The following is a 115,343-nucleotide window of genomic DNA, read 5'->3' on the forward strand; positions in this document are numbered from 1 at the left end:
TCGATATCCCACGCGTTTGCAGCGTCGATCTCACTTTGCAGCTTGCCCATTTCTTCCATGAGCGCATCAAAGTCGGCGTCCGGGTCAGCCATCTCCTCAGAGATCTTGTTGAAACGCGCGAGCTTGTCGAACGTTTCCCTGGCACCCATCTGCACGTTTTCCAACACGGTTTTCGTGTCGTCGAGTTGGGGTTCCTGCTCGAGGATGCCCACTGTGTAACCGGGTGTCAGACGTGCTTCGCCATTGCTTGGCTCATCCAGACCCGCCATGATCTTGAGGATCGATGACTTTCCAGCACCGTTAGGACCAACCATGCCGATTTTCGCTCCGGGGAAGAACGACATGGATACGTCATCAAGAATGATCTTGTCGCCATGAGCTTTGCGCGCTTTGATCATTTGGTATATGTACTCAGCCACAGTTCTCCATTTCAAGAAGGGACTCGTCAACTTCGTGTCACTCCATGCTACGGCACGAAGCCCACCCACGGTCAACGTGAGATAACCCGAAATGGCTGATTTTCACCACAAGCGCACTGCCCGCCGATTCGCCGCATTGAGGCAGCTCCCTGCATACAGTGCCCCGTTCGCACCGCCTCCCTTACACCGCTGCCGTTACCATCTGGGGCGCTGGAGCATCTGCTGCGACCGCATCGCCGCCATCATCGCGCGAGGTCCGGATCTGAAGGTTTCCCGTGCCTCCGTCGTCACGTTCTGCTTCTCCCTCTGGCCGTGATTCCTTTGGCCTATCGAAGTGCGACCACCCGTAGTTCAGGTCGTGCCCGGCGCTGTGCGCCACAATAACCAGTTCGCTCTTAACCTCACCCGCCGCATCTTTCCACGCATTAACGCTGGGCCGTCCAGTCAGCACGATGGGATGCCCCTTGGCAAATGAGGTCGACATATTATGCGCGAGCTTGTCCCATGCGCGGATCGTGTACCACTGGGGTTCCTGCTCATCGAATTCTCCCCGATCGTTGATGCGCCAACGCGGTGTGGCAAGCCGGAAACGTGTGGTCGTTCGTCCCGTCGCAGTCCTGATTTCCTTCACGTCCGTTCCGATGCGTCCGCGTAATGTCACTGTCATATTCGCGCTCATGAATTGTCCTTTCGTGTTATCGGCCCTGTGCCGTAGGACAATCCTCACCGCGCCAGGCCCTTGTCCAAAGGCTTCGCGGGCAATCTGTGGACACACACTCAGCCCGCCGCATCCCTGTGGACAACGGCGGGCTGGCAGTGAACTGTGGATAGGGCGTTCCCCTCGTCAATTCTGCTGGGCGGCACCCTCGACAATGCCCAAAGCGGCAACCTCGCCGGCAATCTTCTGGGCGTCTTCGCGACTGGGTCCCTGGTCAGATGGGAAAAGTGCACGACGGTAGTACTCAAGTTCCTGGATGGATTCACGAATGTCGGCCAGTGCGCGGTGGCCCCCATGCTTCTCAGGTGAGCACTCGTAAACGCACGGGTACCAGCGCTTGGCGAGTTCCTTGATGGAGGACACGTCGATAATGCGGTAGTGCAGGTGGTCGATGACGCGTGGCATGTTCGCGCTCAGGAACAGGCGATCCATGCCGACCGTGTTCCCCGCCAGCAGGGCGCGACCCGACACAGGGACGAACTTCTTGATGTAGTCCAGGACGATGCTCTCGGCTTCCTCCATCGACGCGATGCCGTCCTTGAGCTCGTCAAGCAGGCCGGATTGTGTGTGCATGTTGCGCACATAGTCGTCCATGTGATTCAGCGCCTCCTCAGAGGGCTGGATCAGAATGTCGATTCCGGGGTCCACGACGGTCAGGCTCGCGTCGGTGATCACGACCGCCACTTCGATCAGGGCGTCATGCGCCACGTCAAGACCGGTCATTTCGCAGTCGATCCACACCAGTGGATTCTTCAGTTGCTTCGTCATGTCTCCCAGTGTAGTGACCCGCGCGGGAATGCGGGTGACTAGCTCGGGTGTGCGGATGGTCAAGCGGGCGCTCAGGGCCACAGGGACCGTCCGGATTGTCGAGGCAAACGAGGGCGACTGCCGCGACCTGCTGCGGAGTGTCGTACACGTGGACAGCCTCTCCGAATCGGCACACAGGTGAATACACTGAGTTCACGAACAACGTATACACGCAGATGGAAGGAGCGTTGCCGTGGCATCATCTCAGCACGTACCGCCACATTCAGAACTCAACGACACATTGACAGTGACGCTCAATGACATTATGCGTGCCAGCCTGTCCCTGAAAGACGTCGTCAAGCACACGCCGCTGGATGTGTCGGAACGGTTGACGCAGGAACTGGGCGTGCCCGTCTTGCTCAAGCGTGAGGATCAGCAGGTGTGCCGCTCATTCAAAGTGCGCGGCGCGTACGCGAAGATGAGTGCACTGAGCGCGCAGTCGCGTCAACAGGGTGTGGTGTGTGCTTCGGCCGGTAACCATGCTCAGGGTGTGGCGTTCGCATGCGCGCACCTGAACGTACGCGGCACCATCTATCTGCCGTCGACCACGCCGCGTCAGAAACGTGAACGTATCGCCGCCATCGGAGGCGAATGGGTGGAACAGGTCATCGTGGATGGCGGTTTTGACCGTGCGAACGCTTTGGCGACGGAGGCTGCGCGCGTCACGGGACGCGAATATGTCCACCCCTACGATGATCCAGGAACAATCGCGGGCGGAGGCACCATCGGTGTCGAACTGGCCGAGCAGATCCCTGCTGACACGTCCTGCGTGCTGGTGCCTGTCGGGGGCGGTGGCCTCATCGCGGGGATTGCGACAGCGCTCAGCCATCTGCGACCTGACGTGCGTGTCATTGGTGTGGAGCCGTACGGCGCTGCCTCGATGCAGCGCGCCTTTGACGAGGGTGGTCCTACCGCGCTGGATCGTGTTGATTCCTTTGTTGACGGGACCGCTGTCGGGACGGTGGGAACCTTGCCGTTCCACCTGGCGCAGGAAAACGTGTCCTCTCTTGTGTCGGTGCCCGAAGGGGCCGTGTGCACGGAGATGGTGTCTCTGTATCAAACTGACGGCATCATTGCTGAGCCTGCGGGGGCGCTGGCCAGCACGGCTGCTCGCACGTTGCTGACCGATCCGAAACGGCGCGCTGAGCTCACGGGCAGCGATGAGGGATCCATTGTCTGTGTCGTGTCCGGTGGCAACAATGACTTGAGCCGTTATGCGGAAGTGGTGGAACGCTCGCTGCGTCATGAGGGGCTGCGGCACTATTTTGTTGTGACCTTCCCACAGCAGCCGGGTGCGTTGCGCCTGTTCCTGTCAGAAGTGTTGGGTCCAGGTGATGACGTGGTGCATTTCGAGTACACGAAGAAGAACAATCGTGAGACCGGGCCTGCGTTGGTGGGAATCGATCTGAGCGATCCGGCAGACATTGAACGGCTGCGCACACGGATGGAAGCCTCTCCCCTGCATGTCGAAGAAGTTGCTCCGGATTCGGAGATTTTCCGTCTGCTGGTGTGAAGTGAGACCACTTCACCTGCCTGTATTCACACCCGAGGGTGCAGGCACGCTATCCTTATGCGAGTAGCCCCCGTAGCTCAATGGATAGAGCAAAGGCCTTCTAATCCTTAGGTTGCAGGTTCGAGTCCTGTCGGGGGCGCGGGACTGGTTGAGCAAAGTGGCGTTATATCAACGAAAAGTGGTTTTGCGTAATTCTGGCTACCCTCTCTCGTTCCCTGAGCGTTCCCCGAAAAAAGCTCGTATTAAATAGCGCTCGGGCGCTCGCGGCCTCTACTTCGTCGTGTCGGAACCTCCCTGGCACCTGACCCCCGCGCCGCGCTTTCTCCCTACCGCCCTGTCTTAGCAAGCGTGGAGCGTGGCAACTCAGGGGTGAATGGGGTTTAAGGCCTGTGAGAGTGATTAATAGGCGGGGTGTGTAAGACTTCTAGTCCTGTGCGACATTCGGGGGATTCCCCTAATTTGCAACATTCTGAGGATCCTCAGGATTCGATAACGACGGATCTGTCGAATCGGAGATATTGGCACTTGTGCCAATATCGATGCTGCCGCGTTTCCAGCGTCCGTTTGCTCTCCTGCCGTCTGCTTCCAGCACGAGGGCTGTTGTCATAGCGTGCTGCCCGCTCAACGCGCCTGTGTAATGTAGCATGGGGGTTGTGGTTAATCGTGTAACTACTGATCAAGTAGTAAGCATCCTTGAAGCGGGTGACCCTGACAATGAAGTGTGGGCGGCTTTCGGTAGAGCCGTCACCCTGTTCGCTGGTAAAGCGCGTATCCCTGTGGGCGAGTGCTTGGGGTGCGCGTGGATATGGGCACATGAACACCCTCAACAACTGGTAACCGCGTGGAACCGCGGGGGTGTAGGTGGGCTGATCCTGCGAGTGCGTGGACGCTTAACCGAAGTGTTCAAGGACTACAAGCACCACAAACACGAGGAATGTAACTTGCTGGTGACGGGCTTCCAGCCTGAACCGTTGGACGCGTGAGCATGGGCGGTGAGTACAGTGCGCCTGTGGTGCGTGAACTGGTGCGCGCGTCGTTCAGTGATGCTCACGCGTGGGGGTGGAGTATTGACGGCACGTATCGTGAAGTGGGGATGCCGCGTGCACAGTTCGACCCTTACAGGCAGTCAACGTTGTGGGCGTGTGTGGCTGATGGTAGGCGCGCGTTTGACGCGCTGCCAGCACAGTTGCGCCGCCGCGTCTATCTAAATGTGGTTGTGGGCTTGCCACAGGTGGAAGTAGCGCGCCGTGAGGGTGTCACTCAGGGTGCAGTGTGGCAGTCGCTAACGCGCGCTGACGAACTCATGTTGACGTTTCTCAACGGTGACGAGGACGAAGCCGGGTAGGGCGGTTGACAGTCACGGCCGTGCGCCTCATACTGTGCGTAGCGCTTCTAGCGCTACAGTGAGAAATTCCACGGTGTTTTTTTATCCTTTCGTCATGGAATTTGTACGCCGGCTTTTGCCAGCGCCTTACCCCCAGTGTTGTCGCGCTGGGGGTAAGCCTTTGCCCGCGCGGCTTGTGTGAGAACGGTTCTCGCTAACTGCTGCGTGCGTGTCTTGCTGAGGATTGCCACTAGAGACAGACGGCACGATGAGGGCGTCTAGCGCCACGCTTAGCGGTACGCTTAGCGACACGCTAGCAACCGCCTAGCAGCCGCTTAGCAATTTGCTTACCAATTTGCCTACCAACTTGCCACACGCTTGCCAGACAACAACACGGCAACACCACCGCGAGCGCACGCAACGCAACCATGGGGCGCTCACGGTAGCTAACCGCCGCCACAAGCGCCCCAAAGTCACGCGCACTACCTACACGACTTGCAACGCCCCTGAGCGCGCTCACGCCCCGTTATAAGCGCGCCACCACACCCACAACAATTCTCATACTGCGTGCCGCAACGATCACACACCCACACGTCCGAAGCGTCCAAGACCACAGTGCCTTTACAGTCGGTGGATACGCACGACCTGAACTCAGGTGCGGGACATGGCTCGTCCAATGCTGGTTTGCGTGGTGTCCTGCTCATGCTGTTTCCTCCTTTGGGAGTGTGAATAGTGGTGGGTCTTTCGGTTCGAAGGTGTCGAAGGTGTCCAAGGTGTCACCCACACCGTGCATGACACCTTGGACACCTTGGGGCTGTGGTGACACCTTGGGCGGCTTCTCGTTGGCTTGTTCGTCAAGGCTCCACAACCATCCACCACTGTATTGTTGCTTGCTGGTTTTGATCGCGGGGTTGCGTGCTCTCTTGCGCGCGTTCTTGAGTTCAACGTTGGTGAATCCTTCGGCTTTGCCGGCCTTGAGCACGTCAGCAGCTTTGGCTTCCCCACCGTTGGATTGCAGATAATCAATGATGAAGGCTCTAGCTTCGTTCTGGTCTCCTGTGTCCATGTCGTAGGGACGATTAATGACGTCTTGGACGCTGGTCGCTGTCGGATTCAGGACGGTTGCCATGACTTGCTGCATGGCGTTGCCGTCATCGTCAACGGTGTCGACTGTGTCTAGTTTGAACTCCCATGATTTCCCTGCTGCCTGTGAGTAGTTGGACTTGTCAACGGTAATGATCCGCTCGTTGGTTTCGGGATCGTGGGCAACAAGGATGACGCTTCGTGCTACGTCTCTCCATGCTGCACTGCCACTGAGTTTGTCTGACTGGTATCCGCCGCCCTTGTTGAAGTGCATGATGCCGATTACTGCAATGTTGAGCTTGCGGGCTAGTAGCGCTAGCGGGTTCAGCGCGTTGCGCACGTCTTCTTTCTTGTCGGGGTTGCCTCCGATAATGTTCGTGATCGGGTCAATGATCCATGCGTCAGCACCGAATGTCTGGAGCTGTTCACCGATCGTTTTAAGGTCGATCAGTAGGTTAGGCGTGCTCTCCGAAAAGTACATAAGATCATCTGCTTGCTGGACTTCGAGGAATCCGTAGTACTGTTCGTCAGCTCCGGCGACTTTCAGGCGTGACTTTTGCATACTGGGATCGTCTTCAGGTGACGTGAGGATGAACTTTAAGGGTTGCCCGTAGCTGTCGCCTTCGAGTTCTCCTCGTGTTCCTGCTGCCACGTCTGCAAGGACTAGGGATGATTTTCCTTCACCACCACGCCCACCTATGAGTGTGAGAACACCTCGCGGGTACCAGTCTTCCTTAATGAACACTGGTCGCTTGATCTGAATCTTGTCAGGGCGGGTGATAACTGCGATGCGCGTGCTACTCATACCACACCCCGCGTTCTTTAAGGGTTTGGCGTTGGCGTTCTGCCCGCGCGTGGTCGCCTCGCATGTCGCACAAGGTGGCGTAATCGGGGTAGCGGATCGCGTCATGTAGGTAGGGCAATGCCAATGCCATTGTTGCCGTGAAGTAGTCCTCGCACGCCGTCCAACCGTCTTCAAACGCCTGACGGTTCCACTGCTGCTTGTGGTCTTCCACGGCACGCCTGTAGCCGTCTACATAGCCTTCGTGGTGACCGATTGTGATACCGTCGGTCATTCCCTGCACGTAGATTTGTTGCTCACGCGGGGTGAAGCGTCTCCAGTCGAACCCGGGGGTTGCTACACTAGAACCCAAGGGTTGCGTGCTCTTATCTTTTGCCCCAGTTTCCCCACTGGGGCACTTTCTTTTGTGCTCGTTCATGCCGCGTCACCGTCCCTGTACGGGTTGGGTGTAGGCACGCCTTCGGTTAATAGGCGCTCCATCTCGTCTGCTGGGATCAAGATACGCGAGCCGAACTCAACGGTTTTGATTCGCCCTTGCTTGATCCACGTGTAGATCGTGTTGGGCGCAATGCCGGTGAAGGCCGTCAAGTCGCTAACCTTCATGTAAGCGCGGTATTGCCTGTGCTCGTCTCTACACGCTTGCCGGGTTACCGGGTTGTTCATTGGTGCGCTCACTTGGCACCTCCAATGATGGGGGTGGCGAACTGGTGGATATCATCGCGGGTGATGCGCACGATACGACCATGTGCCCCATAGCGGTAGGCGTTCAGCTCACCGCTGGTAATCCATTTGCGGACGGTGCCCACTGACACGTTGAGAAGTTCCGCTGCCTGTTGAATCGTGAGAAGTTCGGGACTAGCTGGGTGCGCGTTGTCCCTTAAGTTTTCAGCCATGATCTTTCGCTCCATGATCATTCACTGGGGTTCATGGCATAAAAAACGGCACGCCAAGTGAACCCCTACTTTTGTCAGGGTCAACTAGCGTGCCAACACCTTCAGGTCACCGACCTGTCACAATCCACTATGCGCCTCTAACAGGTCACCGACCTGTCGCCTGACCCAAGTCCCTAATAAGTCACCGACTTATCGACCCATCTGGTCTGCCTTGGCATCGAGACTGTCGCCTAGTGCTGAACTATATTGCTCACATCTAGGGCGGGAGAACCACCATCACGCGAGTTATCCAAACTCCGTTAGACAGCAGAATAGCACATCTGTTCGCATTGGAGCACAACGCGTGTCTAGAAAGGCGGTGTGTCTTCCAAGCCATCCAATTCCGCTAGCTCACGTTCAAGGGCTTTCTCGTCCCCGAACAGGTGAGCGAATGGGTCGGCATTGGCTTTCCTACCCTCAAGGGCTTTCCTCTCCACTGCCCACCGCTCTTTTAACAGGTCTACGTCGCTTTTGTCAGGCGCTGTTACTGGGGGTGCCTTCTTGACGTAGTGGATCATGATCTGGTTCGGCCACTGTTTCCACCTAAGATAAGAATCAAGAGCAAGTTGCACTTGCGTGTAGCGAAGTTCAATTGTGCTTCCACAGACGGGACACGTGACTACGCCAAAGTCCACCACCTCCGGCGGCTTTTTCGAAAAGCCGTATAAATTGTATGGGTCATCTACGGGTTCTGCCGTTGACCACCCCTGCCCCACGTACCGGTAGATTATCGCTACACGCACGGTTCCCCTGTCAGACAGCTCTCGCCCGTCAACAGTCTTGTGACAGCACCGAACCTGTATGGCGTGCAACAAGTCAGGCATGTCAGAACCTGAGAAGGTTATTTTGCCGCTCACTCTTTTTCTCTCCTGTCTGCGAGCGCTTAGCCCACGATGTCGGTTCTCGTTTCCGCTTTGCTCGCTGGTGGGTTCAATACCCAATCAGCCATGTAGGTGGCCACAAGGCGCTGACGCTCCAAGCTTGCGTGAGAATAGCGGCGCTGCATGTTCGGATCATTCCTGACCTCGTGCCCCATCATCGCGTCGACATCCATCATGATGGCACCACTGGTTAGCTGGGCTTGCGTCTCGAACGTGTGGCGCAAACAGTAGGGTGCCATCCGGTCATAGTCATGCCGTTTCTGTGTGGCCTTCACGGTCTTTTGGAAACTGGTCAGTGAGACTGCTCGCCCTTTTTCTTTGGGTGACTGGAACACGTAAGCATCCACCCCGGTCATATGGCTACTAATGTGCTGCTTCAACATCGCGGTGATGCGCGGGTCAATCGGAATGGTGCGAAGACTGGAGCGCGTCTTAGCGTTGTCCTCGCCTCGCTGCGCCTTGCCTTCCATCTTCACTGTGTGCTCGATGCGCACAAGATTGTTCTTGAAGTCAATCGCCCTGGGCTTCAAGCCTCTGACTTCTCCCGGCCTCATGCCGGTAACAACCATGAGAACTAAGGCGGGTCTGCTCTCGTCGGACGCTTCGGCTATCACGTTCTGTACTTCCTCACGCGATAAAGCACGGTTGGAGTGAGCGGGCGGCTCGTTGACCTGAGGGGGAATAAGATCCTTCGAGTGTCTGCTGACCTTCGGCACCACGTCGATCACGTCGGAATCTTCCGCCGCTCTCAATATCTGCTTAAACAAGCGCCACACTTCCTTGCGCTGCCCGTAGCCCAATGGTGCGACAACCTCGGTCACCCACTGGTCAATCATGTACTTGTCGATCTGCTTGATCGGAACGTCTTTCCAGTAGGGCAGAATATATTTCTTGATTCTTGGCTCGCGTGTGCGCGCTGATGAGGGTGCCCATCGGACGGACTTCCTGAACATCGGGTAGTAGTCGCCAAACGTCATATTGTCGTACCGGGCTTTGCGTTCTGCTTCGGCGCGCTCACGCTCCACCTGTTCAGGGCTTTTCCACGTTCCCCGGTCAATAGATTGCTTCTCAGTCGATAGCCATACTTGCGCGTCTTCCTTGCGTGAGAACGTGGCTGGGGCGGCTATACGCTTCCCATTCTTGCGCGGGTCTGGATAATCCGCCCTGTAATTCCCGGACGGTAGGCGCTTGATTTTACCGAAGGGGCGCTGCTGTTGTGGCGTGTTGCGTGGCATGGTGGTGGCTCCTTTGAGTGCGTTTCGTTCCCCGAGCGTTCCCCGAACGTTCCTCGAAACACCTAAAAACAAGCATAATACAGGCACTGGACGCACTCAAGGCAGACGGGACTTTTCGGCTCTATATCAACACAAAACGCGCGTTTACTGAATTACGCAAAAACGTGGTTCGAGTCCTGTCGGGGGCGCATTTCGTGAAGCGACTGGTAGTGCCGACACCAGTTCAGCTGGCGTGTTGTACGACAGACAATGTGCGTCAACCGGTCAAGATAAACGAAGGGGCTTTTCGTCAACCGGTCAAGGCAAGAGACCACTACTGCCACGTCTCACTATTCAAGATCCGCATAATAGTGTGGGAAAGTCACTGTCGCTGATAAGTGTTCAGTCCGAATCGTCCGCTCATACCTTGACTGGTTGATTCCAGACAACGCGATGACCTTGACCCGTTGACTCCTACCTTGACCGGTTGACTGACACTCGCTTCACTGACTGTAACCAGGGCACTGCTACCTCGATCCGATGATGTCTACCTCGACCTGTTGAATCCTGCCACAATCAGTTTGATAAGCCGCGTTCTCATACATGCGCTAAGCGTGCTCAATGCACGTGGACAGCACACGAACAGGGGGCCTGCTCTCTGCAGCCGGATTACCAAAATCCCGCCGCGTGGAGCAAGCCCCCTGAGTGAGCCAGTCTCACCGCTTATGCGTGAATGAACAGGAACGAGAAAATCACGTTCAGAACCGTTGCGGCGATCATCGGAACCGCTGTGCGCTTGACCAGTTCAATCGGATTGACCTTAATGGCGCCCGATACGATCAGGACCGCAGCGCACACAGGCGACACCTGACGCATCAGGTTTGACGTTGCCCACATCGAGTTCAACATACGAATGGGCAGCACACCACCGCTTTCGGCCAAGTGAGGGACAACCTCGGAGAAAGCGAAGTACGGAGCGGTACCAGACCCCGTCAGGGTAGACAGCAGCGCGACCGACACGACAAAGATCAAGATGATCAATGCCGCAGCGCCGCTTGAACCTTCCGTCGCATCAGTCAGCATCTTGATGACACCAAGCTGCGTGATACCTTCGACCAGAATTGCGGCGGCGACCAGCAGCGCAACCACGCCGCCCGCTGCCTCACCCATACCGGTGAAGAAGTTCTTACCCGCATCGATCGCCTTGTTCAGTGAACGCAGGCGGATAGCCTCGACAATCATCGCGATGAACAGGGAGACAACGGTGACAGGCAGGATGCCAGCCTCAAACGGGATGACACCCAGACGTTTCAGAGCCGCTGAAATGATGATGAGCAGCAGTGGCAGCAACGGCAACAATGCGTAGAACCACGGCAAATTGGCTGCGCGCTTGAGGGCATCCTGGATCGTTGCTTCTGAGGCACTGTTCGACGCGCCCGACGTAGATTTCTCACCCTTCTTCGCAGCCTTCATTTCAGCTCCGGTCGCACCGGTCGCTGCGACAATGCCAGCAGCGACGTCAGCACGTTTGCGTGCATCAACCAGATCGCATCGACGCTGCCACCACATATGAATGAAAGCCGTGATCAGCAGTGTCGGAATCGTCGCTAACGCCACATGGCCAAACACGTACTGCGTGACAGGCATACCAACCAGGTCAGCGCCCTGGATCAGGCCCGCTTCCAGCGGCGTGGGGACAATGGTCGACGACGTCACCACAATTGCGCCCACCGTCAGCGGCGTCAATCCTGATGCCACCAGCGCCGGCAACAGCGTGGCGATGAGCAGCAGCGACAGGGATGCGGCCGACGGCACCACCAGAGACAAGATGTTGCCCAGGATGAAACCGACGGGGATCAGCCAATATGAGCCGTGCAAAGCCCTGAGGGGTTTCGACAAGATGACGACGGCTTTGGCATCTGCGCCGATGTACCGCATGTAGGATACGAAGCCGAACAGCACCATGATCGCCATACCGATTCCGGTGAAGCGATTGGCGAAGATCGATTCGACTATCTGCAGCTCGTCGTAGAACGCATTGCCAGTGGCTTCAATTTCGCGTGTTGCGTTATCGATCTTGCCCATCGCTGCAGCGATCATCATGAGCACGATGCCGACGGTGAAAATTGACGCAGCCGGATGTACCTTCTTGATCACCAGGTATCCGACCGCAGCAATGCCCGCCAGAGCAATAACAATCACGAGGAAAGTAATCATGCGGACCCTTTCTTTGAAATGTTTCACATGCCAAAGCGGCATCACCCGTGCGGTGCCGCCGTGGGGACGAGTCGCACTGTATCAGTGGACAGACCCAAAACTGTGATGATGATGTAATTAATCAGCAAGACGGCGAGGCGTGAGTTGTTCTTCGACAACCTCATCCCCGTCCTTGAACGTGTGCCAGCCGTAGACCTCGTCCCGATCCGACACCACTTCGACAAGTTCCGTATCGCGGTAGACCAGGCCGATCCCGTTTTCTGACGAGTAGGCATCAGTGAAGTCACCCTCGGCCACCATGCGCTGCAGGAGTTCACGACGCTGCGGGTTCACTCCGTAGTGCACGCCGTTGCCGTAGGGAAGGAAGCCGAGGCCATCGGTGACGGGACGCAGATCCGGCCCGAATGAATCCGTGGCTCCGCCGATGTGCCAGCACATTGATCCGGCGGACACGCCAGCCAGAACGATGCCTTTCTCCCACGCTTCGCGCATGACCTCGTCCAGTCCGTGTGCGCGCCACACTGCCAGCAGGTTCACCACCGATCCCCCGTCAACCCAGATGACGTCCTGGTCCAGGAGGTATTCGCGAGGGTCGTCGACATTCGGCATCATGAAACAGGTCAACGGGTTAAGCTGCCACCCGCGCAACCGCGCCGCCTCCATGCGTTCAGCGATTCGCGCCTTCTGGTCACCGCACGCCGTGGCGAGGTAGCCGATCTTCGGTGCCCGCCCTTCGACGCCTGCCAGCTCCACTGCGTATGCGGCAAGAGGACCATATTCAACGTCGCACCGCCGTCCCGGATGATATGTGCCTGACGTGCCCACAATAAAGCGCTCTCGAGTCATCCCTCACCTCTCAGATTCTTCATGCCGCCGCTGTGATGTGCGGCCACAGGCACCGGATTGCCGTGCTGTTCTTATGTTAACGGAAAGACACGTCCTGTCTGAGTGTTCGGCTGATCCTTCTGGGCACGCACAGCGCATGGATCAGCAGCGTTGCATCATCCACGGCGGCAGCGATCGTACACACAACAAAAGACCCGAACACCTCGCGGGGTGTCCGGGTCCTCACGTCATCGAGTGACGCGTAAGAAAAATGTCTCAGTCGAGATCGTCGACGCTGAGCAAGCCCTTCTTGTACGCCTTCGCCAGGCGACGAGGCACGCGAATCTCACGACCGGCAACCTTCAGATTGTCGAGCTGGGTGAGATCAGCCTTCCATGCTGACCGGCGAGTGCGGGTGTTCGCTCGGGACATCTTGCGTTTGGGAACTGCCATGGCCCTACCGCTCCTCTTTCTACATTCGTGGACATCACTACCGGCAATAACTGTGCCATGCCTGCTGACAAAATGCCAGCTGCTGACTCCAGATTCGCTGTGATTTCACTCGCGTACCGGCAACCCAAAAACTCTAGCACGCCAGGGGCGTGACTTTCTTCCCTCTTTGTAGGACTTTGCCCACATTTGCGCCCTCCACTCCCCTCGTAATTGTCGTAATTGACGAGGACGACCATGCGCCGCTACTGCGTGCCGACACGATAGAGTGACAGCATCATCAATGGAACCACGAGCAAGCGGAGGGGTGACACAGATTCCGTGAACGATATCCGAACGCTTCGTGCAGGAACGCTGATCACCCATGAAATCGAGATCAAACGCTCACGCTTCATCGCCACTCTGGCCCGCGCCGACACCGAAGATGAAGCGCGCGCACTCATCGACATGGTCCGTTCGGAGCACCCACAGGCGCGGCATAACTGTTCGGCCTACCTCATCAGTGCGGATGGCCGAAACGCAATCCAGCATTCCTCTGACGACGGGGAACCATCGGGCACAGCCGGCACGCCTATGCTTGAAGCCCTCAAAATGTCTGACACGTGGAATGTGACAGCTGTCGTCACCCGTTATTTCGGCGGAGTGCTGCTGGGTGCGGGAGGCCTCATCCGCGCGTATTCGTCGGCGGTGAGCGAGGCACTGGCCCGCGCACCTCACGTGGTCATCAAGACTCTCAGCATTGCTCGCATCACTGTCGATTTCAATGATGCCGGTAAGTTCCAGTCGGAGCTGCACAGCGCGAATGTGCCGATTGTGGGCAGCACGTGGGATGCGCGTGTCCACCTCGACATCGCCGCCACTGACGACGACATCGAGCAGTGGGTAGACCGCGCGATGGTTCTGACCCACGGGCAGGCCAGCGTTCACGTAACGGGACGAACTCGAATAGAAGTGGACGCATGAGACAAAAACCCGTACAGTGTCGCATGTGATTCACACAGCAACGAACCAAATGAACGCGACACAGGTCGCGCGGCGTTGCGTGCACGCAGTTTCTGCGTGCTTTTTCTGTATCTGCACGGCGGAGTGTCTCTAGGGCGAATAGCCTTCTCCGTACGTCTATGCGTACTGCTGTTCGCCCGCATGGTGATTGAACCAGCCCATTTTTCTTTTTCTTTCCTTCTTGACTTTTTCTCTATGGAGTGATTTTTCATGACCGCTATCGCCGCAAACGTCACTGAACTCATTGGCCGCACCCCCCTCGTCGCTATCAATCGCCTCGCGGGCGACAACGCCCACGTCATCGCAAAAGTAGAGGCGTTCAACCCTGCGTCATCTGTCAAGGACCGTATCGCTGCCGCCATCATCGACGCTGCCGAGGAATCGGGCGCCCTCAAGGAAGGCGGAACCATCATCGAGGCCACCTCAGGCAACACGGGTGTCGCACTGGCAATGGTGGGCGCCTCGCGTGGTTACCACGTGGTCATCGCGATGCCCTCGTCGATGAGCATTGAGCGCCGCCTGCTGATGAAAGCCTTCGGCGCTGAACTGGTGCTGACCGACCCGAAGGACGGCATCTCCGGTGCCGTGGCCGCAGCCGAGAAGATTCGTGACGAACGTGAAGGCTCAATCATCGCCTCACAGTTCACCAATCCTGCCAACCCGCAAATACACCGCGTCACAACCGCGGAAGAAATCTGGGCGGATACCGACGGCACGGTGAATATCGTCGTTGCCGGAGTTGGAACTGGCGGCACGATCTCAGGTGTGGGCGACGCGCTCAAACAGAAGAACCCTGATATCCAGATCATCGCCGTGCAGCCCGCTGAATCCCCTATGCTGACCGGTGGCGCAAGTGGCCCCCACGGAATCCAAGGAATTGGACCGAACTTCGTGGCCGACACTTATAACGCACAAGTCGTCGATGAGGTGATAGATATCGACACCCCCACTGCTCTCACCTTTGCCCGCCGCGCCGCTGCTGAAGAAGGCCTGCTTGTCGGCATTTCCTCGGGTGCTGCCCTGGCTGCAGCAACCCAGGTTGCTGAGCGTGCTGAAAACGCCGGTAAGAACATCGTGGTCGTGTTGCCCGATACGGGCGAGCGATACCTGTCAACTGCGCTGTTTGAAGATCTGCGCGACGACAACGAGTAATACTGATACTGATCGGTCTCACGTGTGGGTGGCACGAGCGGTGTGCTCCTGTCACCCACACTGGGGATCTCGGCCACTGATTGAATAAGAGGCATCATGGCACTTTCTCCCTCACGTGCGCTTAAGCTTCTGCGAGAGGACCTCGACACTGCGCTCAAACGTGACCCAGCTGCACGATCGCGCACTGAAGTGGCGTTGACCTACCCTGGTGTGCACGCGCTGTGGAGTCACCGTGTTGCGCACGCACTGTGGCAGCGCAATGTGCGTATACCGGCTCGCCTGATTTCCTCTTTCGCGCGTGTCATGACTGGAGTTGATATCCATCCGGCCGCGCAGATCGGCCATCAGGTTTTCATTGACCATGCGACCGGTGTCGTGATCGGCCAGACGACTGAAGTGGGCGACGACGTCGTGATCTTCCATGGTGTCACGCTGGGCGGTGTGTCGATGAGTCCGGGGAAGCGTCACCCCACAGTGGGGCACCATGTCATGATCGGTGCGGGCGCAAAAGTTCTGGGCCCGATCACCATCGGTGACAATTCAAAGGTGGGTGCGAACGCCGTGGTGACCCGCGATGTTCCGGAATGCTCGGTGGCCTTGGGGGTTCCGGCCAGGTCGCATCCTTCCCCCGAATCGGTGGAAGAGCCGGACGATGAGCTGATTGTGGATCCGAACTCCTACGTGGATCCGTCCCTCCTGATTTAACCGAGGAATCTCGGCCTCTGCGCTGCGCTTCCCCCTCGGCCCACACCGCATGTTGCACGTGCTCACGCCAATGTGTGTGACACCGGAGGTGACGTCACCTGCCAAAATACCCACAAACGTGCGCCAGGTCACGTAGGCTAAGGGCATGACGAAGCGAACGTTGCAAGCTTCTTTGAATACGTTGGCCGATGTCGATCAGCCCCAGGGCGTCCAGCTTGCCACCCTCACGAGGTACGACATCCCAGCGTTGGCATCGCTCCATGTCATCGCCTATGGAGCGCCCTCCACTGCGGAGAACCTGTGGGAATCAACGGATGAAATGCGTCTGTATTTTGAAGGTGCGTTTGGTCAGCCTCGTGACGACTCGTTCATCGGCGCGTGGCGTGACGGAAGCCTGGTGGGAGCGATCCTGTGCGTCACCGATGTTGTGTGGGATGATGCTCCGCGCGGTCCGTTCGTCATTGACTTGATTGTTGATCCTGAATGCCGTCGTGAAGGCATTGCAACGGTGCTCATTGCCGAGCTTGCCCGCCGTTGCGCGTCGTGGGGTGAAAATGACTTGTCCTTGCGCCTTGATCTGAAATCCGCGCCCGACGCGCAGAAGTTCTACGACGCACTCGGTTTTGTGGAGGTCAACGCCGAATCGGACGATTCCGCGTCCTAGGTCCTCCCCTGCTCGCTGCAGACGCCTGTCTACCCCGCTTCTCTACCGGCTTTCGTCCTTCTGTTTTGCATGGGCCTGTATGCCCGAGCTAGCTCCGGCTTGCATCCATGACCACTGCGGGTCACCGCACCTAGACGCCCTAACACGATTGACGAGGGCGACCCATCCGATGTTCGGTGCACACCACCAGTGCGTGAGTCGCCCTCGTCAATGTCGTATTCAGCTGAACATTACCTAGCCTGTCGGCGCCTTGCTGCAACCAAGGAGAGCCCACCAATCAGGCTGATTCCAACAAGTGCGGGCACGAGGCTTCCGACTGTGGAGCCGGTACGCGCAACCGTTGCCTTGTAGCCGGCTTGAGCGGATGCCGCTCCTGCCTTACCCCCGTTGCCGTTTTCTGGCCGGTTCACGTCGCCACCAAGATTGCCCTCGTCTTTACCCGCATCGGCATCGGCGTTTGCATCACCATCTGCAGGCTTGGTGTCGGACTTACTCGGTCCAGTGGCCTTCAGAGACAAGCTATCCATCTGCACCCACTGGTCAGCAGTAGGGGCAGCGTCTACAAAAATATCGATCTGGCTGTTGCTTCCCGAGTCGAATTCCACAACAAAGCGCGTGTATCCGGCCAAGTGTGTGAATTCCTGAGAGGCAAGAACCTGTCCGCCTGGACCGGTTTGACGCGCACCCACCGTTCCCTTGTCAGTGCGCTGCGGGTTGTCAGGACCAGTCGTCACGAACGCTGTCATCTTGTAGTGAGTGTTGGGTGTGACGGTTACTGTCTGGGAAAGCTCCAACGTGCCTTGGTTGTTCCGCATCCATGCCTGGTGTTCTGACCCATATGCCCAATCCGGCTTGCCATCAAGACCGCAAGGTCCGTGGCATTGCCAATGGGGACTCATACCGCCATTCTCTACGCGCTCAAAACCGGGGTCCTTAACGAGGTTCGGGTGGATCACATTGCCATCCTTATCTACCTCGAATGCCATCTGGAAAATGTTGTAGGAGCCCCAGATTGACATGGCGAAATGCACTTCTGAACCTGAATTCCACGGGTGCATGTACGGTGCATACATTCCGGGATAATCCAGTGAGGTTGCCACTACTGTCTTGTCTGACCACGGACCTTCCGGACGATCTGCCAGGCGGTACACCACGTCAAAGATTCCCGCTTCGTCTGAATCAGTGGTGTACATCAGCATCCACTTGTTCAGGTATGAGTTGTACTGCAAAGACAGTTCCGTCGTTGGAGCTTCAATGATGTCGGCCGCGGTACCCTCGTCGTCACCCCACTCGCTGCCGTTCCAGTACTGGTAAGCATCCTTTTCGAGGATCTTGTTCTCATCAACCCTGGCGATGCGGATGGCACCGAAGCGACCATTCGGCGTGCCCATCATGTAGACGAAGCCATCGCCTTGACCGTGAGCAAAGCCCACCATCTGAAAGTTATTGGACCACTTGTCATCGTTGGTCCACTGCGGGCCGTCGGTCGTATTCCAGGTTTCTCCCCCGTCATCGGAGTACGCGATACGGGAATAGTTCGTGAACCATTCTCCGGGGACGCCCCACTTATTGACGGACATGAACGCCAAATACTGCCGGCCGCCCACCGCGATGCCGCCGGTGGGAATAGTGGTGTGCTCGGTTTCAGGGATCTTGAGCGAGGGAATGATCTCCCGCGCTTTTCCGTTCTCATCGACCACGGCAGAATCGAACAGGATTCCGTCTTCAGCGAAGTTCCTGGTGGACGAACGCAGCAGTGCATTCGAACGCCAGTCTTCTCCGCCGCCACCATTGCCGCTCCATTCGCCGAAGGTGTCACCAACAGCGAATAACACATGACCGTGTCCGTCATCCCACATGATTCCAAGGTCGGTTCCCTGGATTTTCATGGTCTGGGCGGTGTTTGTAAAACCTTTAGCACCTGTCAGCTGAGCGACAACGCGTGCAGCCGAAGGATGAGCGTATGGCTTCTCCGCCTCGGGTGCGGCTGGATCGGCAGCGCACGCTGTTCCTGCCAGACACAGCGCGCCGGCGCATGCGCAGGCAGCAATGATTGCTCCTCGTCGAGTGAATAAGCAGCGCCCTGGTGGTGAGCTAGACTCACGCATAGCGTGTCCTTTCCTTGGATGGGTGTGTCGGCCGTGACCGTCGTCCTCATCGATGAGGACGCTCCTACTTCAGACCGGACATTTTGATGTTGCCAATGATCTGGCGCTGGAAAATAAGGAAGATGATGATCACTGGCGCCGCTGACAGGACAGAGCCCGCCATGAGTAAACCCAGTTCAGAGGTACGTTCCGAGCGGAACGTCGCAAGGTATTGCTGGAGCTGGTACTTCTCCGGGGACGTGATGGTCAGAATCGGCCACACGTATGCATTCCAGTATCCCAGGAAGGACGTGATGCCCATGACGACGAACGGAGGCTTCGACAGGGGCAGGAACAGACGCACGAAAATCTGGAAACGCCCGCACCCATCCAGCATGGCTGCCTCTTCGAGGGATGAGGGGATCGACAGGTAGAACTGTCGGATAAAGAAGATCATTCCCGCGTTCGCGATACCGGGAATAACCAGAACGGCCAGAGTATCCAGCATGCGTAACTTCGTCACAACGATGAAGCTGGTCAGCAGAATCGTCATACCCGGAATGAACATCGTCGTGATCATGACGACCCACAGGATTTTCTTGAAGCGGAACTCCAGGCGTGCGAACGCATAGGCAGCAAGTGAGTTGACGGTCAGGCTGGCAGTCATGAAGAGCAGCGCACCCAGAAGCGTCCACAGCAATGCGCGGATGAACGTGGGATCCTGCGCGATGCGCGCGTAGTTTTCCCAGTGCCACACTTCGGGGAAGAACTGGAAGGGGGTCTGAACAACTTCGGTCTTTGCCTTGAATCCTGCGATGACCATCCACAGCAGGGGGAACAGTGCAGCGAAGATGAAGATCGCACCGAACAGGCCTTTGATCAGGATGACCGGCCACCATTGTTTCCGGTGGAACTGCGGTGCTGCTGCCTGTTCTTTCTTCGTGGAGTCCGATGTCTCCATTGCGGTGCTGACACCCGTCGACGTTGACATTACTGACATGATTAATCCACCAGCTTCTCGGAGTTCACGAATTTGAAGATCAGTGCGGAGAGGGTTCCCAGAACCAGGAACATCAGCAGGGCTGCTGCAATCGAGTAGCCCACGTTCATGTCTCCGCGGAAGTGATTGAAGATGAACAGGTTCGGTGTGGTTGTCGAATCCAACGGCCCGCCGCCGGTCATGACCAGCGGGAGCTCGTACTGTTGGATCGCGCCGATAATGCCTGTTACCAGCAGATACAACCCCACATTCTTCATCTGCGGCAATGTGATGTAGAAGGTCTTTTGCCACCAGTTCGCTCCCTCGAGCGAGGCGGCTTCGTAGAACTCGCTGGGGATGTCAATCATGGCTGCCACCATGATCAGGGATGTGAGGCCCATTCCCAGCCAGATTGCCGGGACTGCGATGGCCAGAAGCGCCCACTGGGGGTCACCCAGCCATGCGATTGGTTCAACTCCGAAGAACCCGAGGAACCAGTTCAAAATGCCGCCGGAGTAGTCATAGATCAACACGAAGATGATCGAGGTAATAACGCCGGAAATAATGGTCGGCAGATAGATGCTGACCTTCAACGTGTCAGCAAATCTGCGCGACACAGATACGACAAGACTGGAAAAGAGGAATGCGAGAACCAACGTGGTGGGCACGGTGAACAGAACGAACATGAAACCGCGTTTAATGGCGGCGATAAACAGCGGGTCCTTGAGGACGTCCGTGTAGTTCTTGAACGCAACGAATACTGCGGGCTTGTAAAAGCTCCAGTCCTGGAATGACAGGTACGCTGCGTAAATTGCTGGCCACACCACGAAGATCCCGAGCAGCACAAAGGCGGGAAGGATCAAGAGGTATGCGAGTCGTCCATCACGGAAACGGAACTTCTTTGAGTCCTTCCGCACCTTTGTACTGGACATCGGGATTCCTTTCTTCAGCCTGGGAACAGTCCTATGACAGGGCTGAGTTACTTATCGCCGGGAGCAGGTGCTTTCTCGGGAAGGCTCTCACGATCGATCACGGTCTGGATCGCCTTCTCAGCAGTGTCGATCGCCTGGTCAGCGGTCGCGGCACCCTTCATCACGGTCTCCATCGCCGTGCCGACTGCCATCGAGACATCCCACGGGTAGGCAACGCTTGGAATGGCATCGGGAGCAATCTCAGTCATGATGACGTCTGACCACGGAGCGGACTTGGCCTCTTCAGTGGCGGCCACGCCTTCCTGAACGTCGTCGCGCGGAGGAATCTTGGTGAACTGGGTGGCAACATAGAACGGAACGAGGTTCTCAACGTCTCCGGCCAGAACCCATTCGAGGAACTTGCCTGCTTCTTCAGGGTGCTTGGCCTTTGCGTCAACAACCCACTTGAAGTCACCCAGTGTGGTGGTGGTTCGTCCCTCTCCGTTCGGTGAGCTCGGGAACAGGCCCAGACCCGTGTTCGTCAGCATGTCCTGGTAGTCGGAGCCAACCTCGGACATCATCCAGGAACCGGACACCTTGTAGGCCACCTTCTTTTCACCGAATTCCTTGGCTTCCAGGTAGCTGCCCAGAGGCTGCTTGGCCATGTAGCCGTTGTCCCACAGATCCTTGTAGAACTGCATGAGGTCACGGTAGCCCTGGTCGTTGATGTTCGGTGCGCTCCAGTCATCGGTCAGTGCGTTGTGTCCGGAAGCATTGAACTGCTGGCCCACAGATGCCCAGGCGAATGTGCCGGCATCAGATGCCGGGGAAATGCAGTACTGACCATCCGACAGGGTTGGCTGAATCTTCGCGCAGTTGTCGAGCAGATCCTGCCACGTCTTCGGTGCCTGCTCAGCGTCAAGGCCGGCAGCGGAGACCATTTCCTTGTTCCAGAACAGCACTGTCTGCGGCTCCAGAACCAGCGGGTATGCGTAGTAAGTGCCATCAATCTGGGAAACCGAACGTGCCAGGTCGGTCATCTTGTCCAGGCCTTCCTTGGACACGATCGAATCCAGATCGTGGAACTGAGCGGCATTCACGCCGTCATTGAGCGGTCCGGCGAAGGTGTAAATGTCGGGACTCTTGTTTGCTGCCTGCGCCGACTTCATCTTCTGATCCCACGCGTCGGCCGGTACTTCGGTGTCGACTACGGTGATCTCGTCCTGCGCTTCGTTGAACTTCTGAACGATGTTCTTGTACCACTCATTTTCCACGGGGGTGAATGTGCGGTGCCAGAATTCAATGGTCGTGCCGCCCTCGGATGATGACCCCGAGGCTGCTGCGCCGCTTTCTGAACCTGCGGGTTCACCTGGCGTTCCCGAGCCGCATCCTCCTACGAGAACAGATGCCAAGGTGAACGACGCAATCCCTGCCCACGCCCACCTGCTCTTTCCTGAATTCATGGTGTCTCCTCTTCGATATGACTCAACGTTGAGTCCGTTAGCCCTATCTCGCGTTGTGATGATCTTTGAGCATTCCACCAGTGGAAAACTCGCTGATTATGGCACCTGGAAGCCAATGGCTAATTGACCCTGACTACCTGGTGCTCTACACTATACAGTAATCGATTACAACTCGTGAAATTTCGACACACATTGTGATATTTTCTCAGGAAAGGCGATCAACGATGCTCTCCCCCTTGACAGGTCTGACCACAATTCGCAACGTAGCCACTCGCTCCATCTCTCCGGAAAACTTCGACGGCACACCTGGGGGTGGCGGCCGCGCGACCGAGGGAACCGGTGCGGAATGTGCACGCGACCTGGGATCCACGTGGAAGATCTCCCCCAGTATTGACGTTCCGGCTCGCGGCACATTCGAGCTGGCCAACATCTCAGGTGCCGGATGCATCACTCATATCTGGATGACCGCTCACACCTCACTGTGGCGTCGCCTGGTCTTCCGCTGCTACTGGGACGGCAGTGACGAACCTGCCGTTGAGGTGCCCTACGGCGACTTCTTCTGCAATGGCTGGTCCGTGTTCTCGCAGGTTAATTCTGTTCCGATCGCCGCCAACCCGCACGGTGGTTTCAACTCCTACTGGCCCATGCCGTTCAAGTCCGGTGCTCGCCTGACATTGGAGAACACCTCCGACGAGGATGCCCGCGTCTACTACCAGATCACCTACGACATTGACGAGGGTGACTCATCCGCCGCTGACGGCGCAGCCGCCAAGGACGATATCGCCTACTTCCATGCGCAGTGGCGCCGCTCCAACCCCCTGCCGACGCTCACCACACACCCGATTCTGGAAAACATCGAGGGCCAAGGGCACTACGTGGGCACCTACATCGCATGGTCAGTCAATGACAATGGCTGGTGGGGCGAAGGCGAAATCAAGTTCTACATGGACGACGACACTGACTATCCCACGATCTGTGGCACCGGCACTGAGGATTATTTCGGTGGTGCCTGGAACTTCGATGTCCCCGGCCGCGGATACACGACGTTCTCCACGCCGTATTTGGGAATGCCGCAGGTCATCCGCCCCGATGGCCTGTATATCGCCAATCAGCGTTTCGGAATGTACCGCTTCCATATTCAGGATGCAATCCACTTCTCCAAGGGACTGCCGCGCGTCGACATTCAGGCTTTGGGCTGGCGTTCAGGTGGCCGCTACCTGCCGCTGCATGACGACATCGCCTCGACCGCCATGTTCTACCTGGATCGTCCGGTCACGAACCGTCCCGAGGCGCCGACCTACGATTCCATGGAGGTCCACCTGGGAGCAGCTCCGGCCACTGACCTGGCCTAGTGTCATAGCCTTCCTGTCAGCGTCGGGCTTTTGCCTAGCGCTGACAGCTCGGACACCAGAAGAGACGCCTCGTAGCCATCAGATCCTCCGCAACGGGAGTGCCGCAACGCAGGCACGGCCTACCGGTGCGGTGATAGACATACCAGCGTGATGCTTCAGGATCACCCTCAAGGGGTGGTTCCGGAGCATCCTCGTCGCTCACTGTTTCGATTCTGCCCACTTCAAGGCCGTGTGCCATGAGTGGGCAGATCGTTTTCCACAGCAGGCTCAGGCGCGCCTCGGCCACTCGGTTGCCTCGGCGTCTGGGATGAATCCCCGTAATGAAGAGCGATTCTGCGCGGTAAATGTTCCCAACGCCGGCAATCACAGACTGATCCATAACCAGTTCGCCGATGGTGCGCGATCGTGAGCGGATCGCATCGATGAAGGCGCGCTCCAGGTCGGGACGAGTCAGCGCGTGGGGTGAAAGCGGATCGGGACCCAGACGCCGCAGCACCTGGCGCTGTTCATCAGGTGTGATGACTTCGCAGCGATTGGGACCTGACAGGTCGGCGACCGCGTCATCTGTTTCGATGCGGACCCTGACCTGGCCAACCGGCTCGGGTGGAGTCCATCGGCCGTACTCGTCCGTTGTGCCGCTGTCGCCAGCCAGCCGCGGAGCTCCGATCGATACCGGAACCTCCACCGATTCACCGCCATATAAACGCCACGACCCATACAGACCCAGGTGGACATGCAGCCACAGGTCGTCGGTATATGCCACCTGCGTACCGTCGGGGTGTCCCTCGCGTACCGGTCCGGGCGCGCTCAACTGCATGAAGAAATGCTTGCCGTGCGCACGAACCGACGTCACTATCCTGCCGTTGATCAGGCGTGCTCCGCCGGCGAAGCGCCCCTGCGGCGATGACACCCGGACCGCACGTCCGACAAACAGCGTGTCGAACGTGCGGGTCAGAGCATGAATAACGTCGCCTTCAGGCATAGGTTCTCGCCACTACCAATCTGGCAGTGCGCGGCTAGTTCTTCGGCAGAACCAGGTTCACCAGTTTAGGTGCGCGCACAATAACTTTCAGCGGCTCACGTCCATCGAGGATGGCGCGGATCGGCTCCAGGTCGAGCGCGCGAGTGCGCAGATCGTCCTCGTCAATTGAGGGCGATACATCGAGGCGGGCACGAACCTTGCCGTTGACCTGCACGATCGCAGTAATCGTTTCTTCTTCGAGCAGTGATTCGTCCTCAACGACCGGGAACGGTTCACGTGCGAGCGACTCACCGTGCCCCAGTTTGTGCCACAGTTCTTCAGCGATGTGCGGCGCAACAGGGCTGACCATCAGCACCAGGGGTTCGATGATTTCGCGCGGTACCGCATCCATCGACGTGATGTGGTTATTCAACACGATCATGCGGGCAATGGCGGTGTTAATGCGCAGGTTCTCGAACTCAACCGTCACATCCGCGATCGTGCGGGCCAGCAGTTTGCGCGTGGCCAGATCGGCCGATTCGTCACTGACAGTGACCTCACCAGTTTCTTCATCGAGGACATTGCGCCACAGGCGCTGCAGGAAGCGCTGAGATCCAACGACGGCTCGCGTCTCCCACGGGCGGGAAATATCCAGCGGTCCCATCGACATCTCATACACTCGCAGCGTGTCCGCGCCATAGTCCTGAGCGAATTCGTCAGGTGTGACAACGTTCTTCAGGGACTTGCCCATCTTGCCGTATTCCTGTGTGACGGGCTCACCCTTCCAGGTGAATCCGCTTTCCTCGTCGCCCGTCACTTCATCGGCCGGCACGTATGCGCCGCGTGAATCCGTGTAGGCGTAGGCCTGGATGTAGCCCTGGTTGAACAGCCGGTGGAACGGCTCAGATGCGCTGACGTATCCCAGGTCGAAGAGGATCTTCTGCCAGAAACGCGCATACAGCAGGTGCAAAACGGCGTGTTCGACGCCACCGACATACAGGTCTGCACCGCCGGATTCGCCCGGGTTGCGCGGCCCCATCCAGTACTGCTCATTGACCGGATCAGCGAAATGTTCGGTGTTATTCGGGTCGCCGTAACGGATTTCGTAAGCGCACGAGCCAGCCCAGTTCGGCATGGTGTTCGTGTCACGACGATACGTCTGTTTGCCTTCACCCAGATCCAGTTCAACGTCCAACCAGTCCGTTGCCCGACCCAGCGGTGCTTCCGGCTCAGACGCAGCATCGTTCTCATCGAATGTGCGCGGCGAAAAGTCATCAATTTCCGGCAGGGTGACGGGGAGCATCTCATCAGGCAGCGCGTGCACGCGGCCATCAGCCGAATACACCACGGGGAACGGTTCACCCCAGTAGCGCTGACGTGAGAACAGCCAGTCACGCAGGCGGTACGTCACGGTTTTCTTGCCCAGGCCGCGTTCTTCCAGCCACTGTGTGATGCGCTCAATGGCTGCTTCCTTGCCCAGACCGTTGAGGTCCACTTCCTCATTGGCCGAGTTGGTGATGACACCGTCACCGACCCACGCGGCTTCGTCGCGGTCGAAGTCTTCGGGTGGGGTGATCGTGGTGATGATGTCCAGGTCGAAACGACGTGCGAAGTCAAAGTCACGCTGGTCGTGCGCGGGCACAGCCATAATCGCGCCGGTGCCGTATCCCATCAGGACATAGTCGGCCACAAAAATCGGGATGCTCGTGCCGTTAACAGGGTTGGTGGCGAAACGCCCGGAGAACACGCCTGTCTTCTCTCCTGCTTCGGCGGTTCGCTCCGCATCCGTCATGCGTGCAGCGCGTTCACGGTAGGCTTTCACAGCCGTAGCTGGTGTGGCGTATCCACCTGTCCACGCTTCGCGTGTTCCATCGGGCCACTCAGCAGGCACGTTCAGGTCAGCAGCGTCGCCCTCGTCCCCGAGCAGGGGGTGTTCGGGGGCAACGACCATGAATGTTGCGCCAAAAAGCGTGTCAGGGCGGGTGGTGAACACATCGAGCCGCGTGCCGTCAGCGTCAAATGTGACGCGCGCGCCGGTGGAGCGGCCAATCCAGTGATGCTGCATTGAGCGCACCTTGTCCGGCCAGTTCACTGTGTCCAGGTCAGCGTCCAGGCGGTCAGCGTAGGCGGTGATTCGCATCATCCATTGGCGCATGCGCTTGGTAAAGACTGGGAAATTGCCGCGCTCGGAGCGTCCCTCGGCGGTGACTTCCTCGTTGGCGAGCACGGTGCCCAGGCCGGGAGCCCAGTTCACGGGCGCCTCGTTGATATAGGCCAGGCGGTAGGAATCGAGCACGCGGGCCTGTTCGACCGCTGTCAGATCGTCCCACGCCTTGTCGAATGTTTCCTCGCCCTCAGATGTGGCGATCGGGCGCGTGCCGGAGCGGAATTCGTCTTCCAGTTCGCTGATCGGACGGGCGCAGCCTTTCGTGCCGGCCGGGTTCGTCGCTTCAGTGTCATACCACGCGTTGAAGATCTTCAGGAAGATCCACTGCGTCCAACGCACAAACAGGTCATCGGTTGTAGCAAATGAGCGGCGCTTGTCGTGCGACAGTCCCAGGCGCGCCAGTTGGCGACGCATATTCGCAATGTTGTCGTATGTCGTGATGCGCGGATGTTGGCCGGTCTGGATGGCGTACTGTTCAGCGGGAAGACCGAATGCGTCGAATCCCATCGTGTACAGCACGTTAAAGCCGCGCATGCGCTGGAAACGTGCGATCGTGTCAGTGGCGATATAGCCCAGTGGGTGTCCAACGTGCAGGCCTTTGCCTGACGGGTAGGGGAACATGTCGAGCAGGAAGTAAGGGGTCAGTTGCGCCAGTGGCCCTTCAAGGTCTCCGGTTGGGTTATCGGCATTGAATGTGCCACGGTCATCCCACTGCTTGTGCCACTTGTCTTCGATGGCGTTGGCCATCTGTGCGGTGTAGCGGAATTCCGGCTCCGAACCTTGATTCTGGCTCATTGATGGATCCCTCTCGAATTCTTCGGTCATGCTCGTCAAATTGGCCTGTTGCCAACCACTTAAGGGTATCTCATCGCGCCACTGGCTACCGGATTCGTTCAGCGTACGATCGGGCGCAGGTGCGGAGGGGTATCGCGACGAGGGTGGCCCATGCGGGCGCAAGATGGGTGACAATAGAGCCATGAGTACAGCATTTGAGAACATCATTGATGGAACATGGTCGGGACGCTTCGCATGGGCTGACGACGTTTGTGTTGTTTTTGCCACCATTGAGCCGATCCGCGCTGGTCACATGCTGGTGGTGCCGCGCCACCCTTACCCGTCGTGGACGGACGCGCCGGTGGAGGTTGCCGAGCACCTGATGCGCGTGGCTCACATCATTGGGCGAGCACAGATCGAAGCCTTCGACGTGGAACGAGCCGGCCTGATCATTGCCGGTTTTGAGGTACCTCACACCCATCTGCATGTGGTCCCCATGAAGTCGGAAGCAGATATTGCATTCGCCAATGCTGCTCAGGCTAGTGATGATGCCCTCGACGATGCTACGACGAGGGTGCGTGAGGCACTGGTGGGCCTGGGGTACGAGGCGAACGTGCCGCCGTCGATGGGGTCAGCTTCCCTGAGCTAGCTCGGGTGCGCGGCTGCGACAGTTGGCGCGCGATTGCGCCCGTTACTGTTCGACGTGAAGATCATCCGGGTCGGTGGCTACGAAAATGGCATCTGCGGCCACGTCACCGATTTCGACGGTATGCGCGCGCTCTTCACCAGATTCACGCACGTCAAGTGTGAGTGTTCCCAGCGCAGGTGAGCGGCGCACCACCGTGATACGGGCATCCAGGGCGATCCCCCTGCTGGCCAGATCGCGCAGCATCTGCGGATGGCCATCTGAGATTCGCACGATGACCGTGTCAGTTCCTTCGACAACGTCAGACAGCGGCATCATACCGGGAGCCAGGCGAGTGCCGTCAGGAGCCGGAATCGGGTCGCCATGTGGGTCGCGCATCGGGAAACCAAGCGCACGGTCGAGGTGCTCAAGCAGCGTCTCGGAGACCGCATGTTCAAGGATTTCTGCTTCTCGGTGAACTTCGTCCCACTCAAAGTCGAGCTTTTCGTACAGGTATGTTTCGAGGAGGCGGTGGCGACGCACCACACCTACTGCTATTGCGCGGCCCTTTTCGGTCAGGTGAACCTTGTGGTATGGCTCATGTTCAACCAACCCCTGGTCTTTGAGCCTTTTGACGTTTTCAGATGCCGTTGATGCGACGACCCCCATTCTGGCGGCAAGATCGTTCACCGATACTCCGGCACCACTCCACTCCCCTGCGGAGTAAATAGTCTTCAAGTAGTCCTGCGTCATTTGCGTGATGGGCACGTCACGCAGATCGTCGTGGTGTTCCATCAGCCCTCCAGGTTTGTCAGTGTCAAAGACGCGTTGGCGCTCCGGTTCTTACTGTAGATGCCCATGCGCGCCTGTGCATGCGTCCTGCAGATGTGTCCTATCGCCTACTTTTCAAGTTGTCTGAAGCCCCTTGACACGAGTACAGTATTACTTCGTTACGAGACGTAGCGCCGTTAGCTCAATTGGCAGAGCAGCTGGCTCTTAACCAGCGGGTTGGGGGTTCGATTCCCTCACGGCGCACCACCTGTAACTCATGCGCCGTTAGCTCAATTGGCAGAGCAGCTGGCTCTTAACCAGCGGGTTGGGGGTTCGATTCCCTCACGGCGCACTTTTTATGCTTCCGCTCCTCCGAGAGAGTTTGTCACCTCTTCATGCTTCTTCGGTCACGTGCACGTCTTGGCGGTCGACACCAAAGCCTGCACAGATATTGCGCAGAGTGAGCCGAGGGTCGGCCATGGTTGGCGTCTCAATGCGCATCCCCGTCATCGAGATCGGCGAGGCGATTGTCGTGATCCCCGTTCGAGTAGCTGACGCTGGATCGAGTGCGGATGAAACACATTGCGCATGAAAAGAGCGTCCGAACTTTCCACCAGCGGCCTCAGCTCTTCGAAGAACGGCTCATCAAGACTCATCAACGACACAGCCTCACACCACCCTCACACCCGCTATTCCTCGACAACGAATGCTTCGAGGGCTGGATGACCATCAGGATCCAGAAAAGAGTCAAGAAGATCCCGAACCGGAATATCACAGACATAGGAGAACTCCACCGTACGCGAGTAGTCATTGGTCAACGTATCGCTCATGAGCATGGGAAGGATTCCGCGGTCGGGTGTCTGAAGCGTGTAGTCAAATTTGTTGATTTCCACGAGGGAATAACCAGGGCGCTGTTCGTAGGTGTAGCAGGGAATGTACATGGATGGGTAGTCGCGTTGCGCCCAGCGGAATGATTCGCCCGCCTGGTAGATGAACCAGCGTGTCACCAGGTCAAGATCCGGGGAAAAGAACGTAAATTGGATATCCTCGTTTCGCGTACTTTCTCCGTATGCGAACTGCCCATCCTCAAGCTGAGCCACGTGATAGACCGGATCCCCAGCATGACTGATACTGATCGAACGAGGATGGAACACATTGCGCATGAAAAGAGCGTCTGAACTTTCCGCCAGCTTCGACAGCTCCTCGAAAAACGGCTCATCAAGACTCGTGAGCGTCAATATTGCATCATCCCTTATTCTTAAGACATGTGACGGAGTCTTATCCTTCATTATACGGTCTGAACATATGAGAGCCATCCAGCTCCGGGTGGAGCCTCCGCTCTCAGAGTTTTCTTGCGTTGGCTCTAAGGGGCAAGGAATTGGGAAAGCGAAGGTTCTCCGTTTGCGTTGGTCACTGAATCGACCAGGTCGTGTACCTCTATGTCATGAATGTGAGAGTAGCGCACGCATTGGGAGACGTCATGTACAAGGTCGTCGCTCATCTTCATCGGCAGAAGTTCGCCATCTGGAGCTCGCAGAGTCGAAAGTGTGCGCGTCAAGCGGTGGAGAGCATATCCTTCCCGTATCTGACTAGTTCGGTGAGGAATGGAGAACTGCAGGTAGGCGCGAGCGTATCGATAGGGGAAGCTGGCGTTTAAGATAAGCCAGCGTAGGGCAATCTGTGCGTCCATAGTGACAAGTGAGAAGGAAATAGGACCACCTCGACCGCTTGAACCGAATGCGAAAGATCCGTCGTTGTGGTGTACCACGTGGAGGGCGGGGTCGCCATAGTCGTAGCTCAGCGTGACAGATTCATGTGCTACCTCGTTGAGTGCAAATCGGGCCCATCGGCATTCAGCTAAAGGCCGTAACTCATCGAAACTCAGTGTATCCATTCGAGGAGAATTCCTTTCTCTATGCACTCTGCAATTGACACCATTTCACCTCGTTCATTTAAGAAGATGAATTGCTTACCTCCGTCTTCAAATCCTAATGCGGGGGCGATTGTACCCTCTTCAACAGAGTAGCCACGAGGCAGTTCACCCAGCTGATAACCGTAGAGACGGTCATGAGCTTTCGGAGGCGGCATTGATCGCTTTTCAAATGGAATATGACGGCCTTCAGGTGCCGATGCGACGAATTGTCCCCCTGGATGACCGATCCGGTCGACGAATCGTCCATACTTTTCCTTGATTTGTTGAAGGCTGCTATGGCGCACAACTGAGTCAGGCAAGGCGCCGTTTGTATCTTGAAATCTATAATTCGGAACACCTCTCGAGTTTAAATTCTTTGAAGCCCACGCGTCGTAGGTCGGATACGGCTCTCCGTGCGCGTTCTTCCCAAATGGTGCGGGGCTTGTGTCCCAATGGGGGGTTGCGTCGGAGCGATGCAAGGAAAACTCGGTATATTGAGCTGGGTCTACGTGAGGGGCAGAAGCGTTGATGCGTGTCGAGGGTGTGTCTGCGCCTTTGCGGAGGAGCCTGTTGAGGGTGTCAGAGAACTTCCTGAACAACTCGGTGAGCTTGCCGAGCAGCCCCTTAAGATTCTTAACTGAATCAATGACCTTGTGAACAGTTGTGCTGATCCTGGATGTCATCGTGGCAACACTGGTGGATATTTGCGCCGCGATAGCGGGAATACCCAGCCCAGCGGTGGCAACCGCTTCGATAATGGCGGATGCGAACTTGCCGATGATTTCAGATAGAGCATCACGCACCAGGTCGTGAACAATCTGAACAAGCGTGGCAGCGACGTTAAGAGCCTGCCCCATCGCGCTGGCCCACTTGCCTGCCTGCTCAATCAGCTTGCCCAGGTCGGCTTCCAAGACGGTGATCGCGCTGATGGTTTGCCCGCTCATAGATGACAGGTCAGAGCGCGTATACCCGGCCAACTGCTGGGAGCACGCGGACAGCTGAGTGTTAATGTTGCCCCACGTCTGAGCATAGGCCGCAACCTGATCCGCATCACCAGTGAACTCATCGAGCCACTGATCCAAAGGGTGAACATGCTCAAGCACCCATCCGGCACCCATCGCGATCAGCGAACCGATCGGGTCAGCGATAAAACTGGCCGCATCACCTACAGCAGCGAACGCAGCCATACCGCCACTGACCCAGCTGCCTGAATTGAACGCGCCAACCAGCTGCTCGCCGTCTTCAAGAAGAAACGTGCCGGCAAGCGGGCTGGTCGAGTCCTGACGCTGCGCCACCAAAGGATTAGCCACGCCGACCTCGCTTCCCCCACACGCTCACCTCATTGTTGAAGGAGCGTGTCAGCTCGTCTTCGTGAGCAGTAAAATCCTCCACAGCAATACCCAGCTGACTGCACAGCCGGTCCAACGCGCTCGACGCGCTTGACAGCGCGTCACGCGCCTGACCTTCCACCAGCGACAGGGGCGGGACCAAAAAAGGCGAACACAATACGCCGAACGCGCCATCACCCACACCGACCTGAACGGACGCATCACGGGCCATCTGAATTCCCTGCCCCACGTGAGCGACATGACACCGGTGCTCATCAAGCTGGTCAGTGTTAATACGCAGATCGCCCGTCATTGGTCCGCAAGCTTTCGCACGGTCGGCGAATCAGCACCGAAGATCTCTGAGGCCACAGCAACCATCTGGGTGCGCACATCGCTCAACGCTGCCCTGTACGCCTCCATCACGCTGGACGTCAACTGGCTTTTCGACAAGGTCGACACCTGGGCGGCGAACTCAATCCTGTCAAGATGACCACTGTGATCCACATGCACCGTGACAATACGATCACGGCTCGAACCACTCCCACACGTATCCTCAGCCCGGCGCTGAAAACTCACCGCCGCTTGGGCATGACGCTCAGCGCCCGCCACCTGACAGTCAACCGCATCATGCGCCTCATCAAATTCATCCACACAACGTATATACGAGTTTGCACGTCATCCCGTCCATGAAACACACGTCACACCTTCAGCCGACACGCGCACAGAGCTGTCGCGCCTCGTTTGGGACACGGGCACCTGCCCTCCAAACCTGCAGGCGCAGACCGTCGCTGTACGACTCAGTCGATGCCGAGTTCCCTGCGCAGACGCTTGACGTGACCTGAAGCCCTGACGCCATATTGTGCAAGGGCAATCGTGCCGTCAGGGTTGACGACAAATGTGCAACGTTTTGGTCCCAGAATTTTGCGGCCGAAACTCATCTTTTCGCCAAAGGCCCCATAGGCGTCGATCACGGTGCCTTCCGGATCTGACAGCAGCGGAAATGTCAGTAACTGGTTTGCCTCGAACTTTTCCAGCGCCGCCATGTCATCCTTGCTGATTCCGACAACCTCATAGCCTGCCCCCTGCAGCGAGGCCAGCGAGTCACGAAAATCGCACGCCTCGGTAGTGCATCCGGGCGTGGACGCACGCGGGTAGAAGTACACCACCACGCCGCGTGCAGCACGAGCCAGCATGTCAGTCAGTGACACAGTGCCGTGCGTGGAATCCAAAGTGAATTCAGGAGCCTTGTCCCCCACCTTCAGTTCAGCCATGGCAGCCTCCTCATGTGTCCGCCGTATTTGTCCGTCGTCATCCACCACTGTAGGTCACGCCCGCTGCGAGCGCTCATGAAGGAACCATCCTGCCGTATCACGGCAACGCTAGAATCCTTTGGACTGCAGCCATCTCATCAATTCACTTGTCCTGGCCGCCTGGTAATCATCCCGGTCAGCCGCGTCGCCCTCGTGCCTCCTATCGAGTTTCCTGCTGTCAATGGCATCCACGATCACCCCGTCACGCAGGTAGACGATCCGGTCCGCGCGCGCAGCGCACACCGGGTCATGTGTCACCATGACAATGGTGGTGCCATCCTGATGTGCTTCTTCAAGCGCCTCCAGCACCTCACCGGTCATGGAGGTGTTCAGCGCACCGGTTGGCTCGTCAGCGAACACGATCGATGGCTGGGTGGCGAGTGCGCGACAGATGGTGGCGCGCTGGAGCTGTCCCCCGGATACCTGGGTGATCTCATGATCAGCTACTGCACCAATGTCGAATCGCTCCATCAGTGCGTCGACGCGTTCCTCGGCCGCCCTCGTCCCTGACCGTCCGGCAGCTTTCAAGGCGGGCAGCGCAATGTTGTCGCGAATCGTAAAGTTCTTCAGGAAGTGCGCCTGTTGGAAAACGAAACCCATCTCGTGCAGGCGCACGTGGCTCATCTGCTGATCGTTCAACTCGGTGAGCTCATGCCCTGCCAGTTCGACGGAACCGCCGGTGGGTCGATCCATCCCGCTCATGCAATACAACAATGTGGACTTCCCTGAACCTGACGCACCCATCACGGCGACGAACTGTCCGCGCGGCGCCTCCAGGTCGATGCCTCGCAGCACCTGCGTGGGCGGCTCCGTCGTCGAAAAGGTCTTCGTCAGGCCCTGCACGCGCAGCAGCGTCTGCCCCGCCTGCTGTGTGTGATCTGCAGGTTCGCGCGCTTCCATGTTGTCTGAGGCCATGCGCATTGTTGCCCACACCAGACCAAGTGCAACGGCGCAGATAATATTGCCGATCGCCATCAGGCGTATGCGGTCAAATCGATCGGCAAGCACTCCGGCGGGCGGTGCCAACAGGACGGCGGGCAGGAACCCTGCCAGCGTGATCAGCGCGACCGACGTGCTCAAGCCGGTGTGCTGGTAGGCATAGATGGTCAGAGCGAACGGTGTCAAGCCGTTGCCAGTCTTGGCGATCAGCTGCGCCAGCCAGATCAGGGCGAAGCGGCGTCGGCCTTCGCGTTCGTGTGAGTTGGTAAGCGTCGGAGTACTGGTCGGTGCAGACGAGTTAGCCCCTGAGGCCCGCCAGTTGGTGGCGGCGCGTCGGTTGGAGAAGGCGTGCCGGTGGGTGCAGCGGTACTCATCTCAGTCGCGTCCATCCAACATGGCTTGCGAGGCAGTCGCGCCACCCTCGGCGTTCGTGCTCTTTCCCTCGGTCAGTGCGCCGTCGGCCTCCCTCGTAGCTTCGCTCCAGCCGTACACCATTGCTCGCAGCGCATAGTCGTATTGACGGTCTGCATCGTAGCGCCACCCGCTGTTGAACACGGCTGCGAGGTGCGGAAACGAGGCTGGAAGTACCGTTTGGTGGCTCATCTGGTCGGCCTCGCCGCCCACTGGCTCCCCCGCCTCTGCGAGGACATGGCCAACCGTGTAGTTCACCAGAGCGTTCAGCTGGTCAGCGGCCTGGGAGTTCACAGGCATTCCTGCCTCCGCGAGAGACGTCAGCAGGCGTTCCATCAGGGCGAATAGTTCCGGTCCGGTTGCGGGGCGTGTGCCGACGATTGAGATGGCACGAGGGTGTCTGAGCAATGCGCGTCTCAAAGTGTGCATCACAGCGACCAGGTGCTCGCGCCACGAAGGTGTTGTCTGGGCGGCTGCCGGTACGGTGACGTCGCGCCACATGACCTCCATCAGGCCGTCAAGCACCGCCACCTTGTTGGAAAAATGCCGGTAGATCATCATCGGATCGACGCCGAGATCGCGTCCGAGCCGTCGCATGGTCAGTGCGTCGATACCGTCGTCGTCCACGATCTGCATGATGTATCGACGGGGAGGCCCCACAAGTCCTTCCTCCTCATCGTTCGTCGCACACAGGTCGGGACAACCGTCCAGCATGTCAGCGCGCAAATTCCGCTGCGATAGACAGCTGCTGACCAGCATCAGGGCTCTTGAGCAGCGCCAAGCTTGAGGCCGCTTCGGACAGTGTGTCGCGCATATTCAGCAACAATTTGCTCCGGCGCTGCTCGGTCCTGTGTCGGCGACGGTGGGTTTTGTCATGCCGGTGTGGTAAGCGGTGCCTTCGAAGGTGACGGGCACGTATGTGCCGTCGATCTGGACCCATTTGCCGTCTCCGTAGGTGGGGTCTGCCATGACGGTGACCTTGTCGGAGATGGTGCCGTTGTCACCGACTTTGGGGTCGGCCACGGTGGTGGCTTGGGGCTGGAAGTCGAAGATGACTTCGAAGTGCGGCACAGGCTTGTTGATTTCTTCAGGGTCGCCGGGGAACTTGGGTGGGTAGGTGACGGTGTCTTGGATTTGGCCGCTGACATGCACCTTGTTCAGAGAGTAAGGAGAGACCTTACTGTATCGAGCTGCGAATGAGACCGTTCCGTTTCCGGTGGAGCGCCACTCCAGGCTGATCGGCTTGTTACTCGTTTTGCCGGTCCACACGTTCGTGCCGGTTGACGTGAAGACAGCCGGACCCGACAGCGTGACTTTCGCGTTTGCCCCGGCGATCCAGTTGCCCTTGTTATCGGCGGCACCGATGTTGTGGATAGCGCCCTGACGATCACCCTCACCGGTCACTGTTGCATCTTTCGCGTTGAAGCCGCCGGAATTGCGGGCTTCTGTGGCCATTGCCTGAGCAAGGGAGAAGATGTCGGGCTGGACGCGCTTGACGTCGTTGTACATGGTTTTCACGTCCTGGGCGATGTTGCGTCCAAGATTGTCCTGATCGAAATTCTGATGGATCAGAAAACCAAGTGCCGCGCCGTGTCTCTTATCCAGGGTCGGCTGATACTTGTCGAGCAGCCATGCTGCCTGAGAGTTGGTGACTTTCAGGTCGGCTGGCGCGAAAGAGCGCGGGCCACTCATCTTGGATAGTGTGGCGCTGTCTTCTGGCTTCGGGTTGTATTTCCACATTTCGATACACCACACGTTCTCACCTGGAACGCCCTGTGGAGATGCCCAGGGGCCGAACCAGAATCCCTGGCCGCTTCCTTGCGCACCCACGCTGATCGGGATGTGCATTCCCTTGTCGAGGAAGTACAGCGCATGGGAGGGTCTTTGTGCCGTTATCACACCGGCGCAGGCAAGCGCGAACGCGACGAGGATCGCGACCACACGGCCTGTTATTCGCCCAATGGGCGTCGACTGCTGCATTGTGATACTCCTTGTTCTTCTCTAGCTAGAGTGGCGGAAGCGGCAAAACCTCCGTCACTTATCGCTAATGCGACAAACATGAAGCCCACGCCGCGCCGTGTGAGTCGAGTAACACAAAAGGGGCCTGCCAGCATTCCAGCCAGCAGACCCCCGAATAGATCGAACGGTTAGCAATACCGTCCGGTCGCGTTTCCTTTAGTGTCCATTTCACCGCAGAAATCGCTGTCAGTGTTCACGTCCAGCTCCCACGTGTATTCGTCCCCGCCACTGGGCGCGGGAGTGCTCGGGGCAGGTGCGGGCGCGGAGTAGTCCGGCTCCACGTAGCCGCCGCCCGACGTGTAGTCAGGCTCCGAATACGTCAGCTCCACCCCAACCCGAGTCGCCAGCAGGTTCACTGGCCGCAGCCTTGGCTTTTTCGGCCTTCTTCCACGCGGCGTGAGAATCCGACACCTTCTGAGCAGCAGCCTTCACCTGGCCGGTCGCCTCAGTCAGCTTCACGCTCATCTCGTCGAACGGGTCAGCCGCCTCACCGCTCACAGCATCAGCCTGACCGATCAGGGCTGTCGCCTCGTCCACAGCTTGTTGCGCCGTGGTGCGTGTCGCGTCGTCGCTCACTTTGCCGGTCGTGTCGGACAGAACCTTGATTGCTTTGTCCACTTCCGCCTTGAGAGTGTCGCGCGCAGCCACCATCAGGTCTTTCGAATGGGAGGTCATCGCGGCGCGAACCTTGTCACTGGCGCCCTCAATCTTGTCGGCAGCAGCAGTGAACACTCCAGCCGAATCGTTCAACGACTGCGCACCATCAGCCAGCTCACGGGTAGTGCCCGACTGGGCGGCAGGCATCGTCAGTGCTGCTCCCTCGTCCAGTGCAGCGCGAAGGTCAGCACGGCTCGAATCATCGTCAGCCACCTTGCCCTCCGAGTCGGCATACAGCTGTTCGCCCCCACTGATCGCGTCCGTCAGGGACGTGTATGCGCCAGTGGCGACCGACTGCGCCGCGTCAAACTCGCTGCGCGCCTGGTGTGCCGCATGAGAGCGGTAGGCGCTCACGCCAATAATTGCCACCACCAGTGCGACGACAACCGCGACGCACACCGCCACGACCATAGCCTTGCGGTTCTTCACAAGCCGCGAAAACACGCCGCTTTCTTGAACTCCACCACTCGTACTCATTGCCCTCACGTGACCTTTCTTTTACCCGAGTAAGTTTTGGATTCACCCGAGTTGTGGGACGAGAACTCTCCACACGCCGCACACGAACGCCATTCACACGATCCGCGCGCATCACTGCACTCACAGCATAGCCAACTTCTTATGTAGCATGATCAAGTATGACAGCATTCCGAAAACCTCCGCCCGCGACCTTTCGTACAGAGGGGCCGGCCGAGGCGGCGCGATCGTTCAGTGCACATTCCCCTAGATTCAAGACAAATTGTGCACATACCCCTAAAACTGCCGCGCAACGGTGCACATACCCCTAGATTTAAAGCGAATTTTGCACATTCCCCTAGCTAAACTCCGTGCTGCCGGGTAGGCCAACAAGGAACAAGGCTCTGACCAGCGGTTATAGAAATAGCGCGGAAACCGGATCACGAAGATTTAGGGGAATGTGCACTTCCGCGCTACTTTTTAGGGGCTTGTGCACGGGAAGGCCGAAGATTTAGGGGTATGTGCATGCCGACCACTTAAATCTAGGGGAATGTGCACTTTCGCGCTACTTTTTAGGGGCTTGTGCACGGGAAGGCCGAAGATTTAGGGGTATGTGCACGGGAAGGCCCAAGATTTAGGGGTATGTGCATGCCGACCACTTAAATCTAGGGGAATGTGCACTTTCGCGCTACTTTTTAGGGGCTTGTGCACACCGGGCACTGGCAGAGCAGTAGCGTCAGTGCATTAGGAAGTTTATGGAGGACCGGACACGCCCACCCCATACACATATTTCGGGCATTAACCCCGGATCGGGCCACCGCCACACACAAAAAAGCCGGGACACCGCCAACACAATGTCCACGATGTCCCGATACATCACAAGAGTGCGCGAGGGGGGACTTGAACCCCCACGTCAAAGACACTGGAACCTAAATCCAGCGCGTCTGCCAATTCCGCCACTCGCGCGCGACATTTATCTTACGCGGCATCTATTCTAACGGTTTATAGCTGGCACGAGCTCCCTCATGGCTCACACCCCGCGAGACACCGGACACACTCCCCCGCCGAGCGGTCGACTCGATCGTTGCTTCAGCGATCACCTGCGTACCTCGGTACAGCACCAGCGACTGGCCCGGAGCCACGCCGCGGATCGGATCAGCCAGATCCACACTCAGTGCAGGCGCAGCGTCGCCCTCGTCAATATGAACCCCGGCGACAACGGAGGGCGTTCCGTGAGCGCGCACCTGCGCGGTCAGGACATCCTCGGGGACATCTGCCAGCATCCGTCCGGCCAACGCAGACCCGAACGCGACGGTCGCCTCCTGATCAACAGTGGCGAGGGAGCGCGGCGCCATCCACACCACGTCGGTGGTCGAAATGTGATCCACGCTCAGCAATTCAGCAGGCCCGACGATCACCTGATTGGATTGCGGGTTGGTGCGCAGAACGTAGCGCGGCTTGCCGTCAGCGGCCGGTCGTTCCAAACGCAGTCCGCGGCGCTGCCCCACCGTGAAGTTCCAGTATCCACCGTGTTCACCCACGATGTTGCCGTCGGCATCCACGATCTCACCCATGTCCTTGCCAAGGGCGCGCTGCAGGAAGCCCTGCGTATCGCCGTCAGGGATAAAGCAGATGTCGTAGGAATCGGGTTTGTTGGACACGCCCAGTCCGCGCCGATCCGCCTCGGCACGCACCCACGCTTTATCGGGCGCATCGCCTAGCGGTGTGATAACACGAGAAAGCTCCTCGCGCCCCATGATGGCCAGCACATAGGACTGGTCTTTTGCTTCGTCGCGGGCGCGATGCAGCTCGGGACCATCCGGACCGTCGATAACTCGCGCGTAGTGCCCGGTGCACACGGCATCGAAACCGAGGGTGCGGGCGCGATCGGCCAGTTCACGGAATTTCACGAATTCGTTGCATCGCACACACGGGTTGGGAGTATGCCCCTGGCGATATTGATCGACAAAGTCGGTGATGACAGTCCGTTCAAACTCCTCTGCCAGGTCCCACACGTAGAACGGCACGCCCAGTGTCTGCGCCGCGCGGGCGGCGTCCCCTGCGTCCTCCACCGAGCAGCATCCGCGTGAACCGATGCGGCATTCCTGAGGCTGGCTGGACAGCGCCATGTGAACGGCAACCACATCGTGGCCTGCTTCGACAGCGAGCGCACACGCCACAGCAGAGTCCACTCCCCCTGATAGTGCAGCCAGGACCCTCATCTGTCCTCCTTCACAACATGTCCCCGTTCATCGAATCCGTCCATTGCCTGCGCCTGCGAAAGCGCGTCAGGTAGAGCCTGACACAGTGCGCGCACATCGTCGAGGGTTGTTGATGTGGAGACGCACACACGTAGCACGCCCAGTGCTTCACGTTCCGATCTGTCCATAGCCATGACCACCTCAGATGGGCGTGTCACACCAGCATGGCAAGCAGAGCCTGCTGACACCATCACACCGGCTCGGTCCATCGCCATGAGCACCACTTCGGGGTGTGCGGTCGGCATCGACAGGTGAATGATCGAGGGCACGGTGGGCGCATCCCCCACCGTCGCTGACACGCCCTCAGGCAGGTGGTCAAGGATCTCGCGACGCATCTGCGAGCAGTGCCGATGCATATGATCCCGCTCGGAAACACATTCGACCATCGCGGCAGCCAGGGCGACCGCGCCCGCCACGTCCGGTGTTCCCGAACGGATTCCGCGCTCATGCCCCCCACCGGGTCGGTCCGTTGTCAACGGGATGCCGCGCCGCGCGACCAGGATGCCCGTCCCCACAGGCGCACCCACTTTATGTCCCCCGATGCTCAGCAGGTCAGCGCCGAGGGTGTCCATGCTGATCGGCAGGCATGAAAAGGCCTGAGCCGCATCCGTGTGAATGATGGGGCGCTGACCACGCGCAGCTCTTACCGGATCATTACCGGCAGCGCCGAATATGTCGGCAAGCTGGGCAACCGGCTGAATGGTTCCCACTTCCGAGCACACCGTGCACACCGACACCACCGCCAAGTGCTCACTGAGGTGTGCAGCGTCGAGCTCGCCAATGAATGTGATGCCCTGAGCGCTGGAAGGCAGTACCTGCCACGTGAATCCGGCAGGTTCAAGGACCTCGCGCTGATGTGCCACTGCGTCATGTTCGAGGGCGGACACTGCCACAACGCTGCGTGCAGGGTTGACAGCCCGCACCGCGCGAGCTGTCCCCGCCATGGCGAGGGCGTCAGATTCAGTGGCGCCAGACGTGAAGAGCACTTCGTGCAGGTTCACACCCAGCAGGTCTGCGATCTGTTCGCGCGCATCGTCCAGCATCCGGCGGGCAGCACGCCCACCCGCATGCAGGGAGGACGGGTTGCCGGGGGTGGCCGTCAAGTCATGTTGGGCTTTCAGCCAGGCTTCCCGGGCAACGGGCCGAAGCGGCGTGGTCGCCGCAAAATCCAGATAGTGCGTGGGCGTGGTCATTGGTCCTTTCGCGCCCGCAGATCCTCCAGAGCCTGCGGAACGACCTCGAAGATGTCGCCAACGATGCCGAAGTCAGCGATCTCAAAGATCGGAGCATCCGGGTCATCGCACACGGCAATGATCGTGTCGGAGGCTTGCATACCAACAGTGTGGTGGATTGCACCGGACACGCCCAGGCCGATGTACACCGACGGTGCCACTGACACGCCGGTCTGGCCGATCTGGATGGAGCGCGGTACCCACCCTTCATCTGAGGCAACGCGGGTTGCACCCACCGCACCTCCAAGTTCGTCAGCCAGCTGTTCGACCAGTGAGAAGTCTCCGCCGGTGCCGCGCCCGCCGACCACGACGACGTCTGCGTCGGTCAGTGACACGCGTCCGTCACCCGCGGCGTGAACGGATTGTGGGACCTGAACGGCGTCGGCTTCTGCACTGAACTTCACGGGCACGGTGGTCACGTCAGGCGTGGTCGCCGTCTCTGCGTCCTCGGCCTGAACAGACGAGGGCCGCAGACCGATAATCGGCGTGCCGCGAGTGATTTCCATTGTCGTTTCCCATGTTCCGGCCAGAACTGTCTTGGCTGCGTGGAGAACGCCGCCGCTGATATGCACATCTGACACGTCAACAGCCGCACCCGAGTCGAGCTGGACAGCCAGCCGAGCGGCAACCTCTCGCCCTCGGTAATTCGCCACACACAAAATGGCGGCAGCATCTGGAACGCGGTCGAAGCAGGCTCGAACCGCGTCCGCCACAACAGCACTGATGCGCGGCGAATGGCCGGCAAGGTCCGGGCTCAGGACGTGCGCCACGCCCTGCGCTCCCAACGCCTCCATGTCCGGCGCACTGTTCAGAGCGATCGCTGTAATCGGCCCGGTGGTCAGTGAGCGTGCCAGTGTGAGGAGCTGGTGCGATGCCGGGGTCAGCGTGTATCCCTGCGCGTCGTCACCCGTGTGGTCGGTCATCACCAGCAACGGCTGGTCAAGTGTTTCTGCCATAATCAGCACTCCTCCATCAGGTAGCGAGCCAGTTGGTGACCGCCGTCTCCCGAATCGGCCACGATCGTGCCCTCACCGTCGCGTTCACGTTCCTGCGCATCAAGGACGTTAATGGCACGCGGAGCGCCGTCCTGGCGAATCTCATCGAGCGACGCATCGTCCACATCGTCCAGTGAGAGCTCGTCGAGCGGCTTGGAACGCGCAGCACGCATCGTCTTGAACGAGGGATAGCGCGGCTCATTGATCTGGTCGGTTACCGACACGAGGACAGGAGTGGAACTGGTCAGCGTGTCATCAAAGCCATCAGCGGTGCGCTGAATCGTCACAGTCCACGGCCCTTCTTCCTCGCCCGTCAGGCTCATCTGATGGGCAAGACCCAGGTATGGCAGATGCAGGATCGTGGCCAGTGCCGCCGGCAACGCCGAGGTGAGAGAGTCAAGTGCGGCCATTCCGGTGATCACCATGTCGAGAGGCTCATCCTCGCGCAGCTGGTCGAGTGCGGCTCCCAGCACCCGCGCCGTGGTGACCACGTCTGCGCCTTCGAGACGCTCATCAGTGACGAGGATGGCGCGGTCGGCTCCCATTTGAAGTGCGCGCACGAGGGCATCTTCAGCGTCCTGCGGCCCCATTGTCACTGCGATCACTTCACCGCCGTGTTCTTCGACCAGGGAGACGGCAGCCTCGATCGCGTTTTCATCGAGTTCATTGAGCACGTCATCTTCTCCGCGTACCAACCGCCCGTCTTCGATACGACGCTCCGATTGGACGTCAGGTACGTGCTTGACACATACTGCAATTCTCATGCCTTTAGCGTGCCACACTTTGAGGCGAACCTCGTGGTGGCTTACGTTACGTCCACCAGAAGCGTCTCAGCTCCTCGCGAAGAAATGCGCGGTCAGAGCCGTCATTGAGACGCATGACTGGGGGTGATCACTTACAATCGAGACAGGAATTGTGCCTGCCTGACACACGTTTGAGAGTAAATGGATAGTAAAAGAAACATGGTGCCCAGCTCCGATCACGACTTCGCCGCTCCTGCACCGCGCATCCCCTCACCGAATCCCACACCTCGCCGGATCGGAGTGTATGCGCGTGAAGGCGGAATCGACGTTGCTGTTGTGGCGCGCCATGCGACGCGCGTGGATCTGTGCATCCTGGCAGATGACGGTACGGCACATGAAAAGCGCTGGTCATTGCTCGGACCCGAAGACGGAATCTGGCATGGGCACCTGGACGGCGCAGGCCTGGGAACGCACTACGGTTTCCGAGTCCACGGCCCGTGGGATCCTGACGCCGCAATGTTTCACAATCCGGCAAAACTTTTGCTGGACCCCTATGGGCGCGGCCTAGCCGGTTCGGTCCAGATGGGGGCTGCCGTTCACGCGCACACCGTTGACGAGGACCTGTACCCGGCAACCTATCCGCTGGAACAGTCTGACCTGAACTCAGCACCCTACATGCCGCACTCGGTTGTCGTGTCCACGCAGTTCGACATTGCCGACAAACCGCGCACACCGTGGGACCAGACCGTGATCTATGAGCTGCACGTCAAGGGCTTCACGCTCAATATGCCTGACATTCCGGATGACCTGCGGGGAACTTACGCAGGACTGGCGCACCCCGCAGCGGTGGACTATCTGAAGAAGCTGGGCATCACGGCTGTGGAATTGCTGCCCATCCACGCCAAACACGATGAGACGTTCCTGATTGAACGCGGGTTGACGAATTATTGGGGTTATTCGACGCTGTCGTTCTTTGCCCCTGAACCGTCGTACGCTACCGAGGCTGCACGCAGGCGCGGCGCTCAGGGTGTGATTGATGAGTTCCGAGGCATGGTGTCGATCCTGCATCAGGCCGACATCGAGGTGCTTCTGGACGTGGTCTATAACCACACATGCGAAGGGTCGGAAACGGGATCGACACTGTCGTGGAGCGGTTTTGATGCACCGCTGTACTATCGATTCGATCATGGGCGCCCTCGTCGCATGATCGACGTGACGGGAACGGGCAACTCGCTGAACACGGACGAGCCACTGGCCATGAAAATGGTGCTGGATTCACTGCGCTACTGGTCGCGCGAAATGGGGATCGATGGCTTCCGCTTCGATCTGGCGGCCACGCTTGGACGCTTCTCAACGGGCTTTGCGCCGATGCACCCTCTGCTTATCGGGATCGGAACCGATGAGGACCTGTGCCAGGACAAGCTCATTGCCGAGCCGTGGGACATTGGCCCGGGCGGGTGGCAGACCGGTAATTTCCCCTCACCATTTTCTGAGTGGAATGATCGTTACCGCGACACGGTGCGCGAGTTCTGGCTTTCCGATTTCAGGTCCCTGGCAATGGGTCGCGGTGCGATCGGCCCGATGAAGCTGGCCACACGCGTGTCCGGCTCTTCTGATCTGTTTGCTCACGGTGGTCACCGTTTTGACGGACCGCGGCGCTCCGTGAATTTCGTGACAGCTCACGACGGGTTCACCCTGGCTGACCTGACCGCTTTTGATCACAAACACAACATGGCGAACCTGGAACAGAACCGCGATGGTACGACGAATAATCATTCGTGGAACCACGGCATTGAGGGCACTATTGCGCAGACTCCGGTCGATGACGCTCACGACGCGCTGAACGGGTCGCCAGCCAGCTCTGACTTCCTGCAGGACATTTACCCCACGCGTCACAGGAGCCAGCGCAATTTGCTGACGACGCTGCTCACCTCGTCTGGTACTCCGATGATTGTGGCGGGCGATGAGTTTCAGCGCACGCAATTCGGCAATAACAACGCCTACTGCCAGGACTCTCCCATCTCATGGATCGATTGGAACATGTCGGACTCGCAGAAGCAGCAGCTCGCCACTGTTCGCTGGCTGCTGGCCCTGCGACGTCATCATCCGGTCTTGCGTCCCTCCCTTTTCGCAGATGGCAGGATAGCTGAGGGCGATGTCATAGCCGATCTGGGGTGGTTTGATCGTGACGCTCACGACATTGCGCAGGATGGCTGGGCTCAGGAGCACAACCGTGTCTTCCAGATGCTCCGTTCGGGGTATCAGCTGGGTGACCGCGACGCCCTCGTTGTGGTGAATGGAACATTGGATGTTGCCACGGTTCGTCTGGTGAGCGGGCGCGGCTCTGACTGGTACGTCGTCATGGATACCTCCTGGTCGTGCCCTTCCGATGGCGGTATCAACGTCGAGGGAGACATCGAGCGCCTGGAACGCGGGCTTCCTGACAGACTGGAAGTTGTCCGTTGTGGGGACGAAGTGACGATCGAGCCACAGTCCGTGATCGTCATGTTGTCAGCACGCACCCCTCATCATTCGGTAGACTACGGGCGTGACTAGTAGTGAAGACCAACTTGAAAATTCCACCAACCACGCTTCGCTGGAACGGGCAAAGGCCCGATCCGTTGAACTTGAGGAAGCCATTGATCAGGATCCGTCGCGATTCCGCATCCTCACCGGCGACCGGCCGACCGGAAAGCTGCACCTGGGGCACTATTTCGGCACGTTGAAGAACCGCGTGGAACTGCAAAACCGCGGCGTTGAAACGTGGGTTCTGGTGGCCGATTATCAGGTCATCACTGACCGCGACGCTGTTGGCCCGCTGCGCCAGCGCGTCCTGGGCCTCGTTGCCGATTACCTGGCCGTGGGTATCGACCCAAAGCGCAGCATCATCTTCAACCACTCGGCAGTGCCGGCACTGAACCAGTTGCTGTTGCCGTTCCTGTCATTGGTCACCGAGTCTGAACTGCATCGCAACCCTACGGTCAAGTCAGAGCTTGATGCGACGAACGGTCGCGCCATGTCGGGATTGCTGCTGACCTACCCGGTGCATCAGGCCGCAGATATCCTGTTCTGCAAGGCGAACCTCGTGCCGGTGGGACAGGACCAGCTCCCCCACCTGGAGCAGACACGCCTGATCGCTCAGCGTTTTGACCGCCGCTACGGGCGCGCCGACAAGGAGCATCCTGTTTTCCCGCGCCCTGACGCGTTGCTGTCGAAGACTCCGCTGCTGCTGGGCACCGACGGCAACAAGATGTCAAAGTCTCGTGGCAACACGATCGAGCTGGATATGACTGCCGATGAGACGGCGCGTGTGCTCAAGAAAGCCAAGACTGATCCTGATCGCGTCATCACCTATGACCCGGAGAATCGACCCGAGGTGTCGAACCTGTTGATGATGGCGTCACTGGCCACTGGCGAGGATCCCCACGCCATTGCCGACCGTATCGGCGATGGTGGCGGCGGCACGCTCAAATCAGTCGTGACCGACGCGCTCAACGAGTTCCTCGCGCCGATCCGCGAGCGCCGTGAAGAGCTGGCCGCTAACGAGGATTACCTGCTGGAGGTTCTCCATCACGGTGATGAAGTCGCCAATGAGCAGGCTGATCGCACGCTGGCTGAGGTGCGTCGCGCGATGGATATGGTGTACTGAGCGAGCCAAGGTTTGCGTAAGCTGGCCATTTTTAGATCAGCTTTTCCTTGCTAGAAACCCGCTTTGACCTGCGATAATGTGCTCTCATGAGTACTGTTGTCGAAGCGGTGCGCAGTGAACGGCAGGGCTTCATTTCCTCCAAGCTCAACTGGCTGCGTGCAGGAGTGTTGGGAGCCAATGACGGCATTGTGTCGATCGCCGGTCTACTGATCGGCATCGCCGCTGTCGACCCCACGAACACACATGCCATCGTGATTGCCGGAATCGCCGGTATCGCCTCGGCAGCACTGTCAATGGCAATCGGCGAATACGTATCGGTATCCACTCAACGTGACACTGAGCGCGAAATTGTCCGCCTGCAGCACGTGGCACAGAGCCGCAATCCCGGCCACGCTTTCAACGAGATCAAGCAGGTATGTCTGCAACGCGGCATGAGCGAGGAGAGCGCGCACCAGGTTGCCTCGGACCTGTCCTCACATGAGCCGGTCAATGCCGTCATTTCATTCAAGTACGGCATCGATTCGGATTCACTGACCAGTCCGTGGGCTGCGGCCGGCAGCTCCTTCATCGCATTCGTCAGCGGTGCTGCCCTGCCGATGCTGACAATGGTTCTGGCTCCCCCACCGCTTCGCATCGTGTCAACCTTTGTGTCTGTATTTGTGGCTCTCGCATTGACAGGGTGGATCAGCGCGTGGCTGGGACGCTCTCCGCGCCAGAGGTCGGTCCTGCGACTGGTGTGCGCCGGCAGTGCGGCAATGATCATCACCTACGCGATCGGTCGACTGCTGGAAAGTGCGTCAATGGTGTGATTGACGAGATCGCGATGCCCGTGCTACACTGCTTTACTACAGACTCAATACTAACGACGTAGTTGGAAAGCAGATACGGTTGCGCTCGTGTCAGATAGGCGCGCCGCCATGGGAAGAATCTCGATCAGTATGGGGAGTGATCCAGTACTCATGCACACATCCATCACGAATCACATGCGCGCCACGCGCATTCTTCTGATCGCAGCAGGACTCTTATGCATCACAGCGACCTGTCTTGCACTGTTCGTCCTCACGCCCAGCACGCAGGCAAACAGGACTGAAGCGCGCAATCCTGATCTTGCACAATACGCTCAAAGCGCCGATATTCCAGAGCAGATCACCACTCAGGCACAGCAGGAAATGGCACAAGTGGGCGAGGAATACCCGCCCGGCGCCACCCCTCCCACCGTTGCCGACCTGCTTCCATGGGCAGTAGGCGCTGAAGTGGATTCAGTAAGCACCGATCACATTCAGTACACGTCCGGCGCCGATAACCCCGTAGCAATGCGTCAGGCACAGCAAACTGACCCGTCTGCCGACACTCCCGTCACAGTCGTCACCGCCGAAGGAGATGTTGCGGTCCTCGCAGCCCTTGACTGGGAGTGTGCCTGGATCAAGGAATTCGTTATCGCCACGAACAGTGGAAACGCGGACCGTGTGAACACAGCAGTGACGCAGATCAGCAAATTCCCCGATCTTGACGTCATCCAGCGTTTTAACCCCGAAGTCGGTGAAGGACACGCCCGTGACGTCATTCCCCGTATCCAGCAAGGAGACGTCGAATTTGCGAACTATTGGCTCGCTACGACATGTAGCGAGCCTGAATAGTTCAGCGTGACAGGATCACTGGTCGATCGGGGCTGCCTCAAGCTTCCACACCTCGCGCGCATAGTCGCGGATCGTGCGGTCCGATGAGAAACGTCCCGACTTCGTGATGTTGACCCATGTCTTGCGTGCCCATGCCTGGCGGTCACAGTAGTCACGCGCCATCTGGTCGCGAGCCGTGCGGTAGGCATCAAAATCACCCAGCACGTAGTACACGTCGGCCGGATCGTAACTACCTTCCAGCAGTGACAGACGCAGGTCATGGAAATCACCTGTGCCGCCGTCATCCAGCGTGCCGTCAGTCATTGCATCGAGCACACGCTTCAGTCCAGGTACGTTTTCATAGTGCCAGCGCGGATCGTATGTGCGGCGCAGCTCAGGCAACTCATCTTCCGTGGCACCGAAGATGTAGGCGTTATCCTGGCCAACAGCGTCCAGAATCTCCACGTTCGCACCATCGAGCGTGCCCAGCGTCAGTGCACCGTTCATCATGAACTTCATGTTCGAGGTGCCCGACGCTTCCTTGCCGGCAGTTGAAATCTGCTCAGACACGTCAGCAGCCGGAATGATGTGCTCAGCAGGCGAGACGTTGTAGTTTTCCACGAAGACAACTGTGATGCGCCCGTCAATGTCAGGATCGTTGTTGACCAGATCCCCGATTGAGTTGATCAGCTTGATGATCGCCTTGGCACGCACATATCCCGGCGCTGCCTTCGCACCGAAGATGAACACGCGCGGCGGCAGATCCAGTGACGGATCCTCCTTGAGGCGGTAGTACAGGTCCAGAATGTAGAACGCATTCATCAGCTGGCGCTTGTACTCGTGCAAACGCTTGATCTGCACGTCGAAGATCGCATCAGGATTGACCTCAATGCCCTGGCGGTTCTTGATCCACTGAGCAAAGTCAACCTTGTTGTCATGCTTGATGTCGATCAGTCGCTGCAGAACACTCTCGTCAACGCTGTCAGTGAACTGTGCGAGGACGTCAAGATCGGTGACCCACTGGTCTGAGCCGGTCACCTCGTCAAGCAGGGCGGACAGGCGCGGGTTGCACTGACGCAGCCAGCGACGAGGGGTCACACCGTTCGTCTTGTTATTGAAGCGCTCGGGCCAGATGTCATGCCACTGACGCAGCGTTTCGCGCTTGATAATTTCTGTGTGCAGCGCGGCCACACCGTTAATCGAATACGACGCATAGCAGGCGATCCACGCCATGTGCACCATGTTGCCCTGGACCGGAGCCATGTAGTTGATGGTTCCCTCGTCGATGGCGCGCTCAGTCATGTCGATGCGGAAGCGGCGGTCGATTTCGCGCACAATTTCCATGATGCGCGGGAAGAGGCGATCAAAGATCGATGTCTCCCACTTCTCCAGCGCTTCAGCCAGCACCGTGTGGTTCGTGTACGCGAACGTGTGACTGACGACGTCCCATGCTGCTTCCCACGTCCAGCCGTACTCATCCAGCAGGATTCGCATCAGTTCGGGGATAGCCAGAACCGGGTGAGTGTCGTTGAGCTGAATCGCGTTGAAATCAGCCAGAGTTGTCAGGTCGCCCTCGTGCTGGGCAATATGGTTGGCAACAATGTCGTGCAGCGAGGCGGCGCAGAAGAAGTACTGCTGGCGCACGCGCAGGATCTTGCCCTCGAACGTGGAGTCATTGGGGTACAGCACGCGTGAAATGTCGGCGACGGCTTCACGCTCGACAATGGCGTCAGTGAAGCGCTGCGAGTTGAACGCGTCGTAGTCGAATTCTTCAACCGGCTCTGCACGCCACAGTCGCAGCGTTCCCACGTTGCGTGTGCCGTATCCGGTGATCGGCATGTCGTAGGGAATGGCTCGCACATCCATGTCGGCATAGTGAATGATGCGCTGTTCTTCCTCGCGGCGCACAATGAAGGGGTAGCCCTCCTCCATCCACGCATCGGGCTGTTCACGCTGGAAGCCGTCCTCAAACAGCTGCTTGAACAGGCCGTAGCGGTACAGGATTCCGTAGCCGTTCACCGGGTAGTCCAGTGTGGCGCATGAGTCGAGGAAGCAGGCTGCCAGTCGCCCGAGGCCACCGTTGCCCAGCGCTGCATCCGGTTCCTGTTCCAGGACATCGGACAGCGTCTGGCCAAAAGAATTGACGATCTTTTCTGCTTCGTTCGTCAGGCCGAGGTTCGACAGGTTATTCAGCAGGGCGCGACCCATCAGGAATTCGGCCGAGAAATAGTGTTCCCGTCGTTTGGTTGCATACAGACGGTTGGTACGATCCCAGTCGCTCGCGACGCGGTCAACAACTGCCGCAGAAAGGCCCTGCCACATTTCCATGAGGGTGGAGCGATCTGCTGGTCGACCTGAAAAGGAGCGGACTTGCGAAGTGGCTGCATCAGCCAGGCTATACGACATCTAGTAATCAATCCCTTCAGTTAGACACGCTGCAGCAGCTGAAGCACCCGCGTGTAATACGCTGAATCATTCTCACACACAGCAGTCTAGTGGTCCCTGCATTCAGCGTCGAATGGTGAATAACTCCGCTGAATGCATGGTGAGAAAATTTCATTGACGTTTCACGTGGGGTCTCGAACGTGTCATGGCTCAGTCACGTTCAGCCTTGATGCGACCACAAGATACGGCATGGGAATTCTTCTCGGCGATGCGCACACCACCCATGGTCCCCCACGTGCCTCCCAAATTCAGTACCCTAACAATGTGAGCCACAAATCTTCTCGACCACTCGACATGACCGTGACACGCATCCCCGCGGTGGAACTCTCCCCCGTTGTGGAAGGCGGGCGACTTCCAGCCAAGGCGACCGCCGGTGAGCCATTCCCCATTCGCGCAACGGTGTTTCGCGAGGGACACGACGCCTATCAGGCCGAAGCGGTCCTGATTGACCCCGACGGACATGACCACACGATTGCTCCAATGGTGGATATTGCACCCGGTCTGGATCGCTACGAGGCATGGGTGATGCCTGACCGACCCGGCAACTGGTCATTTTGCATTCAGACGTGGTCAGATCCCTACGCTACGTGGCGACATGATGCCACCATTAAAGTCGATGCCGACATCGACGCTGACCTCATGCTGGAAGAGGGCGCACGCCTGTTTGAGCGCATGATCGAAGGGAAGGCACTGGCCAATTCTGACCAGCAGGGTCTGGCTGAGCCCCATGCGCGCGTCCTCCACAGTGCAATCTCCATCATGCGCGATGCCACCCGATCAAACCAGCAGCGCCTGTCGGCCGGTATATCGTCTTCTGTGCGCCACATTGTGCGTCAGTACCCACTGCGTGACCTGGTCGGTCGCACTGAGGCCTATCCGCTGCATGTCGCGCGCACCCGCGCCCTGGTGGGCTCCTGGTATGAGATTTTCCCCCGCTCAGCCGGAGCATTCCAGCGCCCTGATGGCACATGGGTCTCAGGCACACTGCGCACCGCAATTGAGGAACTCGATCGCATCAGTGCGATGGGATTTGATGTCATCTACCTCACACCAGTTCACCCCATCGGCACGACGTTCCGCAAGGGCAAGAACAATACGCTGAATGCTCTGGAAACCGATCCTGGTTCCCCCTACGGCATCGGGTCAGATGAAGGGGGCCACGACGCGATTCACCCTGACCTGGGAGATTTTGACGATTTCGATGCATTCGTCGCTGCCGCATACGAACGCGGCATGGAGGTCGCACTCGACTTTGCCCTGCAGTGTTCACCGGATCACCCGTGGGTCAGGGACCATCCCGAATGGTTCTCGCAGCGAGCCGACGGCTCCATCGCGTATGCGGAGAATCCGCCCAAGAAGTACCAGGACATCTACCCCATTAACTTCGATCACGATCCTGAAGGCCTGTTCGAAGCGATCCACGACCTGTTCCGCCTGTGGATCGCACACGGCGTGAAGATTTTCCGAGTGGACAACCCGCACACCAAGCCAGTGAACTTCTGGAAACGCATGATGGACACGCTGCATCGCGAATATCCAGACGTGATCTGCCTGGCTGAAGCGTTCACTCGCCCCGCCATGATGCGCACGCTGGGTGCCGTCGGTTTTGACCAGTCCTACACGTACTTCGCGTGGCGTACCTATAAGAAGGAGATCGAAGAGTACCTCAAGGAAGTCTCCGAGCAGACACCGCACCTGATGCGCCCGACATTCTGGCCGACGACGCACGATATTTTGACGCCGCAGATGACCGAGGGCGGCACCGCCATGTTTGCAATCCGCGCGATTCTGGCCGCATGCGGCGCTCCGACGTGGGGCATCTACTCCGGCTACGAGCTGGTCGAATCGGTACCGCGCCCCGGTTTTGAAGAACAGATCAACAACGAGAAATACGAGTACCGTCCGCGCAGGTGGGAGGATGCGGAGCGCACGGGTATTCCTCAGTTGCTCACCCTGCTCAACACTGCACGAGGGCGACATCGTGCCCTGCAGCAGCTTCACCAGATCAGCATTCACCGTACATCCAACGACCAGTTGCTGTGCTTCTCACGGCACATTCCCGGACAGTTCACACCTGATGGGAACCCGGACACGGTGATCGTGGTGGTCTCACTGGATCCGCATCATGAAGTGTGGGGCTCTGTTGACCTCGATGTCAACGCGCCCGGCATGGAGCTGCTCAACGCTGGCCACGGCGGCGGGTTGAACCTTGTCGATGAACTGGACGGCATGGAGTACCGCTGGGGTGCGTCGAATGTGGTGCGGCTGAGCCCGTGGACCCGCATCGGACACGTCTTTGGGGTTGAACAGCAACAGTAGAATGCACCGCGCGCCTCCAGGCGCCGCGGGTCCCACTCGCCGGGCATGAAATGCATACACACCGTGCATCAGCGCGCCGTAACTGGCAGTATGATGCCATGACCGTTGATGATTCATCGCGCGCTGAACTGGACGCCGCACCTGAGACGACGACCGCCACCTCCAGCCACTATGCGCAACTCTCACCATTCCACAATATGACGGTGGACCAGCCACACGAGGATGAAGCCGCCCTCGTCCCTGTGGCCGACGACCCCAGTTGGTACCGCCACGCAGTCTTCTATGAGCTGCTGATCCACTCTTTCCAGGACTCCAACGGCGACGGCGTGGGTGACATTCCCGGCCTGATCTCGCGGCTCGACTACCTCAAGTGGCTCGGTATCGATGCAATCTGGCTGCCCCCGTTCTTTCCTTCCCCTCTGGCCGACGGCGGCTACGACATTTCCGACTACAAGGGCATCGACGAACGCTTCGGCACGATGGATGATTTCCGTGCCCTCGTGGAAGCCGCACATGAACGAGGCCTGCGCATCGTGCTGGACATGGTCATGAACCACACGTCCGACCAGCACCCGTGGTTCCAGTCCTCACGCTCCGACCCGAACGGACCGTACGGCGATTTCTACGTCTGGCGTGACCGACCCAACGAATACGCCGACGCGCGCATCATTTTCGTGGACTCGGAAGTATCGAACTGGACGTGGGATGAGGAGCGCCACCAGTTCTTCTGGCATCGTTTCTTCTCACACCAGCCGGACCTGAACTATGAAAACCCTGCGGTGCGCGAAGCCATGAAAGACGTGGTGCGTTTTTGGTGCACCACCGGTGTGGACGGCTTCAGGTTGGATGCCATCCCCTACCTGTTCGAAGAAGAAGGTACGAACTGCGAAAACCTCCCGGCCACGCACGAGTTCATCGCGGACCTGCGCGCAATGGTCGAAGAAGAGTTCCCCGGCACCGTCATGATTGCCGAGGCGAACCAGCCGCCTCACGAGGTTGTCGCCTACTTTGGAACCGATGAGGCACCCGAGTGCCATATCTGCTTCCACTTCCCGATCATGCCGCGCATTTTCGCCGCACTGCGCGAAGAATCCTCCCACGGGCTGCGCGAAATCCTGGCTGCCACCCCTCCCCTGCCCAAGGGTGGCCAATGGGGTGTTTTCCTGCGCAATCACGATGAACTGACCCTGGAGATGGTCACGGACGAGGAACGCGCCAGGATGTATGAGTGGTACTGCCCTGAAGAGCGCATGCGTTCCAATGTCGGTATACGTCGACGACTCATGCCGCTGCTGCATGCCTCGCGCCGCGAGGTTGAACTGGCCTACGCGCTGCTGCTGTCCTTGCCCGGTTCCCCGTTCCTGTTCTATGGCGATGAGATCGGTATGGGTGACAACGTGGATCTGCCTGACCGTTTCGGCGTGCGCACCCCTATGCAGTGGGATGACACGCCGACGATGGGCTTTTCCGATGCCCCGCAGGATCAGTGGTTCCTGCCGGGAATTTCATCACCGACCTATGACCAGCGCGCAGTGAACGTGGCCGAGCACGCCACCCGCCCGACCTCGATGCTGAACTGGACGCGCAAGATGCTGAACACGCGCCGCAAGCATGCGCCGTTCGGATTTGGTGACATGACGCTGCTGTGGTCCTCTGACGATGCTGTGCTCGCGTTCTTGCGCCGAGACGAATCCGAAACGATTCTGTGCGTCAACAACCTGTCCACTGAACCGCACTCCGCGAAGATCCACCTGCCCGGCATGGCCGGCTGGCATCTGTACGATCTTGGATCGGGCAACGCGTTCCCGGATGTGCGTGACGATGAGACGGTGGACATCACGCTGCCGCGCCACGGCTTTTACTGGCTGGGCGTGACGTTCCTTGAACCAGAAAGTGAGGAAGAAGATGAGTAACGCACCGTCTTCCATTCAACTCCTGGAAGCGATCGCCCCGTGGCTCACGTCGAGGCGATGGTTCCCACGCACCAGCGACCGCACATTGCAGGTCATTGGCGAGCTCAATGCCGATTCAGGCTATCTGGAACCGCCGGGAACTCCGGAGTCCGATTCCGGTGATTTAGCGTCAGTTCGCCTGCTGATCATCCAGGCCGGCTCGCAACTGCTCAACGTCCCCCTCGTTCTCGTTCCGCAGGCCGGAGACGACGTTGCCGAAACGTTCGACAATCCTGCGACGGACGTTGACGAGGGCGACCCCATCGGATCGATTGGTGACCTGAGTATTCTGGACGGCGTGTCGGTGTGGGCATTTTGGGACACGTGGCTGGCGATGGGTCGTGCCGTTGGAACGGTGGATGCTGACACCGTTGAACGCATGCGCGACATGCGTGACCAGGTACAGGTGTATGGAGGCGAGCAGTCGAACACCTCGGTTATTTTCCGAGGTACCACAGACGAGACTCCTGGAATCATCGCGAAGGTACTGCGCGTGCTCACGGAGGGTGCTCACCCGGATGTTGAGGTGCCCACCGCGCTATGCGAGGCTGACTGGAACCACGTGCCACGCGTTTTCGGCTACGTTGCCGTCCCGGCACGCGTGCGTTCGTGGCCCAAGAAGGAATCGGAACTGTGTGTGGCGACCATTATCAGTGAGCTGGTACGCGATGGGCGCGACGGTTTCGTCTTCTTTGTCGATGGTGCCTCCCGCGGTGAAGATCTTACCGAGCAGGCACGTTCACTGGGTACCGTGACAGCTCAGATGCATGAGATTCTGGCGAGGGCTCTGCCCACTGCTGACGGGCCGACGCCATCGCAGATCGCTGCGCGGGTGCGCAACAACCTCGATGCTGCGCACGCTGAGGTCCCTGGCCTGACCGGCGAACTCGTGGATACATTGGGCCGCGAGCTGGACCAGCTCGCACAATGGGACGAGCCGCTTCAGGCGACCCGCATTCACGGCGACTACCACCTGGGGCAGACCCTGCTCAGCGATGATGGGTGGAAGATTCTGGACTTCGAGGGCGAGCCGCTGCGCCCCCTGGCCGAGCGCACCGCCCCTGACCTACCGCTCAAGGACGTTGCCGGGATGCTGCGTTCCTTCGACTATGCGATGGCGCAGGCACGACGCCTTGCCGATGATGACTCAGCGATTGACGATGCCGTCGCTCACGAGTGGGTCAGCCAGCACCAGCGTGCGTTCCTTGAGGGGTATCACGCTGATTTCTCGGGTCGCGACGACGCACTCATGACTGCACTGATCATTGAGAAGGCAGCCTATGAGTCGATCTACGAACATAGGATGCGTCCAGACTGGCTGAGTATTCCCCTCGATGCGCTCACCGAACTGGCTGAGCGGTAAAACGGTCGACACGTGGAGCACATCGGACGGTCGTTTGTTGCAAAGAACGCCACGACCATCCGAACGGCCACGCCGTGACCGTGTGCATGGGAAAATGAGGTCATGAACGCCTCACCGATTCCTCAAGATCCAGACCTCCTTGATACAGTGGCGCAGGGGCAGTACTACCTGCCTCATGCCGTGCTCGGAGCACACCTCAGTGACGGGTCAGTGACGATCCGCACGGTGCATCATTTGGCCGACGCTGTCCAAATTGTCACGCCCGATCAAACAGTTGACGCTGTTCACGAACGATCCGGCGTGTGGGTTGCCGTCTTTGAATGTGACGATATTCCCGACTACCGAGTGCGCGTGACCTACGGTGACCAGACGACACTGATGGACGACCCCTACCGTTTCCTGCCCACACTGGGCGAAATGGATATTTACCTCATTTCCGAGGGACGACACGAAGAACTGTGGAAAGTTCTGGGAGCACATCTGACTCACTACACCGGCCCGATGGGTGACGTCGAGGGCGTCGCATTTGCGGTGTGGGCGCCCAACGCGTCTGCCGTGCGCGTCGTCGGCGACTTCAACTACTGGGACGGCAGCGCCAGCGCAATGCGCTCACTGGGATCGTCCGGCGTGTGGGAGCTGTTCATCCCAGGTGTGGGCGTGGGAGCGCGCTACAAATTCGAGATCCGAGGGCCGGGCGGTAACTGGTTCCAAAAGGCTGACCCGATGGCACGTGCCACCGAGATTCCTCCGGCAACTGCCTCTGTTGTCACCGACCGTTTCCACAGGTGGGATGACGATGAGTGGATGGACAGGCGTGCTCACACCACCCCGCACACCGCTGCCATGTCAGTGTACGAAGTCCACATTGGATCCTGGAAACAGGGGCTGGGCTACCGTCAGCTCGCTGATGAGCTGATCGCCTACGTCACCGAAGCCGGTTTCACGCACGTCGAATTCATGCCGGTGGCTGAACATCCGTTCGGCGGTTCGTGGGGCTACCAGGTCACCTCGTACTACGCGCCGACCTCACGCTACGGCACGCCCGACGACTTCCGTTATCTGGTGGACCGCCTCCACCAGGCAGGTATCGGCGTCATCCTGGACTGGGTGCCAGCCCACTTCCCGAAGGATGACTGGGCGCTTGCCCGTTTCGACGGCACTCCCCTGTACGAGGATCCCGATCCGTTGCGTGGTGAACATCCGGATTGGGGAACGTACGTCTTCAACTTCGGGCGTCGGGAGGTGCGCAACTTCCTGGTTGCCAACGCGCTGTACTGGCTCGAGGAGTTCCACGTCGATGGCTTGCGTGTCGATGCGGTGGCCTCCATGCTGTATCTGGATTATTCACGCAAGGAAGGCCAGTGGCGGCCGAATCAGTACGGCGGTCGCGAACACTTGGAAGCTATCCAGTTCCTGCAGGAAGCCAACGCAACTGCCTACAGGCGTCACCCCGGCATCGTAATGGTGGCTGAAGAGTCAACAGCGTGGCCCGGCGTGACCGCGCCAACGTCAGGAGGCGGCCTGGGGTTCGGCATGAAGTGGAATATGGGCTGGATGAACGACACGCTGCGGTACATGCAGGAAGACCCTGTCAACCGTCGCTGGCACCACGGTGAACTCACGTTCTCGTTGGTGTACGCATTCTCCGAGAACTACATTCTGCCGCTGTCCCATGATGAGGTCGTTCACGGCAAAGGCTCGCTCGTTTCGAAGATGCCCGGTGATAAGTGGCAGAAGATGGCCTCGCTTCGCGCACTGTACGCCTACCAGTGGTCACATCCTGGCAAACAACTGCTGTTCATGGGACAGGAATTTGGGCAGGAACAGGAATGGACCGAGCAGCATTCTCTGGATTGGTGGCTGCTCGATGACGATCTGCATTCCGGGTTGCTGTCGCTGGTGTCGGCTCTCAACAGGATCTATCGCGACGATCCCGCGCTGTGGGACGACGACTACACGGGCTTTGAGTGGATCGACGCGTCAGACGGCGATCACAACGTGATCTCCCATATCCGCAAGGGAATGGGCTCCGATCACAAGCAGCACCTCCTTGTCTGCGTCACGAACTTTGCCGGCACACCTCACGAGGGCTACCGCGTGGGGCTGCCGTTCAGCGGCCAGTGGGAGGAAATCCTCAACACTGACAGCGAAGAGTTCGGCGGATCCGGTGTGATCAACATGGGGCCGGTCATCGCTGAAGATGTTCCATGGAACGGCCGGCCAGCATCGGCTGAGCTGCGCGTGCCACCGCTGGGTGCGCTCTGGCTGCGTCCTGTCACATCTGAGAACTAGACACGGACGGTTGAGCGGACGGGCAGCAATTCCTGCCTGCTCGCTCAACCGCCCGTGAGATATGCGAGCAATGATGGAACTGATCAGCGGCGACATCACAACACTTGAGGTGGACGCCATTGTCAACGCTGCGAACTCGTCACTGCTGGGTGGTGGCGGCGTGGATGGGGCAATTCACCGCGGAGCTGGGCCCGACCTGCTCGCCGCCTGCAAGAAAGTGCGTGCCAGCCAGTTCCCTGATGGTCTTCCCGTGGGGCACGCTGTAGCGACTGAGGGTTTCAGACTGCCGGCGCGCTGGGTAATCCACACTGTCGGACCTAACCGGCATCGCGGGCAGACTGACCCGGATCTGCTACGCTCCTGCTTCACGTCGAGTCTGCGGGTTGCCGAGGACATCAGTGCACGCTCCGTAGCGTTCCCTGCAATTTCAGCAGGAGTGTACGGCTGGGATATGGAACAGGTTGCGAGTATCGGCATAGAGGCGGCTCGCACCTATGAAAGCGAACAGGACGAGCACGCAATCAGGATCGTGTTCTGCTTATTTGATGACCGAGCCCTGCACGTATGGCGCAGCGTCGCCGGCGAGCACTAGACTGCCCCGACGCGCGGACGAGCCGATTCGAGCTGCCTCAGGTGCGATCACCACACCAGCCTCTAGATCATGAGAGCGGTTGCCAGCCTGCGACGGGCAGCGTTGACTTCCGGTGAGGATCCGGCCACGCGGAACAAGTCCAGGATGCGTGTGCGCAGCTCTTCACGCCTGTCATCATCGGTGCTGTGCTCCAAAGCGCTGATCAGAACGTCGAAGGCCTGAGCGTGCTGGCCGGCGTTAAACAGCTCATCAGCATGATCCAGGTCGTTATCCGCATTCCCAGCCGTGCCGCGCTCAAGCAGACGCACGCGCGCCAACTGGGCTTCGGCATCGTGGTCGCGCGCATTGCGCTCCACGATCTTCTCCCACGCCGCGATCGCGCCGTCGAGGTCACCTGATTCTTCCAGGTCCAACGCATGCTGGTGTTCAGGCGGTACGGGCGCCTTCACGTCCTCCCCGCTGACTGCGACGCGGCCCGTAACCCCCATCTGCTGGGCTGCCGTCAACAGTTCATCCAGGACCGGCACGACCTGTTCTTTAATCGCATTTCCCTGGAAGAACGGGATCGGGCGCCCACCGATCAGTGCACACACCGTCGGCAAGGCCTGCACCTGAAGTGCGCGAGTGATGCCCGGAGCTTTTTCCACCTCGATCTTCACCAACTGGAAGGCGCCGCTCCTTTCGCGGACGATCCCTTCCAGCATGGACAGAACGGACGATGACTCCAAGGAGCGCGATGACCACAGTGCCATCAGCACAGGAACAGTGCGTGACGTTGCCATGATGTCCTCGAACTGAGCGTCATCGCAGTCGCGAATCAAAGGCACGTTCAGTTGCACCCCGGCATCACCGTCGGCAGGAGCGGCAGCAGGGACGCCCGAAGCGGACAGGTCAACGGCACCGTGAGAATCGGCGACCTGACGCTGCACGTGAGACTGTTCGGAGGCCTCCGCGCTGTGCGCTGCACGCGAGGCTGGTTCCCGCTGCGAATTGTGCTGCGCCATTGATGGATCACTCTCTGCCACTTATTCTCCTTCGGGTTTGGTTGAATCGTCGCGCGTGACCTGCTCGATCACACGTTCAGCGCCGATGACGCGAGCTTTCTGATCGGATCCGGCCTGCGGCAGCTCAATCAAAACCGAGACCAGGTATTTTGCAGATGCCGATCCGATAACCTTGGGGTCTCCCTCGTTAATAGCCGCAGGGGAGCCGCCCAGCTGCATGGTGGATCTGGCAACCGTGCGCTGGTAGGTGTGCGTCATTGCGAACGATGCGGACACGAGGGCTGATCCGTTGTTCAAGACGAGTCCTGAGATCGGCAATCCCTCCGTCTGTGCGTGAGCCGTGACGGTACCGGCGGCCTGCACGGATTGTCCGAGCGATGCGATCTCGTCGAAGTGCGAGCGCGCATACTCGTCTTCTGCGAACATGTCGGATCCGGCGGTGCCAGAATTGAGCATTTCGACGTATTTTTCCACTGCTTCGCTGGGCGTCATGATGAAGCCGTCGGCATCGGCAGATACGTATGCTGCACCCGTCTCCAGTGGGGCTGTCGTGAATTCTGAGCCGCCCAGAAGGCGCACCCAGTTCTCCAGTTCGTAATTGGAGCGCGCATCCTGCTGAGTGATGACGTAAACAATCGGCAGTTCCCCGTCCGAGCTTTGCTCGATGTCCAGGAACATTCGCGGCCACGTTGTTGAGTTGGTCGATGTCACCATTTCCCCGGTGAGACTCAGCTGCGGCACCGTGGTCTCCTTGGCTTTGGCGAGCACGAACTGTGCACCGCGCATGCGCAGAGCCGGGTCTTTGACGCGTCCGGACAGGGCTTCGGTCGTGCCCTCGTCACTGGCTTGGTCGAGTGCGGCCTGGATATGTCCGAGGATCGCGTTGATGCGGTTGGCATCCAGGTTGGCCGCACCGTTTGCGCCGGACGCTGGCTGTTCAGTGGCCGGTACTTCTATTTCTCCTGACGAGCAGGCGCTGACCATCGACAGTGATGCGAGCATCACCACGGCAGCGCAGATGCGGCGGCGTATCACTGTTCCTCCTTGGTCGATCCTGTTCCGTCACGATGCAGCCAGTTCGACATGATGGACGTCCATGCGCCCTTTTGGGAACGGCCAGTGTCCTGAGGTCGTTCGGCGTCAGCTTGTGTATCGTCGCCCCGTGGATCGTCGCCGTCCTGTGAACGGTCGGTTCGGCTCGCGTGGCCAGTGCCGCTCACATGGTCGGCTTCGTTTTCCGCACGGTCGCCGTCTGTCTGACGTACGAGGGTGTCGCCGCTGTCTGCTTGGTGCGCCGACGGGACGATCGGGATGAGGCCAGTGTTGAATTCGTGGCCATCGATATTCACCGATTCTTCGCCTCGGGAGCGCGCTTCGCGTAATGCGCGTCGCGTCGGGAAGACCATCGGTACACGAGCCACGGACATATCAATGACACCCGAATCGGTGGGGGCCGAATGTTCGACTGGTTCGGCTGGCTTTGCAGTCTCAGCCGGCTCTACAGCTTCCTCCGACTCAGCGGGTTCGGCAGCCTGTTTCTGTTCGACGAGGTCTTCAGCTTCGCCGTTCATGGCCGGCTCGACAGGTTCAGCGGATTCAGCAAGTTCTTCCGGCTCTTCCGCTTCTTCGTACTGGTTCGCCTCTTCGGAGCGTTTCACCTCTTCACAGTGATCGTGTTCTTCCCGGTGAGCTTGCTCCTCAGGCAAGCCGTCAGCTTCATCTGTCAGGTCGGCTACCGGGACCGGCTCGCTGACATCAATCGACTCAGCCTCGTCTGCTTCATGGGTACCGTCCTCAGCTTGCGACACGTCACCCTCATCGTCTGCCTCGTCAGAAGCTTCCTCGGCGTCTGGCATCTGGGAGATGTCGATCGGGGCGGTGTCGGTGGTATCAGCCTGGTCACGAGACTTCAGCTCGTCGGCACGTGCCGCGCGGCGACGCTGGTTGCGCCAGATGATGACCGCCATGACTGCGGCGATCAGTGCCAGGACAATGGTCAAAAGCCACACGGCGATCGCTGCGATATTGGTGCGCTCAACCGGCCAAGTCAACGTCAATGTCGGGGCTTTCGAACCGTCTGTCGTGGCCAGTACGGACACCGTGTCAGGAACGGCTTTCAGTGTGAGCGACGCGCTCCCCTGGCCGGCTGCCTGATCCAACCACATGTCATTATCCAACGGGTTCGCAATCGAGGCCCCCGACTGAGCTTCTTCCTTGGCAGTCTGGGCTTCGGACTGTGCCTGACCATCGGCCGTTGACTGAGGAGCAGCTGCGGATTGCTCGCCATCAGCCACATCCGACGATTGCGCCTGATTCGCATCCGTTTCCGCATGGTCGGTTACTTTCAGCTGTGTCATACCAGCTTCCAGGCCCACAACTTCGGTATAAGCCTCGTCACCGAGCCACCCGATCACATCAGGAGTGGATCCAACCACGACACTGACGGGCGTCGACGCATCGGCAGCTTCGACGGTCACTGTCACGTCTTCTGCTTTCAAAGGGAGCACACGCGCACGCGTCATCACATAGGGCTGATCTGGGTCAGCCTTGGCCTCAATGTGCTGTCCAGGTGCCCAAACGGTCAGTGTCAAAATGCCGATGATGCCAGCAACAAGAGCCACTGCTGCAAGGGCTAAAGCGCTGGCGTAACGTCTGATACCACTCACAGTGTCCGCTCCTCCGCAAAAATTCCTCGTATGTCATTCACAATACAGTGCCCGTTGATGTGAGCGCAGAACCGATGGTAATAATCCATCATATCGCAGAGTCGAAAAGGGCAGTGCCTGACGGGCTCACGAGACAGGCCCAACAAGTCAGGCTCAGAGGGGCCGAAGCCAGTGCTCCCAGCAATGCCGGTGCCAATGGCGTCTGGCTTCCACCCCCTGATCCCATCCAAAGGGTGCTTCTTCGGGCCACGCGACCACATGAGGTGTGCCAGGAGCAATCGGATGGACACAACCAGGACACGTGTACGTCTTCTGCGATCCCGACACGTACGACACCTGATAGTGCAGCCCACCAGGCCCCTCGGCACTAAGCGGCATGGAGGCCAGACGACTCATATCGAGGCGCGGATGTTCGCCGCCCCAAGGTCGTTTTCGTGACCGTCTGCCCCGCCCCATGTCGTGATCGCTCCTCTGGCCGCCTACGTCGTCTTGCCGCTCTTACTTATTCCTATCGCACACGACACCCGCGCGCCACACGCGCAAGGGGTGCAGCTCAGAATCCAGACAGACCACGTCAGCACGCTTGCCGACTTCGAGTGCCCCCACCGTCTCATCGCCAAGGATTCTGGCACCTTGAGCAGATGCCATAAATACCGCATCGACCAGCGGAATTCCAGCGCCTACTGCGACGCGCACGCAATCGAGCAGGTGAGCTGTTCCACCGGCGATCGCTCCGCCATCAGTCAGACGAGCAATCCCATCAGTTACCGTCACAGCCTGAGGCCCAAGCTGGTAGCTGCCATCCGCCATTCCGGCAGCAGCCATCGCATCAGTGATGAAGACGCAGCGCGACCGTCCGAGAACCTCGTACACACAGCGCACCAGCGTGGGATTGACATGCACACCATCACAGATCATCTCCACGACCGCATCACCTCGCGCACCCGCTGCAAGGAACTCTGCAATGGAACCGGGATCGCGGTGGTGCATCGGCTTCATGCCGTTAAACAGGTGCGTCACCGTCGCCAGGGGACGTGTATGGTCCGGGTCTTTCAGCTGATCAGCGTAGCGTCCTCGGGCGTCCTCAAAGACGGCTCGAACGTCGTCCGGCTCTGCATCCGTATGCCCCCACGATGGCAGAGCACCCCCCTCGCGCAGTACTTCAGCCACTGATCCCTCACCGCTGGCGTGCGGTTTCTCCGGCGCCACGGTCATGGTCACCGCGTGCCCGCCAGCCACGTCCAGCAGTTCAGCTGTCAGCACGGGATCCGGGTCGCAGATGAACTGTGGGTCCTGCGCGCCACAGCGCTCATGAGACACGAACGGACCTTCAAAGTGGATTCCAGCCAGCTCCCCTCGATCGGCCAGCGTGGCGAGCATGGCAGCACGTTCCTTGAGGGTCTGCGCGTCAGCAGTCACCAGCGATGCAACAAGGGAGGTCGTCCCGTGAGCGCGGTGCTCGGTAACAGCCGTCATCGCTTGCCCGGGGGTCTGCGCGTTCGGGAACGATTCGCCACCACCGCCGTGGCAGTGCACGTCGACGAGGCCAGGGATGATGATGTCATCGCTCGGCTTCAGATCATTGAGTTGTTCACGAATTGACGAGGGGGCCTCCTGCGCCGCCGCATCACCGACCCAGATAATGGTGTCGCGGTCCCACGCCACTACCCCATCGTCGATCACCGTATCCGGTGTGACGACCCGTCCTCGAAGAGCAACGAGTGAAGTGGATTGATCAGTCTGATCCGTCATGGTCTCTCTTTTCCTAGAACAGGCGAGATTCTGCGTCATCGACGCCTCGCATTGCGTCGTAGTCGAGTACGACTACGTGGATTCCTCTGTCTTCTGCCAGTGTGCGTGCCTGCCGCGTGACCTCCTGAGCAGCGAAAATGCCGCGAATGTCAGAAAGCAGGGGATCTCTGGCCAGTAGCGACAGGTAGCGAGTGAGCTGTTCCACTCCGTCGACGCCACCGCGTCGCTTCACCTCGATAGCGATGGGAACATTGTGTTCGTCGCGCACCAGCAGATCCACCGGCCCGATTGGCGTGGGATATTCTCTGCGAACCAGCGAGTATCCCGTTCCCAGGATCAAGGGCACCTGTTCAGCCAGCAGAGCCTGCAGGTGGGCTTCCACGCCGTCCTTAATGAGGCCCGGATCCACGCCGAGGTCCTCGTTGACGTCGTGGAGAACGTCGAAAATACGGATGAGCAGCTGGTCGTCAGACTTGGCGGCCTGAACAGTCCACACCTCGCTCACGCCTAGATCCGTTTCATCGGTGCTGGGCTCATCGATGCGCATATGGCACGGGGCGCTCATCCAGTTCAGCGGCTTATAGGAGCCGCCATCGGAGTGAACCAGGACCGAGCCGTCTGCCTTCAGCATGATGACGCGCGGGGCTTTGTCCAGGTGCGCGGTTAGCCGGCCTGAATAATCAACTGAACATGTTGCTACTACGATACGCACGAAAGCGTGCCTGCCTTTTTGCTCGTTTTAGTCGATGGACGATTGCGAGGAACGCGGAGGGCCAGATTCTGCCCATGACACCAGGCCGTTGTAACTGGATGCGGCCATCGCCACCTGCCAGCGATCATCACCGGAGACCAGATGCACTTCGATCATGGTTCCGTCAACAGAGCGAGTGTCGGGCGCTGAGACTTCAAGGGTACGTCGAGGCATTGAGAAAACCGGCCGCATGGAAAACCCCACCAGGCGGTACCAGGTGAGGGTTTCGACTCCGTAATGGGCGACTCCGGCTGTCCAGCCGGACTGAGAGTCTCGGCGCGCCCAGCATCTAAACGATCCCAGGTAGGTGTCCAGCCGGCGGGCACGCACATTGATATAGCCGACGATCAGCATGGCGATGACGGCGAGTATGACGATGAGCCACAGCGCCCACACCAACGCAGTGTTCATGATGCTGTAGCTCCTTCCATGCAGTAATATCGCCTACGTCCGTGATGAATGCTCATCACGGACGTAGTTCTCAGTGTTCTCAGGACTCCATGCCTTCTGCAACAACGGTGACAACGTCAGAATCCACGGAGACGAATCCGCCGGCTACCGGAAATGTCTTCGTGTCGTCGCCAATGGTGAGAATGACGGGACCTTCTTTCAATCTAGCCAACAATGGTTGACGATGAGGCAAAATGCCCAGCGAGCCGTCTTCGACTGGGACCTGCACATACTGCGCAGCTCCCTGCCAGGACAGGCCTCGCTTCGTCACGATTTTGACGCTCAGCGCCCCTGTCTCGGCCATCAGGATTCTGCCTCAAGTTCGTGCCACTTGCGCTCCAGATCCTCAATGCCGCCGATATTGAAGAATGCCTGCTCAGGAACCTTGTCGTAGTAGCCCTCGGCAATGCGCTTGAAGGCTTCGATGGTTTCTGACAGCGGAACGGTGGAGCCTGGCTGGCCGGTGAACTTTTCAGCCATATAGATGTTCTGTGACAGGAACTGTTCGATTCGACGTGCACGCGCAACCGTGACCTTGTCTTCCTCGGACAATTCGTCGACACCCAGAATGGCGATGATGTCCTGCAGCTCCTTGTTCTTCTGCAAGATGGCCTTGACGTGGATTGCCACATCGTAGTGTTCCTGGCCGATCGCAGCCGGGTCAAGCAGACGGCTGGTCGATGACAGCGGGTCAACCGCCGGGTACAGACCCTTCGACGCGATCTCACGGGACAGTTCCGTGGTCGCATCCAGGTGCGCGAACGTGGTAGCCGGCGCGGGGTCCGTGTAGTCATCGGCTGGCACGTAGATGGCCTGCAGCGAGGTAATGGAGTGACCACCGGCAGAGGTGATGCGCTCTTGAAGCTGGCCCATCTCGTCCGCCAGATTCGGCTGGTAACCCACGGCCGAGGGCATACGGCCCAGCAGGGTGGACACCTCGGAACCTGCCTGAGTGAAACGAAAGATGTTGTCGATGAACAGCAGCACGTCCTGGTTTTGTACATCGCGGAAGTATTCCGCCATCGTCAGACCGGTCAGCGCGATACGCAACCTGGTCCCCGGCGGCTCGTCCATCTGGCCAAAGACCAGTGCGGTCTTGTCGAAGACGCCTGCATCAGCCATTTCGTGAATCAGGTCGTTGCCTTCACGGGTACGTTCGCCCACACCGGCGAACACGGACACGCCGCCGTGATCCTGAGCAACACGCTGAATCATTTCCTGAATCAGCACGGTCTTGCCCACGCCTGCGCCGCCGAACAGGCCGATCTTGCCGCCCTGCACATAGGGGGTAAGCAGGTCGATCACCTTGATGCCCGTTTCGAACATCTTGGTGCGTGGCTCAAGCTGATCGAATGCAGGTGGTTGACGGTGAATAGGCCAGCGCTCTGTGATTTCGAGCTGTTCGCCATCTTTGAGGTTGAGCGGTTCACCGATCACGTTGAAGACGTGTCCCTTGGTGACGTCACCGACCGGGACAGTGATGGGGCCGCCGGTGTCGCGCACGCGGGCACCGCGCACCAGGCCGTCAGTCGGCTTGAGTGCGATTGTGCGAACCAGGTTGTCACCCAAGTGCTGTGCGACTTCCAGCGTCATGACGAATGATTCGGATCCTTCGCCCTGGTCAGGCAGCTCCACATCCACCTGCAGTGCGTTGTAGAGGGCCGGGATCCGGTCAGGCGGAAACTCGACGTCGACAACGGGGCCGACGACGCGGGCAACTCGGCCTTCGCCGGTTTCTGGTGATTCTGTCATGGTCATCTTCTCCATCATGTGGGCTCAGCCGTTAGCCAAGGCGTCGGCCCCGCCCACGATCTCACTAATTTCCTGCGTGATCTCCGCCTGGCGGGCCGAATTCGCCAAACGCGTGTACTTCGTAATCAATTCTTCAGCGTTGTCGGTTGCCGTGTGCATCGCTCGCTGACGCGACGCCAGTTCCGATGCGGCGGCTTGAAGCAGAACGTTGCGGATGCGGCTTTCCACATAAAGAGGCAGCAAAGCATCGAGGACGTCGCGCGCAGACGGGATGAATTCGTATTCAGGGAAAAGCAGCGATCCGTCGTCCTTTACCGGATCGACTTCATTTGTCTCGCCTTCACCGTAGGCATCCACGACAGTCAGCGGCAGCATCTGCCTGACCTGAGGGATCTGACTCATCATGTTCCTGAATCGCGTGTAGACCAGGTGAACCTCGGACACGCCGGTCATCCTGTCCTCATCCAGGAACCGCTTCAGCAGTTCCTCGGCGATGCTGTGCGTCATCTCCAGGCTGGGTTCGTCCGATTCACCTTCCCACGAACGCTCGATCTCAGCGCCACGGAAGCTGAAGTAATTCTTGGCGCGACGCCCGCAGGTATACAGGATCGGGGTCTTCCCTTCTTCGCGCAGCGTGGTGACCAGGTGCTCTGTTTCACGCAGAATTGTCGCTGAATAGGCACCCGCCATGCCTCGGTCAGAAGCGACCACCAGCACGGCCACGCGAGGCGTGTCGTTTCGCACGTCGGTCAGCGGGTGCCCCATATCCGTGTGGATGGCAACTGAGGCCACAGCCTGCGTGATCGCCTGCTCGTAGGGTCCCACTTCGGTCGCATCGCGACGCGCCGCGCCGATCCTGGAGGCTGCAATCATCTCCATGGCGCGGAAGACCTTGCTCAGCGTTTGCGTAGACGCAATGCGCTGCTTGTAGATCCTCTGCTGACCAGCCATCGATCAGGCCTTCTTCTCACGGCGACGACGGACAATCTCTTCACGTGAATGTTCAGCTTCAACCTCGCCGTCCTCCAGGTTCTCACCTGGCTGCGCGCTCAGCCACTGCTGCGTGAACTTCTCTGCGGCCTCACGCAGAGCATTCTCCGTGTCATCATCCAGCACGCCAGTCTCGCGGATCGTGGTCAGCACGTCGGAGTGTGAGCGCAGGTAGTCCAGAAGCTGATGCTCGTAGGAACTCACGTCAGACACGTCCAACTTGTCGAGGTAGCCGTGCGTGCCCACCCAGATCGATGCGACCTGTTCTTCCACGGGGTACGGCGTGGACTGCGGCTGCTTGAGCAGTTCCATCAGACGCTCACCACGAGTCAACTGTGAACGGGTCGTGGCGTCAAGGTCGGAAGCGAACATTGCGAACGCCGCCATCGAACGGTACTGGGCCAGCGTCAGTTTCAGCGTGCCCGCCACTTTCTTCATGGCCTTGATCTGAGCGTCGCCACCCACGCGGGACACCGAGATACCGACGTCGACTGCAGGGCGCTGGTTCGAGTTGAACAGATTCGACTGCAGGAAGATCTGGCCGTCGGTGATTGAAATGACGTTGGTCGGAATGTAGGCCGATACGTCGTTCGCTTTCGTTTCGATGATGGGAAGACCCGTCATCGATCCGCCGCCCAGTTCATCGGAGAGTTTGGCGCAACGTTCCAGCAGACGTGAATGCAGGTAGAACACGTCGCCGGGGTATGCTTCACGCCCCGGTGGGCGACGCAGCAGAAGGGACACGGCTCGGTAGGCCTCGGCCTGCTTGGACAGGTCATCGAACACGATGAGGACGTGCTTGCCCTCGTACATCCAGTGCTGTCCGATAGCGGATCCGGTGTAGGGCGCAAGGTACTTAAAGCCTGCGGGGTCGGATGCCGGTGAGGCAATGATGGTGGTGTAGTCCATCGCCCCGTTTTCTTCCAGTGTGGAGCGCACCGATGCGATCGTCGAACCCTTCTGGCCAACCGCCACGTAGATGCAGCGCACCTGCTTGCTCGGATCGCCCGACAGCCAGTTATCACGCTGGTTCATGATCGTGTCGATCGCGATGGTGGTCTTACCTGTCTGACGGTCACCGATGATCAGCTGACGCTGGCCACGTCCGATCGGAATCATCGAGTCGATAGCTTTCAGACCGGTCTGGAGCGGCTCGTGGACCGAACGACGCATCATCACGCCGGGTGCTTGAAGTTCGAGGGCGCGTCGACCCGTCAGATCCTGGATCTCGCCCAGACCGTCGATCGGATTGCCGAGGGGGTCAACGGTGCGCCCCAGGTATCCGTCACCAACCGGCACAGACAGAACGTCACCTGTGCGGTGAACCGGCTGGCCTTCTTCAATGCCGCTGAAATCACCCAGCAGAACGGCACCAATTTCGCGCACGTCGAGGTTCATGGCCACGCCAAGTGTGCCGTCTTCAAAGCGAAGAAGCTCGTTTGCCATTGCACCGGGCAGGCCTTCCACGCGGGCAATGCCGTCGGCCGTTTCGGTGACGTGTCCGACTTCTTCGACTGCCGCTTGAGTGGGCTTGTAGGAGTCCACAAAAGAATCGAGAGCCGAGCGGATCTCTTCGGAGCTAATCGAGAGTTCAGCCATTGAGCGTTTCCTTTGTCTGTGTATTGTGGTGCGCCATCATCTATCAGTGCGCGAGGGATTGGTGCAACTGTCGTAGTCGCGTTGCTATCGATGAATCTATGACGAGGTCGCCGGAGATGATTCGGAATCCTCCGATCAGGGAGGGATCGTATGTCATGTCGATGCTGACCGTTTCGCCCAGTTTCTCGTTGAGCATCGTCTGGAGGCGATGCATCTGAGTATCTGTCAACGGGCCGGCACTGATGACGGACACCAGGTTTTCGTCTTTCAGGGACGCTGCGTCCTGCGCGATATGGCGCAGATGCGACATCAGCTGTCCTTTGTTGAGCCGTCCGACCTGGCGGCGCACAATCCGCAGAGTCCATGCGCTGACGTGAGGTCCGAAAATCTTTTCCGCCAGAGCTGCCCGATCGTCAGATGATCCACGCCCCAGCACCGACAGCTGCGTGCGCAGCTCCCGGTTGGACAGGAGGACCTGGTGAATGTCGGACAATTCGGACAGAACCCGGTCCAAGCCGTCATGAGACTTCGCGTCACGCAGAAGAGCGTGAATCCCCACCTGCTCCAGACCCTCGATAATGTCACTGGACGATGACCACTCGCCCTCGACGAGAGTGTGAATCACCTCGAGCGTCTGAGAGGTGACCGCGGCGGCGAACAAGTCGTCAGCCAGACGCACCTTGTCCTCACGAGCGCGCGCCGGATCGGTCAATGAGCGACCCAGGCGTGAATCGTCCCTGACCATATCTGCGATAGCGAAGAGTTCTTCCGCCACACGCAGTCCCTGGTCAGTTTCAGAGGACGTGGGCGACAAGATGCGCGACACAACTGACTGTGCGGCATCGACACTCATGCGGCTTGATCTGCGCATTATGCGTTCGTTCCTTGCGGCTGTGCGGAGGTCGACGCAGCTGTGCTCAACGACATGTCATCAAGGTCATCGAGGAAGCGGTCCATCACCCGATGTGACAGATCCTGATCCCTGAGCTGCTCAGAGACGATGCGTTCGGCCAGCTGGGTTGCCAGCTCACCAATGTCCGAGCGCAGCGAAACCACTGCTGACTGGCGTTCAGCCTGAATCTGGCGCTGAGCGTTCTCCTGAATGCGGGCGGCTTCTTCCTGGGCGGATTCGCGAGCCTGAGACCTGATGCGTTTCGCGTCAGCATTTGCCTGCTCGCGAATGGAATGAGCCTCAACGTTGGCCTGCGCCAACGCCTCTTCGCGTTCGCGTTCAGCAAGTGCACGGTCTTCACGTGCCTGTTCAGCAGCATGCAGACCGGCCTCGATGCGCTCCTCGCGCTCATCCATCATCGCGTAGATGCGGGGAAGAGCAAACTTGCCGATGACAAGCCAGATTCCCAGCAAAATGATGGCAGACAGAAAGACTTCGGCCACTGGTGGGACGAGGACGCTCGTCCCAGCCGCCGCATCTCCTGCTTCTTGCATTGGCAACATGAATATCACTGAACGACGAAGGGCATTGCGAAGCCGATCAAGCCGAGGGCTTCGACAAGTGCGGCACCGATGATCATGTTGGTGAACAGACGGCCGGCAACCTCAGGCTGACGGGCGGTTGCTTCCTGGGTCTTGCCCACCAGCATGCCAATACCCAAAGCAGGTCCGAGGGTTGCAATTCCGTAGCCGATGTAGGCGATTGTTCCGGTCATGGATTCTTCCTTTTCTGTGTGTGCCAAGCGGCTGTGTATTTGACTAATGGGATTCCACCGACAACTTGATGTAGACAGCAGTCAGCGTGGCAAAAATGTAGGCCTGCAGGAAGGCGACGAAGATCTCGAAAAGCGTCATTGCAATGGCTGCCGCGAATGTGACGGCCGCCAGAGCCTTGAGCGAGCCTGCCGCCGCCAGCAGGGCTGACGTCCCGAAGAACGTCAATGCGAGCAACAGGTGTCCCGACATCATGTTGCACAGGAGTCGGATCGCCAGCGTTGCAGGGCGGACAATGAATGTTGAGAAAAACTCGATGGGAGTGATCAGCAGGTAAACCGGCTTAGGAAGTCCCTTCGGCAAGAGCTGCTCAGCAAAGAACGTGCCGACACCGCGGGTACGGATACCCGCCCAGATGAACGACACGTAGGAGAAGATTGCGAACACCAGCGGCACAGCGATTACCGACGAGGCGGCAATGTTGATACCGGGAACGATACCGGTGATGTTCATTGCGATCACGCCGAAGAAAAAGACGCCGATCAGTGGCGCGTACTGTCGCCCTCGCTTCTCCCCCAACATCGGGATGGAGATCGAATCGCGGATAAACAGGGCACATGCTTCAATCAGTTGCTGGAAGCGAGTGGGGACGATCTTCGCCCTCATTGCGCCCGCAACAAACAGAGCGCAGATCAGCACCGCAGCAATGATGCGTGCCAGTGTCAGGCGGTTGACCACCGTACCGTGTTCAGGTCCGAACAGTGATGGCGGGAAGAAATCTGTCACACCGGGACTGTGGGGATGGCTGCGCAGCGCAGGGATAGCTGTCAGAGCTATCAGAAGAATCAGACCTGCCGTGACAATCCAGTACCAGAGCGGAAGGCTACGTCGCCTGGGCTCAGCGGAGCGTGACGTGACCTGTGTGGACACCTGGGTCGTTGACATCGCCGAGGACGGCCTCCTTTCGATCCGCATGCACTGCTCTACAGGCTAGCCGACACGTGGTGTCACGAGCGTTGCAGCGTCCCTACTCTAACAGGGTTCAGACCCTCTTTAGTGCCAAAACCACCTGATACGCGGGACAAACGTCACATTGAGGTGTCAGCACCCGGATCGTGCTCACCTAACCGCGTGCGGGAGTGGTCGCGAGTTTGCGCCACTTGACCGGATTGCGTCGCAGCTGGGACCACCGTGGGGATGCGTGTACGCATCAAAATCACGAGTTCAATCACCATCAATGAGAGGATTGTCACGATTACCGTCATCGCGACAACGCGGTGATTGAGCCCTAGGGGGCGCGATGCCAAGAGCGCGACCGCCACTGCCACAAGCTTGAGCAAATATCCCCCGCCGATCCACGCCAGGAACAGATTCGGTCCCTGCGCGACCATGCGCGGCAGTGCAACGAATTCGGCGACGCACAGGACTGCCACAACCAGGATGCTGACCAGCGCGGTCGTCCAGCCGACCGTTGACATCAACGCCCAGCACACCAGGACCCCGCCTGTCATCACGACGCCTGCAAGCACTATGAACCGGCGCAGCGCTGTCATGGCGCGATTCATCGCTGGCTGAGTAGCTGCGCGGGTGGGCGTGTGGTCATGGTCGAGTGACATGGCTACCTTTCGGATCTCGGGTCGGGCGCATCTGCCTCGGACTGTGGCGGGCGTGCGCGCGCTGATATCTTCCAGGGGAATTCAGATGCGGTCAGGATCGTGGCTAGGACAATCAACGGCACAAAAATCATCACTGTCCGATTCCATTCAACCAGCAGCAAGGACAATGCGGCAGTCGAAATGATCGCCGTCCATAAATACAAAATCATGACAACGGCGCGATGGGAACGTCCTCGTGCCAATAGGCGATCGTGGAAGTGGGAGCGGTCGGCGTGGAATGGGCTCTTCCCACGCATCATGCGTCGAACTGCCGTCACCATCAGATCTCCGATGGGGACGACGATCACAGCCAGGGGCAAAATAATCGGCATGAGACCGGCGATGATCTGGCTTCGCTCCAGCACGTTGGGGTCGATCTGACCGGTGACGATGACACCGGAGGCAGCCAGAATCAATCCCAGCGTCTCAGCTCCCCCGCCCATCATGATGGAGGAGGGGTGATAGTTGTACCACAAGAACCCGGCGCAGATCCCGACCAGTGCAATCACGATCAGTGACGCGGTTGTCGCGTATGACTGTGCACCAAGCTGGCGTGACAGCAGGTAGGAATACCCGAAGAACACGGCCGCACCAATCCCCACGACTCCGGCCGCCAGACCGTCCAGACCATCAATGAAGTTCACGGCGTTGACGATGCCGACCATGACGAACACGGTGGCAATCAGCGACAACCGTGACGACCCGATCGTGATGCCGAAGATGGGAAATGAAACGAGTTGAACACCCTGGAGTGCCATGAGACCGGCGATCAGGATCTGTCCGGTCAGTTTGGTCAGCCAGTCCAGCTCCAGCAGGTCATCGAGCACACCCAGCACGCACATGGCTGCAGCACCTGCCATCACTGCCCACGGGATGCTGGTCGAATACACGGGCGCCATGTACGGGATTCGTGAGCCGATCAGCAAAGTGATGAGCAGACCGACGGTCATGGCGATGCCACCCAGTCGCGGTATCGGTGTGACCTGAATATCGCGTTCACGCAGCTTCGGCACGATCCCCCACCGTAGGCATGTCCATCGCACCAGCGGCGTCATAATCGCGGTGACACCACTGGCTATGAGCATGAGCAGCAGGTAGACCTTCATCGGTGGCGGCCTCTACTTGTCCTCAGGACTTTTAAAAGTACAGCCCGCCGTATCTTCCAGGTCGCGCGGGTCGATGACGCCCAGGCGGATCAGTGTGGGCTGCTCCGTGGCCATATTGATGATCGTCGAGGGAGTCGCCCCCGCCGTTGGACCACCGTCAATATACAGGTCGACGTGATCCTCGAACGAGGCAGCGGCCGCCTCAACACTGGTGGCGGGAGGCTCGCCCGTCAGATTCGCTGATGTGACGGCCATTGGACCGCATTCACGCAAAATCGACAGCGCCACCTCACTATCAGGCATGCGCAGTGCGATTGTGCCGCCCGTGTCGCCCAGATCCCAGCCCAGGTCGGGGTGGGCGCGGACGATCAGCGTCAACCCTCCAGGCCAGAACCGTCGCGCCAGTAAACGCGTGCTCTCACTGATGTCAGTGCCAAGCACGTCCAGCGCTTCATTATCTGCGACCAGAACCGGCGGCGGTTTGGAGCGTCCTCGCCCCTTGGCGTGTTGAACAGCTTCGACGGCGGCAGGGTCGTGTGCGGTTGCGCCGATCCCGTAGACCGTGTCGGTCGGCATGACGATGAGGCCACCACGGTTGACACACGTGCGGATGCGCTGCAGATCCTGCGCTGAGATGCCATGTGAACAGTGAAGAATAGTCGAATGTGCCACGCGGCTATTGTTCCACGACGGGGGCGGTTGCGATAACCATGCGGGGCCGTCCCGTCAAATCCGGTGCCGTATGCACATTCGTGAAGCCCTGAGCTGTAGCGTATGCCACCAGATCCTCTGCCTGAGATTCGGCGTGCTCCATAACGAGTGTGCCGCCCGGAGCCAGCAGGGCGCGCGCCCGGGTCATGATGCCACGTGGGATCACCAGCCCATCTTCTCCCCCGCCATACAAGGCACGCGGCGGGTCCAGTTGCGCTTCGCGTTGCGTAGGGTGGGCGCTGCCGGGAACATACGGCGGGTTCGACACGACAACGTCGGCCCTCCCCTCGTATTCGACGAGGGCGGATAATGCATCGGCGCGTACCAGATGAACGCGCACCGGCTCGATGTCAGCGATATTGCGAGCGGCAAGCTGACAGGCAGCCTCGTCAATCTCCACGGCAAGAACGCGCGAGGCGGGTACCTCGGTGGCAACCGCAAGTGCGATGGCTCCCGACCCTGTACACAGGTCCACCACCACAGGCTCATCCGCACTGCAGGTTCGCGCCGCGTCAATGGCGTGCTGCGCGACCATTTCGGTTTCGGGTCGAACAACGAATACGCCGGGCTCTGCGCGCAGGGTGAGCATCCGAAAATACATGCGACCTGTGATGTGCTGCAGAGGAATGCTGGTGCGCCTCGATGCGATGGCGCAGCGGTAGCGTTCTGCTGCGCGCGCGCCCACCTGGTCCGGGGCGCTCACGAGGCTGTCACAGCCCAGTACCCATTCCAGCAGCTCACGGGCATCCTGGTCGGCGTGTGCTCCCTCCAGGTTGACTGCTTGAAGGGCGCGTCTGCCCCACGCGAACAATTCGCGTGGCGTATAGGTTGCTGAACGCGGCAGCACCAGCTGCTCGTTCAGTGCCCTATTCATCGCCCGCTTTGCCCAGGCGCGCTGCCTCGTCAGTGTCGATCGCTGACTGGATGACAGGATCCAGGGAGCCGGACAACACCTGGTCAAGGTTGTAGGCCTTGAAACCGGTGCGATGGTCAGAGATGCGGTTTTCCGGGAAATTGTAGGTGCGGATGCGCTCCGAGCGGTCAACGGTGCGTACCTGAGACAGGCGCTGTGCGCTGGCTTCAGCCTCACGCTTGGCTCTGGCTTCAGCAGCAAGTCTGGATGCCAGCACGCGCATAGCTGCGATACGGTTTTGCAGCTGCGATTTCTCATTTTGCATCGACACGACGATGCCGGTCGGAATGTGAGTGATGCGCACAGCCGAGTCCGTCGTGTTCACGGACTGTCCGCCAGGCCCTGACGAACGGTAGACGTCGATGCGCAGATCGTTCTGGTCGATTTCAACTTCGTCATCTTCTTCAACTTCCGGCATGACGAATACGCCGGCAGCAGAGGTGTGGATTCGTCCCTGCGATTCGGTGACAGGGATGCGTTGGACGCGGTGAACGCCACCCTCGTACTTGAGATGAGCCCACACGCCTTCTTCCGGGCTGGGTGTGCCTTTGGCGCGGATCGCCATCGTGATGTCCTTGAAGCCGCCCAGCTCGGTGGGCGTGGAGGACAGTTCGGTGACCGACCATCCCTTCGTGGTGGCGTAGCGCTCGTACATACGTGCCAGGTCTGCTGCGAACAGGGCAGATTCTTCGCCGCCTTCACCGCTCTTGACTTCCAGGATCACATCGAGCGCGTCGTCAGGGTCGCGCGGCGTCAGAATATCGACGAGGGCATCGTGCGCCTGGCGGGTCTGTTCCTCCAGGCTTGTCACCTCATCCGCAAATGACGGATCCTCCTCAGCGAGTTCACGAGCTGCTTCCATATCATCAGTGGCTGCGCAGTAGCGCTGGTAAGCCTCGGCAACACGGTTCAGTTCGGCGTAGCGCCGCCCCACTTTACGAGCCTTTGCCTGATCGTTGTGCAGTGCAGGATCTGCCATTTGCTGCTCGACACTATGGTGCTCTTCGAGCAGTGCCTGCAGCGTCGGGAATTCATCTGCGTGTGATGCCGATGCCATGCGAGCTCCTCCGATTGTGGCGAAAAGATGTGCGATACAAAGACGCCGGTGCCCTGACGGGTCACCGGCGCTGAAGTCAAACGCTATTTGCTGCGTTTGCCGTAACGGGCTTCGAAGCGAGCCACGCGGCCACCAGTATCCATAATCTTCTGCTTACCCGTGTAGAACGGGTGGCACTGGGAGCACACGTCCACGCGCATCTGACCCGACGTAATCGTCGAGCGTGTTTCAAACGAGTTGCCGCATGTGCACGTCACCGTGGTGGGAACGTATTCGGGGTGGATACCCTTTTTCATGGTTTTCTCCTTACGGGATTCGAGGACGCCGGGTCCGCATGCGCAATCATCGACATCGCGCATTACGCGGTGAACCGGAACCGAGTTGCAATTGTGCCACTTTCCGGCCGATAGATCCAGATGATGTACCGGCGGTGCAGGTGAGATTACCCACCTGCACCGCCGGTGGGTAATCTAGTCAGCGTTCGGCGTGGTCTTCTGGATCAGCATGAGGAACTCAGCATTGGACTGGGTTTCCTTGAGTTTGTCCAGAACCACTTCCAGTGCCTGCTGTTGCTCAAGGGATCCGAGGACGCGGCGCAGCTTCCACATGATGCGCAGCTCTTCAGGCTTGAACAGGACTTCCTCGCGACGAGTGCCCGAGGCGTTGACATCGATGGCCGGGAAGATTCGACGATCTGCCAGCGCGCGCGACAGGCGCAGTTCCATGTTGCCGGTGCCCTTGAACTCTTCAAAGATGACTTCGTCCATCTTGGACCCGGTCTCCACCAGGGCAGAGGCCACGATGGTCAGTGAGCCGCCTTCCTTGAGGTTGCGGGCTGCGCCGAAGAACTTCTTGGGCGGGTACAGCGCGGAAGCGTCCACACCACCGGAGAGGATACGACCTGACGCCGGTGCCGCCAGGTTGTAGGCGCGTGACAGGCGCGTGAGTGAATCGAGCAGCACGACAACGTCCTGTCCCAGCTCGACCAGGCGCTTGGCTCGCTCAATGGCAAGTTCGGCAACCGTGGTGTGGTCGGAAGCGGGGCGGTCGAAGGTGGAGGCGATGACTTCACCCTTGACAATGGAGCGCATGTCGGTGACTTCTTCAGGACGCTCGTCAACCAGGACGACCATGAGGTGAACCTCAGGGTTATTGACCTCGATTGCCTTGGCGATCTGCTGGATAATCATCGTCTTACCGGCCTTCGGAGGGGAGACGATCAATCCTCGCTGTCCCTTGCCGATCGGTGCCACCAGGTCGATGACGCGAGGCGTCACGGCCTTCGGGGTGGTTTCCAGGCGCAGCTGCTCATTGGGGTACAGCGGTGTCAGTTTGCCGAATTCGCGGCGCTCGCCGGCTTCCTCGACAGACATTCCGTTAACGGTGTCCACCTTGACCAGTGCGTTGTACTTCTGGCGCTGGCGCTCGCCTTCGCGAGGCTGACGCACCGCACCGGAGACGGCATCGCCTGCGCGCAGGTTCCATCGGCGCACATTGCCCAAAGTGACGTACACATCGTTCGGGCCGGGCAGGTATCCCGAGGTACGAACAAAGGCGTGGTTTTCCTGAACGTCCAGGATGCCTGCGATAGGTGCCAGCACATCGTCTTCACGAATTTCCGGCTCATTGTCGCGACGGCGGTTGTTGCGCGAATTTCGCTCCGAACGATCTGAGCGGTCTCGGCGCTCGTCACGGTCTCGTCCGCGGCGGCGCGCATTGCGTTCTCTGCGACCGCGCCCACGGGAGTTGTTCGCGTTGTCGCCTTCAGGCAGTTCAATCTCATTGAGTTTGCGGTGAGCTGACTCGCTACCGGACTGCTCGGCGTCGGCCGAGTCATCATCACTGTGAACACCGGCGAGTTCAGCACGCACATCGAGGGCGGCCGCGCGATTCTCACGCGCCTCGTTGCTGCGGTCATACTGGTTGGAGCGTGAACGTCCGTGACCATTGCCCTTGCGGGCCAGTGGCTTGCGTTCGCGGCGCTCGTCAGATGAGTCACCCTCGTCGTGGCCGTCACCCTTGGGAGCCAGCGGCTTGCTCTGGAAGTCCGCCCCAGGAAAGTCGAGTGAGAATTGACGCGGCTCGACAGCACCGGCAGTGGCGACGCGGCGACGTCCTCGTGACCGTGTCGGTGTCGAGGCCTGTTCGCCTGTCGATTCAGATTGGTGGCGTTCAGAGGCGTCAGCGGCAGGGCGTTTGTGCTCTGAGCGTGCTTGAGACGAATTGTTGCCGCGGCGGGCGGCTTCGATGGTGGAGACCAGATCGGCCTTGCGCATGGTCGAGACTCCGCGGAGCCCCATCTGCGCTGCAAGTGCCTTCAGCTCCGTCAGCTTCATGGCTGACAATGGCGCGTGATTCGATGCGCCATCAGTGTGATCGTTGCTCACTAATTGTTCCTCACTTGATCGCCCTATGCGGGCAGATGAAATCCGTTGAAAGATACACAAACGGAGGTGTACACGTCGAACAAGTCTTGTGACGAGTACCAGGATGGCCGACACAGCGGCTATGACTGTACAACACAGTCACCGCTGAAAAGTTTAACCACTTCTCCCCCCACTATGTCATCTTTCGCGTGGCAATGCGAGGATTGTTGAGCGGAAAATCACACATTGGGACGCTGCGGGCGATCTGTTCGGATTCCATCCCCGCTGACAGCCAGAGATCGCACAGTCCAACCCGACCGCTGCGCGCTCGCACGCATGTCATCATCCACGTGGTTCAACGCCATGACAGTGGGACCTGCGCCGGAGACCACTGCCGCCACGCCGGCTTCACGCAGCCAGTCAACCAGTGCCAGTGACGGCTCCATCACGGCGCGCCGGTATTCCTGGTGCAGATGGTCCTCAGTTGCGTCGAAAAGCCAGCGGCTGATATCCGCATCGTCCGAGCCGACAGTGCGCGCATTGTCGGACATGACGGCAACCAGCACAGCTGCACGTGAAATGTTGGCAACAGCATCGCGATAGGGCACGACGTCGGGCAGGACCTGACGCGCCTTCGACGTGGCGAGTGGGAAATCAGGAATAAACACGGTGGGCGTCATCGACGCGGGGGGCTCAAATCGCAGGGCCTGAGCGTCATCATCACCCATCCACGCCACTGTCATGCCGCCTTCGATTGCGGGGGCCACATTGTCCGGATGCCCTTCCATGTGCGTGGCGAGCTGCAGGATCGTGTGATCATCCAGCGCCTCAGCGTCGCGGATCAGCTCGCGCGCCAGGGCCAGTCCCGCCACGACGGCACTGGCCGATGAGCCTAGTCCCCTGCTGTGCGGAATGACGTTATGGCAGTGCATTCTCACGCCTACCTGCGGCGCGCCCACATGATCCAAGCCCACTCGCATCGCACGCACGATCAGGTTGTCGTCGCCCTCGCTGACAGTGCCTGCCCCTTCGCCCTCGACAACAATGCTGGTCGGGCCGGCAGTGGCGTGAACGGACACGATGTCGCGCAGATCCAGTGCGATCCCGAGACAGTCAAAACCCGGCCCCAAATTGGCGCTGGTGGCCGGCACGCTGACACGAGCAAAATCCGCACGCAGTTGCACGATGGTCTCCCACACATTGATTGACGGTGAACGAGGGCGGCGCTCGCCGCCGTTCATGAGGCGATGAAACTTAGTCTAGACCGCACACGGCGCCGAATCGCCCACTAACGGCACAGCGATGCGCCTGCGTGCACCTCGGTAACGTCGGCTACTTCAACCCCAGCAGTTCAGCAACTTCGTGCGTGTCGGGTGCAACGACTTCAGCCTGCATACCCCCGTCAGGCAGGGCCGCGAGCGCCGTCTTCGTATCCTTCAGGCCATTGCCCGTCACCGTGCACACGATTCGTGCGTCGCGCGGAACGCGTCCGTCTTCAGCTGCGCGGAGCAGCCCGGCCACGGATGCGGCAGATGCCGGCTCGACGAATACTCCGGCTTCGCCGGCAATGATCTGCTGGGCACGCATGATTTCCTCGTCGGGAACAGCGGTGATGAGTCCCTTGGAATCGTCGCGCGCACGTGAGGCGAAATCCCACGACGCAGGGAATCCGATCCGGATGGCGGTCGCAATTGTTTCCGGGTTGTCGATGGGATGTCCGGCAACAAATGGTGCCGCTCCGGCTGCCTGCACGCCCCACATCTGCGGTACGTGTGTGGCAACGGCTGGAAGGTTCCGGTAGGACTCTTCCATCGTGGTGACAGCTTTCTGGCCAGCGTATTCGTTGTAACCCATCCAGTAGGCGGAAATGTTCCCGGCGTTTCCCACGGGCAGTATGTGAATGTCGGGCGCATCGCCCAGCGCGTCAACGATTTCGAATGCGGCGGTCTTTTGCCCCTGTAGGCGGTAGGGGTTGACCGAGTTGACCAGTGCGACAGGGTAGGTTTCCGTCAGCTTGCGCACGAGGCGCAGCGCGTCGTCGAAGTTTCCGTCGACCTGAACCAGGCGGGCACCATGCATGATGGCCTGGGCCAGCTTTCCTGCAGCGATTTTTCCGGCGGGCAGGATCACGACGCATTGCAGTCCGGCAGCCACAGCATAGGCTGCAGCCGAGGCTGACGTGTTGCCGGTGGAGGCGCAGGCGATCATCTGGGTGTCGGTGGCGGCGATTTTGGACACGGCCATTGTCATGCCGCGGTCCTTGAACGAGCCAGTCGGGTTGGCGCCTTCCACTTTCAGCCAGACGCGCGCTCCGACGCGCTTCGAAATGGCAGGAGCTTCTACGAGTGGCGTGCCACCTTCCAGCAGTGTGACAACCGGGTCGGATTCTTCCAGTGGGAGCCGCTCAGCGTATTCACGCAGCAATCCGCGCCATTGATGAGCCATGTGTTATTCACCTTCCATACGTAGGAGCGACGCCACGTCGATGACGGCGTCAGATTGACGGAGTGCTTCAGCTACTGCCAGCACGTCAGCCTCACGGGCACAGTGCGTGGCGATCACGATGGTGGTTTGCGCACCCGGTTCACCGTCACGCTGGTCGACCGAGTGGATGGATACGCCGTGACGGGCGAATACGGAGGCCACGTCAGCTAAAACACCCAGATCGTCATGAACACGCAGACGAAGCTGATAGCGGGTGCGTGTCATGCCCTGTTCAATGATCGGCAGATGCGCGTAGGTGGATTCGCGCGGAGCATGGCCACCGTGCACACGGTGGGACGCCCCGGCGACCAGGTCGGACAATACCGCTGAGGCAGTTGGCGCACCGCCTGCGCCTTGCCCGTAGAACATGAGCCGTCCGGCAGATTCGCCTTCGATGATGACGGCGTTGTACACGCCGTCGACAGTGGCCAGTGGGTGTCCTGTCGGCACGAGGGCCGGATGAACGCGCGCGTTGATCACTTCATTGCCCAGATCGTCGAGGCAACGCTCACCCACGGCGAGCAGTTTGATCACGTGATTGGTGCGCGCCGCTTCCATCATGTCGTCAGCGGTGATCTGCGAGATGCCTTCGACGCTGACATCGTTCATGGATACGCGTGAATGGAACGCCAGAGAGGCCAGCAGTGCGCACTTAGCGGCAGCGTCATACCCTTCGACATCAGCAGTGGGGTCAGCTTCCGCGTAGCCTCGTTTCTGCGCGTCGGCAAGGGCTTGTTCGTAGCTGGCGTGTGCGTTGAGCATGGAATCAAGGATGAAGTTCGTCGTGCCATTGACGATGCCGACAATACGGCTGATCTTGTCACCTGCCAGCGATTCACGCAGACCGTAGACAACTGGGACGGCTCCAGCCACTGCCGCTTCGAAGTACAGATCCGTATCCGCCTGGGCCGCAGCCTCGTACAGTTCCGGACCGTGGGCGGCAAGCAGTGCCTTGTTGCCGGTCACGACCGTTGCCCCACCATTCAGGGCCCGCAGCACGTATTCACGTGCCGGTTCAATGCCGCCGATCAGTTCGATGACGATGTCTGCATGGTCGATCGCTTCTGCCGCATCCGTTGTCAGCAGTTCCGGATCGATGTCAACATCACGCGGGGCGTGCACATTTCGCACGACGACAGCTGAGATTTCCAGCTGCGCTCCGCATCGTTCGCTCAAGTCAGCGCTTCGTTCGTGGATCAGTCGAATGACCTGCGAGCCGACGGTTCCCGCTCCCAGGATGGCGACTCGCACTGTGCGCGGCTGTTCCGACATCGTGCACCCCTTCATTGATCAGACGTTTCGATAGTGATCCTAACCAAGGCCACAGGCCCGATGCGACAGTGTCCAGTGTGCGGCACATGGATCCGCGTCGTTGATGCTCGCCCCTCGTCAATGGTGACCGTCACTGCGAGCGAGGGCTCCCTCGTGAGCGTCATCACGAGGTATATGGCAGCAAGATTGCGTACAGTAAAAGATGCGCCGCATGTATGTGGTGATTCGCAGATCGATCCTCGACGGTTAAGGAAAAAGACGCAATGAACGTCGCAGAACAACTCGTCAGCCAATTGGTGGAAGCTGGAGTACATCGGATCTATGGAATCGTGGGCGATTCGCTCAACCCAATTGTTGATGCGGTGCGCAAAACCGGAGGATCCGCCAGGGGCGGTATCGACTGGGTGCACGTGCGCCACGAGGAGTCGGCCGCGTTCGCCGCTGCCGCTGATGCTCAGGTGTCCGGAAAACTGGCAGTGTGTGCGGGTTCATGCGGCCCGGGAAACCTGCACCTGATCAACGGCCTCTTTGATGCGCAGCGTTCCGGCGCGCCTGTCCTGGCTATCGCCTCACACATTCCCAGCGTGCAGATCGGACAGTCTTACTTCCAGGAGACCCACCCCGACCGGCTTTTTGTGGAGTGCTCGTCGTACTGCGAAATGGTTTCCACCGCTCAACAGGCTCCGCGCGTCATGAACGCTGCGATCCGTCACGCGATTGGCACTCAGGGTGTCGCAGTGGTGACGATTCCCGGTGACGTGTCTGACCAGAAGGCGCAGGCTCCCACACCCCAGTTCGTTCCGGCTCGCCGTCCGATTCTGCACCCCAACCCCGATGATGTTGCTCAGCTTGCCACCATGCTCAACAAAGCCAAGAAGGTCGCGATTTTCGCGGGTATCGGTGTGGCGGGCGCACATGATGAGGTCATTGCACTGGCAGACGCACTGCAGGCACCAATCGGGCATACCCTGCGCGGGAAAGACTTCATTCAGTACGACAACCCCTTCGATGTCGGCATGACCGGCCTGCTGGGATACGGCGCAGCTGCAGAAGGCATGAACGATGCGGATGTCCTGCTGCTGCTTGGAACAGACTTCCCGTATAACCAGTTCCTGCCTGACACGCTGACCGTACAGGTCGACAACAGCCCCGAAAAACTCGGACGACGCACCGACGTGTCCCTGCCGATCTGCGCCGATGTCAAGGCATTGATTGACAGCCTCATGCCGCAGCTCAAGGGACGCCGCTCATCAGCATTCCTGAAGAAGCAGCTCAAGAAGCACGCCAAGATCATGAAGGCACCCGTCGGCTCCTATACGCGCAAGGTCGAGCACATCAAGCCGATTCACCCCGAATACGTCGCACACGTCCTGAACGAGATTGCCGCACGCGACGCGATCTTCACCGCCGACACCGGCATGTGCAACGTGTGGACAGCCCGCTACATCGATCCGCTGGGGTCGCGCCGACTGATCGGCTCCTTCCTGCACGGATCAATGGCGAATGCTCTGCCTCAGGCCATCGGCGCTCAGGAAGCATTCCCGGACCGCCAGGTGATCTCCATTTCAGGCGACGGCGGCCTGTCAATGCTGCTCGGCGAGCTGGTCACAGCCCGCATGCATGACCTGCCCATCACGGTCATCGTGTTCAATAACTCAACGCTGGGCATGGTCAAGCTGGAGATGCTCGTGGACGGAATGCCTGACTTCGGCACCGACGTGCACGACATGCACTATGCAGATGTCGCGTCCGCAATGGGATTCCAGGCTGAACGCGTGGACGATCCTCAGGATGTGCGCAATGCCTTGACGAGGGCGCTCAGCCATCGCGGTCCCTCCCTCGTCGAAGTCATCACCGATCCAAACGCGCTGAGCCTTCCACCTGAAATTACCGGCGAGCAGCTGTTCGGCTTTGCCACGGCCATGTCGAAGATCGTGTTGAACCGCGGTGCCGGCGAAGCAGTGTCAATGGCAACGTCAAATATGCGCAACATTCCACGCTTCTGATCCGGCGCGGACAGGACTCCCTCGTCGCTTACTGCATAATGCGACATTCGTCATGGGACTTTTGTCCCATTGCTCAGAATGTCGTCAGCATAACCACGCGCAGTGAGACGTAGTCCATAGGTCCTGATTCAGGATCCTCCTAGAAGGCCCAGCGCTTTCGAGAGACAATAAGGTCAGATGTCAAACAGACATACATTGGCTGGCCGCGAACCACGCCACCGAAACCCTTCAGATCGAAGGGACCGGAACCGGAGAAGAGGGATTATGACCACCCAGATGACCGCTCCAACATCCGTCAGCGAAGACCCGTGGGATGGGTTCGAGCGCGGTGCATGGACCGAGCACATCGACGTTCGTGATTTCATTCAGCGCAACTACACGCCATACGAGGGCGACGCCTCCTTCCTTTCTGGCCCTACAGACAAGACACTGCGCCTGTGGGACACACTGGAGAAGAATTACCTGTCCGAGGAGCGCAGGAAGCGCGTACTCGACGTTGACACGGATACACCGGCAGACGTTGACGCGTTCGGCCCCGGATACATCAGCGACGACGACAATGTGATCGTCGGCTTGCAGACCGACTCACCCCTCAAGCGCGCGATGATGCCGTTCGGCGGATGGCGCATGGTGGAAACTGCCATCAAGGAAGCCGGTAAAGAGGTCAACCCTGACGTGAAGAAGATCTTCACTCAGTACCGCAAGACCCACAACGATGCCGTGTTCGATATTTACACACCTCGTATTCGCGCAGCCCGTTCTTCCCACATCATCACCGGCCTGCCGGACGCCTACGGCCGTGGCCGTATCATCGGTGACTATCGCCGCGTCGCTCTGTACGGTGTCGACGCGTTGATCGAAGCCAAGCAGGTTGACAAGGACCGCTACGCTGATCAGCCGTTCTCCGAGCACTGGGCCCGCTACCGTGAAGAACACGCCGAGCAGATCAAGGCTCTGAAGAAACTGAAGAGCATGGCTGCCAGCTATGGCTTCGACATCTCCGGCCCCGCGAAGAACGCGCAGGAAGCTGTGCAGTGGACCTACTTCGCTTACCTCGGGTCCGTGAAGTCTCAGGACGGCGCTGCAATGTCGATCGGCCGCCTGTCCGCATTCTTCGATATCTACTTCGAGCGCGACCTCAAGGCAGGCGTGATCACCGAGCAGGACGCTCAGGAAATCATCGACGCCCTGGTTGTCAAGCTGCGTATCGTGCGTTTCCTGCGTACCGAGGCGTACGATCAGATCTTCTCCGGCGATCCCTACTGGGCAACCTGGTCAGATGCCGGTTTCTCAGAGGACGGTCGCACACTGGTCACCAAGACGTCTTTCCGTCTGCTGCAGACACTGCGCAACCTGGGACCGGCTCCCGAGCCAAACATCACGATCTTCTGGGATGAGAACCTGCCCGCAGGTTACAAGGAATTCTGCGCCTCGATCTCGATTGAGACGTCCTCCATCCAGTACGAATCCGATGAGCAGATCCGCGCTCACTGGGGCGACGATGCAGCGATCGCATGCTGTGTGTCTCCGATGCGCGTGGGCAAGCAGATGCAGTTCTTCGGCGCGCGCGTCAACGCCGCCAAGGCTCTGCTGTACGCCATCAACGGTGGTCGCGATGAGATGACCGGCAAGCAGATCGTTGACGAGTACGAGCCCATCAAGGGTGACGGCCCGCTGGACTTCGATGAGGTCTGGGCCAAGTACGAGGACATGCTGGACTGGGTTGTGGGCACCTACGTTGAGGCCCTCAACATCATCCACTACTGCCACGACCGTTACGCCTACGAAGCGATGGAAATGGCACTGCATGATTCGGATATCGTGCGCACCATGGGCTGCGGTATCGCCGGCCTGTCCATCGTGGCCGACTCCCTGGCTGCCATCAAGTACGCCAAGGTCGTCCCCGTGCGTGATGAGACCGGCCTGGTTGTGGACTACGAGGTCGAAGGTGACTTCCCGACCTACGGCAACGACGATGATCGTGCAGACGAAATCGCCGCCACCGTTGTTCACACCATCATGGACAAGATCCGTCAGATCCCCCTGTACCGTGATGCCATCCCGACTCAGTCGGTGCTGACCATTACCTCGAACGTGGTTTACGGCCGCGCAACCGGCGCGTTCCCCTGCGGACACAAGGCCGGCACACCTTTCGCGCCGGGCGCCAACCCGCAGAACGGTGTGGACACGCACGGCATGGTCGCATCCATGTTGTCGGTCGGTAAACTGGACTACAACGATGCCCTTGACGGCATTTCGTTGACCAACACGATCACGCCATCAGGTCTGGGTCGGGACAAGGGCGAGCAGGTCACGAACCTGGTCGGCATCCTCGATTCCGGCTTCATTCCTGAAGACTGATTGAGACGACGAACAGTTCTTTTGAGATACTAGAAACAACCTGAGAAGGAGAGATCATGGCAACGAAGACGTTTGATGAGCGCCTGGCCGACATGAAGGACAAGCGTGAGGAGAACGGCGGCATCAAGGGGCTGTACCACGCCAACATTAATGTGCTGGACCGTTCCACCCTGGAAGATGCGATCGACCATCCTGAAAAATACCCGAACCTGACGGTGCGTGTGTCCGGCTACGCAGTGAACTTCGTGAAGCTCACCCGCGAGCAGCAGCTGGATGTTCTGTCCCGTACGTTCCACCACTCAGCCTGATCCCCGCAGGTACGAGGGCGTCCTCGGCACTGCGCGATGACACCGCAATGCGACGATCAGAAAACTGAAACGTGCCGCTTGGTTGCCTGCCGATCGATTCAACGATGGCAGGCAGCCAAGCGCTTTTTATGGCAGGAGGTGCATACATGACGACACAGTCACAGCCAGTGGCTATTGAGCTGCTCGGCGACCAGGATTTTCAGCCGCCAGCTAATCGGATGGCCGGGGCGGGCACAGCCGGCCTGCAGGAGCTGACCGACCTTGAGCGAACAGATCGTCTGCGCCGTATGCGCGAAGGAACACTCGGGTCGATTCACTCGTGGGAACTCGTGACCGCGGTGGACGGACCTGGTACCCGCATGACGATTTTTCTCAACGGGTGCCCGCTGCGCTGCCTGTACTGCCACAACCCTGACACTCTGAATATGCGCGACGGCCAGCCCATCGAGTCCGATGAACTGTTGCGCCGCATTAAGCGCTATCGCAGAATCTTCCGTACCACCGGCGGCGGAATCACGCTGTCGGGCGGCGAAGCACTGATGCAGCCTGCTTTTACTGCACGCATCCTGCGCGGCGCCCGTGAAATGGGTATTCACACGGCGCTGGACACTTCCGGCTTCCTGGGTGCGATGGCAACTGATGAAATGATCGAGGACACGAACCTGGTGCTGCTCGACGTGAAGTCCGGTGATCCTGATACCTACCGAAAGGTCACTGGCCGCGACCTGCAACCCACCATCAGTTTCGGGGATCGCCTGGCTCAGCACGGCACCGAAGTATGGGTACGTTTCGTCCTGGTGCCGGGTTTGACCGACGATCCGGACAACATCGACCGAGTGGGACAGATCGTCGAAAAGTGGCCGAACGTGTCCCGTCTGGAAGTCCTTCCGTTCCACCAGATGGCGATTGACAAGTGGAAGAACCTGGGGATGACGTACACGCTGGAGGACGTCAAGCCCCCGAGTGTGGAGCACGTGGATAAGGTGCGCGAGCAGCTGCGCCGCTTCGATATTGCAGCGGTGATGTAGCAGTGCCTCGCGCCACCCTTGGCGTGGGTTCCGTCACCCGCGCTCGGGGTGTCAGCGCAGCGGCCTCGAGCCACTACACTGGAAGAAATCTATGACGATTGCCAGCACAGATGGGTGGGAACGATGACACGCACACTTTCCGGACACGATATTACTCTGCGCGCAGGCGCATACACCGCTCACGTGGTGTCGGTGGGAGCGGCTCTTGCTTCCCTGACGTTCAACGGCCGCGATGTCACGCTTCCGTTCAACCCGAACGTTTTGACGAAGGGCTACTTCGGCAAAACGCTGGCACCGTGGCCCAACCGCATCACCGAGGCGACGTACACGTGGAACGGTGAGCGCATGGACGTGCCGCGAAACGAAATCGAAACCGGGGCAGCTCTGCACGGGCTGGTGTCCTGGACCGACTGGACCGTCGTACACTCCGATTCTGATTCAGCGACCATGAGCACATTCCTGCCGCCGCAATACGGCTACCCCTTCGCCCTCGACCTGTCGGTGACGTACGCACTGAGCGCGGAGCGCGGCCTGAGCATCACGATCTACGCGAAGAATGTGGGCAGCGAACCTGCCCCCTATGGTTGCTCACACCACCCCTACATCACGATCGGTCAGCAGTCGATCGACGCGATGACGCTGACGGTTCCGGCCGGCAAGGTTTTCGATGTCGATAAGCGTTTGGCACCCGTCGACCTGAAGGATGTGGAAGATCTGGATCTGGATTTCCGCTCCGGGCGGCTCATCGGCAGCCAGTCGGTCGATCACGCGTTCACCGAATTGCCCGACGGCACGTGGCAAGTCAGCCTGTGTGACGAGGGTGGCTCATCCGTGTCGGTCACCTCTGACGCGCCGTGGGTTCAGGTGTACTCCGGTGATCAGCAGGGACGTATCGCCACCGCTGTTGAGCCGATGACTTGCCCGCCTGATGCGTTCAATTCCGGGATCGACCTGATCGTACTGGAACCGGGCGAGGACTACTCGATGACGTTCATGATCAGTGCTGACTTCGTCGAGTGAGCACACTGACACTGTGACGGATCCGGGGTCGAGTGCCAGCGAGCCCCGGCGATCGCTGTTTGATCTGATCACACATCCACCGGACCTGCCTATCGTGTCAGTCCTCGATCAGGTGACGCGCGCCGCGCACCCGGGGACGTTTGCCGTCGTGTCAGCCACCGCCGGGTCCGGTAAGACGACGCTCATTGCGCCCGCTGTCGCAGCGCGCGTCAGCGGCACGGTGGTCTGCACGCAGCCGCGACGTATGGCTGCGCGCGCTTCCGCCCGACGAATTGCCTCCCTGCTGGGTGAGCGTGTGGGGGAAACGGTCGGGTTTACGGTGCGCGGCGAGCGCGCCGTCGGCCCGCACACGCGTATCGAGATGGTCACCCCTGGCGTGTTGGTGCGCCGCCTCCAGGCTCATCCGGATTTGCCGGGAGTGAGTGCCGTAATTCTGGACGAGTTCCATGAGCGTGCGCTCGACTCTGATCTGGCCCTGGCGTTCCTGCTCGATGTACGGCAGACACTGCGTGAGGATCTGACGATCTTCCTCACCTCGGCAACGCTGGATATGGCGCCGACACTGACTTTCGTCCGCACCCACGCCTGCGAGTGCGAGGGCGCAGATGTCATGACGATTGAGGCGCCGGGCGTGCTGTTTCCACTGGAGCAGTCGTGGGCGCCTGCCGCACCGAGCGTTTCTGCTCTCGCACCTGTCGGTGGCAGTGGCCGAGTGGGAGTAAGTCGAGAATTCCTGGCTCACATGGGTCGCGTTGTCGATGAGACTGTGCAGCGCACCAGCGCAGATGTCCTGGTCTTTGTGCCAGGTGCACGCGAGATCCGCATGCTGATTAATGAGTTGCGTGCGCGTCTGCGGGGCGACGTGGAGATAGTGCCTCTGTTGTCTGCTCTGTCAGCGGCCGAGCAGGACCGTATCCTGACACCTGTGCCTGAGGGCTGCGAGCGACGGCGACGCGTCATCGTGTCCACGTCGATCGCTGAATCGTCACTGACTGTTCCCGGAGTGCGCGTCGTTGTTGATTCTGCGCTGGCTCGCCACCCGTCCATCGACCCGGCACGCGGTGTCACCACCCTGGTCACAGTGCCAGCGTCACGAGCTGAGATGGTCCAGCGTTCAGGGCGTGCAGCCAGGCTCGGCCCTGGCTGGGCGGTGCGGTGCTGCGCGGAAAATGAGTGGGCGCGCCGCCGGCAGACCCCGGCCCCGGAAATCGTGGAGTCTGATCTGACTGATGCACTGTTGCAGTGCGCGGTGTGGGGCGTGCGCGACTTTGCTGACTTGCCGTTGATGGATCAGCCACCCTCGGGCAATGTCCAGGCTGCTCGCGAGGCGCTGGTCGCTATCGGGGCGCTCGACACTGAGGGCGCGCCCACACCTCATGGCGAGATGATTGCGCGACTGCCGGTCGCACCCTCGCTTGCTCACGCACTGGCAGCCTGCGCGCCGGTCATCGGGGTGGAGGCCGCGTGTGAGTGTGTTGCGATCATTGATGAGCAGATTCGCTGTGACAACGCCGATCTTGCTGCCAGCGTGCGCCGTCTGCGCCACTCCTCGCACGCCGAGTGGTCGCATATACGCGACCAGTCGGCGCGACTGACACGCCTCATGGGTCGATACGCTGCCGACATGTCGCGCCACGCACCTGCAGACCAGCTCAGCCGTGATGACCAGCTTGCCCTCGTCGCGGCCACCGCTCACCCGCAGTGGATCATGCGTAGGCGCCGCGATTCTCCCTTGTCCTACCAGTCGGTGTCCGGTCTGGGAGCGTCCCTGCCCGCCACCAGTCCCCTCGCCGGACAGCAGTGGCTGGCGGTGAGCGACATGACACGGCCGTCAGGCAGTTCAACCGCGCTGATCCGGGCGGCGCTCCCCCTCAGCGAGGATGATGCGCTGGGGTGTGCGGGCGCCCTTGTCCATGAGGACACGCGCGCCTGGTATGATCCGGCAGCACAGCGATTTCGCGGCGAACAGGCCACCATGCTGGGTGCTATTCGACTCGCGTCACGGTCACTCAGGACGCTGCCGCCGCAGACTGTTCAAGATCTCATGGCGCAGGTCTTGAATGAGCACGGAATGTCAGCGCTGACGTGGACACCGACCGCCGTGCAGTTGCGTGCCCGCATGGCAGCGCTCCACGAGACTGTCACAGATCCGTGGCCGGATGTGTCGGATGCAGCATTGGCCTCGAGTTTTCCGCAGTGGGGAGCTGAGGATTTACCTGCCTTGGCTTCGGGAAAACCACTGACCAGCATCGATACGATGCGACTGTTGCGTTCACTGTTGCCCTGGCCTCAGGCTGCGCGACTGGATGAACTGACTCCGCCCGATATTGAGATTCCAACGGGAGCACGTCGGCGCATTGAGTGGACTGAGAACGGGCCGACGCTCACGCTGCGAGTCCAGGAAGCATTCGGGTGGACGTCTACGCCCAGATTCGTCGACGGCCGAGTTCCGCTGATTATTCACCTAACCGATCCGGCCGGTCGTCCGGTGGCGATCACTTCCGATCTTGCGTCGTTTTGGGCTGGTCCCTACCAACAGGTTCGCTCCGAGCTTCGCGGCCGGTACACGAAGCATGCCTGGCCTGAAGACCCCCTGTCGGCTACTCCCAGCTCGCGCGCAAAGGGACGAGGGCGATCCCGCTGAGATTGTTGAACGGCGGTTGTTGAACGCCGAGGGTTCGCCGGGGCTGCTCAAAGAGCGAAGGATTCCCGCCGGCGCTGCCTGTGGTGGCCTGGACAGACAACGTGGCGCCCACACCACACGGTGCAGGCGCCACGTTTGAGTGCGACATCGGATGCGGTTGCACCCGGTGCCATCCTCACTAAATCAGGAACGCGTCATGCGTCGCGAAGCTGTCAACGCTCCAGCCCCAGCAAGCGCAAGACCGGCCAGTGCCATCGCGGGCACCGATGCGCCGGTACGGGCAACGCTGGGCTTTGCACTGTATGCAGCTGGCTGCTTATTTTGCTCGTCGTGCTTGCGGGTCGTGTCCAGAGTTCCCTGAACAGCCACCGTCACATCGTCATCAGCACGCGCATCGTTATTACGTCCCCACGCGTCGACTGCAACATTCAGCTTCCTGTCCGCAGTGAATGCCTGAGCGACTTTCAACTCAGCTTCCAGAAAGGCAACTTGCGAGTCGAAGGCGCCAGTCCCGTCAAGGGTGGCCACGGACCGACCGTTGACTCGCAAAGCAGCTTTCGTGTAGGGCCCGGAGACTGCTGCACGAATCCTGACGTACTCACCCTGGGGAGCAACTTTCGCATCCGCAATGGCCTTCCACGACTGGCTCTCAGAGTCCCAGTACTCCACTCCCGCAACCGTCGGCTGAGGCTGATTCACTGTGACAGCAGCCAGTGCGTCCACCAGACCGGTGCCGCGGTATTCCTTGCCGTCTGGCGCCTCTGCGTTGTTCGGGTCGGCCAAGACCTTGTAGCGGCCACCTGCCTGTTCACGCAGAAGGTTTGCTGCCTGGTCAGCACTCAGCGTCGGGTTAACGGACCGCAAAAGTGCTGCAACGCCTGCGGCATGTGGCGACGCCATAGATGTACCGCTCTTCGATGCGTACAGTGCAGTCTCATCCCTCCAGTCGAAACCAAGTGGAATCGTTGAAAAGATTCTCGATCCAGGTGCGGCGACATCGATAGCATTCGCGCCGTAGTTCGAGAAGTATGAGCGAATGAAGGGTCCGTCAAGCGGATCTGAACCCTCTGGCTTTGCCACCGAAGAGACCACGACCACTCCGGAAAGATCGCTGGGAAGGTCCACGCCTCCCACTGACGAGCGGTTCTCAATTGCAGCTCCAGCCACATCATTCGGGCTGCCACTGTCTGTCGTCGCGTTGTCAATGTCGCGATCGTCATTGCCGGCAGCCGAGATGTTGAGCACGTCGTGGTCGTGGGAGTAAGCAACCGCGCGAGTCACGGCCTCCAGGCCTGCAGCCTGGTTTTCTTCAGTGGGAAGCCAGTGTTCCCACGGATCGGTGAAGTATGAATTATTGGTCACCGCGATGTCGTGTTCTGCAGCCCAGATGAAGCTGCAGGTAACGTATTCGGGGTAGAACAGACCATCAGCGTTTCCTGCCTTAATCGCGGCAAGTTTCGCATGCGGTGCTACACCGTCAACGCCGATCCCATTGTGCGCTGCAGCAATCGTTCCGGCGACGTGTGTCCCGTGATCAGATCCAGATGTCGGGGAGGGCTGCCATGCCTCAAACGAGGTGTCAGGAATACCATTGTGAGAGCATCCAACGGATTTGCTGTGATCGATCTGGTCCTTGAGGTCTTCGTGAGTTCCATCGATACCGGAGTCGATGACACCGACGGTGACCGGCTCAAGCATGACATCGACGGTCGCTGCCTGGTCGGCACGGACAGCCTTCAGACCCCACGCTTTTTCGGATTGAGGATCGGGTGTGTACTCCTGGTCCAGTTCACTGTTCTTTTCAAGCTGGCTGCGACCCGTCATCCTCGTCGATGTGCCTGGCTGCCCTGACGGGGCTGAGTCTTGAGCCGCTTCCACGACAATCTCGTCACCTTTAACCTTGGCGTAGCGGGTGGGTCCGACGTTCGTCAGCGGCACCTTCTTGTCGGCCAGTGTCGTGCGCACGTGCTCCGCAAAGTTTCTGTCAGCTGTCTGAGCAAAGAATGAATCGATCTGCGGGTACTGCTGCAGGATCACGGCACCCGTGTCACGCACGGCCGTCACGGCAGAGTTAAACTGATCTGAACTGACGCCGCGCTTGAGGTTAATCGCAAAATTCTGGACGTAGGGAACACCTGGCTCAGGATCGCTCGCATCGTTCGCCTGGGGGGTTCCCTCGTCTGCCGCCCTGTCTGTTGCGGCCGGCTGGTTCGCCGCTACTGGCTGTCCTGACTGGGCGCCATCAGGTGACTGAGGGGCATCTCCAGATTGAGCAACTTCCACTTCTGCACCGTCGTCAGCTGGTGTTCCAGGCTGGGCACTCCCCACTCCCGTGACGACGCCAGCGCTGGCCACGCCAAGAGCAACCGTCACTGCTGTCAGCCGGGCAGCCCGCGTTACATTACGCTGCACACGCATTCTTGACCTCACTTTTACCATGTTGAAAGAAATCTGAGAATTTAACTTCAGATAAACCGCAGGTTAAGTCAGATGCATTCAAGAAAGGCGCAAGGTTTCACATTCTGATTAGTTTGTCCACTACGTGATCACACACTACAGGTGTCAATATCTTCTGGTCTAAACTACGCCTGAACTGCCGCGACACACAACAGCCCCTACGCAACACGCAGTTCTGCCAGTTTAAACGCTCTTTACTCAAATTCGTCCGGATGCGCCCCGATGCGGCCGCTTTCACTGTGGAGGGCATCGATCGCCTCCAAGTCAGTTTCCGGCAGGCTCACACCAGCTGCAGCCAGGTTTTCCTCCATGCGCTCAGGCGACGTGGTCTTGGGAATGACCACGCGACCACGTTGCATATGCCACGCCAGAACAGCCTGCGCCGCGGTGACACCGGCACGCTCAGCGATGTCGAGGATCACCGGGTCCTCGAGGTCGCGCGCCTGGCCCAACGGTGAGTACGCTTCGATGACCATCCCCCGGTTACGAGCATCAGACAATACGTCAGGCTGCGAGAAAGACGGATGAACTTCGGTTTGTAAGATCACCGGTGTCACGCCCGTCTCGTCGCGTAGACGGTCGAGGTGATGAGGCAGAAAGTTGGAGACGCCCAGCGCGCGCACGGCTCCCGTGTTGAGCATGCGGATCATGGAACGCCACGTTTCGACAAAAAGATCTTTCGAGGGAACCGGCCAGTGAATCAGATACAGGTCGATGACATCGAGACCAAGCGCACGTCGGGAATTATCCAGCGCCTCAATGGCTCGGTCAGCACCGTGATCGCTATTTTGCAACTTCGTCGTCACGAAAATATCGGAACGCTCCAGACCTGAACGTCGAATCGCCTTACCAACGCCGGCTTCATTGTGATATCCAGCGGCAGTGTCGATGTGCCGATATCCCGCCTCAATCGCCTGTTCGACCCGTTCTGCAGTTTCCTCAGGCGGAATTTGGTAGGTACCAAAACCAACTTGCGGGATGGTCATTCCCTGTTTCAACACAATGTCATTCACGTGAGAGGTCGAATCAGCCATGCATCGACCATAACGCACTGCGCCGCTCGTGCAAGTGGCATTGACGTAATAGGGCGCACAGCTGCCAGTGATCCTGAAGCTTCACCCAGCTTCACGCAGGTCAGGCGAGGCCCACGTCGCAGGCCAGTAGATCTTCCACGCTTTGGGAACGCACGATAACCTCAGCATTCCCGTCGCGCACGGCCACAACGCCTGGCCGCGGCACCATGTTGTAATTCGACGCCATCGACCAGCCATAGGCTCCCGTCGCCAGCACCACCAGCAGGTCACCGCGATGCAGGTCAGCGGGCAGGTCGACGTCCTTCACGACGATGTCACCGGACTCGCAATGCTTTCCAACCACTCGGCAGCGCACCAGCGGAGCACTAAGCCGCCGATTCGCCAGCGTGACGGAATATTCCGCGTCGTACAGTGCGGGTCGAATATTGTCCGACATTCCCCCGTCGACAGCCACGTAGCGGCGCACCAGATCGTCACTGACCTGCACGTCCTTCACCGCACCCACCGTGTACACGGTGACCGTTGTCGTGCCGATCACGGAGCGTCCTGGCTCCACGCTCACTCGCGGGACTGGTTCGTGATAGCGCTCAGCTTCTGCTCGAACGGTTGTAGCCAATTCACGCGCCACCTGCGCAGGTGTGGGTGGAATCGGGTCGGTTGACGTATAGGCGATGCCCAGTCCCCCACCCAGATCGATGTCATCGACGAGGACACCCAGTTCCTCATGAATCCTGTGGCGGAAAGCCATGACTATCCGTGCGGCGTGGGCAAAAGGCTCAGCCTGAGCGATCTGCGAGCCGATATGGTTATGCAGACCCACCAGCGTCAGGTTCGGAGCATCAAGAATCGCACGGACGACGCTCATCGCATCGTCTCCTGCCACCGATAGACCAAATTTCTGGTCTTCGTGGCTGGTTTGAATCATCTCGTTGCCACCTGCATGGATGCCGGTCTTCACTCGAACCATGACACGCGCTGTCACGCCGCTCTCGGCCGCAATGCGTTGAATCTGCTCCACTTCACCAGGTGAGTCCACGAAGATGCGGGCAATGCCTCGGCCGTTACCAGCAGTGAGCGCCACACGGATTTCCTCGTCCGACTTATTGTTCCCATGCAGGCCGATGCGCTCGGGGTCCACGCCGCTGCGCAGCGCACTGGTCAACTCCCCGAAGGTGGAGGTGTCGATGCCCATGCCACGTTCAGTGGCGGTGCGGGCCACGTGGGAGCACATGAAAGCCTTGGCGGCATAGAATGCGTCGCCACCGTTCATGCCGTATCCGTCCCAGAATTCCTCGGTCATGGTGGACGCCCACATACGCGCGCGAGCCTGAAGGTCGCGATCATCCAGAACAAAAAGCGGCGTGCCGAACTCTTCGGCCATCTCCGTCAGCGCGCACCCACCGATTTCGATGACACCATCATCTGTGCGGCGAGCTGACCACGGCCACATGTCCGCACGCTCGGAAGGCTCGGGACAGACGAGGGTACCAACGGTTGCTTTTGCTGACACGCTGGGGATCAGAGTCGGGTCGTCCTGTGCATCATGTGCTGACATCGTGGTCCTCTTTCTCGATTCCTGGCGCTGGACAAGCTGCGTGCACTACATGCGCTCGGGGGCGCTCACTCCCAGCAGTGCCAGTCCGTTACGCAGAACCCGCGTCACCGCATCGTTGAGCCACAGGCGGGCCACGTGGGACTCGGTCACGTCCTCGTCAGCGCGAGGGGTGACGCGGCACTGCCCGTACCATGCGTGGTACGTCGCAGCAAGTTGTTCGAGGTAACGGGCCACACGATGAGGTTCACGCATTGAAGCGGCCTGCGCAACAAGTGCCGGGAATGTGGCGAGCACTCCGAGCAGTTCACTGTCGGCAGGATGGTCCAACGCGGACGGGTCGAATCCGGCGTCTCGGCTGACACCGTGTTCAGCTGCATTACGCGCCACGTTGCAGGTTCTGGCGTGTGCGTACTGCACGTAGTAGACAGGGTTTTCGTTTGTGTGCGAGGACAGCAGGTCCAGGTCGATGTCCACGTTTGAATCCATCGATACGCGCACCAGTGAGTAGCGCGCGGCGTCAACGCCCACAGCATCCACCAGGTCATCAAGGGTGACGATCGTGCCGGCTCGTTTCGACATGCGCACCGGTTGTCCGTCCTTGACCAGGTTGACCATCTGGCCGATCAGGATCTGCATGTTGACACCTGGCTTGTCACCAAATGCTTCGCACATGGCCATCATGCGGCCGATGTAGCCGTGGTGGTCAGCGCCGAGCAGGTAGATTGCTGCGTCTGCTCCGCGGGAGCGCTTATCCAGGTAGTAGGCCACGTCGCCTGCGAAGTAGGCAGCCTGGCCGTCCGACTTGATGAGGACGCGGTCTTTGTCATCACCGTAATCGGTGGTGCGCAGCCAGACGGCGCCATCCTCGTCAAACACTTCGCCGCGTTCGCGCAGGATTTCGATGGCACGTGTGACGGCTCCGGAGGTGTGCAGGGAGTCTTCGTGGAAGAACACGTCAAATTCGGCGCGGAAGGCGCGCAGGCGATCCTTGATCTGCGCGAACATCAGGTCAACGCCGCGAGCGCGAAATGCCTCGACAGCCTCTTCATCCGGCAGTGTGGCGGGATCTGGCTCCCCTGCTGCCGCCGCATCGTGACGCACCTGGTCTGCGATGTCCTGAATGTACTGGCCGCCATACCCGTCCTCGGGCGCTTCCTGACCGCGAGCGCGCGCCACCAGTGAGCGGGCGAAACGGTCAATCTGGGAGCCGTGATCGTTGAAATAGTATTCGCGCGTGACCTCTGCGCCGCTCACGCTGATCAAACGGGCCAGCGAGTCGCCCACGGCCGCCCAGCGTGCGCCACCCAGATGAATCGGGCCGGTCGGGTTGGCCGAGACGTATTCGAGGTTGATATGCGTGCCGGCAAGTGAGTCGTTGTGCCCATATGCTTCGCCTGCTTCCACGATGGTGCGCGCAAGCTCGCCGGCACTGGCTGCGGCCAGTCGGATGTTAATGAATCCCGGACCTGCGATCTCAACGCTGTCGATCCCCTCGTTCTCACGCAGTGCGTCTGCCACGACGGTGGCCAGGGCACGCGGCGCGGTGTGTGCTTTCTTGGCCAGTTGCATCGCAACGTTGGATGCCCAGTCTCCGTGTTCGCGTTGCCGAGGGCGTTCCACGGTCACTGTTTCAGGGATGTCAGCCTCATCCAGGGTGATGGTGCCGGCGTGGGCGGCATCGCGCACAATGCGCGTGATCAGTGCAGAAAGTTCTTCAGGCGTCATGGTTCAAGATTAGACGGCATCGGCACGGTGCTTCCACTCGTTACCGCACTGTGGCGCACCCCGCGTTCAATCTCTCATTGAGCGCCTACCTGTGAGCGCCCCGAACAGGACTCGAACCACGTTTTTGCGTAATTCAGTAAACGCGCGTTTTGTGTTGATATAGAGCCGAAAAGTCCCGTCTGCCTTGAGTGCGTCTAGTGCCTGTATTATGCTTGTTTTTAGGTGTTTCGGGGAACGTTCGGGGAACGCTCGGGGAACGAAACGCACTCAAAGGAGCCACCACCATGCCACGCAACACGCACCAACAGCAGCGCCCCTTCGGTAAAATCAAGCGCCTACCGTCCGGGAATTACAGGGCGGACTATCCAGACCCACGCAAGAATGGGAAGCGTATAGCCGCCCCAGCCACGTTCTCACGCAAGGAAGACGCGCAAGTATGGCTATCGACTGAGAAGCAATCTATTGACCGGGGAACGTGGAAAAGCCCTGAACAGGTGGAGCGTGAGCGCGCCGAAGCAGAACGCAAAGCCCGGTACGACAATATGACGTTTGGCGACTACTACCCGATGTTCAGGAAGTCCGTCCGATGGGCACCCTCATCAGCGCGCACACGAGAACCAAGAATCAAGAAATATATTCTGCCCTACTGGGAAGACGTTCCGATCAAGCAGATCGACAAGTACATGATTGACCAGTGGGTGACCGAGGTTGTCGCACCATTGGGCTACGGGCAGCGCAAGGAAGTATGGCGCTTGTTTAAGCAGATTATGAGAGCGGCGGAAGATTCCGACGTGATCGACGTGGTGCCGAAGGTCAGCAGACACTCGAAGGATCTTATACGCCCACAGGTCAACGAGCCGCCCGCTCACTCCAACCGTGCTTTATCGCGTGAGGAAGTACAGAACGTGATAGCCGAAGCGTCCGACGAGAGCAGACCCGCCTTAGTTCTCATGGTTGTTACCGGCATGAGGCCGGGAGAAGTCAGAGGCTTGAAGCCCAAGGCGATTGACTTCAAGAACAATCTTGTGCGCATCGAGCACACAGTGAAGATGGAAGGCGAGGCGCAGCGAGGCGAGGACAACGCTAAGACGCGCTCCAGTCTTCGCACCATTCCGATTGACCCGCGCATCACCGCGATGTTGAAGCAGCACATTAGTAGCCATATGACCGGGGTGGATGCTTACGTGTTCCAGTCACCTAAAGAAAAAGGGCGGGCTGTCTCACTGACCAGTTTCCAAAAGACCGTGAAGGCCACACAGAAACGGCATGACTATGACCGGATGGCACCCTACTGTTTGCGCCACACGTTCGAGACGCAAGCCCAGCTAACCAGTGGTGCCATCATGATGGATGTCGACGCGATGATGGGGCACGAGGTCAGGAATGATCCGAATATGCAGCGCCGCTATTCTCACGCAAGCTTGGAGCGCCAGCGCCTTGTGGCCACCTTCATGGCTGATTGGGTATTGAACCCACCAGCGAGCAAAGCGGAAACGAGAACCGACATCGTGGGCTAAGCGCTCGCAGACAGGAGAGAAAAAGAGTGAGCGGCAAAATAACCTTCTCAGGTTCTGACATGCCTGACTTGTTGCACGCCATACAGGTTCGGTGCTGTCACAAGACTGTTGACGGGCGAGAGCTGTCTGACAGGGGAACCGTGCGTGTAGCGATAATCTACCGGTACGTGGGGCAGGGGTGGTCAACGGCAGAACCCGTAGATGACCCATACAATTTATACGGCTTTTCGAAAAAGCCGCCGGAGGTGGTGGACTTTGGCGTAGTCACGTGTCCCGTCTGTGGAAGCACAATTGAACTTCGCTACACGCAAGTGCAACTTGCTCTTGATTCTTATCTTAGGTGGAAACAGTGGCCGAACCAGATCATGATCCACTACGTCAAGAAGGCACCCCCAGTAACAGCGCCTGACAAAAGCGACGTAGACCTGTTAAAAGAGCGGTGGGCAGTGGAGAGGAAAGCCCTTGAGGGTAGGAAAGCCAATGCCAACCCATTCGCTCACCTGTTCGGGGACGAGAAAGCCCTTGAACGTGAGCTAGCGGAATTGGATGGCTTGGAAGACACACCGCCTTTCTAGACACGCGTTGTGCTCCAATGCGAACAGATGTGCTATTCTGCTGTCTAACGGAGTTTGGATAACTCGCGTGATGGTGGTTCTCCCACCCTAGATGTGAGCAATATAGTTCAGCACTAGGCGACAGTCTCGATGCCAAGGCAGACCAGATGGGTCGATAAGTCGGTGACTTATTAGGGACTTGGGTCAGGCGACAGGTCGGTGACCTGTTAGAGGCGCATAGTGGATTGTGACAGGTCGGTGACCTGAAGGTGTTGGCACGCTAGTTGACCCTGACAAAAGTAGGGGTTCACTTGGCGTGCCGTTTTTTATGCCATGAACCCCAGTGAATGATCATGGAGCGAAAGATCATGGCTGAAAACTTAAGGGACAACGCGCACCCAGCTAGTCCCGAACTTCTCACGATTCAACAGGCAGCGGAACTTCTCAACGTGTCAGTGGGCACCGTCCGCAAATGGATTACCAGCGGTGAGCTGAACGCCTACCGCTATGGGGCACATGGTCGTATCGTGCGCATCACCCGCGATGATATCCACCAGTTCGCCACCCCCATCATTGGAGGTGCCAAGTGAGCGCACCAATGAACAACCCGGTAACCCGGCAAGCGTGTAGAGACGAGCACAGGCAATACCGCGCTTACATGAAGGTTAGCGACTTGACGGCCTTCACCGGCATTGCGCCCAACACGATCTACACGTGGATCAAGCAAGGGCGGATCAAAACCGTTGAGTTCGGCTCGCGTATCTTGATCCCAGCAGACGAGATGGAGCGCCTATTAACCGAAGGCGTGCCTACACCCAACCCGTACAGGGACGGTGACGCGGCATGAACGAGCACAAAAGAAAGTGCCCCAGTGGGGAAACTGGGGCAAAAGATAAGAGCACGCAACCCTTGGGTTCTAGTGTAGCAACCCCCGGGTTCGACTGGAGACGCTTCACCCCGCGTGAGCAGGAAATCTACGTGCAAGGAATGACCGACGGTATCTCAATCGGTCACCACAAAGGCTATGTAGACGGCTACAAGCGCGCCGTAGAAGACCACAAACACCACTGGATCCAAGAGTGGTTCGAACGCGGTTGGAAGGCGTGCGAAGACTACTTCACGGCAATCATGGCACTATGCCTACCCTATCTAGAAGACGCGATCCGCTACCCCGATTACGCCACCTTGTGCGACATGCGGGGCGACCACGCGCGGGCAGAGCGCCAACGCCGAACCCTCAAAGAACGCGGGGTGGACAAGTGAGCGAAAAAGAAGAAGGCAGCGAACTATTCGATGCCGTCTACAAATTCCTAGGCCGCTTCGTCGCCTACCCCACCAGTGAATCACGCGTTGCGCACGTCCTATGGATAGCGCACACATGGTTCATGGACGAGTGGGAAGCAACCCCCCGGCTCGCTTTCCTCTCTCCCGAACCTGAGTCAGGCAAGACACGAGCACTGGAAGTGACAGCACCACTCGTGTGCGACGGACTATCATTTTCCAACGTCTCACCCGCCTACCTGTTCAGGCGCGTCACCAAGGAAGACACGCCCCCAACCGTCCTGTTCGACGAGATAGACGCAATCTTCGGCCCCAAAGCAAACGGCAACGAAGACCTACGCTCATTCCTCAACGCTGGACACCGTAAAGGCGCACGCATCGGGAGATGCCTCGACCACGGGGCGGGCATCGAAGAATTCGACACGTACTGTGCCGTAGCGCTCGCGGGCTTGGGGTACCTACCTGACACGATTGCCACGCGTTCTGTCATTGTCAGGATGCGGAAGCGTAAGAGTTCGGAACAGGTGGAGCAGTGGAGGATCCGCACGTGCGAACCCAAAGCCGTCGCACTGCATGATTGGTTCGAGCAGTGGGCAAGCCAACAACGGGATAACGTGGGCATCCCCATGTTGCCTAACCAGATCCGAGACCGTAACGCTGACGTGTGGGAACCGCTCATCGCCGTGGCTGATCTTGCTGGGGGCGCGTGGCCGCAAGCCGCGCGTACCGCGGCAATCACCATGACAAGCACCGAAGCCACTCCCGCAACGCTAGGTGCCCAGCTACTCGTCGACATTCACACCATCTTCGAAAGCAAGGGGCGGCAGTGGGTAAACAGTGGCGAGTTAGTTAACGAGCTGAACATGATGGAAGAATCACCGTGGGGCGACCTCAAAGGCCGCCCGATGGACACGCGTCGCCTTGCCCGTATGCTCAAGGGCTACGGCATCACCCCACAGAAGAAGCGGTTAGGCGAGGCAACATCGCGTGGCTATCCGCGTGACGCGTTCACTGACGCGTGGGAACGGTACCTACCCGCCCGCAGTCTCCAAGAAGCGGAACAAGCGGAACACCGGAACATTGGCGTCATACCAACGAAAAATGACGCCACACCCAAAACACCTATCCGGAACATCCGGAACACAAGTGGAACAAAACAGCCGCAGAATATCAACGATGTTCCGGATGTTCCGCTTGTTCCGGTTAAATCAGGGTACACGGGCGACGGCAAGCAAGGATCCCTGTTTGACAGTGATGTGGAGGGGTGCGCCTAACCAGTCAACGCACCAGTCCAACATTGCGGCGTGTGGCTCTCATGGCAATCGACTGTGGGAGCCACGCGCGTCACGCCCGCGAGCGCACCGCGTCCCCGCATCAACGCGGCATGGGTGAGCAGCAATCAAGAAAACTGAGAACCGTTCTCACACAAGCCGCGCGGGCAAAACCATACCCCCAGCGCGACAACGCTAGGGGTAAGGCACCGGCAAAAGCCGGTGTAAGTGTCCATTGAAAGGAAAAATAAATGGACACCTTTCCTGATGTGTTCCTAGCTCTGCTAGGTACGTATAGTATATGGCGCGCGTGACAGGCACTGTCAATACTCACCCGCGTCACCGTTCAGGAAGTCAAGCATGAGCGCGTCAGCGCGCGTTAGCGACTGCCACACAGCGCCCTGAGTGACACCCTCACGGCGCGCCACTTCCACCTGTGGCAAGCCCATAACCACGCTGAGATATACGCGGCGGCGCAACTGTGCTGGAAGCGCGTCAAACGCGCGCCTACCGTCAGCCACACACGCCCACAACGTTGACTGCCTGTAAGGGTCGAACTGGGCGCGCGGCATCCCCACTTCACGATACGTGCCGTCAATACTCCACCCCCACGCGTGAGCATCACTAAACGACGCGCGCACCAGCTCACGCACCACAGGCGCACTGTACTCACCGCTCATGCTTACGCGTCCAACTGTTCAGGTTGAAAGCCCGTCACCAGCAAGTTACATTCCTCGTGTTTGTGGTGCTTGTAGTCCTTGAACACTTCGGTTAAGCGTCCACGTACTCGCAGGATCAGCCCGCCTACTCCCCCGCGGTTCCACGCGGTTACCAGTTGTTGAGGGTGTTCATGTGCCCATATCCACGCGCAGGCCACACATTCGTCGTACGACAAGCGCGCTTTATAGGCAAACAGGGTGACTGCTCTACTGAAAGCCGCCCATACTTCATTGTCAGGGTCGCCCGCTTCAAGGATGCTTACTACTTGATCAGTAGTTACACGATTAACCACAACCCCCATGCTACATTACGCGGGCGCGTTGAGCGGGCAGCACGCTACGGCAACCGCCCTCGTGCTGGAAGCAGACGGCAGGAGAAAGAACGGACGCTGGGCATACGGCATAAACAATCAGAATTCTGATTGTTCTAGGGGATTTGAAGTTTCGCTCGCCCAGGCGGGCGTTGTTCTTGACTTCAAGCCTGACCTCGCAGCCCGCGTGATAGACGGCAGTCTTGCCCTCGACAATGTTTAGCGCACCACTACCAGCCTGACGAAACCTAGACGAAACCCAGCAGGTTACGGAATCAAAACCTAGCCAAAACCTAGAAGTAACCCAGCCGGTTACGAAAACGGAACCTAAACCCAACCTAGAACTAACCCACGGGGTTAACCACACCACGCGAAACACCCCGTGACCAGAGGGCATCTGGAAACCGTGTAAGTCCCATTAGCAATTGTGCGTCTGGAATACGCACATTTTCCACACGCAGCCCCGAACCCACAACAAGCCCGAACACCCAACGAAACCGGCAACGCTGAACCCACCCACGCGCGCACCCTGAAAGCGCGTGAGAACCACTCACAGGCACGCCAACGAGATCGTGGAACCCCCCACATCGTGCAGCCACAACACGCGCGCCTTGAACTGCCACCCACAATTTTCCACAGCCCTACACCCACAGGCACAACAATCCCCCCCACCAATCGCACCCCACCCCCAAGGTGTCACGCACCACGCACAGTTAATAACAAATTCGTTAATATCGAATCTTGAGGATCCTCAGAATGTTGCAAATTAGGGGAATCCCCCGAATGTTGCACAGGACTAGAAGACCGACCCGCGAGCGCGCTCACCGCGATATTTATAGATCTATAAACAATCAGGATTCTGATTGTTCCCCACCGAACACGGGAAGTGGCAAGCCTGTTGTATTCGCTATTTTGGGAACCCAAAAAATCGTGCCCCAAGAGCAGAAGGGGCGACGGGGTGATGAAGCGCCACCCCATGCGTAAAGGCCGCTAGATAAATGAGAATCCTCATTTAAAGCTCCCATGCGTGGGACAGGCAAGCCAATACCGTAGCTAGTACCGACGCTTCCCAGGGCGACCAGCAAAAGAGATCGACGTGAGGCAAACCGAGAAAAAAGGGAAATCCCTTTTACCGTCTCCACCATGCGTGTCTAGTAAAAGACTTTCGTCTTTTAAATCGGCATGACCACCCGCCCGCGTCAGGCAACATTCGACAGATCAGTCGAATCTGAAACCCCATCGCCTACACCACAGGCAACACATAGCCACCACCTACCGGCATGTAATCAGGAAACCCTGAATAGCGCATGTGGAGCTTAGCTAGTGGGGCGAACGAAGATATTGGCAGATCCGCCAATAGCAAGCGAATTTAAACTATTTAAATTTCCCGATTCAGGGAAATCTGCCCACGCCTTACAGGTAAGCGCACCGCGCTGGAGCATCGCTATTACCACTTGTGGTAATAACGGATCCGTTAAAAGCAAGCAAGGAGAGGTGGGAAGCCCGCTATTGGCAAATGTGCCAATAACGCGAGCAGAACAGAACTAGAGGCGCTTCACGAGTGAGCGCACAACATCGCTATTACCGGATCCGGTAAAAACCGGGACGCGGGAGAACCGACACGGGACAGTTAGTAACACAAGTGTTACTACTAGAAGTCTCACACACCCCGCCTATTAATCACTCTCACAGGTCTTAAACCCCATTCACCCCTGAGTTGCCACACTCCACGCTTGCTAAGACAGAGCGGTAGGGAGAAAGCGCGGCGCGGGGGTCAGGTGCCGGGGCGGTTCCGACACGACGAAATAGAGGCCGCGAGCGCCCGAGCGCTATTTAGTACGAGCTTTTTTCGGGGAACGTTCAGGGAACGAGAGAGGGTAGCCGGAATTACGCAAAACCACTTTTCGTTGATATAACGCCACTTTGCTAAACCAGTCCCGCGCCCCGAACAGGACTCGAACCTGCGACCTTCTGCTCCGGAGGCAGACGCTCTATCCGCTGAGCTATCGGGGCCAACGCCTGTCGAGTTTAGCACTTCCGCCTGCAGTGGCGCTCCCCTGCTCACGCGCACAGCCAGTGGAAAGGATCACCCGGCATTTAGTCGCGCGTAGGCCGCCCTCGTGCATCGTTGAAATTGTCGAGGGTGTCCGCGTCGCTGATGATCTCTCGTTCGTGACGACCTGATCGTGGGACGCGCTGTAGGGAGCGGCGCACCGTCACGATCGCCCACGCCATGAATGCGATGACAATGACGACCAGGATCAGAGCAATGATGGGGGCGACCACGGCGAGCAGTGAGATCCCCAGGGACGCCGTGTCCTCGCCTGCGGAGATGAACGGAGTGGCCAGGCCTGCGGTTGTCACATTGGCGATTGGACGCGCGGATGCTTTCGTCAGGTGGACGACCAGCGCGATCACCAGTCCGATGACGATGGGCAGCCAGTTGGACGTGTCGGCAAAAAACGAGTCCGGGTCGTTGGTGGCAACCGTTTGTGCACCCACACCAGAGGCGAAGACAATGCCACCGGATGCCGGCCGAATGAATGTGTGCACGATGTCGTTGACCGAATCGAGGGCCGGGATCTTGTCAGCGACGACTTCGACGACCAGAAGGACTGCGAGGATTCCCAGCGACCACCATGATGACAGCCAGTTCCACGCGGGTGGCAGATTCACCCACGACGTGAATTTGTCCAGTGCGCCCATGATGAGCAAGGGAATGTACGCGTTCAGGCCGGCAGCACTTGACAGGCCGGTGGCAGTCAGAATCTCCATAGGTTGATTTTCGCACCGCCGGACGTCGCATCGCTACTTCTGTGTGCAGTAACCAAATATCAGAGGCGCGCGAGTTCCAGGGCCATCGTGGGCCGGTCGGTAATAATGCCGTCGACTCCCATTCGCCTGACGTGTTCAATATCCGCGGCAGCGTTCAGTGTCCACACGTGGACAGCCAGGCCATGTCGGTGTGCCGTGGCAATGAAACGCGGCGTGACCACGCGAATCCCTCTAAATGCCAGTGGCACTTGTGCGGCAAGCACTCCCTGGTCAGGTCCAGGAACGTTCCATGTGCGCGCACTTGAGGCGGTCGAAGCTGCGCCCATGAGCCTCGCGATCCCTGACATTCCCAGCGACGTGGAAGCGAAGGGGCGGGCGTGGCGAACGCGGCGCAGACGCGGCTCACTGAACGAGGCAAGGACAACTCGATCCCACGCCTCTGCCTGATCAATGACATGGATCAGCGGATCGACAACCTCATCAACCTTTGCATCAATGTTCCATCGCGCCAGCGGCAGTTCGCTCAGCACGTCTTCGAGTCGTTCAACCGGCTCACCGTTGGCCGTATCAAGGCTGCGGATCTGGTCGAACGTACGTTGCGCAATAGTGACCGGTTCACCGTGTGTGACCTGTATGGAGGGGTCGTGGTGGACGACAACGACACCGTCCAGTGTCAGGTGCACATCGGTTTCCTGGTGGATCACGCCCGCGTCAATGGCTCCGCGGAAGGCGCGCATCGTATTTTCGGGCCTCTCGTCAGCTCCGCCTCGGTGAGCGATGATGAGTGGTCCTCGCTCATCTGCCCGCTGGGAATTTACTGACATACCTGATCCAGGAAATGTGCCTGATGCTCCGGCATCCACTGCATCGGATCGACCGGCGTGTCATCTGCCGTACGGATTTCAAAGTGCAGGTGCGGCCCTGTGGACCATCCTTCATTGCCCACCGCACCGATCACCTGACCGGCCGTCACGGTGTCGCCTTCCTTCACCAGCACGTCACTGGAACTCTGATGGGCATAAGCCGAGTAGTACACGGTTCCGTCAGGGAGGCGGTGCTCAATACGCACGTAGGATCCTGAGCGGGAGTCCTGGCTGAATTCGACAACCGTGCCGTCAGCAATCGCGTGGATTGGCTCTCCCAGCGTGGACGCCATATCAACGCCTTCATGCATGAGGAGCTGGCCTGAGATGGGTGAGACGCGCATGGAGAACGGTGAGGTCACTTCGTAGCTGCCCTGCTTCAATGGCCACATGACATTGGCAGATTCACGCACCGCACGGTTTCCGTCAGCGGCACCTTCTGCTTGCACACACGGGTCGACGTCCAGTGGCTGGCGTGCTCGTGAACGAGATGCGGCACCGGCGTACGCCTCGAGCGTCCCAGCATGCGTGGTCGTGCTTCCAATCGTCGCCCAGCTGGTCTGAGCAGGCCCGCTGTAGGTGGCTGCGACCGGCTGGTTGGACACATCCTGCGGGCTGAGGAATGCACTCAGCGGGATCGCAATTCCAATAGTGGCGACAGCCAGGACGCTGAGAGCCAGCGGTTTGCGGGTGCGTAGGCGGCTCGACGGCGCATTATTCTGCCTCGTATAGGCTGTCGTGGTGCGTCGCACGCGTCGTGAACGTGTTGGACGAGCGTGGCGATCAGCCCGTTTGGGAAGCGCGGCCAGTCCGACCAGAGCCTCATTTCGCGAGGTGTCAGCCGCTTCGTCGTCGATTGACGAGGGCGACGCGTCCGCATGCAGCGAGCGGCGAGATGGGAAAGGTGAGATCACGCTGAGCGCGTCGATGGACTCAGGGCGTGTGTGCTGGTGGATCGTGCTGCGACGAGGAAACGGGGAGGCGATAGTGTGACCCTGTTCAGGTACCGTGTGTGGCGCATCGATTTGCGGTGTCAATTCCGCAGATCCCATGCCCGTTCCTTCCTGAATTCCACAGATATCGCCCTCGACGCATCGTCTTGTTGATTGCGCCGCATAGCACTGACATCAATATAACCCGCGACAGCTCTGATCACAAAACTATAACGGCCTGTGACCGAGGCTAGCTGATGCACTGCCAGATGGGAAGCCTAATCCGCGTGAGACGCACGGGTCATTCATCACATCAGGTCGCCAGTAGGCACCATCACGCACGTTGCACTCCCCCGCCGAGATCTCTGCCGCACAGTGTCACCCGATCTGTCCGCGCTGCAGGGAATCCCTGACTTCACCGACCAGGTCTTCGAGTATGTCCTCCAAGAACAATACACCGATGACTGCCCCCGATTCCCCCATCACCAGTGCACAGTGTGTCCCCGACTTCTGCATGCGTCGCAGGGCGTCTTCCACTTCGTCATTTTCATGGACGCGATCCATCTTCCGGATCCTCCATGCGGTGATCGGCTCCAGACGCTCCTTTTCAGTATCGGCATAGAGGATGTCCTTGAGGTGAATGTAGCCGATGATTTCGTCGCCGTCTCCAGTCACCGGGAAGCGTGAGAATCCCGTTTGCGCCACGAGGCGCTCGACATCGTGGGGTGTCGCGTCGCGAGGAACCGTGATCAGATCGTCGAGGGCGACCATGTCCGACTTCGCGGTTTCTTCAGAAAACTCGAGTGCTCCGCTGAGCAGTCCCAGGTCGTCCGAGATTGTTCCTTCGCGCTCCGACAGCTTGACGATCGAAGCGACTTCTTCGACGGTGAAGGTCGCGGAAATTTCCGACTGTGGCTCGATTCCGCGGATCTTCAGGAACCAGTTCGCTGCGTTGTCCATTGCATGAATAACACCGTGCAGTACGTGTCCCATCGCGACGAGCGGCGGAGCCAATATCAGCAGCGCGGTGTGCGGCATGGCGATCGAGATGTTCTTCGGCACCATTTCCCCGAACACCACATGTGCGAACAGGACGATCAGGAGGGCCACAACAAACGCGACAACGTGAGCGCTTGCTGACGGCATTCCGATTGCCACCAGCGGGTCGTGAATGAGGTGCGCGATCGCCGGTTCAGCAACGAATCCCAGTGACGTGGAGGCCACCGTAATACCCAGCTGGCAAATCGCCAGCATGAGGGAGACATGTTTGAGCGCGTACATCGCCTGCTTGGCGCCGCGCACGCCTTTGTCACGCAGAGGCTCAATCTGTGATCGCCTGGTCGAGGTGGTGGCGAACTCACCCGCCACGAAGAACGCGTTGATGGCCAACAGCAATATGGTCAGAAAGATGCCAAGTGCGGGGCTCATATCAGCTCATCCTCCTGCTCCTGGTCATCGGTCTGGGGAGGCTCCACTTCAATTTGCGTGACGCGCCGGCCCTGCATCTGCGTGACAGTCAGGCGCACACGATCGACCACCACTGTGTCGCCTGTTTCGGGGACGCGACCTATATTGTCAATGATCAGCCCAGCCAGGGTTTCGTAGCCGCCCTCGTCGGGGACGATAATTCCGAGCCGTTCGGCCAGCTCGTCGGGCCGCAGCCTGCCGGGCACCAGGTATGTGCCGTCAACTTGGGTGCGTATACCGAGGCGACGATGATCATGCTCGTCGGATACCTCTCCGACGATTTCTTCCACGACGTCTTCCAGGGTGACGATGCCGGCAACTCCGCCATACTCGTCCACCACAACAGCCATCTGCAGGCCCTCTTCACGCAGGTGAAGCAGCAGCGGAGCAAGAGACATCGTCTCGGGCACTTTCGGGGCGGGGTTGAGCAGAGAGGACGACAGGACGGACACGTCAGAGCGTTTCTCCCACGGCACAGCAACCGCGCGGCGCAATGAGACAAAACCGAGCACGTCATCACTGTCATCACCAATGACGGGGAAACGCGAGTGACCAGTTTCCTTAGACAGTGCCACGACGTCAGCAGCTACCGCGTCGGATCCAAGCGTGCACAGCAGTCCTCGATCGGACATCACGTCCACGGCGGAGAGCTGACCGACTCGAATAGAGTTCGTGAACAAAGATGCGGTGGAGGTGTCCAGTGTTCCTTCTTCTGCACTGTGACGCACGAGGGCGGCCAGTTCGGACGCCGACCGGGCAGAGGAGATCTCTTCCTGGGGTTCAATGCCTATTAGCCGCAAAATCGCGTTCGCTGTGCCGTTGAGCAGGAAGATGATCGGTTTGCAGATCCACGTGAACGCCATCTGGAATGGCACCACCATACCGGCGGTTTTCAGCGGATGCGCCAGAGCAAGGTTCTTGGGCAGCAGCTCACCGAAGAGCATCGAAAATGCATTGATGAGCACGGCTGAGACGAGTACGCCGATTGTTCCAGCAATGGCGCTGGCCAATCCCACGGATATCAGGCCGTCGTTGATCAGTCGGGTCAGAACCGACTGAGTTGTATAGCCCAGCAAAATAGTTGTCAGCGTGATTCCGACCTGGGAACCAGATAGCTGGGTGGACAACGTGCGTGTGGCTTTCAGGACTTGTGCTGCGCGCTTATCGCCTGCTGATGCTCGCCGTTCGACGGATGCCTGGTCAAGTGCAACCAAAGAAAACTCCGAGGACACAAAGATGAAGGTGCCGAATGTCAGCACAACTCCGAGCAGCAAGAAAATGATGTCTAAAACCACGAGGCAACCTCATGTGTGTGCGACTGACTGGGCACACCGCTAGGCATCATTAAAGTGAATGTCAAGGGGCAACTGTCACTGTCCATGATGACCAATAGTGTACAGGCAAATGTTCGGGCATGAACAGTGGTGGACATGCGGCGCGGCCACCGTCGTAGCAATATGTAAAGGAATAGACAAGTATTGGGTGGGTATTTGGCCAGCACACGCACAGTTTGACAAAAACTCGATAAATTATCTCAATATCGAGAGACTTCCTCACAAAACCCTCTATGCTGGAGGCGAGCAAACCTCACGTTTCCACGATAGGAGTGACCACGGTGGACGCCTCCGATCAACACGAATCAACTCATGAGTCCGAAAAGGATCAGCAGTGGTGGATTGACCACATGAGGGTCCAGTACGACGAGGATCCCAGTTCAGTTGACGACGCCTGGCGCGAGTACTTCGAGGCTGTCGACGCCCTCGAAAAGGCTGACGAAGCCGATGTGCGCGTCACAGCTGAAGAGGACATACAAGCCAGCGAACCGGACGGCGACGAAGCCGACCAGACTTCGGCAAGTGACGTTGCCGACGAGTCGGAGGAAGAGCGTCCAGCCAACACGATGCTGGTCACACGATCCGACCTTCCTCCCGCACCACTGGCGCAGACCAGTGAAGCCACCTCGCCCTACACGCGCATGACGGCGGTGCGCGCGGCCACTGAGCTCAATGAGGATGCGCGGACCGAAGATCGTACCGATCTGTTGAAGGGCATTGCACGGGCAACGGCGAAAAACATGGACCAGTCGCTGACGATTCCGACCGCCACATCTGCCCGCCAGGTACCGGCAAAACTGCTGATCGAAAACCGTTCACTGCTCAACCGCCACTTGGCTCGCACGACCGGCGGCAAGGTCTCGTTCACTCACCTGATCGGATACGCGTTGGTGGAAGCCATGTGCGAGATGCCGTCAATGAACGTGCGCTACTCCACCGACAAGAAGGGCCGGCCGCAAATTGAGCGTCTCGCGCACGTCGGTTTCGGGCTGGCGATCGACGTGGCGCAACCCAACGGGAAGCGCTCGCTGATGGTGCCGGTCCTGCAGGAAGCGGACACACTGACATTTCTCGAGTTCGTTGCCGCCTATAACGACACGGTGCGTCGTGCTCGCGATGGTGAACTGACCCCGGATGATTTCCAGGGCGGCACCGTGACCCTGACGAATCCCGGCACGATCGGCACGACGACATCTGTTCCGCGCCTGATGACAGGTCAAGGACTCATCGTCGGTGTCGGCGCGACGAACTACCCCGCCGAATTCGCGGGCGTGTCCCCTCGCCGTCTGGCTCAGCTCGGCATCGGCAAGACGATGTTCCTGTCCTCCACCTATGACCATCGCATTATTCAGGGTGCGGCATCCGGCGAGTTCTTGCGGTTGATGGACAACAAGCTGTCCGGCAAGGACGGATTCTGGGATCGCGTCTTCGATACCTATCATGTCCCCCACCCGCCTTATCACTGGGAGCCTGATCGCGAATACGACATTGAGCGCGAAAAAGGCAAGCCTGCACGTATTGCGGAATTGATTCACGCATACCGCTCGCGCGGGCACCTTGCTGCTGACACTGACCCGCTGGCTTATCGTGTGCGGCGCCATCCTGACCTGGATATCACCAGCTACGGCCTGTCGGTGTGGGATCTGGATCGTCAGTTCCCCACAGGCGGTTTTGGCGGGGAATCCTACATGACGCTGAGGGAAATCCTCGATCGTTTGCGCGATACATATACACGCACCATCGGCATTGAATACATGCACATTCAGGATCCTGAGCAGCGCAAATGGGTCCAAGAGCGCATCGAGAAGCCCTACTCCGTGCCCTCGACTGAGGAACAGCGCCACATTTTGTCTACTCTCAATCACGCGGAGGCATTCGAGGAGTTCCTCCAGACCAAGTACGTCGGGCAGAAGCGGTTCTCACTGGAGGGCGGCGAATCGCTGATTCCACTGCTTGATGCGATCCTGTCGGATGCAGCACAGGCCGGTTTACCTGAGGTGGCTATCGGAATGGCTCACCGCGGCAGGTTGAACGTACTGGCCAACATTGCCGGCAAGTCCTACGGGCAGATCTTCTCTGAGTTTGAAGGCAACGAAAACCCGCAGGACGAAGGCTCCGGCGACGTGAAGTACCACCTGGGCACTGAAGGCGTGTTCAGCCGTGAAGACGGTGTGGCCACCAAGGTGTATCTGGCTGCAAACCCGTCGCACCTGGAGGCCGCTGACGGCGTCCTCGAAGGCATCGTGCGCGCCAAGCAGGATCAGCTCCATGACGATGATTTCTCGGTTGTGCCGATTCTGATCCACGGCGATGCCGCCTTCATTGGCCAAGGAGTCGTGCAGGAAACACTGAACCTGTCTCAGCTCAAGGGATATCGAACCGGCGGCACGATCCACCTGATCGTCAACAACCAGATCGGTTTCACAACCGGCCCGACATCGGGACGTTCAACCCGTTACCCGACGGACCTGGCCAAAGGCCTGCAGGTGCCGATCCTGCACGTCAACGGCGATGATCCCGAGTCAGTGGTGCGCATGGGACATCTGGCAATGGCCTATCGCGAGCGCTTCCATAAGGACGTGATCGTGGATCTGGTGTGCTACCGCCGACGCGGCCACAACGAGGGCGACGATCCGTCGATGACGCAACCCGTCATGTATGAACTGATCCGTCAGATCCCATCAACCCGCACCGTCTACATG

General features: G+C 59.1%; 105 protein-coding genes and 5 tRNA genes (2 of these 110 only partly in view). 36 read left to right on the top strand and 74 right to left on the bottom strand.

The window, feature by feature from the left end:
* The 3 genes from ettA to orn form a co-directional block, all read right to left on the bottom strand.
* A protein-coding gene (ettA, locus tag BLT69_RS06365) for an energy-dependent translational throttle protein EttA (protein ID WP_092648642.1) crosses the window boundary here: on the bottom strand, positions 1-419 show its 5' end (the start). Its footprint begins 1,264 nt before the window's first position; only the first 419 of its 1,683 coding nucleotides appear in the window; the start codon lies at positions 417-419; its stop codon lies off the left edge, out of view.
* Positions 420-600: 181 nt separating this feature from the next.
* Complete coding sequence (locus BLT69_RS06370; protein WP_092648643.1) at positions 601-1,098, bottom strand: single-stranded DNA-binding protein; 498 nt, start codon at positions 1,096-1,098, stop codon at positions 601-603.
* 165 nt (positions 1,099-1,263) lie between these two features.
* A complete protein-coding gene (gene orn / locus BLT69_RS06375; RefSeq protein WP_058236937.1) occupies positions 1,264-1,905 on the bottom strand; it encodes an oligoribonuclease in 642 nt (213 codons plus the stop codon).
* Positions 1,906-2,137: 232 nt separating this feature from the next.
* On the opposite strand from orn, the gene ilvA reads away from it, so the two are divergent.
* Positions 2,138-3,457 carry a threonine ammonia-lyase IlvA gene (ilvA, locus tag BLT69_RS06380; RefSeq protein WP_371935791.1) on the top strand — a complete coding sequence of 440 codons (1,320 nt, stop codon included), beginning with the start codon at positions 2,138-2,140 and terminating at the stop codon, positions 3,455-3,457.
* Between the two features lie 66 nt (positions 3,458-3,523).
* Positions 3,524-3,596, top strand: a tRNA-Arg gene (locus tag BLT69_RS06385).
* A gap of 315 nt (positions 3,597-3,911) precedes the next feature.
* Here BLT69_RS06385 and BLT69_RS10800 read toward each other — a convergent pair.
* Positions 3,912-4,103: a hypothetical protein gene (locus BLT69_RS10800; protein WP_157886357.1), complete on the bottom strand. Its 192-nt coding sequence runs from the start codon at positions 4,101-4,103 to the stop codon at positions 3,912-3,914.
* A gap of 7 nt (positions 4,104-4,110) precedes the next feature.
* On the opposite strand from BLT69_RS10800, the gene BLT69_RS06390 reads away from it, so the two are divergent.
* Together BLT69_RS06390 and BLT69_RS06395 are read left to right on the top strand one after the other, a co-directional pair.
* Positions 4,111-4,440: a hypothetical protein gene (locus tag BLT69_RS06390; protein WP_157886358.1), complete on the top strand. Its 330-nt coding sequence runs from the start codon at positions 4,111-4,113 to the stop codon at positions 4,438-4,440.
* A 26-nt stretch (positions 4,441-4,466) separates the two neighbouring features.
* Positions 4,467-4,802, top strand: coding sequence for a sigma-70 region 4 domain-containing protein (locus BLT69_RS06395; protein WP_157886359.1), 336 nt, complete (start codon positions 4,467-4,469; stop codon positions 4,800-4,802).
* Positions 4,803-5,481: 679 nt separating this feature from the next.
* Here BLT69_RS06395 and BLT69_RS06400 read toward each other — a convergent pair.
* From BLT69_RS06400 to rpmF, 9 genes are all read right to left on the bottom strand, one after another.
* Positions 5,482-6,669, bottom strand: coding sequence for an AAA family ATPase (locus BLT69_RS06400; protein WP_157886360.1), 1,188 nt, complete (start codon positions 6,667-6,669; stop codon positions 5,482-5,484).
* Positions 6,662-6,940, bottom strand: coding sequence for a hypothetical protein (locus BLT69_RS10805; protein ID WP_157886361.1), 279 nt, complete (start codon positions 6,938-6,940; stop codon positions 6,662-6,664). Before BLT69_RS10805 ends, BLT69_RS06400 begins: the two co-directional genes overlap by 8 nt.
* 140 nt (positions 6,941-7,080) lie before the next feature.
* The gene (locus BLT69_RS06405) at positions 7,081-7,269 is read right to left on the bottom strand and encodes a helix-turn-helix domain-containing protein (RefSeq protein WP_157886362.1); all 189 of its coding nucleotides are present in this window, start codon (positions 7,267-7,269) and stop codon (positions 7,081-7,083) included.
* 68 nt (positions 7,270-7,337) lie between these two features.
* Entirely contained in the window at positions 7,338-7,559 is a 222-nt protein-coding gene (locus BLT69_RS06410; protein ID WP_157886363.1) for a helix-turn-helix domain-containing protein, read from the bottom strand.
* A gap of 347 nt (positions 7,560-7,906) precedes the next feature.
* Complete coding sequence (locus BLT69_RS06415; RefSeq protein ID WP_092648649.1) at positions 7,907-8,455, bottom strand: hypothetical protein; 549 nt, start codon at positions 8,453-8,455, stop codon at positions 7,907-7,909.
* Between the two features lie 26 nt (positions 8,456-8,481).
* Positions 8,482-9,714, bottom strand: a complete 1,233-nt coding sequence (locus BLT69_RS06420; RefSeq protein ID WP_092648650.1) for a tyrosine-type recombinase/integrase — start codon at positions 9,712-9,714, stop codon at positions 8,482-8,484.
* Positions 9,715-10,416: 702 nt separating this feature from the next.
* Positions 10,417-11,910 carry a C4-dicarboxylate transporter DcuC gene (dcuC, locus tag BLT69_RS06425; protein ID WP_092648651.1) on the bottom strand — a complete coding sequence of 498 codons (1,494 nt, stop codon included), beginning with the start codon at positions 11,908-11,910 and terminating at the stop codon, positions 10,417-10,419.
* A 117-nt stretch (positions 11,911-12,027) separates the two neighbouring features.
* On the bottom strand, positions 12,028-12,756 hold the full coding sequence (locus tag BLT69_RS06430) for a Type 1 glutamine amidotransferase-like domain-containing protein (protein WP_058236939.1): 729 nt from the start codon (positions 12,754-12,756) through the stop codon (positions 12,028-12,030).
* A 255-nt stretch (positions 12,757-13,011) separates the two neighbouring features.
* Positions 13,012-13,188, bottom strand: coding sequence for a 50S ribosomal protein L32 (gene rpmF, locus BLT69_RS06435; protein WP_058236940.1), 177 nt, complete (start codon positions 13,186-13,188; stop codon positions 13,012-13,014).
* A 318-nt stretch (positions 13,189-13,506) separates the two neighbouring features.
* On the opposite strand from rpmF, the gene BLT69_RS06440 reads away from it, so the two are divergent.
* The 4 genes from BLT69_RS06440 (at position 13,507) to BLT69_RS06455 (ending at position 16,708) form a co-directional block, all read left to right on the top strand.
* A complete protein-coding gene (locus BLT69_RS06440) occupies positions 13,507-14,148 on the top strand; it encodes a YigZ family protein (protein WP_092648652.1) in 642 nt (213 codons plus the stop codon).
* Positions 14,149-14,397: 249 nt separating this feature from the next.
* Positions 14,398-15,339, top strand: coding sequence for a cysteine synthase A (gene cysK, locus BLT69_RS06445; protein ID WP_092648653.1), 942 nt, complete (start codon positions 14,398-14,400; stop codon positions 15,337-15,339).
* 96 nt (positions 15,340-15,435) lie between these two features.
* Positions 15,436-16,044 carry a serine O-acetyltransferase gene (cysE, locus tag BLT69_RS06450; RefSeq protein ID WP_058236943.1) on the top strand — a complete coding sequence of 203 codons (609 nt, stop codon included), beginning with the start codon at positions 15,436-15,438 and terminating at the stop codon, positions 16,042-16,044.
* A gap of 145 nt (positions 16,045-16,189) precedes the next feature.
* Positions 16,190-16,708, top strand: coding sequence for a GNAT family N-acetyltransferase (locus tag BLT69_RS06455; protein ID WP_058236944.1), 519 nt, complete (start codon positions 16,190-16,192; stop codon positions 16,706-16,708).
* A gap of 230 nt (positions 16,709-16,938) precedes the next feature.
* Here BLT69_RS06455 and BLT69_RS06460 read toward each other — a convergent pair whose 3' ends face one another.
* The 4 genes from BLT69_RS06460 to BLT69_RS06475 form a co-directional block, all read right to left on the bottom strand.
* Positions 16,939-18,816, bottom strand: coding sequence for a glycoside hydrolase family 183 protein (locus BLT69_RS06460; RefSeq protein ID WP_092648654.1), 1,878 nt, complete (start codon positions 18,814-18,816; stop codon positions 16,939-16,941).
* Positions 18,817-18,880: 64 nt separating this feature from the next.
* The gene (locus BLT69_RS06465) at positions 18,881-19,795 is read right to left on the bottom strand and encodes a carbohydrate ABC transporter permease (RefSeq protein WP_058236946.1); all 915 of its coding nucleotides are present in this window, start codon (positions 19,793-19,795) and stop codon (positions 18,881-18,883) included.
* A gap of 2 nt (positions 19,796-19,797) precedes the next feature.
* Entirely contained in the window at positions 19,798-20,706 is a 909-nt protein-coding gene (locus BLT69_RS06470) for a carbohydrate ABC transporter permease (protein WP_058236947.1), read from the bottom strand.
* A 47-nt stretch (positions 20,707-20,753) separates the two neighbouring features.
* On the bottom strand, positions 20,754-22,148 hold the full coding sequence (locus BLT69_RS06475; RefSeq protein ID WP_058236948.1) for an ABC transporter substrate-binding protein: 1,395 nt from the start codon (positions 22,146-22,148) through the stop codon (positions 20,754-20,756).
* A 224-nt stretch (positions 22,149-22,372) separates the two neighbouring features.
* Between BLT69_RS06475 and BLT69_RS06480 the strand changes: the two genes are divergently transcribed.
* Positions 22,373-23,500: a glycoside hydrolase family 172 protein gene (locus BLT69_RS06480; RefSeq protein WP_092648655.1), complete on the top strand. Its 1,128-nt coding sequence runs from the start codon at positions 22,373-22,375 to the stop codon at positions 23,498-23,500.
* Positions 23,501-23,534: 34 nt separating this feature from the next.
* Here the strand turns inward: BLT69_RS06480 and BLT69_RS06485 are convergent, their stop codons facing one another.
* Complete coding sequence (locus BLT69_RS06485; RefSeq protein WP_092648656.1) at positions 23,535-24,482, bottom strand: Fpg/Nei family DNA glycosylase; 948 nt, start codon at positions 24,480-24,482, stop codon at positions 23,535-23,537.
* 34 nt (positions 24,483-24,516) lie between these two features.
* Positions 24,517-27,423 carry a leucine--tRNA ligase gene (locus BLT69_RS06490; RefSeq protein WP_092649110.1) on the bottom strand — a complete coding sequence of 969 codons (2,907 nt, stop codon included), beginning with the start codon at positions 27,421-27,423 and terminating at the stop codon, positions 24,517-24,519.
* A 181-nt stretch (positions 27,424-27,604) separates the two neighbouring features.
* Here BLT69_RS06490 and BLT69_RS06495 point away from each other — a divergent pair, with 181 nt between their 5' ends.
* On the top strand, positions 27,605-28,051 hold the full coding sequence (locus BLT69_RS06495; protein WP_070725198.1) for an HIT family protein: 447 nt from the start codon (positions 27,605-27,607) through the stop codon (positions 28,049-28,051).
* 42 nt (positions 28,052-28,093) lie between these two features.
* Here BLT69_RS06495 and BLT69_RS06500 read toward each other — a convergent pair whose 3' ends face one another.
* Complete coding sequence (locus BLT69_RS06500; protein ID WP_058236952.1) at positions 28,094-28,822, bottom strand: metal-dependent transcriptional regulator; 729 nt, start codon at positions 28,820-28,822, stop codon at positions 28,094-28,096.
* Between the two features lie 167 nt (positions 28,823-28,989).
* On the opposite strand from BLT69_RS06500, the gene BLT69_RS06505 reads away from it, so the two are divergent.
* Both BLT69_RS06505 and BLT69_RS06510 read left to right on the top strand, forming a co-directional pair.
* A tRNA-Lys gene (locus BLT69_RS06505) sits at positions 28,990-29,065 on the top strand.
* Between the two features lie 12 nt (positions 29,066-29,077).
* A tRNA-Lys gene (locus BLT69_RS06510) sits at positions 29,078-29,150 on the top strand.
* 337 nt (positions 29,151-29,487) lie between these two features.
* Here BLT69_RS06510 and BLT69_RS06515 read toward each other — a convergent pair.
* From BLT69_RS06515 to BLT69_RS11250, 5 genes are all read right to left on the bottom strand, one after another.
* Complete coding sequence (locus BLT69_RS06515; RefSeq protein WP_162272394.1) at positions 29,488-30,036, bottom strand: Imm61 family immunity protein; 549 nt, start codon at positions 30,034-30,036, stop codon at positions 29,488-29,490.
* Between the two features lie 125 nt (positions 30,037-30,161).
* Positions 30,162-30,692: an Imm61 family immunity protein gene (locus BLT69_RS11340; RefSeq protein ID WP_058236954.1), complete on the bottom strand. Its 531-nt coding sequence runs from the start codon at positions 30,690-30,692 to the stop codon at positions 30,162-30,164.
* On the bottom strand, positions 30,680-32,020 hold the full coding sequence (locus tag BLT69_RS06525; RefSeq protein WP_092648658.1) for a TNT domain-containing protein: 1,341 nt from the start codon (positions 32,018-32,020) through the stop codon (positions 30,680-30,682). The genes BLT69_RS11340 and BLT69_RS06525 overlap by 13 nt, the downstream gene beginning before the upstream one ends.
* Positions 32,013-32,270 carry a hypothetical protein gene (locus BLT69_RS06530; protein WP_157886365.1) on the bottom strand — a complete coding sequence of 86 codons (258 nt, stop codon included), beginning with the start codon at positions 32,268-32,270 and terminating at the stop codon, positions 32,013-32,015. Before BLT69_RS06530 ends, BLT69_RS06525 begins: the two co-directional genes overlap by 8 nt.
* Positions 32,271-32,347: 77 nt before the next feature.
* Positions 32,348-32,614 carry a YbaB/EbfC family nucleoid-associated protein gene (locus BLT69_RS11250; RefSeq protein WP_371935807.1) on the bottom strand — a complete coding sequence of 89 codons (267 nt, stop codon included), beginning with the start codon at positions 32,612-32,614 and terminating at the stop codon, positions 32,348-32,350.
* On the opposite strand from BLT69_RS11250, the gene BLT69_RS11065 reads away from it, so the two are divergent.
* Positions 32,525-32,728 (top strand): hypothetical protein, encoded by a 204-nt coding sequence (locus BLT69_RS11065; protein WP_257590275.1) that lies wholly within the window; start codon positions 32,525-32,527, stop codon positions 32,726-32,728. The two genes, BLT69_RS11250 and BLT69_RS11065, sit on opposite strands and share 90 nt — an antisense overlap.
* A 107-nt stretch (positions 32,729-32,835) precedes the next feature.
* On the opposite strand, the gene BLT69_RS06540 is transcribed toward BLT69_RS11065, so the two are convergent.
* The 11 genes from BLT69_RS06540 to BLT69_RS06585 form a co-directional block, all read right to left on the bottom strand.
* The gene (locus tag BLT69_RS06540; RefSeq protein WP_092648661.1) at positions 32,836-33,309 is read right to left on the bottom strand and encodes a peroxiredoxin; all 474 of its coding nucleotides are present in this window, start codon (positions 33,307-33,309) and stop codon (positions 32,836-32,838) included.
* A gap of 108 nt (positions 33,310-33,417) precedes the next feature.
* Entirely contained in the window at positions 33,418-34,515 is a 1,098-nt protein-coding gene (locus BLT69_RS06545) for an MFS transporter (RefSeq protein WP_307876274.1), read from the bottom strand.
* 147 nt (positions 34,516-34,662) lie between these two features.
* Positions 34,663-35,412 (bottom strand): TetR/AcrR family transcriptional regulator, encoded by a 750-nt coding sequence (locus BLT69_RS06550; protein WP_058236960.1) that lies wholly within the window; start codon positions 35,410-35,412, stop codon positions 34,663-34,665.
* 102 nt (positions 35,413-35,514) lie between these two features.
* On the bottom strand, positions 35,515-36,678 hold the full coding sequence (locus tag BLT69_RS06555; RefSeq protein ID WP_092648662.1) for a hypothetical protein: 1,164 nt from the start codon (positions 36,676-36,678) through the stop codon (positions 35,515-35,517).
* A 167-nt stretch (positions 36,679-36,845) separates the two neighbouring features.
* Complete coding sequence (locus tag BLT69_RS10815) at positions 36,846-37,046, bottom strand: hypothetical protein (RefSeq protein ID WP_070725219.1); 201 nt, start codon at positions 37,044-37,046, stop codon at positions 36,846-36,848.
* A complete protein-coding gene (locus tag BLT69_RS06560; protein WP_157886367.1) occupies positions 37,021-37,851 on the bottom strand; it encodes a hypothetical protein in 831 nt (276 codons plus the stop codon). Before BLT69_RS06560 ends, BLT69_RS10815 begins: the two co-directional genes overlap by 26 nt.
* 861 nt (positions 37,852-38,712) lie before the next feature.
* Positions 38,713-38,793 (bottom strand) — tRNA-Leu (locus BLT69_RS06565).
* A gap of 23 nt (positions 38,794-38,816) precedes the next feature.
* Positions 38,817-40,049: a tRNA 2-thiouridine(34) synthase MnmA gene (mnmA, locus tag BLT69_RS06570; RefSeq protein ID WP_092648664.1), complete on the bottom strand. Its 1,233-nt coding sequence runs from the start codon at positions 40,047-40,049 to the stop codon at positions 38,817-38,819.
* The gene (locus BLT69_RS06575) at positions 40,046-41,281 is read right to left on the bottom strand and encodes a cysteine desulfurase family protein (protein WP_092648665.1); all 1,236 of its coding nucleotides are present in this window, start codon (positions 41,279-41,281) and stop codon (positions 40,046-40,048) included. The genes mnmA and BLT69_RS06575 overlap by 4 nt, the downstream gene beginning before the upstream one ends.
* Entirely contained in the window at positions 41,278-42,276 is a 999-nt protein-coding gene (locus tag BLT69_RS06580; protein WP_070726917.1) for an electron transfer flavoprotein subunit alpha/FixB family protein, read from the bottom strand. Before BLT69_RS06580 ends, BLT69_RS06575 begins: the two co-directional genes overlap by 4 nt.
* Before the next feature lie 2 nt (positions 42,277-42,278).
* A complete protein-coding gene (locus tag BLT69_RS06585) occupies positions 42,279-43,079 on the bottom strand; it encodes an electron transfer flavoprotein subunit beta/FixA family protein (RefSeq protein WP_058236966.1) in 801 nt (266 codons plus the stop codon).
* A gap of 180 nt (positions 43,080-43,259) precedes the next feature.
* Here BLT69_RS06585 and glgX point away from each other — a divergent pair, with 180 nt between their 5' ends.
* The 4 genes from glgX (at position 43,260) to BLT69_RS06605 (ending at position 48,344) form a co-directional block, all read left to right on the top strand.
* Complete coding sequence (gene glgX, locus BLT69_RS06590) at positions 43,260-45,614, top strand: glycogen debranching protein GlgX (RefSeq protein ID WP_257590276.1); 2,355 nt, start codon at positions 43,260-43,262, stop codon at positions 45,612-45,614.
* A complete protein-coding gene (gene trpS / locus BLT69_RS06595) occupies positions 45,607-46,707 on the top strand; it encodes a tryptophan--tRNA ligase (RefSeq protein WP_092648667.1) in 1,101 nt (366 codons plus the stop codon). Before glgX ends, trpS begins: the two co-directional genes overlap by 8 nt.
* A gap of 86 nt (positions 46,708-46,793) precedes the next feature.
* Positions 46,794-47,516, top strand: a complete 723-nt coding sequence (locus BLT69_RS06600) for a VIT1/CCC1 transporter family protein (RefSeq protein WP_092648668.1) — start codon at positions 46,794-46,796, stop codon at positions 47,514-47,516.
* Between the two features lie 150 nt (positions 47,517-47,666).
* The gene (locus tag BLT69_RS06605) at positions 47,667-48,344 is read left to right on the top strand and encodes a hypothetical protein (protein ID WP_092648669.1); all 678 of its coding nucleotides are present in this window, start codon (positions 47,667-47,669) and stop codon (positions 48,342-48,344) included.
* Positions 48,345-48,359: 15 nt separating this feature from the next.
* Here the strand turns inward: BLT69_RS06605 and BLT69_RS06610 are convergent, their stop codons facing one another.
* The gene (locus BLT69_RS06610; protein WP_058236971.1) at positions 48,360-50,729 is read right to left on the bottom strand and encodes a glycogen/starch/alpha-glucan phosphorylase; all 2,370 of its coding nucleotides are present in this window, start codon (positions 50,727-50,729) and stop codon (positions 48,360-48,362) included.
* Positions 50,730-51,062: 333 nt separating this feature from the next.
* On the opposite strand from BLT69_RS06610, the gene BLT69_RS06615 reads away from it, so the two are divergent.
* From BLT69_RS06615 to BLT69_RS06635, 5 genes are all read left to right on the top strand, one after another.
* Positions 51,063-53,087 carry a maltotransferase domain-containing protein gene (locus BLT69_RS06615; RefSeq protein WP_092648670.1) on the top strand — a complete coding sequence of 675 codons (2,025 nt, stop codon included), beginning with the start codon at positions 51,063-51,065 and terminating at the stop codon, positions 53,085-53,087.
* Between the two features lie 197 nt (positions 53,088-53,284).
* Positions 53,285-55,000, top strand: a complete 1,716-nt coding sequence (gene treS, locus BLT69_RS06620; protein ID WP_058237816.1) for a maltose alpha-D-glucosyltransferase — start codon at positions 53,285-53,287, stop codon at positions 54,998-55,000.
* Entirely contained in the window at positions 54,993-56,402 is a 1,410-nt protein-coding gene (locus BLT69_RS06625; protein WP_058236973.1) for a phosphotransferase, read from the top strand. Before treS ends, BLT69_RS06625 begins: the two co-directional genes overlap by 8 nt.
* A 102-nt stretch (positions 56,403-56,504) precedes the next feature.
* Positions 56,505-58,694, top strand: coding sequence for a 1,4-alpha-glucan branching protein GlgB (gene glgB / locus BLT69_RS06630; protein WP_092648671.1), 2,190 nt, complete (start codon positions 56,505-56,507; stop codon positions 58,692-58,694).
* A 70-nt stretch (positions 58,695-58,764) separates the two neighbouring features.
* Positions 58,765-59,286: an O-acetyl-ADP-ribose deacetylase gene (locus BLT69_RS06635; RefSeq protein WP_058236975.1), complete on the top strand. Its 522-nt coding sequence runs from the start codon at positions 58,765-58,767 to the stop codon at positions 59,284-59,286.
* A gap of 62 nt (positions 59,287-59,348) precedes the next feature.
* On the opposite strand, the gene BLT69_RS06640 is transcribed toward BLT69_RS06635, so the two are convergent.
* The 25 genes from BLT69_RS06640 to BLT69_RS11080 all read right to left on the bottom strand — a co-directional run bounded on the left by BLT69_RS06640 (position 59,349) and on the right by BLT69_RS11080 (position 83,479).
* A complete protein-coding gene (locus BLT69_RS06640; protein WP_257590277.1) occupies positions 59,349-60,311 on the bottom strand; it encodes a tetratricopeptide repeat protein in 963 nt (320 codons plus the stop codon).
* Positions 60,312-61,325 (bottom strand): hypothetical protein, encoded by a 1,014-nt coding sequence (locus BLT69_RS06645; protein ID WP_092648672.1) that lies wholly within the window; start codon positions 61,323-61,325, stop codon positions 60,312-60,314.
* Positions 61,322-62,956: a hypothetical protein gene (locus tag BLT69_RS06650; RefSeq protein ID WP_092648673.1), complete on the bottom strand. Its 1,635-nt coding sequence runs from the start codon at positions 62,954-62,956 to the stop codon at positions 61,322-61,324. The genes BLT69_RS06645 and BLT69_RS06650 overlap by 4 nt, the downstream gene beginning before the upstream one ends.
* A 153-nt stretch (positions 62,957-63,109) precedes the next feature.
* Positions 63,110-63,352 carry an Rv1322 family protein gene (locus tag BLT69_RS11345; RefSeq protein ID WP_257590278.1) on the bottom strand — a complete coding sequence of 81 codons (243 nt, stop codon included), beginning with the start codon at positions 63,350-63,352 and terminating at the stop codon, positions 63,110-63,112.
* Between the two features lie 102 nt (positions 63,353-63,454).
* The gene (locus tag BLT69_RS06660; protein ID WP_092648675.1) at positions 63,455-64,708 is read right to left on the bottom strand and encodes an N-acetylglucosamine-6-phosphate deacetylase; all 1,254 of its coding nucleotides are present in this window, start codon (positions 64,706-64,708) and stop codon (positions 63,455-63,457) included.
* 13 nt (positions 64,709-64,721) lie between these two features.
* Positions 64,722-65,420, bottom strand: coding sequence for an endonuclease NucS (nucS, locus tag BLT69_RS06665; protein WP_092648676.1), 699 nt, complete (start codon positions 65,418-65,420; stop codon positions 64,722-64,724).
* Between the two features lie 27 nt (positions 65,421-65,447).
* Positions 65,448-65,870, bottom strand: a complete 423-nt coding sequence (locus tag BLT69_RS06670) for a DUF2550 family protein (protein WP_058236981.1) — start codon at positions 65,868-65,870, stop codon at positions 65,448-65,450.
* A 79-nt stretch (positions 65,871-65,949) separates the two neighbouring features.
* Complete coding sequence (locus BLT69_RS06675) at positions 65,950-66,213, bottom strand: F0F1 ATP synthase subunit delta/epsilon (RefSeq protein ID WP_058236982.1); 264 nt, start codon at positions 66,211-66,213, stop codon at positions 65,950-65,952.
* Entirely contained in the window at positions 66,213-67,667 is a 1,455-nt protein-coding gene (gene atpD / locus BLT69_RS06680; protein WP_371935771.1) for a F0F1 ATP synthase subunit beta, read from the bottom strand. Before atpD ends, BLT69_RS06675 begins: the two co-directional genes overlap by 1 nt.
* Before the next feature lie 18 nt (positions 67,668-67,685).
* Positions 67,686-68,612, bottom strand: a complete 927-nt coding sequence (locus tag BLT69_RS06685) for a F0F1 ATP synthase subunit gamma (RefSeq protein WP_092648677.1) — start codon at positions 68,610-68,612, stop codon at positions 67,686-67,688.
* Positions 68,613-68,615: 3 nt separating this feature from the next.
* Positions 68,616-70,250 (bottom strand): F0F1 ATP synthase subunit alpha, encoded by a 1,635-nt coding sequence (gene atpA, locus BLT69_RS06690; protein WP_092648678.1) that lies wholly within the window; start codon positions 70,248-70,250, stop codon positions 68,616-68,618.
* 43 nt (positions 70,251-70,293) lie between these two features.
* Positions 70,294-71,121, bottom strand: coding sequence for a F0F1 ATP synthase subunit delta (locus BLT69_RS06695; RefSeq protein WP_092648679.1), 828 nt, complete (start codon positions 71,119-71,121; stop codon positions 70,294-70,296).
* Positions 71,121-71,705 (bottom strand): F0F1 ATP synthase subunit B, encoded by a 585-nt coding sequence (locus BLT69_RS06700; protein ID WP_092649113.1) that lies wholly within the window; start codon positions 71,703-71,705, stop codon positions 71,121-71,123. Before BLT69_RS06700 ends, BLT69_RS06695 begins: the two co-directional genes overlap by 1 nt.
* A 5-nt stretch (positions 71,706-71,710) precedes the next feature.
* Complete coding sequence (gene atpE, locus BLT69_RS06705) at positions 71,711-71,917, bottom strand: ATP synthase F0 subunit C (protein WP_092648680.1); 207 nt, start codon at positions 71,915-71,917, stop codon at positions 71,711-71,713.
* A gap of 43 nt (positions 71,918-71,960) precedes the next feature.
* Positions 71,961-72,860: a F0F1 ATP synthase subunit A gene (gene atpB / locus BLT69_RS06710; RefSeq protein ID WP_092648681.1), complete on the bottom strand. Its 900-nt coding sequence runs from the start codon at positions 72,858-72,860 to the stop codon at positions 71,961-71,963.
* A 143-nt stretch (positions 72,861-73,003) separates the two neighbouring features.
* Positions 73,004-73,531 carry a hypothetical protein gene (locus BLT69_RS06715; RefSeq protein WP_092648682.1) on the bottom strand — a complete coding sequence of 176 codons (528 nt, stop codon included), beginning with the start codon at positions 73,529-73,531 and terminating at the stop codon, positions 73,004-73,006.
* A 2-nt stretch (positions 73,532-73,533) separates the two neighbouring features.
* Positions 73,534-74,676, bottom strand: a complete 1,143-nt coding sequence (locus BLT69_RS06720; RefSeq protein WP_092648683.1) for a glycosyltransferase family 4 protein — start codon at positions 74,674-74,676, stop codon at positions 73,534-73,536.
* Positions 74,677-74,688: 12 nt separating this feature from the next.
* Positions 74,689-75,348, bottom strand: coding sequence for an L-threonylcarbamoyladenylate synthase (locus BLT69_RS06725; protein WP_070726430.1), 660 nt, complete (start codon positions 75,346-75,348; stop codon positions 74,689-74,691).
* A 4-nt stretch (positions 75,349-75,352) separates the two neighbouring features.
* On the bottom strand, positions 75,353-76,261 hold the full coding sequence (prmC, locus tag BLT69_RS06730; RefSeq protein WP_070726427.1) for a peptide chain release factor N(5)-glutamine methyltransferase: 909 nt from the start codon (positions 76,259-76,261) through the stop codon (positions 75,353-75,355).
* On the bottom strand, positions 76,254-77,357 hold the full coding sequence (gene prfA, locus BLT69_RS06735; RefSeq protein WP_092648684.1) for a peptide chain release factor 1: 1,104 nt from the start codon (positions 77,355-77,357) through the stop codon (positions 76,254-76,256). Before prfA ends, prmC begins: the two co-directional genes overlap by 8 nt.
* 83 nt (positions 77,358-77,440) lie before the next feature.
* Entirely contained in the window at positions 77,441-77,653 is a 213-nt protein-coding gene (gene rpmE / locus BLT69_RS06740; protein WP_058236992.1) for a 50S ribosomal protein L31, read from the bottom strand.
* Positions 77,654-77,827: 174 nt separating this feature from the next.
* On the bottom strand, positions 77,828-79,693 hold the full coding sequence (gene rho / locus BLT69_RS06745; RefSeq protein WP_257590435.1) for a transcription termination factor Rho: 1,866 nt from the start codon (positions 79,691-79,693) through the stop codon (positions 77,828-77,830).
* Between the two features lie 269 nt (positions 79,694-79,962).
* Complete coding sequence (gene thrB / locus BLT69_RS06750) at positions 79,963-80,907, bottom strand: homoserine kinase (protein WP_070726485.1); 945 nt, start codon at positions 80,905-80,907, stop codon at positions 79,963-79,965.
* A gap of 148 nt (positions 80,908-81,055) precedes the next feature.
* Entirely contained in the window at positions 81,056-82,168 is a 1,113-nt protein-coding gene (gene thrC / locus BLT69_RS11075; protein ID WP_257590279.1) for a threonine synthase, read from the bottom strand.
* Between the two features lie 3 nt (positions 82,169-82,171).
* Complete coding sequence (locus BLT69_RS11080) at positions 82,172-83,479, bottom strand: homoserine dehydrogenase (RefSeq protein WP_257590280.1); 1,308 nt, start codon at positions 83,477-83,479, stop codon at positions 82,172-82,174.
* Positions 83,480-83,742: 263 nt separating this feature from the next.
* Here BLT69_RS11080 and BLT69_RS06760 point away from each other — a divergent pair, with 263 nt between their 5' ends.
* From BLT69_RS06760 to hrpB, 6 genes are all read left to right on the top strand, one after another.
* The gene (locus tag BLT69_RS06760; protein WP_070726417.1) at positions 83,743-85,485 is read left to right on the top strand and encodes a pyruvate dehydrogenase; all 1,743 of its coding nucleotides are present in this window, start codon (positions 83,743-83,745) and stop codon (positions 85,483-85,485) included.
* A 264-nt stretch (positions 85,486-85,749) separates the two neighbouring features.
* Positions 85,750-87,846 (top strand): formate C-acetyltransferase, encoded by a 2,097-nt coding sequence (gene pflB / locus BLT69_RS06765; RefSeq protein WP_092648687.1) that lies wholly within the window; start codon positions 85,750-85,752, stop codon positions 87,844-87,846.
* Between the two features lie 56 nt (positions 87,847-87,902).
* Positions 87,903-88,154 (top strand): autonomous glycyl radical cofactor GrcA2, encoded by a 252-nt coding sequence (gene grcA2, locus BLT69_RS06770; RefSeq protein WP_058236997.1) that lies wholly within the window; start codon positions 87,903-87,905, stop codon positions 88,152-88,154.
* A 146-nt stretch (positions 88,155-88,300) separates the two neighbouring features.
* On the top strand, positions 88,301-89,182 hold the full coding sequence (pflA, locus tag BLT69_RS06775; protein WP_058236998.1) for a pyruvate formate-lyase-activating protein: 882 nt from the start codon (positions 88,301-88,303) through the stop codon (positions 89,180-89,182).
* Between the two features lie 123 nt (positions 89,183-89,305).
* A complete protein-coding gene (locus BLT69_RS06780) occupies positions 89,306-90,202 on the top strand; it encodes an aldose-1-epimerase (RefSeq protein ID WP_092649114.1) in 897 nt (298 codons plus the stop codon).
* A gap of 13 nt (positions 90,203-90,215) precedes the next feature.
* Positions 90,216-92,846, top strand: coding sequence for an ATP-dependent helicase HrpB (gene hrpB / locus BLT69_RS06785; RefSeq protein ID WP_092649115.1), 2,631 nt, complete (start codon positions 90,216-90,218; stop codon positions 92,844-92,846).
* Between the two features lie 183 nt (positions 92,847-93,029).
* On the opposite strand, the gene BLT69_RS06790 is transcribed toward hrpB, so the two are convergent.
* The 4 genes from BLT69_RS06790 to argS all read right to left on the bottom strand — a co-directional run bounded on the left by BLT69_RS06790 (position 93,030) and on the right by argS (position 99,617).
* On the bottom strand, positions 93,030-95,258 hold the full coding sequence (locus tag BLT69_RS06790) for a S8 family serine peptidase (protein WP_157886368.1): 2,229 nt from the start codon (positions 95,256-95,258) through the stop codon (positions 93,030-93,032).
* A gap of 239 nt (positions 95,259-95,497) precedes the next feature.
* On the bottom strand, positions 95,498-96,337 hold the full coding sequence (locus tag BLT69_RS06795) for an aldo/keto reductase (RefSeq protein WP_092648689.1): 840 nt from the start codon (positions 96,335-96,337) through the stop codon (positions 95,498-95,500).
* A 100-nt stretch (positions 96,338-96,437) separates the two neighbouring features.
* Positions 96,438-97,787 carry a diaminopimelate decarboxylase gene (lysA, locus tag BLT69_RS06800; RefSeq protein WP_257590437.1) on the bottom strand — a complete coding sequence of 450 codons (1,350 nt, stop codon included), beginning with the start codon at positions 97,785-97,787 and terminating at the stop codon, positions 96,438-96,440.
* A gap of 150 nt (positions 97,788-97,937) precedes the next feature.
* Positions 97,938-99,617 carry an arginine--tRNA ligase gene (gene argS / locus BLT69_RS06805; RefSeq protein ID WP_092648691.1) on the bottom strand — a complete coding sequence of 560 codons (1,680 nt, stop codon included), beginning with the start codon at positions 99,615-99,617 and terminating at the stop codon, positions 97,938-97,940.
* Between the two features lie 284 nt (positions 99,618-99,901).
* On the opposite strand from argS, the gene BLT69_RS06810 reads away from it, so the two are divergent.
* The 6 genes from BLT69_RS06810 to BLT69_RS06830 all read left to right on the top strand — a co-directional run bounded on the left by BLT69_RS06810 (position 99,902) and on the right by BLT69_RS06830 (position 104,243).
* Complete coding sequence (locus BLT69_RS06810; protein WP_092648692.1) at positions 99,902-101,134, top strand: tyrosine-type recombinase/integrase; 1,233 nt, start codon at positions 99,902-99,904, stop codon at positions 101,132-101,134.
* A gap of 26 nt (positions 101,135-101,160) precedes the next feature.
* A complete protein-coding gene (locus BLT69_RS06815; protein WP_092648693.1) occupies positions 101,161-101,709 on the top strand; it encodes a hypothetical protein in 549 nt (182 codons plus the stop codon).
* Between the two features lie 347 nt (positions 101,710-102,056).
* Positions 102,057-102,278 carry a helix-turn-helix domain-containing protein gene (locus BLT69_RS06820; RefSeq protein WP_157886363.1) on the top strand — a complete coding sequence of 74 codons (222 nt, stop codon included), beginning with the start codon at positions 102,057-102,059 and terminating at the stop codon, positions 102,276-102,278.
* Between the two features lie 68 nt (positions 102,279-102,346).
* Positions 102,347-102,535: a helix-turn-helix domain-containing protein gene (locus BLT69_RS06825; RefSeq protein ID WP_157886362.1), complete on the top strand. Its 189-nt coding sequence runs from the start codon at positions 102,347-102,349 to the stop codon at positions 102,533-102,535.
* A gap of 131 nt (positions 102,536-102,666) precedes the next feature.
* Complete coding sequence (locus BLT69_RS11085; RefSeq protein ID WP_257590281.1) at positions 102,667-102,951, top strand: hypothetical protein; 285 nt, start codon at positions 102,667-102,669, stop codon at positions 102,949-102,951.
* Positions 102,948-104,243, top strand: coding sequence for a DUF3631 domain-containing protein (locus BLT69_RS06830; RefSeq protein WP_257590282.1), 1,296 nt, complete (start codon positions 102,948-102,950; stop codon positions 104,241-104,243). The genes BLT69_RS11085 and BLT69_RS06830 overlap by 4 nt, the downstream gene beginning before the upstream one ends.
* A gap of 320 nt (positions 104,244-104,563) precedes the next feature.
* On the opposite strand, the gene BLT69_RS06835 is transcribed toward BLT69_RS06830, so the two are convergent.
* Together BLT69_RS06835 and BLT69_RS06840 are read right to left on the bottom strand one after the other, a co-directional pair.
* Positions 104,564-104,920: a sigma-70 region 4 domain-containing protein gene (locus tag BLT69_RS06835; RefSeq protein ID WP_092648695.1), complete on the bottom strand. Its 357-nt coding sequence runs from the start codon at positions 104,918-104,920 to the stop codon at positions 104,564-104,566.
* Between the two features lie 2 nt (positions 104,921-104,922).
* On the bottom strand, positions 104,923-105,252 hold the full coding sequence (locus BLT69_RS06840; protein ID WP_157886369.1) for a hypothetical protein: 330 nt from the start codon (positions 105,250-105,252) through the stop codon (positions 104,923-104,925).
* 7 nt (positions 105,253-105,259) lie between these two features.
* Between BLT69_RS06840 and BLT69_RS06845 the strand changes: the two genes are divergently transcribed.
* Positions 105,260-105,493, top strand: a complete 234-nt coding sequence (locus BLT69_RS06845) for a hypothetical protein (protein WP_092648697.1) — start codon at positions 105,260-105,262, stop codon at positions 105,491-105,493.
* Between the two features lie 1,717 nt (positions 105,494-107,210).
* Here BLT69_RS06845 and BLT69_RS06850 read toward each other — a convergent pair.
* The 6 genes from BLT69_RS06850 to BLT69_RS06875 form a co-directional block, all read right to left on the bottom strand.
* Positions 107,211-107,283 (bottom strand) — tRNA-Arg (locus BLT69_RS06850).
* Positions 107,284-107,367: 84 nt separating this feature from the next.
* Positions 107,368-108,045: a DUF4126 domain-containing protein gene (locus tag BLT69_RS06855; protein WP_092648698.1), complete on the bottom strand. Its 678-nt coding sequence runs from the start codon at positions 108,043-108,045 to the stop codon at positions 107,368-107,370.
* Between the two features lie 59 nt (positions 108,046-108,104).
* A complete protein-coding gene (locus BLT69_RS06860; protein ID WP_092648699.1) occupies positions 108,105-108,869 on the bottom strand; it encodes a glycerophosphodiester phosphodiesterase family protein in 765 nt (254 codons plus the stop codon).
* Positions 108,860-109,960, bottom strand: a complete 1,101-nt coding sequence (locus BLT69_RS06865) for a M23 family metallopeptidase (protein ID WP_058237004.1) — start codon at positions 109,958-109,960, stop codon at positions 108,860-108,862. Before BLT69_RS06865 ends, BLT69_RS06860 begins: the two co-directional genes overlap by 10 nt.
* Before the next feature lie 258 nt (positions 109,961-110,218).
* Positions 110,219-111,268: a hemolysin family protein gene (locus BLT69_RS06870; RefSeq protein ID WP_058237005.1), complete on the bottom strand. Its 1,050-nt coding sequence runs from the start codon at positions 111,266-111,268 to the stop codon at positions 110,219-110,221.
* On the bottom strand, positions 111,265-112,602 hold the full coding sequence (locus BLT69_RS06875) for a hemolysin family protein (RefSeq protein ID WP_092648700.1): 1,338 nt from the start codon (positions 112,600-112,602) through the stop codon (positions 111,265-111,267). Before BLT69_RS06875 ends, BLT69_RS06870 begins: the two co-directional genes overlap by 4 nt.
* A 272-nt stretch (positions 112,603-112,874) precedes the next feature.
* On the opposite strand from BLT69_RS06875, the gene BLT69_RS06880 reads away from it, so the two are divergent.
* Positions 112,875-115,343: the 5' portion of a multifunctional oxoglutarate decarboxylase/oxoglutarate dehydrogenase thiamine pyrophosphate-binding subunit/dihydrolipoyllysine-residue succinyltransferase subunit gene (locus BLT69_RS06880; protein WP_092648701.1), read on the top strand. Its footprint extends 1,314 nt past the window's final position; the window shows 2,469 of its 3,783 coding nt (coding positions 1-2,469); it begins with the start codon at positions 112,875-112,877; its stop codon lies beyond the right edge, outside the window.

It is taken from the genome of Schaalia radingae (assembly GCF_900106055.1).
Lineage (GTDB): Bacteria > Actinomycetota > Actinomycetes > Actinomycetales > Actinomycetaceae > Pauljensenia > Pauljensenia radingae_A.

Bases quoted from the DNA above. Each gene is read 5' to 3' on its own strand.
- BLT69_RS06370 (WP_092648643.1), bottom strand. From the start codon at position 1,098: ATGAGCGCGAATATGACAGTGACATTACGCGGACGCATCGGAACGGAC.
- orn (WP_058236937.1), bottom strand. From the start codon at position 1,905: ATGACGAAGCAACTGAAGAATCCACTGGTGTGGATCGACTGCGAAATG.
- BLT69_RS10800 (WP_157886357.1), bottom strand. From the start codon at position 4,103: ATGCTACATTACACAGGCGCGTTGAGCGGGCAGCACGCTATGACAACA.
- BLT69_RS06400 (WP_157886360.1), bottom strand. From the start codon at position 6,669: ATGAGTAGCACGCGCATCGCAGTTATCACCCGCCCTGACAAGATTCAG.
- BLT69_RS10805 (WP_157886361.1), bottom strand. From the start codon at position 6,940: ATGACCGACGGTATCACAATCGGTCACCACGAAGGCTATGTAGACGGC.
- BLT69_RS06405 (WP_157886362.1), bottom strand. From the start codon at position 7,269: ATGAAGGTTAGCGACTTGACGGCCTTCACCGGCATTGCGCCCAACACG.
- BLT69_RS06410 (WP_157886363.1), bottom strand. From the start codon at position 7,559: ATGGCTGAAAACTTAAGGGACAACGCGCACCCAGCTAGTCCCGAACTT.
- BLT69_RS06420 (WP_092648650.1), bottom strand. From the start codon at position 9,714: ATGCCACGCAACACGCCACAACAGCAGCGCCCCTTCGGTAAAATCAAG.
- dcuC (WP_092648651.1), bottom strand. From the start codon at position 11,910: ATGATTACTTTCCTCGTGATTGTTATTGCTCTGGCGGGCATTGCTGCG.
- BLT69_RS06430 (WP_058236939.1), bottom strand. From the start codon at position 12,756: ATGACTCGAGAGCGCTTTATTGTGGGCACGTCAGGCACATATCATCCG.
- rpmF (WP_058236940.1), bottom strand. From the start codon at position 13,188: ATGGCAGTTCCCAAACGCAAGATGTCCCGAGCGAACACCCGCACTCGC.
- cysK (WP_092648653.1), top strand. From the start codon at position 14,398: ATGACCGCTATCGCCGCAAACGTCACTGAACTCATTGGCCGCACCCCC.
- cysE (WP_058236943.1), top strand. From the start codon at position 15,436: ATGGCACTTTCTCCCTCACGTGCGCTTAAGCTTCTGCGAGAGGACCTC.
- BLT69_RS06455 (WP_058236944.1), top strand. From the start codon at position 16,190: ATGACGAAGCGAACGTTGCAAGCTTCTTTGAATACGTTGGCCGATGTC.
- BLT69_RS06460 (WP_092648654.1), bottom strand. From the start codon at position 18,816: ATGCGTGAGTCTAGCTCACCACCAGGGCGCTGCTTATTCACTCGACGA.
- BLT69_RS06465 (WP_058236946.1), bottom strand. From the start codon at position 19,795: ATGTCAGTAATGTCAACGTCGACGGGTGTCAGCACCGCAATGGAGACA.
- BLT69_RS06470 (WP_058236947.1), bottom strand. From the start codon at position 20,706: ATGTCCAGTACAAAGGTGCGGAAGGACTCAAAGAAGTTCCGTTTCCGT.
- BLT69_RS06475 (WP_058236948.1), bottom strand. From the start codon at position 22,148: ATGAATTCAGGAAAGAGCAGGTGGGCGTGGGCAGGGATTGCGTCGTTC.
- BLT69_RS06480 (WP_092648655.1), top strand. From the start codon at position 22,373: ATGCTCTCCCCCTTGACAGGTCTGACCACAATTCGCAACGTAGCCACT.
- BLT69_RS06485 (WP_092648656.1), bottom strand. From the start codon at position 24,482: ATGCCTGAAGGCGACGTTATTCATGCTCTGACCCGCACGTTCGACACG.
- BLT69_RS06490 (WP_092649110.1), bottom strand. From the start codon at position 27,423: ATGAGCCAGAATCAAGGTTCGGAGCCGGAATTCCGCTACACCGCACAG.
- BLT69_RS06495 (WP_070725198.1), top strand. From the start codon at position 27,605: ATGAGTACAGCATTTGAGAACATCATTGATGGAACATGGTCGGGACGC.
- BLT69_RS06500 (WP_058236952.1), bottom strand. From the start codon at position 28,822: ATGGAACACCACGACGATCTGCGTGACGTGCCCATCACGCAAATGACG.
- BLT69_RS11340 (WP_058236954.1), bottom strand. From the start codon at position 30,692: ATGGATACACTGAGTTTCGATGAGTTACGGCCTTTAGCTGAATGCCGA.
- BLT69_RS06530 (WP_157886365.1), bottom strand. From the start codon at position 32,270: ATGGCCCGTGATGCGTCCGTTCAGGTCGGTGTGGGTGATGGCGCGTTC.
- BLT69_RS11065 (WP_257590275.1), top strand. From the start codon at position 32,525: ATGACCACTGTGATCCACATGCACCGTGACAATACGATCACGGCTCGA.
- BLT69_RS06540 (WP_092648661.1), bottom strand. From the start codon at position 33,309: ATGGCTGAACTGAAGGTGGGGGACAAGGCTCCTGAATTCACTTTGGAT.
- BLT69_RS06550 (WP_058236960.1), bottom strand. From the start codon at position 35,412: ATGCTGGACGGTTGTCCCGACCTGTGTGCGACGAACGATGAGGAGGAA.
- BLT69_RS06555 (WP_092648662.1), bottom strand. From the start codon at position 36,678: ATGCAGCAGTCGACGCCCATTGGGCGAATAACAGGCCGTGTGGTCGCG.
- BLT69_RS06560 (WP_157886367.1), bottom strand. From the start codon at position 37,851: ATGAGTACGAGTGGTGGAGTTCAAGAAAGCGGCGTGTTTTCGCGGCTT.
- mnmA (WP_092648664.1), bottom strand. From the start codon at position 40,049: ATGAGGGTCCTGGCTGCACTATCAGGGGGAGTGGACTCTGCTGTGGCG.
- BLT69_RS06575 (WP_092648665.1), bottom strand. From the start codon at position 41,281: ATGACCACGCCCACGCACTATCTGGATTTTGCGGCGACCACGCCGCTT.
- BLT69_RS06580 (WP_070726917.1), bottom strand. From the start codon at position 42,276: ATGGCAGAAACACTTGACCAGCCGTTGCTGGTGATGACCGACCACACG.
- BLT69_RS06585 (WP_058236966.1), bottom strand. From the start codon at position 43,079: ATGAGAATTGCAGTATGTGTCAAGCACGTACCTGACGTCCAATCGGAG.
- glgX (WP_257590276.1), top strand. From the start codon at position 43,260: ATGGATAGTAAAAGAAACATGGTGCCCAGCTCCGATCACGACTTCGCC.
- BLT69_RS06600 (WP_092648668.1), top strand. From the start codon at position 46,794: ATGAGTACTGTTGTCGAAGCGGTGCGCAGTGAACGGCAGGGCTTCATT.
- BLT69_RS06605 (WP_092648669.1), top strand. From the start codon at position 47,667: ATGCACACATCCATCACGAATCACATGCGCGCCACGCGCATTCTTCTG.
- BLT69_RS06610 (WP_058236971.1), bottom strand. From the start codon at position 50,729: ATGTCGTATAGCCTGGCTGATGCAGCCACTTCGCAAGTCCGCTCCTTT.
- BLT69_RS06615 (WP_092648670.1), top strand. From the start codon at position 51,063: ATGACCGTGACACGCATCCCCGCGGTGGAACTCTCCCCCGTTGTGGAA.
- treS (WP_058237816.1), top strand. From the start codon at position 53,285: ATGACGGTGGACCAGCCACACGAGGATGAAGCCGCCCTCGTCCCTGTG.
- BLT69_RS06625 (WP_058236973.1), top strand. From the start codon at position 54,993: ATGAGTAACGCACCGTCTTCCATTCAACTCCTGGAAGCGATCGCCCCG.
- glgB (WP_092648671.1), top strand. From the start codon at position 56,505: ATGAACGCCTCACCGATTCCTCAAGATCCAGACCTCCTTGATACAGTG.
- BLT69_RS06635 (WP_058236975.1), top strand. From the start codon at position 58,765: ATGATGGAACTGATCAGCGGCGACATCACAACACTTGAGGTGGACGCC.
- BLT69_RS11345 (WP_257590278.1), bottom strand. From the start codon at position 63,352: ATGAGTCGTCTGGCCTCCATGCCGCTTAGTGCCGAGGGGCCTGGTGGG.
- BLT69_RS06660 (WP_092648675.1), bottom strand. From the start codon at position 64,708: ATGACGGATCAGACTGATCAATCCACTTCACTCGTTGCTCTTCGAGGA.
- BLT69_RS06670 (WP_058236981.1), bottom strand. From the start codon at position 65,870: ATGAACACTGCGTTGGTGTGGGCGCTGTGGCTCATCGTCATACTCGCC.
- BLT69_RS06675 (WP_058236982.1), bottom strand. From the start codon at position 66,213: ATGGCCGAGACAGGGGCGCTGAGCGTCAAAATCGTGACGAAGCGAGGC.
- atpD (WP_371935771.1), bottom strand. From the start codon at position 67,667: ATGACCATGACAGAATCACCAGAAACCGGCGAAGGCCGAGTTGCCCGC.
- BLT69_RS06685 (WP_092648677.1), bottom strand. From the start codon at position 68,612: ATGGCTGGTCAGCAGAGGATCTACAAGCAGCGCATTGCGTCTACGCAA.
- atpA (WP_092648678.1), bottom strand. From the start codon at position 70,250: ATGGCTGAACTCTCGATTAGCTCCGAAGAGATCCGCTCGGCTCTCGAT.
- BLT69_RS06695 (WP_092648679.1), bottom strand. From the start codon at position 71,121: ATGCGCAGATCAAGCCGCATGAGTGTCGATGCCGCACAGTCAGTTGTG.
- BLT69_RS06700 (WP_092649113.1), bottom strand. From the start codon at position 71,705: ATGTTGCCAATGCAAGAAGCAGGAGATGCGGCGGCTGGGACGAGCGTC.
- atpE (WP_092648680.1), bottom strand. From the start codon at position 71,917: ATGACCGGAACAATCGCCTACATCGGCTACGGAATTGCAACCCTCGGA.
- atpB (WP_092648681.1), bottom strand. From the start codon at position 72,860: ATGTCAACGACCCAGGTGTCCACACAGGTCACGTCACGCTCCGCTGAG.
- BLT69_RS06715 (WP_092648682.1), bottom strand. From the start codon at position 73,531: ATGTCACTCGACCATGACCACACGCCCACCCGCGCAGCTACTCAGCCA.
- BLT69_RS06720 (WP_092648683.1), bottom strand. From the start codon at position 74,676: ATGAAGGTCTACCTGCTGCTCATGCTCATAGCCAGTGGTGTCACCGCG.
- prmC (WP_070726427.1), bottom strand. From the start codon at position 76,261: ATGAATAGGGCACTGAACGAGCAGCTGGTGCTGCCGCGTTCAGCAACC.
- prfA (WP_092648684.1), bottom strand. From the start codon at position 77,357: ATGGCATCGGCATCACACGCAGATGAATTCCCGACGCTGCAGGCACTG.
- rpmE (WP_058236992.1), bottom strand. From the start codon at position 77,653: ATGAAAAAGGGTATCCACCCCGAATACGTTCCCACCACGGTGACGTGC.
- rho (WP_257590435.1), bottom strand. From the start codon at position 79,693: ATGAAGCTGACGGAGCTGAAGGCACTTGCAGCGCAGATGGGGCTCCGC.
- thrC (WP_257590279.1), bottom strand. From the start codon at position 82,168: ATGGCTCATCAATGGCGCGGATTGCTGCGTGAATACGCTGAGCGGCTC.
- BLT69_RS11080 (WP_257590280.1), bottom strand. From the start codon at position 83,479: ATGTCGGAACAGCCGCGCACAGTGCGAGTCGCCATCCTGGGAGCGGGA.
- BLT69_RS06760 (WP_070726417.1), top strand. From the start codon at position 83,743: ATGAACGTCGCAGAACAACTCGTCAGCCAATTGGTGGAAGCTGGAGTA.
- pflB (WP_092648687.1), top strand. From the start codon at position 85,750: ATGACCACCCAGATGACCGCTCCAACATCCGTCAGCGAAGACCCGTGG.
- grcA2 (WP_058236997.1), top strand. From the start codon at position 87,903: ATGGCAACGAAGACGTTTGATGAGCGCCTGGCCGACATGAAGGACAAG.
- pflA (WP_058236998.1), top strand. From the start codon at position 88,301: ATGACGACACAGTCACAGCCAGTGGCTATTGAGCTGCTCGGCGACCAG.
- BLT69_RS06780 (WP_092649114.1), top strand. From the start codon at position 89,306: ATGACACGCACACTTTCCGGACACGATATTACTCTGCGCGCAGGCGCA.
- BLT69_RS06795 (WP_092648689.1), bottom strand. From the start codon at position 96,337: ATGGCTGATTCGACCTCTCACGTGAATGACATTGTGTTGAAACAGGGA.
- lysA (WP_257590437.1), bottom strand. From the start codon at position 97,787: ATGTGGCCGTGGTCAGCTCGCCGCACAGATGATGGTGTCATCGAAATC.
- argS (WP_092648691.1), bottom strand. From the start codon at position 99,617: ATGACGCCTGAAGAACTTTCTGCACTGATCACGCGCATTGTGCGCGAT.
- BLT69_RS06810 (WP_092648692.1), top strand. From the start codon at position 99,902: ATGCCACGCAACACGCACCAACAGCAGCGCCCCTTCGGTAAAATCAAG.
- BLT69_RS06820 (WP_157886363.1), top strand. From the start codon at position 102,057: ATGGCTGAAAACTTAAGGGACAACGCGCACCCAGCTAGTCCCGAACTT.
- BLT69_RS06825 (WP_157886362.1), top strand. From the start codon at position 102,347: ATGAAGGTTAGCGACTTGACGGCCTTCACCGGCATTGCGCCCAACACG.
- BLT69_RS06835 (WP_092648695.1), bottom strand. From the start codon at position 104,920: ATGAGCGGTGAGTACAGTGCGCCTGTGGTGCGTGAGCTGGTGCGCGCG.
- BLT69_RS06845 (WP_092648697.1), top strand. From the start codon at position 105,260: ATGCTACATTACGCGGGCGCGTTGAGCGGGCAGCACGCTACGGCAACC.
- BLT69_RS06855 (WP_092648698.1), bottom strand. From the start codon at position 108,045: ATGGAGATTCTGACTGCCACCGGCCTGTCAAGTGCTGCCGGCCTGAAC.
- BLT69_RS06860 (WP_092648699.1), bottom strand. From the start codon at position 108,869: ATGTCAGTAAATTCCCAGCGGGCAGATGAGCGAGGACCACTCATCATC.
- BLT69_RS06865 (WP_058237004.1), bottom strand. From the start codon at position 109,960: ATGGGATCTGCGGAATTGACACCGCAAATCGATGCGCCACACACGGTA.
- BLT69_RS06870 (WP_058237005.1), bottom strand. From the start codon at position 111,268: ATGAGCCCCGCACTTGGCATCTTTCTGACCATATTGCTGTTGGCCATC.